The sequence below is a fragment of the Pigmentiphaga litoralis genome (genome assembly GCF_013408655.1).
In the GTDB taxonomy this organism is placed as follows: domain Bacteria; phylum Pseudomonadota; class Gammaproteobacteria; order Burkholderiales; family Burkholderiaceae_B; genus Pigmentiphaga; species Pigmentiphaga litoralis_A.
In genome coordinates this window covers 519045-634387 of the sequence record NZ_JACCBP010000001.1, presented here as the reverse complement: position 1 = coordinate 634387, position 115343 = coordinate 519045, and the positions used below count along the sequence as shown (strand labels likewise).

The following is a 115343-nucleotide window of genomic DNA, read 5'->3' as shown; positions in this document are numbered from 1 at the left end:
ATGCGCTCGGCGCCAAATGCTTCCTGGGCTCGCTTGAGCTGAGCCGAGTCCAGATCGAACACCTGCGTGGAAAACTGACGGCCGATCCGTTCGGCCAAGGGGTAGCCCATGTTGCCGAGGCCGTAGATGGCGACGTTGCCTGCTTGCATGACGTTGGACTCCTGATTATTTGGCGATGGCCATGGGCTGGTCGTGCAGACCGACGTACATGCTCTTGACCTGCGCATAGAGCTTGAGTCCGTCGATGCCTTTTTCGCGCCCGACACCGCTGTTCTTGAAGCCGCCGAACGGCGTGCTCGTCACCGATTGTTTGTAGGTGTTGATCCACACCGAGCCGGCTTCCAGGGCACGGCCCATGCGCCACGCACGCTTGAAACTTTCCGTCCAGATGCCGCAGGCGAGGCCAAACGCGGTGCCATTGGCCTGGCGGATCAGATCGGCTTCGTCCTTGAAAGGCAAGGCGACGAGCACGGGGCCGAACGCTTCTTCCTGGCAGGTGGCCGATTCGAAGTCGAGTCCATCGATCACGGTGGGCAGGTAGAACGCGCCTTTGTCGAATGCGCTTTCGCTGGGAACGGCGCCGCCGCACAGGATGCGGCCGCCTTCTGTCCGCGCCCGATCCACAAAGGCCATGACGCGATCACGGTGGTGAAAGGACGCCAGGGGACCCATCTCGACGCCCGCCTCGTCCGGCATGCCCAGCTTGATCGTGCGGGCACGCTCGACCACCTGGTTCAGGACGTCGTCGTAGATAGCGGCTTCGATAAAAAGGCGCGATCCCGCCACGCAGGATTGACCCGCGGAACCGAAGATGCCGGCAACGACCGCCGCCACCGCAGGGTCCCTGTCCGCATCCGCAAACACGATATGGGGCGACTTGCCACCCAGTTCCAACGCTGCGGGAATCAGTTTTTCGCCCGCCGCGCGCCCGATCGCACGTCCGGACACGGTGCCGCCCGTGAACGACACCATCCGTACGCCGGGATGCGCGACCAGCGCCGCGCCGATGTCTGCCCCGCGTCCCTGCACGACCTGCAACAGATGCTCGGGCAGCCCCGCTTCCCTGGCGATGCGGGCAAGTTCCGGCGCCAGCAAGGGCGAATCTTCAGAAGGCTTGAGCAACACGGCATTGCCTGCCGCCAGGGCCGGGGCCACCTTGGTGGCGTCGTTCATGATGGGGGAATTCCACGGCGTGATGGCCGCGACGACACCGAACGGCTCCAGCACGGTGAACGACAGATAGTCGGACCGCGAGGGGGTCACGCTGCTTTCCAGCGTCTCGCATACGCCGGCGTAGTAGCGGAAGGTGCCGATGGCCGAATCGACCATGCCGCGGCATTCGCCCAGCGGCTTGCCGTTGTCCTGCATCTGCAGACGGGCCAGGCTGTCCTTCTCTTTTTCGATCGCGTCGGCGATCAGGTACAGCACCCGCGCGCGCTTGTGCGGCAGCATCTCGCGCCAGCCACTGGTATAAAACGCCTGCCATGCACGATCGACTGCGGCGTTCAGTTCGTCGATCGTCGTCACGGCAACGCGCGCGACTTCCTTTCCGTTTGCGGGATTGATGCTGATCAACTGTTCCGGCATGTTGGCCTGTCTCCTCAAGTGCCGCCTAGTCTAGGCAATTGCTTGTGAATGACAACGACCGCAATGTCGAAAAGCTTTTCACCAAAATTATTGATAATCAGGCCTATGACGACCGCAACCCCGCGCAGATCCAGGCGGAACGCTCCGCCGATCGATGACGATCGCAACCATACGGAACTGCCGCCCGGCGTGGTTGCGGTCATCGAAGCCATTGAGGTGGACATCATCCGTGGCCACCTGCTTCCCAGCGTGTGGCTGATCGAAGATCATCTGATGGAAGACTACGACGCGAAACGCCATGTGGTGCGGGCGGCGTTGAGCGAGCTTGGCCGGCTGGGCGTGGTGGTCAAGCAGCCGCATCGCGGCGCGCGCGTGCGGCGGTTCGAAGCTGAGTCACTGGCGCGGCTGCACCACTTCCGGAACATTCTTCATGTGTCGGCCGTGGATGCATTCGCGCTGCCTGTGGCGCCGGAACGCCTGGACCGTCTCAGGCTGGCGGCTGCCGAGCATGCGGAGGCCGTGGATAGCGGCGATCTGATCCGCATTCACCGTGCCAACATGGTGTTCCATCGGCGCTTCTACGGGCTCTGCGACAACCCCTACATCAGCGAGTCGATCCGTCTGCACGACTGGATCAGCTTTCCGGCGCGGGCCTATGGCATGTCGGATGAAACGTCGCTGCGTGTGGCCAAGGAAGAGCATCACGCCATGGTTGAAGCCGTGGCGGCGCAGGATCGGGCCTTGTTGCGGGATCTGGCGTGCCGGCATACCGTCAATGCCCGGAACCTGTATGAGCACAAGTTTCTGTTCAAGGGCGACCGGGTACGTTGAAGCAGTGGGTGGCCGCGCCCTAGGCGCCGCCCGTTTCCATCTGCGCCACCGCTGCCCTCCGGCACACCTCAAGAATTTCATCGGCCAGGGGCGAGTCGTCCGGGCAGGCGCGTGACAGCATCACTGCGCCTACGGCTTGCGCGATCAGCGCGAGCTTTCGTTCCCGCACGCCAGCGTCCTCGGCCTTTTCCGCACCCTGCTCGCTTCCCTCTGCCGTCCCCACCATGCGTTCCAGCCCCGCGGCGAACACCGCCTTAACGGGTTCGGGCTGGCGCGCGGCGTCGCCGCACAGGGCCGCCATGGTGCAGCCATCGGCCGGAGCGTCGCGGTGCGCGCGCGACAGGTAGTAGTCAATGAAGGCCTTGGGGTCCAGCGGGGCATCGCCGTTCGCCGCGCGGGCCAGGCCGCATTCGGCCGCCTCGACCATGAGGTCGGCCTTGGATTTGAAGTGTTTGTAGAAGCCGCCGTGCGTCAGCCCGGCCGCGGCCATGAGGTCGGCCACGCCGACGCCGTCGTAGCCGCGTTCACGGAACAGGGCGGCCGCGGTCTCGACAATACGCGCGCGATTGGCTTGCGACTGGGCTTTGGAAATCTTCATGGCAGCGGTCCTCGTTCAGGCTGACGACAGCCGTCACTATACATTGATGCCGATCATAATCAAAACCGTTGACAGTTCTGATTATGGTCGTCATCATTAGACGACTTGCTGACCGAGCCGACTCGATCAGCGTCCCCCGATCCGCTTGATGCAGAGGCTACCCATGACCGATACCGCACTGTTCGCCCCCTATTCCCTGGGACCGCTCACCCTGAAGAACCGCATCGTGATGGCGCCCCTGACGCGCACCCGTGCCGGTGATGGCCTGGTCCCGAGCGATCTGGCGCCGGCCTATTACGCCCAACGCGCGTCGGCCGGGTTGCTGATTGCCGAGGCAACGCAGATTTCCGCGCAGGCGCAGGGCTATCAGGACACCCCGGGCATCTACACCCCGGAACAGATGGCTGGCTGGCGCAAGGTGACGGACGCGGTGCACGCCAAGGGCGGCAAGATATTTGTCCAGCTTTGGCATGTGGGCCGTATCTCGCATGTGGATCTGTAGCCGGGGGGCGCCGCACCGGTTGCGCCGTCCGCCATCCGCGCCGACACCAAGACCTACGTGAACAACGGCTTTGCCGACGTGTCCGAGCCGCGCGCCCTGACCCTTGAAGAAATACCTGTGATCGTCAACGATTTCCGTCAGGCGGCCGCCAACGCGATGGCGGCGGGTTTTGACGGGGTGGAAGTGCATGGCGCGAATGGCTACCTGCTGGAGCAGTTTGCCAAAGACGGGTCGAACGTGCGGACGGATGCCTACGGCGGGTCGATCGAACACCGCGCACGCCTGCTGCTGGAAGTGACGGCCGCCGTCGCCAAGGAAATCGGCGCCGACCGGACGGGCGTGCGGCTGTCCCCTGTGTCTCCGGCCAACGGCATTTCGGATAGCGACCCGCAGCCGCTGTACGACTACATCGTCGAACAGCTCAGTGCACTGAATGTTGTGTATATCCACGTGATCGAAGGCGCGACGGGTGGCCCGCGCGACGTTGCGCCGTTCGACTTTGCGTCGCTGCGCCGCCGCTTCAGGAATACCTATCTGGCCAACAACGGCTATGACCTTGCCCGCGCGCAGACCGCGTTGAAAGACGGCAGCGCCGATCTGTTTGCCTTTGGCCGTCCCTTCATTGCCAACCCCGATCTGGTCGAACGCTTCAAGGCTGGCGCGCCGCTGGCAGCACTGGACCCGAACACCTTGTATGGCAAGGGTGCAAAGGGCTATTCCGATTATCCGACAATGGCCGAAACCGCCTGATCGGCGAATCGACCCCTATTCACCTTTCAGGCGACATCCATCATGGCACTTTCCAACACTGTATTGATCACCGGCGCGTCCAGCGGCATCGGCGCCACCTATGCTGAACGTTTTGCCAAGCGGCAGCACGATCTGGTTCTGGTTGCGCGCGACGCAACGCGGCTGCAGGCGCTTGCCGACACGCTGCGCAAAACCTACGGCGTCAACGTCGACGTGTTGCCCGCGGACCTGACCCAGCCTGCGGACATCGCGCGGGTGGAAGCCCGGCTGCGCGATGACGCATCGATCGGCATCCTGATCAACAACGCCGGCATTGCGCAAGCCGGGGGCTTTGTCACCCAAACCGCGGACGCCATCGATCGGCTGGTGACGCTGAACACGACTGCGCCGACGCGGCTGGCCGCGGCCACTGCGCCCCGACTGGTCGCCGCCGGCACGGGATCCATCGTCAATATCGGGTCGGTGGTGGGCATGGCGCCCGAATTCGGCATGTCGATCTACGGCGCGACCAAGGCGTACATGCTGTTCCTGTCGCAAAGCCTGGCGATGGAACTTGGACCGAAGGGGGTGTATGTGCAGGCGGTGTTGCCCGCGACGACGCGCACCGAGATCTGGGAACGCGCCGGCATGGATCTGTCCGCCATGCCCGAAGTGATGGAGGTGGGCGAACTGGTTGACGCCGCCCTGGTGGGATTCGATCGCCGCGAAGCCGTCACCATTCCGCCCCTGCACGATGACGCGCAATGGAAGGGACTGGACGGCGCGCGGCAGGCCTTGCTGGGCGGGCTGCGGCAGGCGCATGCCGCGCCGCGATATCAGGCTTGAGGGCTTAGCCCCACTGCATTTCGCCCTTGGCCACCTTGGCGCCGATCTGCAGGGCCACGCCCATGCCGGCGTCAGGATAGCGCCGGGTCATGGCAGCAATCAGCGCCGCGCTGTCCGATGCCTTGGCCAGTTCCGTTTCAAACGCGACCAGGTAGTCGCGCGTGTAGCGGATGGCGGAGGCCTCCATGGTGCTGCCGGTGGCCATGTGCCCCGGTACCACCACGGCGGGCTTGCGGGCGGCCATGGCGTCCAGCGCCTTGATCCATGCCGCGCGGGCGGGTGCGCCCTGGGTATCCGCGGTCCACACGTGCACGCCTGAAAACACCAGCACACCGCCGAAGACGGCGTTCAACGCGGGCACCCACAGATAGCGCCGGTTCGGCAGGCCGGCCGCATCCACGATGTCGATTGCCTGGCCTTCCAGCATCAGCCTGCCGCCGTCAAAGGCTTCCGGCATGACGATGTCGGCCAGGGTCTGCGGGCCGTTCTCTTTCAGTTGCGGTCCCCAGGTCGCCAGCTTCTTTTCCACATTGCCCTTGATGGCGGCAAGGGTGGACGACGCCGCGATGACCTTGGCTGACGGGAACGCGGCCCTGATCGGACCGAGGCTGAAGTAATAGTCCGGATCGCTCTGGCTGATATAGATGGTCGTCAGCGTCTTGCCGCTGGCGCGGATGGCATCGACCATGGCTTTGCCGTCCGGCAACGTGAATCCGCCATCGATCAACACCGCGTCACGCGCGCCGGACAGCAGCACCGGGGCGCGGTAGAACCCGCCTTCGCCCGCCGGGTAGGCTTTCCAGGACAGGGCCGGAGCACGCGACGCCGCCGGCGTGGCAGCGATCGCGGTGCGGGCGCCCAGGAAGGTCGCGGCGATCGCGGTGGCGGCGGCGGTTTTGATGAGCTCTCTACGTGTGGTCATGGCAATGCCTTGAGATGAAAACGGGTGAATGCGAAAGGTGCTGCGGTCTTGCAAGCGTCAACCGACCCTGCATGACGAAGAAACCCATCAGACGGCGTTCAACAGGCCGATCAGGGCTGACGGATTGCCGTAACTGGAAGAATGGTCGACCAACGACAGATGGTTGCCCGAGTCAACGATCAGCGCGGGAACGCCGCGCACGCCGAACTGCCGCATGAATTGCTGGGCGCGTTGCATGCGTTCGCGGGTGGCTGCCGCCAGGTCACGACCCGGTGCGGACAGCGCGCTTGCCGCGGCGTCCAGTCCCTCGGCCGCCAGCACCTTCCCAAGCGTTTCGGTGGACGTGACATCGCGGCCGTCGACATACCGCGCCTGCTGAATCGCCGCGAGGGCATCAAGTTGGCGGCTGGGCGCGGTCAGGGCAACCGCCGTCAGGGCGACGGTGGCGGCGCCACTGTCGAAGGGTTGCACGCGATTGGCCAGCACCTGGTCGCGGTACGCCGGCGTAAAGCGCTGGCCGGTCAGGCGCTGGATACGCTGGTCGTTGGACCACGCGTAGGCGGCAAACGTATCGTCCATCAACCGCGCCCCGGTGCCCGTGAACAGTCCGGCGGGCAGCAGTTCGATGTGGATGCCCGGCAAGTCCTTGACAGCGGCCAGGGCCGGCATGGCCGCGTAGCACCAGCCGCACAGCGGATCGAAAACGTAGTACAGGATGTTGGTAGCGGAATCAGTGCTTGGCGTCATGGAAGGTCTCCGGTATGGAAGCCATCGTAGATCCGCGGCATTGATTGATAAATACATACATGCTAAACACAATGTATGCCTAAGCCATACAATCAAAACGACGCCGGGCCGGGCGGTATCGGCAATCTTCGGCGCCTGTCCTACTTTGTGGCCGTGGTCGAAACCGGGTCCTTCACGGCGGCCGCTGAACGGCTGGGGATCACCAAGGCGGTGGTCAGCCAGCAGGTCGCGCGGCTGGAAAGCGAATTCAGGACGTCGCTGCTGGTGCGCACTACCCGCAAGGTGCAGCCCACCGAAACCGGCCAGGCCTTTTACCATCGCTGCGCCGCCATCCTGCAGGACGCCGAAGCGGCCTTTGGCGAACTGGCCGAAGGATCAACCGAACCGACCGGCACGCTCAGGTTGACCGCCCCGTTCGACTACGGCGTGGGTGTCCTGGTCCCGGTGATCGCCGCGTTCACCCAGCGCTACCCCTCCTGCAAGGTTGACGCGCGGCTGAGTGACGAGATGCTGGATCTGATGTCCGGCAACATCGAACTGGCGATCCGTGTGGGCTGGCTGGCGGAAAGCGGCTTGCAGGCACGCAAGATCGGCGCCTTCCAGCAGTTGCTGGTGGCTGCCCCCGCCCTGGCATCAAAGGTGGCGCGGTTGAAACGCCCGGAAGAGATTGCCGCCCTGCCCTTCGTCGCCAACACCGCGCTGCGCGACCCGGCGCGCTGGCAGTTCACGTCCAGCGACGGACAACGCAAGACCGTGACGGTGCATCCGTCGATCCTGCTCGACGCGACCCTGGCCGTGCGGGAAGCCGTCATTCATGGCGCGGGATTGTCGGTGCTGCCGGATTATGCGATCGCTCAGGATCTTGCGGCCGGACGGTTGATCCCGGTTCTGCCCACGTGGCGGCTGCCTGCGGGCGGCATCCACGCCGTGTTCCCGTCGGCGCGATTCCGGCCCGCCAAGGTGCGGGCGTTTGTGGACATGCTGATGGAGCGCTGAAAAGCGTCAGGGCGCCATCGCTTCAAGCATCGCGGCCGCCTGGGCAAGTCCTTGCAGGATCACGTCGGCAATCTGAGGAGAGAACCCTTTGGGCAAATCGGCGCTGACTTCTGCAATGACTTGGGGCGTACGCGCCAGGATCGCTTCAATGAGCGGTTCGGCGCTGGCGGCGTAGCCCACCTTTTGCGCCGTGGTGTTGAAGTGCCGACGCTGTATGTCGTGCATGGCGTAGTGGCGATTCTTGCCCAGCAACGCCATCGCCAGCTTGACGTCAAACGGCGACCATTGCGCGGCGCCCTTGCCCATGACGGGGTAAGCGGACATCACGTCATACATGCGCGTCAGCCTGAATTGGCCGCGCGGCAGGAGGTGGATGCTGAAGTTCTTGGCATGACCGTCCGGTGCACGCAGCATCCAGAAAAGTATCTGCGCGGTCATCAGCGTCGTCATATCCGCATCGGCGTCGACCGACCGCCGCAGCGCCGTGAACAACGCTTTGAGTCCAGGGCCCCCTTCGTTTTCATACTTGTGCAGCGGGGAGCACCCTTCGACCTGGCAAAAATCTTCTTGCGGCAGACGGAGCAGCCACCGTCCATCGGGCGCAAGTCGCCGGTCGAACCGTTCGACGACCAGTACCCGCTGTGTGCCAAAGGTCTCGATCTGCGCGTTGGCAACGGCCAGGCCGTACGCCTTCAGGATGCGCAAGCACAACCATTCGTTGTCGACCGACGCCGTGAAGTCCGCCTGCCTTCCCCCCATCAGGCCCAATGGAAGCTTGAAAATATGGCTGGTCGGCGTCGTGCCGCGCGGCGCGCACCACTGGCCTTGCCAACGCAGGAATGCCGTCTTTTCCTGGGCCCCTGCCAGCGAGATGCGGAAGTCTGCATCAGGTCCGTAGGCCCCGCCGAATCCATTGGGCGACACGGTGGCGATCAGGTGGCGCTCGATGTCCTCTTCGGACATGGGCACACTGTCGATTCGGTCGAAACCATCGGGGGATTCGTCCTCGCCAAGGATTTGCACCGCGCCGACGCAGTCACGGCCAACCGCTTTCAACAGGTCGAATGCGTCAGTCGATGCTGTCCTGAAGCGGTCGGCCACGCGGCGCCGGATGGCATCGCTGTCGGGCAGCAGATTGTCGAAATAATTGGCGACTTTGTCGCCCTTGATCGGGGCGTTCGACAGATTGAAAGGCAGTGAGAGCGATAGCGGGCGTCCGACGTCCGCACCTACCCAATCAGCGTCGTACTGCAATTCCGGCGCATCCCGCGCAGGAATCGTCCAGCGCCCGATGCGCACGCCGTTCGTCCACAGGGACAGGCTTCGGCTGTGTGAGCTGCGCCCCATGTCACCAGTCCGTGGCAGCAGGTGCCGATGCGGCCGTGCCCCGCTTGCCGATCGATAACTCCAACCCCAGCACCGCACACCAGGCAAGGAGCTGTTCCGCGCTGAGCTGTTCCGGATGCAATTCCAGGTGGGACACGCGAGATTGGCTGAGGCCAATCCGGGCGCCGATGTCCGCCTGGGTCAGCCCCAGTGCGCGCCGGGCGGCTTGAAACTCCAGACTCAGTTGTGCGCTGGTGATCAGAACGTGACGGGACATGAGTGGGCCTTACCTGCAATACAAGTAAATGTAATTTACCTGATATACGAATAAAAGCAAAATATTCGTATTGCAGCTAAGGCTGGGTCGTTAAAGCGCACCCATCGCGCGCAGTACGCGCTCGGGCGTCAGGGGCAATGTGAAGACGCGGCCGGCGCCCATCGACGCCAGCGCATCATTGAGCGCGTTCATGACAGCCGCCGCTGCACCCACGGTTCCCGCTTCGCCAACGCCGACGATGCCGAGCCCGTCATCCGTGAACGCGGGACTGTCGGCGTGGATCAATTCAATGTCGGGCAGATCGACGGCCATGGGCAGGTCGTAGCTGGCCAGGGACGACGCAAGCGAACGGCCTTGCGCATCGTAGGCGCACTCTTCCATCAACGCGGCGCCCAGGCCTTGCGCGACGCCGCCGCGAACCTGTTCGTTAACCAGCACGGGATTGACGACTCGGCCTGCCTCGTGGACGACGATATGGCGGAGCAGACGGATCTGGCCGGTGCCAGGATCGACCTCGATGTGCGACAACTGGATGCCGGTGCCGCACCGGAAGGGCTGCTTGAGCGGGCCGTAGGTGGTGCTGGTGGCCAGTTGCGGCTGGATGCCGCTGAATTCGTAAGGCCGGAAGTGGGCGGCTTCAGCCAGTGCACGCAGGGCAAGGCGGGGCATGCCATCGTTGACGTTCACAATCTGATCGTTGCAAAGGTCAAGCATGTCGGCCTGGGTCTTGAGCAGGATCGCGGCCAGCTTCAGGATCTCTGTACGCAGCAGGACGGCAGCGTCGTAGGCGGCCTGACCGCCGATTGCCATGCCGCGGGAACCCCAGGTTCCGCCGCCGTGCGACGTGATGGCGGTGTCTCCGGTCAGCACGTCCACGCGGTCAGGCGCCACACCCAGGCCATGCGCGACCACCTGCCGCACGCCCATCTCGGTGCCCTGCCCCTGCTCGGTCACACTGGAAATGCAGCGAAAGTGACCGGACGGTTCCAGGCGCAGCGTGCACCCGTCGCGGCTGGATACCGCCTGTTCGCCCTGCCCGTAGAACCACGGGCCGCGCGACGTCTGTTCCACGAAGGCGGCGATGCCGAGGCCCTGGATGCGGCCGGACGCACGGGCGTCGGCGATCGACGCGCGCAGGGCAGCAAGGTCCACTTCCTGTTCCAGCGCGGCCAGGCTTTGCGTGAAGGCCAGTCGTTCAAAGCGCGTACCCGTGGGCGACACATACGGGAAGTCGGACGGCTGCAGGAAGTTGCGGCGGCGCACTTCAATCGGGTCGATGCCGCAGGCGCGGGCGGCCTCGTCAATCAAGGCTTCGGTCACCGCGCAGGCCAGGGGGTGGCCCACGCCGCGGTAATGCCCTGCCATACCCTTGTTCTGGAAGACGATGTCGGCGGATGCCGCGAAGGCGTCGAAGCGATACGGTGCTCCGCACAGGCCCATGATTGCGCGGGGCTCGCCCAGGCTGGATCGCGGATATTGCGAGTACGGCCCGATCGCGTACAGGTCCTGCACCTGGAACGCCAGCAGCTTGCCCTGCGCATCCACCGCCAGCTTGCCGGCGACCCGGTGTTCCCGGGCCTGGATGTCGGACAGCATGGACTCGTTGCGATCCGCAATGAATCGCACCGTGCACCCCAGCAGGACTGCTGCGGCGCACACGGCCAGTTCGTCGCCATAGAGCTGCTGCTTGATGCCGAATGCGCCGCCCACGTCCGGGCAGATGACGCGGACCCGATGGGCGTCCAACCCGAGCAGATTCGCGTATTCCTCTTGCATCTGGTGCGGGCACTGATGGCTCAGGTGCACCGTCAATCGTCGTTCGTTCGGCTCGAATTCGGCAACCAGGCCGCGGGTTTCCAAGGGAACGCCGGTATGCCGATTGAAGCCGAAGTCGCACGCGACGACATGCGCGGCGGTGGCGAACACGGCATCAGGCTGGCCAGACTGCTGGTCCAGATGCAGCACCAGATTGCTGGGCAGATCGGCATGCATGGGCGGCGCGGCCAGTGCAGCCCGCGGGTCGGTCAGTGCCGGCAGTTCGTCCCACTCCACCACCACGCGCGCGCAGGCATCTTCCGCTTGCGCGCGGCTGTCGGCGATCACCATCACGACGGGTTCGCCGTGCCATCGCGCGGTATCGATCGCCAACGGATGTTGCAAGGGTGCCTGCAGGTCCGGGAACGCGGCGGTGGCGCCGCGATAGCCCTGGCAGATGGGGGCAATGTCCGCGCCGGTCAGGACGGCTTCGACGCCTGGCATGTGGCGCGCTGCGTCGACGTCGATGCGGACGATGCGCGCGTGGCCCCACGGGCTGCGCAGGAAGGCGGCGTGCAGGCTGGTGGGAAACGGCAGGTCAGCCACGTAGCGGCCGCGGCCTGCCAGCAGGCGGCGGTTGCGGGGCGACGACAGCCCGCGGCCGAGTGCCTCGCCTTCACGCATTGGCGTCCCCAGCGCCGCGGCGCAGCCCGGCCGTATCGACCACCGCATCCACAATGGCGTGATAGCCCGTGCACCGGCAAAGATTGCCGGTCAAGGCCGCGCGCACCCCGTCGCGCGTGATGGCAGGGTCGCTGCGCAGCGCATCGTCGGCGGTGAGCAGCATGCCTGCCGTGCAGAAGCCGCACTGCAAGGCTGCGTGCCGAAAGAAAGCGTCTTGCAGATCGGCCAGCTCGCCGCTGGCGTTCAGGCCTTCGATCGTGTCGATGCGCATGCCCTCGGCCTGCACGGCCAGCATGAGGCAGGCGCGCACCACGGCGCCATCGGCGCGGACGGTGCACGCGCCGCATTGTCCTTGCTCACAACCCAGGTGCGTGCCGGTCAGGCCCAGCACGTCACGCAGATAATCGGCCAGCGTCATGCGCACCGGCACGTCATGCGAGCGAAGCTTGCCATTGACGGTGCAGCGCAGGCGCAAGGTGGGTTCGTCGGCAATCAGGGCGGAGGCGGTCATGTCAGGGGGCCGGGATGCGGCATGGCTGGGGAAAGGTCCAAGGACGCGCGCAGCTTGGCCACCGCACGGGTCAGCGTGGCGGCCAAGTGCAAGCGGTAGGCGGCGTCGTCCCGTTCGACCAGCGGCGTCAGCTCGGCGCGCAGGGTTGCACGGATGGCGTCGACATCAAGGGCAACGCCCACGCCCTCCTCGCCGCGCTGCCTTGCCGTCATCCCACGCAATGCATGCGAGATGCGCTCCCCGGTCGCCGGCAGCAGCCGGGGCCGATCCGACACGCCGCCCACGGCGATGCGCACCGACGGTGCCTGACCGATTATCGGATCAACGGACAATGCGATGCTCGCCAAGGCGGGCGCGGTGGGCCGTCGGGCAATCTCGTCAACGAAGTGGAAACTGTCTGGTCCGGCCACTGGTACGCGGACACAAGCGATGTATTCATCGGGACGGCGCACCGTGCAGAACGCACCGGCAAAGAACGACTCGGCCGCCACCTCGCGCACGCCCGACGATGCGCGCAGGCAAACCCGCGCGCCCGACGCCACCGCGATCAGCGGAAGCTCGCCGCCCGGATCGGCATACGCCAGCGACCCGCAGACCGTGCCCCGGTTGCGCACCGCCACATTGCCGATATGCGCGGCGGCCGCCGCCCAGCCCGGCGCGTGCCGTTGCACCAGGTGATGGTTGAGCAGGTCGCCATGACGGACCAGCGGCCCGATGTGCAACCATCCGCCGGGCCGCGGAGCCGACGCCTCTGCATGGACGCCCAAGGACGCCGTTTGCAACGGGTCATCCGCCGCCAGGCCCAGCGCAATCCCACCGGCGTCCGGCAAGTGGTTGATATCCACCACTACCTTGACGGCGCGCGTCCGCAGCGCCAGTTCCGGCATCAGGCTCTGCCCGCCCGACAGCACAGCGGCATCGGCGCCATATCGGGCAAGCGCATCGAGCAACTCGGCTTCGCTGCGCGGCCGCACATAGTGGATAGGAGCGAGCTTCATGGCGCGGGCGTCACGACTGCAGGCTTCCCGACTGCCGGCGTTACCCAGCCGCCAACGTCACGCCCCACCATCCTGTCACCGCACCTTGGCATGGCGCGTCAAGCGGCGTTCGACCAGGCCCACCGCCCCCATCAGCGTCATGCCGAGCAGGAACACGATCATCACCAAGGCCCAGAAGCGGTCCATCTGGAAGCCATGCAGATAGGTGTCGAACAGTTCGCCGAGCCCGACCACGGCAACAACGATCTGTCCGATGATCACGCCCTTGATGCCGCGCACGACGCTCAGGCGGATGCCGGTCATGACTTCAGGCATGGCCGACGGCAGCATGATCTTGGAAAACATCTGCCACCGCGTCGCGCCGTTGCTGCGCGCCATCTCCAGCAAGGACCGATTGATGCCGACCATGCCTTCCCGGGTATCGATGATGATGACCCACACCGCGAACAGGAACACGGTCGCCACCACGGTGGTTTCGCCGATGCCGAGAATGGGCATCAAGGCCGGCACCACGGCGGTCAAGGGCGCGGCAATGAAGATGTTGACCCACACGTTCAGGATGCGATCAACCGGCTTGAATCGCCCCATCAGCGCGCCGACCGGCACGCCCACCACGATGGCCAGCGCCATGCCGGTGGCGAATGCCCTGGCGGTGATGACGATCGCGTCCTTGAACGATTGCAGCTGGACCAGGCTGAAGGCGGTCGTGACGACATGCGACAGCGGCGGAAACATGTCGGACGCCGCGTAGCGCGCCGCCAGTTCCCACAGCACCGCCCAGGCCACCAGCGACAGCAGAACGGGTTTCTGTTTGGCCATGGCTCAGGCCAGGTACTGTTTGAGTTGGGACCAGATGTCGTCGACCGCATCCAGATAGCGCTGGTCGCGGCGGATTTCATCGGGGCTGGCATTGCGGTCCAGGCCGGGGCGGATGGTCTTGACGACTTTGCCCGGATGTCGGGTCAACAAGACAATCTCGTCCGACAGGTACACGGCTTCTTCGATCGAATGCGTCACGAAAATGACGGTCTTTTTTTCCACTCGCAGCAAGGACAACAGGTCTTCCTGCAGCTTGCGGCGCATCTGTTCGTCGATCGCCGAAAACGGCTCGTCCATCAGCAGCACGTCGGCGTCGACCGTCAGGGCACGGGCCAGGCCGGCACGCTGACGCATGCCGCCCGACAGCTCGTTGGGATACTTGTCTTCGAAGCCGGCCAGGCCGACTTCGCGGATGTAATGGCGGGCGCTGGCTTCCCGTTCGGCGCGCGGCGTGCCGCGCAGTTCCAGGCCGAACGCCACATTGCGCAGCACGGTGGCCCAGGGCATCAACGCGAAATCCTGGAACACGAAGGCGCGATCCGGACCCGGGCCGTACACCGTCTTGTCATTGACGCGGATTTCGCCAGACGTCGGCGTGATCAGCCCGGCAATGATCTTGAGCAGCGTGGTCTTGCCGCAGCCCGAGGGCCCCAGCAGGGTCACCAGTTCCCCGCGGGGAATGTCCAGCGTCGCGTTTTCTAGGGCGAGCACGCCATTGGGGTATCGCATCGTGATGCCGAGCGACTTGATGATCGGATCGGCCGCTGCGACTGGCGGCTGGCCCGGCGTGGATGACGCGGCCGGCGCGGTGGCAAGCAAGGAGGTCTGTGTCATGTCTGCGTGTGCTGCTGTCCAAGCGCCTTGAATACCCGGCGCTCGATGAGTTGCAAGGCGGTCAGCACCAGCGTGGCGAGCACGATGATGGACACGATCGCGGCGAACATTTCGGCGTACTTGGCCACCGACCGGTAGTAGCTGATGGTGTCGCCGATACCGGTTGGCGTAATCAGCAATTCGGCCAGCACGATGCCGATGAAGCCACCCGAAATGCCCAGCCGCAGTCCCGCGAAGATCATGCCGCTGGCATGCGGCAGGATGATCTTGGTGACCTGCTGGCGGCGCGTTCCCATGAAGGACCGGGTCATTTCCAGCAAGGATGCGTTGGTCTGGCGGATGCCGCTGTAGCAGTTCATGGTGACCATGGGCAGCGACAGAATGACCACCGCAATGATCTTGGCGGTGATGCCAATGCCATACAGAAAGGTGATCAACGGAATGATGGCGGCCATCGGCGCCGTCTGCATGATGACCATGGCCGGATACAGCGCCCATTCGGTCAGTCGCGACAACCCCATGGCGATACCGCACACCACACCCACCACGGCGGTGATGACCAGGCCGGCGATCAGCGGCGGCAACGTGTTCGCGTAGGCCTTGATGAGTTCACCGCTGGCCAGCAGGTTGAACATCGCAACGGCCACTTTCGAGAACGGCGGGAAGGCCAGGCTGATCGGAATCCGGCCGGCAATTTCCCACAGTCCAAAAAAGAGCGCGAACGACGCCAGCTTCCACAACAAGGGCACGTGATGACGCCAGCCCATGGCATGCGCCGCCGTTGCGGACGCGGTCGGCGTGGACGACGCAGCCAGCGCAGCGCCCGCGGACGGCGCCACGGCGGCGCCGGGTCCGGCAGCGTGCACGGCCGCGCCGGGCGCGCCTGCAACGAGAGTGTGCGGCATGGTGTCCACTCGATGTCTTACTTGGCGCCGACGGCTTTGCTGGCGGCTTCCAGCGGCTTGAAGTCCCAGTAGGCATCCAGTCCGCCCGACGTTTCCGACTTGAGCTTGCCGGCCAGCGACAGGAAGTCCACGTCGGCCTGCGCGGCCGTCTTGCCACCGCCATCAACCGGGAAGATGCCGGCGGCCACGGCACGCGTGAAGTACGGCGTGATCTCGGCGACTTCCTTGTCGGCCAGGTCAGGCAGCAGCTTCAGTTCCTTGCGCTGCGCGGCGGGCCATGACGGATCCGCTGCGGTGGCCTTGGCAGCCTTCAGCAATTCTTCGAGCAGGATCTGGACGGCGCGCGGATTGGCTTCAGCAAATTTGGTGCTGACATAGAAGGTCGAATCGCTGGCGTCCTGATCCTGCACCGGCAAGGCGCCGAAGCGTTTCGGATCGCTGTCGATCAGGACCTTGGAACTGGTCAGGTCCAGGTAGGTCGCCTTGATGTTGCCGCGCTGCATGGCCACGACGCGCACTTCCGACCCCGGCACGTAGCTGATCTTGTCGAACTTGATGCCCGACTTCTTTTCCATGATCTGCGCCATCGTCTCGGTGCCCGATCCGCGCGAGTGCACGACAAAGGTCTGGCCGTTCAAGGACTTCCAGTCCGGGTAGACGGTCTTGTCGACCACCGGCACATAGGCCAGCTTGCGGATCTGATAGATGTTGCGGATCGGCGCCTTCAGGTTGTTGATGGCCTCGTACGAATCACCCACGCCCATGTCCATCTGCCCGTTCAGTACGGACTGGAAGGCGATGTCATCCGACTTCAGCGCCGTCGCCTGGATCTCGACACCACGTTGCTTGGCGCGCGCATAGGCAATGAGCTGGGGAAGGTCTTCGGCCGAAAACGAATCGGCTTCGGCGATACGGATCTTGCCAACGTTTTGCGCGTGGGCCGCGCCCCCCGTCAACGCGACACCCAATGCGATCCCGACGATATTCAGCAGCTTCATGCGTACCTCTGTGTGGATGGTTGGCCCGGCGACCGGGCGGCAAGGTGGTGCGGCGACCGCGCTGGTATTACGTACGTATACCGGCATGATGGTCACGTAATGCAACATGCATGCCATTCATGGTTTTCCATAGGCTCGCCAGTTGAAGCGCGGCCACCCGCGCATAGGCTTGCACCGTTGTGGACGCCTCAGGCACAGTTATGCGGCATTTAGGTCGAATTTCGGTGCATTTTTCGTTCGATGGCATTTCAAACGTCTGGCTGTCCCTGGCAAACCTGGTGGCATGCGATTTGCATCCCCAAATAATTAAAGTGGTATACCACTCGAATACGAAACGTTGACCGATGGGCGATCCGCCCGGAAAAGGACTCGCGATGCCGCAATCGACTCCGCTGCCCGAGGGCACCACCCTCTGGATCGCCAACGCCCGCGTCATGACGCCGGACACGGATTGGCATCAGCCAGCAGTGGCCGACGTTGCGATCCGGGACGACATGATTCTTGGCGTCGCGCCAGCCTACGGACTGCGGCCGGGCCAGGTCCCGCCCGAAACGCTGGATGCACGCGGCCACCTTGTCCTGCCCGGCTTCGTCAACGCCCACTACCACTCGCATGACGTGCTGGCCAAGGGCACGCTGGAACAGGTGCCGCTTGAACAGTGGCGCCTGTATGCCCTGCCCGCCCAGTACCCGCCCCGCTCGAAAGAAGAACTGCGTGCGCGCACGATGCTTGGCGCGCTGGAATGCCTGCGTTCCGGCATGACCACCGTGCAGGACATGCTGACGCTGTATCCCTTCGACCCCGAGCACCTCGATACCGTCATTCAGGCGTATGAAGACGTCGGGATCCGCGTGGTCTTTGCCTTGCAGTACGGGGATCGCAAGGGCCTGGATACCGTTCCGTTCTGGAAGGACGTGTTTCCGCCCGAATACCATCACCTGCTTTCGAGCGCCGCCGAGCCCGAAAAGAAATTCGACCTGCTCGATTACTTCGAGCAGAACTGCCTGAAAGGGCCGACCCATTCGCGGCGGCATTGGGCGCTGGGGCCGTCATCTCCGGAACGTTGCACGACCGCCCTGATGGCGCGGACGATGGACATGGCCAAGCGGTACGACCTGCCGGTGTACTCGCACATCTACGAGTCCAAGGGCATGGCCCTGACCGCGCGCCAGGAGCTGGGCCAATACGGCGGATCGTTGATCCGGCGCCTGCATGCCGAAGGCTGCCTGGGTCCGCAAATGAACTTTGCGCACAGCGTGTGGCTGGCCCCTGATGAAATCGAAATCCTGGCCGAGACCGGCGCGGGCACCGTACTGAATCCGCAAGGCAACCTGAAGATGCAGTGTGGCCTGCCGCCGATCAAATCCTTGATGCGCGCCGGTGTGCGCATCGGCCTGGGCTGCGACAACTGCAGCTGTTCCGACGCGCAGAACATGTACGCCGCCATGAAGCTGTTCTCGTTGCTGGCCGTGGTCAGCGATCTGCGCAAGGGCCCCCCGCCTGCCATGGAAGCCCTGAAGGCCGCGACCGAGGGCGGCGCGGAAGGCGCGCGGCTCGGTCATCTGATCGGCCGGATTGCGCCGGGCTACAAGGCCGACCTGTCGATCCTGGATCTGGCGGACCCCAGCTTCGTGCCGCTGAACAGCGTGGCGCGCCAGCTCGTCAACATCGAGGGCGGCCGCGCCGTGCGGCATGTGATGGTCGATGGCAACTGGGTGGTGCGCGATCGGCGCGTGGTGTCGGTGGACGAGGCGGCTGTGTTCGAAGAGGTCGAAGCCATCATGCCGACCTTCAGGAAGGACTTCGACGCCATCACGAAACGGGTCGCTACACTACAGCCGTGGTTGGACGAAGCCCAAGAGAAGATGGATGCGGCAGACGTCGGTATCGAACGTCTGCCCCGCCTGCGATGAGGATCGCAGGCTTGAAACCAAGGATGTGAACATGACCTTTCTGGTCCAGGAGCCGGCGCCGTTGGAAGACGACACCGACTCATCTTTCGAGCCCGGCGGGCTGGTGGCGCGAGTGCATGCGCAACTGCACGACATGGTGCTCAAGCACGAAATTCCGCTGGGCCGCCCGATTTCGGAACGCCAATTGTCGTTGCAGCTCGGCGTATCGCGCACGCCGCTGCGCGAAGCCCTGCGCCGGCTGGAAGGTGAAGGCTTCATCTTGCGCAGCCGCGGTGTGCTCGAAGTGCGCCGCATCACGCTGGAAGAATTCCTGGATCTGCTCAAGATCCGCAAGGTGCTCGAAGCCGAAGCGGCCGGGCTGGCTGCCGGCGCCATGGACGCGGGCGTGCTCGACAGCCTGCGTGTCCGATTGACGGCGCTGGCGCAGGCCGAGCATCCCGACAACCATGAACGCGTCACGCTCGACCTGGAATTGCATCGCGCCGTCTGCGCCGCGTGCGGCAACGACACCCTGGCCAGGTTGATCGAAGACCTGCGACGCAAGTCCATGCTGTTCGCCACACCGCCCACGCCGCAGGACTTTCAGGCATCGGTCGCGCAGCACCTGGACCTGCTTGACGCCCTGGGCGCCGGCGATGCCGCGCGTGCCCGCACGGCCATGGCCGTGCACATCGAAGCCACACTGAGCAACGTCCTCTCTCGTCTGCTCAAGCGCTGAACGCCCTCCTCTCGTTCGGCCCAAGCCAACCCCACGCGAATCCTTTATGACCGATACCCCTCAGAAAGACGTTGCCGCGCTGCCGGTGATGTTCCAGCCCAAGACGCTTCGCGGCCTGACCGTCAAGAACCGCATCGTCGTCTCGCCCATGTCGCAGTACAGCGCCGTCGACGGCGCCCCGACCGACTGGCATCTTGTCCATCTCGGCAAGTTCGCCTCGGGCGGCGCGGGCATCGTGTTTTGCGAAGAGACCTCCGTCTCCGAGCGTTCACGCAAGACCTATGACTGCCCCGGCATCTATACCGATGCGCAGGCCAAGGCGTGGAAGCGCGTCACCGACTTCATTCGCACGCAGGGCGCCGCCTCGGCCATCCAGCTTGGACATGCCGGCCGCAAGGTCGCGACCCGCGCGCCCTGGGACGGCTTCGCGCCATTGGGCCCCGCCGATGCCGCCAATGGCCGTCCGCCCTGGTCGGGCCTGGCCCCCAGCCCGATTCCATTCAAGGAAGGCGCAATGGCGCCCAAGGAAATGGATCGCGACGACATCAAGTATGTGATCCAGGCCCATGTGGATGCGGCCAAACGGTCGCTCGACGCGGGCTTCGACATCGTCGAAATCCATGGCGCCCACGGCTACATCATCCAGCAGTTCCTGTCCCCCATCACCAACAAGCGTACGGACGCTTACGGCGGCGACATGGAAGGCCGCATGCGCTTCGGCCTGGAGCTGATCGAAGCCGTGCGCGCGGCCTGGCCCGCGGACCGGCCGCTGTTCTTTCGCGGGTCTTGCGTGGATGGCCGGGGCGGCGCGTGGAGCCTGGAAGACACCATCGTCCTGGCAGCGGCGTTGAAGGAACGGGGCGTGGATGTATTCGACTGCTCGTCGGGCGGCATCGATGGCCCCCTGACGCTGCACGTCGTTCCGCGCGTGCCGGGCTATCACGTGCCCTTTGCGAAACGCATCCGCGAAGAGACGGGTATCCCGACCATGGCCGTTGGCCTGATTCGTGAAGCCGAGCAGGCCGAGGGCTATCTGAAAGCCGGCGACTGCGACTTCGTGGCCCTGGCCCGCGAATTCATGTGGGATCCGAACTGGCCCGTGCACGCCGCGGCCAAGCTGGGCGTGCCCGATCCGCATACGCTGCTTCCGCGCAGCTATGCGTGGTGGCTGCAGAAGCGCGAAGAAACGCTGGCGCTGACTGCGGGAGACGCGGCGCGATAAGGGTAGCAAGGCGTGGTGTCGCGCTGACCCGCGGCGTCAGGCGGTCTCGGCCGCCATTTCGATCCGGTTCCGCCCTTCCCGCTTGGCCTGGTACAGGGCGCGGTCCGCCCTGGCCAGCAAGCGCGGCAGATCCATCGCAGGCGACATCTGCGCCGCGATCCCGACGCTGACGGTGACCGGCGTCTTCAGGCCGTCCACTGCCGCCGTGCGGCCGGCAAACTCCGCCGCGATCTGCCGGGCCACCCCCTGCGCGTGGGCGATCGTTGCGCTCGGCAACAACACCGCGAACTCTTCACCGCCCAGCCGGGTGCTGAGCGCGCCCGTCCCCGCGCACTCGCGCGCAACAGCGGCGAACAGCTTCAGCACCGTGTCGCCCGCATCGTGCCCATGCTCATCATTGATGCGCTTGAAGTGGTCCAGGTCGAACGCCAGCAAGGCATGCGGCGTGCCGTGGGGCGCCTGGCTCAACAGCCGGGGTCCCCTTTCAAAGAAGCCTTGGCGGTTGGCCAGGCCGGTCAGGTAATCCGTCTGAGACGCCATCAGCAGGCGTTCGCGGTCTTCTTCACGCACGATCGCCAGCAAGGACGTGGGCATGGCCACACTGAAGAGCACCGCTTCGTACATGGTGACCTTGGCTGCCACGGCCACGATGTCCGCGCCATAAACGGCTGCCAGGACGGGCAGCACCAGGGCACGGCCCGCGTAGAACACGCTGTGGCAGGCCAGCACGCTGACCGCGATGGGGCGCGACCGGAAGTGCCGCGTGGCGCGCGCGCGGTACAGCACCCAGGCGGCCGCCCCGCAGGTCATGGAAATCGGCGCCGCGCTGATGTGGTTCCAGAAGCTTGTCCGCAAGCTCATCCCTGCAGCAAACCAGGCAGCGCCCAGCGCCAGCAGCAGACCCATCATGACCCCGTAGCGCAGCTTCCTGCCGTCAAGGATGAGCGCCCCCTGCAGCACCAGCAGGTAACCAAGCATGATCACGACATTGGTCAGCGCATAGCCCGCCACACCGGGGAAATGCTGGCGATTGACGGCCAACGCGCATCCGGCGGCCAGCGCCAGATAGGCGATGGACCAGACGCGCAGTTCCCGCCCGCGCGCGGCATGGGTGTGACGCTCCCACAGCGTCATGGCAGCCGCCACCAGCAGCGTGCCTATCGTCAGGTACCAGAGGGTGAGGAGATCCATGGAGCATGCACATGCAAGAGGGCGCAGCGGCGCATTCTACCGGTCAAATGGCGCTTGCTCGACCGCCACGTCTTGTATCGGTCCGGGCGCTGCGGCGGCGATAGAATCCGACGAGACCACGATGTCAGTGAGGCCGCCATTTCCGCTGCACCCACCCCCGAGGACCGGCGCGACGACCGCGACGGCATGATTGCCGCTGTCAACGATGCCCTCAAACGCGGGGGCGCCTCTGCGCATCAATATCGCGTCAGGCGCACCGACGGCAAGTATTACTGGATCGAAGCCAATGGCCGCGTCGACCAGTCGCCCGATGGCACGCCCCAGAGCTTTCCAGGCGTGCTGATCGATGTCGAAGAACGCCGCACGCTTGCCGATGAACGGGATCGCGCCAGGGATGCCATGCCCGATGGCGGACGCATCACCATCGAAACCTCCGCCTGGGCACGAGCGTGTGCATCTATCTTCCTCGCCATGTGGGCGATGCCGACACCGCGCAGCCCATGGCGACGGCGCCCTCGGACGCGGTCATCGATCTGCTGGTGACCGACGTCGGCCTGCCCGGCGGCATGAACGGCAGGCAGATGGCCGACGCGGGCCGGGAGTTGCGGGCCGGGTTGAAAACGCTCTTCATCACTGGCTATGCCGCCAATGCCGCGATCGGCAACGGGCAACTGCAGCCCGGCATGCAGGTGCTGACCAAGCCCTTCTCGGTCGACGCGCTGATTGCACGGGTGCAGGAATTGTTGATGCGTTGAAGACTGACGTTCGTTCAGTCAGCGGTGATCTTCCGTTCCTTGACGATGGCGCCCCACTTCGCATCTTCTTTTTTCATGAAGGCCGTCAGCTCGGCACGCGTGGTGGGCTGTGGCGTCAGGCCATGCTGGTTCAGCGATTGCTTCACACCCGGGTCATTCAGCACCTTGACGATTTCCTGGTTCCAGCGATCCAGCATGGCCGCCGGTGTTTTCGATGGCGCAACGAAGGCATACCAGTTCAAGGCTTCAAACCCCGGATAGCCGGATTCAGCCACCGTTGGAATGTCAGGCAGATACGCTGGGCGCACCAGGCCGGTCGTGGCCAGAGGAATCAGCCTGCCGGTTTCGATATGCGGCATGGCGGTGGGTGGCGCCGAAAAGTACGACGCAATGCGTCCGCCCAGCAAGTCCTGCAGGGCTGGCGCGCCGCCCTTGTAGGGCACGTGCACCATCTCGATCCCGGCGCGCTGGTTGAACAGTTCGCCGGCCAGATGCGAGGCTGACCCCGCCCCGGTCGATGCAAACTCCACACTGCTCGGCTTCTTCTTGGCCAGCGCAACGAATTCCGCCAGGTTCTTGACGCCCAGTTCCTTGTGCACGACCAGCACGTTGGGGAAATTGACGCCGCCCGACACGGCCGTCAGGTCCTTGAACGGGTCGTACGTCACCTTCATGACATGCGGCGCGATCGTCAACGGGCCGATCGATCCAAACAGCAATACCGAACCATCGGCCGGGCCACTTGCCACCAGCTGATGCGCGATGTTGCCGCCGGCGCCCGCCTTGTTTTCCACGATCACGGTCTGGCCGATGTTGTCGCCCAGCTTGCGGGCGATCAGCCGGGCGGCGGCATCCGCTGCGCCGCCGGGCGCGAATCCCACCACCATCGTTACCGGCTTGGCGGGCGGAAAGTCCTGCGCATAGGCAGATGCGGCCGTACAGCATGCTGCTGCGGCCAGGGCCACCACGGGCAAGGAAGGGAATGTGGGCACGGTCGTCTCCTGATGTGTTCTTTTGAAAGCAGGAGACTGTAGGCAGCCCGGCAGCGGGACGACAGCCCGTATCGGGCAACAGGTGTTCAGTTTTTGAGAAGACGGGCGCCGGCCCACAAGCCGTCGCGAACCAGCGTGCGGGCGATGTCGGCAATCACCACGCGTGTGGCCAGGGCGGCCGGCGACAGTTCGTCGTCCGACAGGCTGACCAACACATTGCGACGGCTGACATGCGCGTCGCTGATCTGACAGCTCACCACGTGATCCGCCGGCTGCCGCGCCACCGCGGCGCCCGGCTGGATCGTGGCGCCCAGGCCTGCGCGCACCGCATCCATCAGCAGCGCCAGGCCATCGATCTCGGCCACTACCCTGGGCTCGATCCGCGCGCGGGCAAACGCCGTGGTCAGCGACGCGCGCAGCCCGTGCCCCTGGCTGGGCATGATCAACGGCACGCCGGCAAGCTGCGACAGGCGCACCCGCGCCCCTTCCGGCCGCTGGGGCAAAGACTTGGCGGCGATCAGGAACAGCTTTTCGTCCAGCAGCGGTTCAATGCTCCAACGGCGCGGTGTCGCCGTCTCGAACAGCACGGCCAAGTCCAGCTGGCGCGCCTGCAGCATGCTGCCCAGGTTGCCCGACAGCGACTCGACCAGGTGCAGCCGGATGTCCGGATAGCGTTCCCGCATCGCCTGCATCAAGGGCATGCCGAGCACCGACGCCGTGGTGGGAGCCAGGCCCACACTGACGTGGCCCGACAGCCGGGCCTGCTGCGCCGCGCGCACGGCCTCGTCGGCATGCCGCAAGGTCAGCTGCGCCTGCTGAAGAAATGCCACCCCGGCATCGGTCGGCGTGACGCCGGTGCTGGCGCGCTGCAACAGGCGCGTCGACAGCTCGCCTTCGAGCCGGCTGATCTGCTGACTGAGCGCAGACGTCACCACGCCCAGCTCGATCGCCGCGCGGCCCATGCTGCGCAGTTCACAAACCTTGACGAAGTACCGGAGTTGGCGAAGTTCCACGAATGACCTTGGTGGGAAGACAAGCGCGTCATGGTAGTCCGGTTTCCCATCGTGTGGACGCCGCCGGCATTGCCAGGAAGCGATTGGCCGGCGCGTTGCCACCGCTCTGTCGCTGCCAAGCCGGTAAACTTCCGGCATGACCGCCTCCCCTGCTTCCCCCGCCGAATCGCCCAAGCGGCGCATGCCCCGCGCCGCGCGTACCCGCCAGTTGCTTGACACGGCGTGGGCGTTGATCGGCGACGAAGGCACCGACGCGCTGACGCTGGGCCGGCTGGCGGACGCTGCGGGCGTGAGCAAGCCCATTGTCTACGACCATTTCGGCACCCGCAACGGCCTGCTGGTCGCGCTGTACCAGGACTACGATGCGCGCCAGACCGCCCTGTTCGCCGACGCCATCGACAAGGCCAGGCCCACCTTGCAGGAGAAGGCGCGCGTGATTGCATCCAGCTATGTGAGCTGCGTGGTGTCGCAAGGGCGGGAGATGTCAGGCGTGATTGCGTCGTTGAACGGCTCGCCGGAATTGACGGCCGTCAAACGGGAATATCAGCATGCCTTCATGGACATGTGCGCCGGGATCCTTGCGCCGTTCACCGGACCGGCGGGCGTATCGGGCGCCAGCCTGTGGGCCATGATGGGCGCGGCCGATGCGCTGTCGGAAGCCGCGGCGGATGGCGAGATCGCCGACAGCGACGCGTGCGAGGAGCTGCTGCAGGTGATCCTGAGCATGGTCAAACGCAGCAAGTAGGATCGACCGCGCGAAGCGCGCGGCCATGGACGCGGTGAAGACGCGGTGAAAACGCAGTGAAGGATCCCGCTGCGGGATCCCCTGCCTATCGCGTGACGGCCGCAGCCCGCGCCCGCGCGGTGTGCAACTTTCGGAAGCTGTCGATCAACCGGTGATGCCGGTCCAGGCCTTCCAGTTTCATGCTGGTGGGCGTCAGGCCGTGGAAGCGCACGGACCCGTCCACCGACCCCAGCACCGCGTCCATCCGGTCATTGCCAAACATCCGGCGGAAGTTGACGACGTAGTCATCCAGCGCAAGGTCGTCGTCGAGCACGATTTCCAGCACCGCATTCAGCGCCTGATAGAACAGCCGGCGATCGACCGTGTTGTCGTTGTACTGGAGGAAGGCGCCCACGCCTTCCTGCGCAGCATCGAATTGCTGCAAGGCCAGGTTGATCAGCAGCTTCAGTTCCAGCACTGTCAGCTGACCCCATTCCGTGTTCTCGTCGAACTCGATCCCGATCAAGGTGGCGATGTCCGAATAGTCATCCAGCTCGTTGGTTTCCAGCCGCTCCAGCAGGTCCGTCAACGCCGCGTCATCCAGGCGATGCAGATTCAGGATGTCTTCGCGGAACAGCAGCGCCTTGTTCGTGTTGTCCCACACCAGATCGTCCACCGGATAGATCTCGGAATAGCCCGGCACCAGGATGCGGCAGGCCATTGCGCCCAGCTGGTCATGCACGGCCACATAGGCTTCCTTGCCCATGTCCGCCAGAATGCCGAACAGCGCCGCCGCTTCCTGCGCGTTGGAATGGTCGCCCTGGCCCGAGAAATCCCATTCAACGAATTCAAAGTCGGCCTTGCTGCTGAAAAAGCGCCACGACACCAGGCCGCTCGAATCGATGAAATGTTCAACGAAGTTATGGGATTCGGTCACCTCTTCGCTGTTGAAGGTAGGCGCCGGCAGGTCATTCAGGCCTTCAAAACTGCGGCCCTGCAGCAGCTCCGTCAGGCTCCGTTCCAGCGCTACTTCAAGGCTGGGGTGTGCACCAAACGACGCAAAGACGCCCCCCGTCTTCGGGTTCATCAACGTCACGCACATCACGGGATAGATCCCGCCCATCGACGCATCCTTGACCAGCACTGGAAAGCCCTGCGCTTCCAGGCTCTGGATGCCAGCCAGGATGCCCGGGTACTTGGCCAGTACGTCCGCGGGAACGTCAGGCAAGGCCAGCTCCCCTTCCAGAATTTCCCGCTTGACCGCGCGCTCGAAGATTTCGGACAAGCACTGCACCTGCGCTTCGACCAGCGTATTGCCCGCGCTCATGCCATTGCTGACATACAGGTTCTCAACCAGGTTGGACGGGAAATACACGACCTCCTGGTCCGACTGGCGAACGAAAGGCAAGGCGCAAATGCCGCGCTTCGTATTGCCCGAATTGGTATCGACCAGGTGCGATGCCTTCAACTCGCCGTCGGGGTTGTAGATCTCGATGCAATACGGATCCAGCAAGCCCGCCGGCAGCGCGTCCTTGCGGCCGGGCTTGAACCAGCGTTCATTCGGGTAATGCACGAATGGCGCATCGGCAATGTCCTCGCCCCAGAACACGCCCGCGTAAAAGTGATTGTTGTTTAGCCGCTCGATATATTCGCCCAACGCCGACGCCAGCGCGCTTTCCTTGGTCGCCCCCTTGCCGTTGGTAAAACACATGGGCGAATGCGCATCGCGAATGTGCAGCGACCACACATTCGGGACCAGATTGCGCCACGAGGCGATTTCGATCTTGATGCCCAGGTCCGCCAGAATGCCCGTCATATTGGCGATGGTCTGCTCAAGCGGCAGGTCCTTGCCCGCAATGAAGGTGGCGGCGTCGGCATCCGGCTTGACGGTCAGCAGCGACTGCGCGTCCGCGTCCAGATTCTCGACTTCTTCAATGACAAAGTCCGGCCCTTCCTGCACCACCTTCTTGACCGTGCACCGTTCGATCGACCGCAAAATGCCCCGGCGATCGACTTCCGGAATATCCGACGGCAGTTCCACCTGGATCTTGAAAATCTGCTTGTAGCGATTTTCCGGGTCCACGATATTGTTCTGCGACAGCCGGATATTCTCGGTCGGGATATTCCGCGTCACGCAGTACAGCTTTACGAAATACGCCGCGCACAAGGCGGACGACGCCAGGAAATAATCGAACGGCCCCGGCGCCGACCCGTCGCCCTTGTACCGGATAGGCTGATCCGCCACCACGGTGAAATCGTCGAACTTGGCTTCGAGACGTAGCTTTTCGAGGAAGTTGACTTTGATTTCCATGGGAATGCCTGAATGAGGTGGCGAAGTGGGCTTGGCCGCGTAAAGCGGGCGCAGGCGTATCGAGTCTGAATGTCGCAGCAGCGTTGTCAGCCGTACCCCGGGGATGCCCCGGGGGCGCCTAGTGTAGACGGTAAAGCGGGGGGACCCGCCTTACTTCGACATATCCCGAATCATGCGCGTCACCAGATACAGCCGCGGCACGATCGTACCCACCTGCACGTATTCCGCATCATTCGAATGCGCGCCGTGGCCGGTCAGACCCATGCCTTCAATCACGCCACCACGCGCTTTAAGAGCGGCGAAGGCGGCATCGGTGCCGCCACCGGTCGCCTTCTCGGCTACGGTCATCTTCATGCCCAGGTCCTGGCTGTAGATGTCCTGCATCTGCTTGGCCAGGCGACGCGACGTGTCGTTTGCTTCCAGAGGCGGCCGGCGCACTTCAAAATTCAGCTGCACCTTGCTTGCGTCCAGCAACTTGTTGCCCACCTTGGCCTGCATGGCTTGCTCCAGCTCCGTGAAGTCCGCCACGCGCAGGGCGCGGGCATCGGCCTGCGCCGTGGCTTCGGCAGGGATCACATTGCGATTGGTGCCCGCGGTCGCCACGGTCCAATTGAGCTTGAGGCCGGTATCGGGCTTGGACAGGTCCTTCATCTGCAGCAACTGGTGCGACAGCTCGTACAGCGCATTCACGCCATCTTCGGGCCGGGCGCCCGCGTGCGATGCCTTGCCTTCCACTTTCAGCAAGGCTGCGCCGATGCCGCTCGTGGCCAGCCGCACGCCGCCGTCCGGACCGCCGCCTTCGAACGAAAACACCGCGTCCTGCTCCGCACCCAAACGCGTCATGGTGCTGCGCGCACCGGGCGAGCTGATCTCTTCGTCGCTATTCATCAGCACCGTCAACGTGCCGTAGTTGTCGAACTTCATCTGCCGCAACAGGGCCACGGTATGCAGGATCAAGGCCACGCCCTGCTTGTCGTCGGCAATGCCCAGGCCATAGGCGCGGTCGCCATCGACACGGAACGGCTGGTCTTTCAGCATGCCGCGCAGGTAGACCGTGTCCATGTGGGCGATCAGCATGATGCGGCTCTTGCCCTTGCCCTTGAACTCGGCGTGGACCATCGGGCCGATCTTGTCCGGTGTATCGCCCAGTTTGTAGATGTCCGTGGGCTGGATGATCTCGACCTTGCCGCCCTGCTCGCGCAGCTTGCCGGCCACGTAATTGGCGATTTTCTCGGTGCCTTCGATATCCTTGCTGCCCGATTCGATGTGGACCAGGTCCCGCAGCGTGTCCAGATACGGCTGTTGATGCTGCTGCGCCAGCGTGTGGATGTCGGCTTGGGGGGCGGCGATGGCGTTGCCGGTGATGGCAACGAAACCGGCGGCGGCCAGATGGGCGGCCAGCGTTCGGAAGGGGAAATGCATGGGTAAGCTCCTGCGTGTTCAAGTGAAGTGCGACGAGGTGTGTCGGGCGAAACCCGCGCGACATCCCGCGGTCCAAGGTATACACCAACGTGCGGATCGCGTCTGGCCGCCGGGCGCATCGCAGCGCCATGCCCCGTGTCGGCCGCCCCGGTGTGCGTTCAGGTAAGCTGACCTCAACACGGTCCGGCCTCTGGACCTCTGGACCTCTAGACCCCTATTGGAGACCAACATGAAGTTTGAAAAATCGCAGACCGCCATTGACCGCCTGACGCCCGAGCAACGCCGGGTGCACCAGAACGCGGGCACCGAACGGCCCTTTACCGGCGAATACAACGACAACAAGAAACCCGGCATCTATGTCGACATCGTGTCCGGCGAGCCTTTGTTCGCGTCAACGGACAAATTCGATTCGGGCTCGGGCTGGCCCAGCTTCACCAAGCCTATCGTCCCCGCCAACGTGAACGAAGTGCGCGACACCGCGCATGGCATGGTCCGCACCGAAGTCAGGTCGGTCCACGCCGACGGCCACCTCGGCCACGTCTTTCCGGACGGCCCGCGTGATCGCGGCGGCCTGCGCTACTGCATCAACTCGGCATCCCTGCGTTTCGTTCCGCGCGACGACATGGAAGCCGAAGGGTATGGCGATTATCTGAATCAAATCCAGGAGGCTTGATATGACTGAACGCGCAGTTCTGGCGGGCGGATGTTTCTGGGGCATGCAGGACCTGATCCGCAAGCAACCCGGCATCGTTTCGACCAATGTGGGGTACACCGGCGGCGACGTCCCTAACGCCACCTACCGCAATCACGGCACCCATGCCGAAGGGATCGAAATCATCTTCGACCCCGCGGTGACAAGCTATCGCAAGATCCTGGAATTCTTCTTCCAGATCCATGACCCGTCGACCAAGAACCGTCAGGGCAACGACCGTGGCCTGTCCTACCGGTCGGCCATCTATTACGTGGACGAGGACCAGAAGCGCGTTGCCGAAGACACCATCGCCGACGTCGACGCGTCGGGACTATGGCCTGGCAAAGTCGTGACCGAAGTGGAGCCGGTCAGCGATTTCTGGGAAGCGGAGCCTGAACATCAGGATTATCTGGAAAAGCTTCCGAACGGGTATACGTGCCACTTTCCGCGGGCGGGATGGGTGTTGCCAAAGCGGTGATGTACGCGGTAGAGCCGGACGGGCGGCCGGGTGCCGGAAAGGCGCGCATCAGGCCGCGGTCAATTCCCTCAAGCTGTTCGCCAACCGATCGCGCAGCAGCCTGCGCACATCGACCGGTAAGTCTGCTTCTACGGTGGGAAACGCATCGCGGATCGTGCTTAGCAACGCGTCCAGATGAAGCGCGGCATCGCGCCGGTCTTTGAAGCCGAACAACAGCGCATCCGCCAATATCGTCTCGCGCGTGATGTCGAAACGCCCCGCAGACACCTGCATAGTGAGTGCCTTCGGATCCATCTCAGGATTGGGTACTACGTCGAAGGCAGGCGATAGACGCCAGCGCTTCTCCTCAGTCTCGTAGATTGCCGCGTGGTTTCGAGGGTGATCATCGTCGTTCCCGACGATCGCATTGAACACCATGCGATTGAACAGCTCGATCTGATCGCGTTGCGGCGCGCCAATGCGTTGCAGTATTTGCGCAAGCAGTGGATAGCTCCAGCCAGCGCGCGGGCCGCCAGGGTATTCCGCGCTTAACAATGACGCCGCGCTGATCACCATTCGTCTTGTGTCATCCTGCCGATCAAATCGAAGGACGCGAATGACGCTAGGCGCATTGCCGACCTGATGATGCACCGACCGGGCAAAGTTCAATCCCGATGCCGCGCCCCACTTCAAGGTGAAGTGTTCAAGTCTTGGAATATCGGCGATGTCGCTTTGCAGAATCGGCTTGACCAGCCAGTAGTCCTTGCCGTCTCGTAACGTGCCCTTGGGGCGTGCGCCGCCCATACTGGGAGTCGACATCAGTAACTTTCGCAGGCGAGCATCCACCGGCGGACGCCGTTCGGACATGGCAAGCAATTCTTCAACCAAGCCATCCAATTGCTGCAGCTTGGGACTCTTGAGCGCATCGATGGAAGGCTTGCGAGACGTGCCGGTAGCCAGCGCCCCCCAACGGTCACCATTCCTTGCGAGCCTCAGGTAGTCGCTGTCATGCGCGTTGTCCGGCAGTTGAAACTCTCGCTGCAACAACTGGCGCCCCCATGCGTCGGGGCAGGTGTCGCGCAGTACATCATGCAGGCCGCGGTACCTGTTAGCCGGATGCTCGATCCCCCCGATGAGCGGAAGGTTCACCGGATCGATGGACCACGGCAGCCGTGCGTCGATGTAGCTTGGGGCGTACAGGAACATTCCAGGCTCCTCTTCGCCTCGACGAGCATATCTGCCGACAGTGACCCACTCGCCGGTATCCGGGCGCTGCAGATAGACGTACAGCGGCTTAGAAGTAGTCATCTTCGGCTTGGGCATCGGGGGTGCGCGGGGTGCGCGGGGTGCGCGGGGTGCGCGCACGCGCAACCGGGTCCGCGGACCAATACACCGGATTCAGCGCGGGCACTGCTGTGTCGAGCAGCCCCAGGATCCACAACGCAGTCATATACGTTGCCGCGCCGGTTCCCGGGTCGCCACGCTCCATGCGCCGCAAGGTGGCATCAGAGATCCCGAGGCGTGCGCAGAGATCGGCCGCCGGGATATGTTGAGAAACGCGTTGTGTGCGTATGCAGCGGCCCCAAATGTCGAGACGCTGGGCGATTAGCGGGGGTATTGCACCCATCGCCCGCAATTTTTTCGGCATGGCTCGGCTTCATAGAAAGTGGTTAAGTCCCAGCAAAGCGATATCTATGACTTTTTCAGCGGTGTCGCTCAATCTGAAATTTAGCATAGATATAGGTTTAAGGTACTTAATACGCTATCTATAAAGGGTCCGTGCAACGTCTTCGTTAGATATTTCGATTCAGTCAAGCACAATGTGCCGCGCCTTGATGATGCTTCCCCACTGTGCCGACTCTTTCTGGATCGCGGCGCGCATTTCATCGGGCGTGTTGCCCATCGGCAGTGACGCCAGTTCCGCGATCCGCGCCCGCATGTCTGGCGTGCGGGTGATGCGGACAAATTCTGCGTTGAGTTTGGCGACGATCTCTGGCGGCGTGGCCCTCGGTACCCATACACCTTGCCATCCCACCAGATTCAGGCCCAGCACAGCCTCGTTCATGGCGGGCACGTCAGGCAGTTCGGGCACCCGTTTGTCGGTCGTGACAGCCAGCGCGCGCACCTTGTCCGACTTGGCATAGGGCACACCCGACGGGAATGGCTCGAACAGCATCGCCACTTGGCCACCCAGCACGTCCGTCAGGGCGCCCTGACGATACGGCACATGCAGCAGCTTGATCTTTGCGCTGTCCTGGATGATCTCGAAGATCAGATGGGACGCCGTGCCCGGCCCGTAGCTGGCATAGGCCAGCTTTTCAGGATTCTTGCGCGCGTAGGCGATGACCTCGGCCAGGTTCTTGGCGGGCAGATCCTTGTTGCCCAACAGCACATACGCTGTCGACAGCGTTTGGGTGACCGGCGCCAGATCGCGCTGCATGTCATAGCCCAACTTGGCGAACAGGTGCGGGTTCATCGTCGGTATCTGGTTGTAGCCGTACAGAATGGTGTAGCCATCTGCCGGCGCCTTGGCCACGAACTCGGCCCCGATGTTGCCTGATGCCCCCGCACGGTTTTCTACGGTCACCGGCTGACGAAGGGATTTGCTCAGTTGATCCGCATACAGACGGGCCATAACATCGGGCGCGGCGCCGGGGGGTACTGGCGTGATGATGCGGATCGTGTGGGTGGGATAACTGGCGGCAGCGGATTTCGTGTCTGCAGGCTGTGCGACCGCGGCCGTGCCTGCCGTCAGGATGGCTAGCGCGGCAAGCACCGCGCTCGCGGTCAGTGGGGCCGCCTTCGTCGAAGACGGCGTTACCTGTGGAATAACTATGTGCATCAAGGTCTCCGGATGTTTGCTTTTTTGTTTCTGGCTTGATTGATAAGGTGCAGCTTATGTTTGATGGATAAGCAGGACGTTATCTATTCGGTTCTTTGGCCTCAGTAGTCGGCGCTGGGCCGGGCGCGAAACCGCGCATACCAGGCGTCCAGCCTGGGGTGGCCGTTGGCAAAGGGTTGAGCAAACCGCTCCCGGGCAGTCTGAAAAATCGGAAACGCTGTAAAGTCCGCCACCGTTGGCTGGCTGCCCGCCAGGAAGGCGTGGTCGCCGATGGCCTTTTCCAGCACGTCCAGCAACTCGGTCACGTACCGCTGCGCACGAGCCGCTGTATCCAACGACGGGTTCGCCTCCTTTGCAGCGAACGCTGGCGTCAGGTTCCACAGCCACATCTGCGACCGGACTATCAGGTCATTGCCCACGCGTTCCAGTGCCCGCACCTTGGCGCGGCTGCTGGGGTCGATGCCGATCATCGGGTTGTCGGGATGCAATTCTTCGAAGTACTCGACAATGGCTGCGGACTCGGTAATCGCTGTGCCGTCGTCGGTCACCAACGTTGGCGCACGGCCTGCGGGATTGATCTTCAGGTACTCGGGCGAACGATGTTCCTGATTGGCGTAATCCAGCTCGCAGCGCGGAACGGCCAAGCCCTTTTCGGCCAGATAGATGATGACGCGGCGGGGATTGGTGCCCATCTTGAATTGGTACAGCAGCATGCGGTGCCCTTGACGGATGAAGAGGAGGGACAAAATGACAGTGGCGGAGATCGGCTTTCAGCCGGCTTGCGCCTGGCTGGCCTGGTATTCCTCGATGCGCTTCCATGCACTCGGCGAAAACTCGGCAGCCGGTGCGTTACCTTCGACGATGCCCAGTAGCAGGCCCACCTTATCGCCCGTACCGGCTTCCAGACATTCGAAGCGCCGCGGTACGCCGACGGGGCAGGCAAAGAAGTCCAACGGGCCAAGGTCGACCGACTGATTGCCGGTCGCGCCTTCCCACTCCACACGCCAGCGCCCCTTCATGCCGATGAAGGTTTCGACCGTTTCGTGGTTGTGCATCAGCACGCCCTTGCCGACTTCGCACTCGATGTACGAGACACCGAAGCCTGCTCGCAAATGGCTGACGGCAGGCCGCGCTTCGTCGCCGAAGGGAGAGGTATAGCCTTCAGCTGTCGGTTGATCAAAACCGAGCACGTTCAAGAATGCGCGCTTGCCCTCAGGCAGCACCATATCGGGCAGGCCGGACGAGCATCGTTCCAGGTCGCTGAAACGGGCAAGTCCTTTCAACATGTCGGCGGCGGCAAGGTGCACGATGGGTAATGGCATGGTGGTACTCCGGGTTGGGTTCGTGGTTGCGGTAGTTCGATGCGGCCGCTCAGACGCCGCCGCCGTTGACGCGAATGACTTGCCCGCTCAACCAGCTCGCCTCCGGCCCGGCAAGGAAGGCCACGATGCCTACGATGTCCTTGGGTTGTCCGAGCCGGCCAAGCGGCACCCGATCGGCGTAATACTTCAGCTCCTCGTCCGTCTTGCCTTCCAGAAACAGGACGGTCTCAACCTGCCCTGGCGCGACGGCGTTGACGGTAATCTGTCGTGGCCCGAGTTCCTTGGCCAACACGTGGGTCATCGCATCCACGCCCGCCTTGCTCGCGGCATACACGCCAAAGTTCGGGTGATAGAAGCCCACCACGCTGGTTGAAATGTTGATGATGCGTCCGCCTTCGCGCATTCGGCGCGCGCTTTCGCGCATGCCGCGGAAGTAGCCGCCCAGGTTGACCGACACCAGCCGATCGAACATCGCATCGTCGGACTGCGCCATTGGCGCCTGCCGCAACATGCCCGCATTGTTGACAAACACATCGACCGGTCCGAACTCACGTTCTGCGGTGTCGTACAGATTGGGAGCACAGTCCAGCGAGGCCACGTCGCCTTTCACTGCGATTGCTTTGCCACCTGCGGCCTTGATGGTGTTGATGACCGATTCCGCATCGGTCGTGGCCTGCGCGTAATTGATCACGACCGCGTGGCCCATGGCAGCCAGGCGCACGGCGATCTCCGCGCCGATGCCCTTCGAGCCTCCGGTAACGATGGCGGTTCTGGTTGGTGTCGATGACATGCTGTCTCCGTAATAATGGGAAAGTGCAGATTGAAGGGCTGTTCAGCGCGGCAAGCGCCAGCCGGGTTTTGCGCCCTATCGGGAGGCCATGGTTCCGGCTTCCCGCATGCGCTTGACGCTCTCTGGCGAGTACACGCCCATCGGCGATTCGCCCTGGATGATGCCGAGCAACAAGGCTTCGTCCTGGCCCGGCGCCGGGGTCACACATTCGAATCGCCGCTGCACGCCCACCGGACACGCGATGAAATCCAGACGACCCAGCATCACCGACTCGACACCGTCCGGACCTTCCCAATCGATGCGCCATTGGCCGTCGATGCACAGGAAGGTCTCTACCGTGTCATGCGCGTGCATCAGCACACCCTTGCCCGGCCGGGCCGAAATGAACGACAGCCCGAACCCTGCCTTCATATGGCGGATGTGTGCGCGTGCCTCGCTGCCGAAGGGCGAATAGGCGCCCTCACCTTCCGGCTGCTCAAAACCGAGCACATTCAAGAACGTCCGCTGTCCTTCCGGCAAGCCCATGTCTGGCAGGCCAGCGCTGCAACGGGTCAACTCCGAAAACCGGGCCACGCACATCAGCATTTCCTGGGTCGTGGGCTGGATCGATTGAAGGGTCATGGTCGATGTCTCCTGTCTTGATTTCTTATGGATCGAATCATTACTGCGGTCCGGTCACGGCAACAGCTTGCGCAGATGGTTCGCCGATTTCTGCTTGCTGCGGTCAAGGCGCCCGCGGTTACGATGTGGGCTCTGGTGCCTGCTACTCGCTGCGGAAGTGCTCCAGCAGCGCGGCCTGAAATGCATCGGGATTCAGCAACGCCGGATAATGGCCGCCTGTGGTCAAGCGATATTGCGCGGACGCGGCATAGCGATCTCGCATGGCCTGGCGCGTCGGCTCGTCAACGACAGGGTCATCCTCCGCATCCAGCACCGCCAGCTTGCTGGCCGGAAATTCGACCTCGGGCAAAGGCGATGCACCCAGCACCGCCAACAACGACGCCTTGGCCATCTCTGCGGTCTGGTCCGTGCCCACCAAATGCAGCATGGTGCGTTTGAAGTCGGACTTCGCGGCCGTGTCTTCCGGTAACGCCCGAAGCTGCGTCAAGGTCACGGCCAGGTGCTCATCCGCCGGCTTGGCCATCAGCGCGTTGCGCGGAATCTTGCGTTGCAGCCACGTTGCGTCAAGGAAGGTATTGGCGAACATGACCCGCCGCACCCGCGACGGTTCACGCAGCGCACACAGTTGAGCCAGATAGCCGCCCAGCGACGATCCGAACAGATCGAAGTGATCGATGCCTGCCTTCGCCAGCACCACCAGCAACCCCGACGCCAGATGGTTGACATCGTCCACGGCCGGGTAGGACACGCTGACCACACGGCGGCGCTCGCGAAGCGTGTCTATCGCCCGATAGAACGTGTCGCCTGTGCCCCCCGCACCCGGCAGCATCACCAGCGGAACCCGCGTGGCGTCTTGATCCGTATCACGCAGCGTCCACGTGCTACCCAGGGTGACCCACTGCGTGGCGGGGAAGCGGCCTTGAAAATCGGCTAGGTTCGAATTCATGCGGGTTAACCGGTGTTGGATGGGGAAACGCATTCCACCATCGCGGCCCGACCTCGCCAATCAAGCCACGCGAATCCGCCCATTCACACCGCAAATGCGCCGTACGGGTCGGCACCCGATGACGGCGCATACATTGACCCGATCACACGTCCGTTTCAGAATCGACCATTCCCGCCGGAGACACCGTTGATCCCGCTCAAGAAAAATATCGACCTGAACCTGCTGATCTGCCTGGACGCGCTACTGACAGAAGGTTCTGTGACCCGCGCTGCCGAACGCCTGAACATGAGCCAGCCTGGCATGAGCCATGCCCTGTCCCGCTTGCGCGCCCTGACTGGCGACGCCCTGTTTGTGCGGTCCGGCAACGACTTCATCCCCACCGAACGCGCGCAAGCGCTGGCCGGCAAAGTACGTGTCGGCCTGGCCGCAATGGAAGAAATATTTTCGGAAGAAGGCCCGTTCGACCCCGCTACTACGGCCGGAAAGCTGACCGTTGCCGCCGTCGATTCCGTCGGCGTCCTGTTGATCCCATTGATCGCGCGGGCATTGGCGGAGCAAGCGCCCAAGGTCACCTTGCACGTGCGCCTGCCCGACACCGACCAACTGCGCGAGTGGCTGACCGAAGGCGAATGCGACGTTGCGCTGGGCTTTTTTCCCGACGTCCATCCCGAGTTGCATGGCGGCGACCTGTTCGGCCAGGAACTGTCCGTCATCAGCGGCCCAAGCCACCCCTTGCGCGGCCAGCCGATGGACTTCCAGCAATATGCGGATTCGACGCACGTCATTTTCGGTTCGCCCTTTTCGGAACGATCGCCGATGGAAGTCGCGATCGATCAGGCCTTGAAAGGCAAAGGCATCGAACGCAGACACTCGGTCCAGGTGTCTTCGATGCTGTTGGTGCCCTATGTGATCGCCGCCACCCCCCACGTCGCAGCGCTGCCGACCTGGCTCGCGCGGCAATATGCAGACATGCTGTCCCTGGACGTGCGCCCCATGCCCATGAACCACCCGCCCATCATGATCCGCATGCTGTGGCATGACCGGACGCATCGTACCGGGCTGCATCGTTGGGTGAGACAGCTGGTGCGGTCACTGACGAGAGAGCTGGCACGGACTGAAGGTGCGATCAGCGTGGCCCAGAACATCGAAGGCACGACGTTTCCGGGCGGGATGTAGACGAGACCGCTTCACAACATGTGGCTGCGCCGACGTCCAACGCCACACGCAAGGTTTGGTCAACGCAACCCCTATCCATCATCGCTTATGACTTCACGCACACGTCAACGCGACGGTAGCAACGCATCCAGATCGACAGCGTCCGCCATCGCACGATTGCCCTCATCGCCAGGATGCAGCCGATCCCCCGAATCGAACGGTGCGGCCAGGCGTGCCGGATGCGAAGGATCCCGAAGCACCGCGTCAAAATCAATCACCGCATCGAATGCGCCACTGCTGCGTATCCAGGCGTTGAGTGCCTGCCGCAACGCGTCCTTGTCGACGTTGTAGTAGTCATCAAGCGGGGTGTTTGGCAGCGCGCCTTCGAACGGCGGCAGCGTTCCACCGACGACGCGGACACCCCGCGCATGCGCCTGTTCGATCAGTTGCCGGTAACCCGCCGTCAGATCGTCCAACGACGGCCGCTTCGCCTTCCGTGCAAAGGCGGTGCCAGGCCACGCAATGTCATTGATGCCGAGCAGCACGATCACACTCTGCACGCCCGGCTGACTCAACACATCACGATCCAATCGCGCCAGCGCGTTGACGCCCATGCCGTCTGACAGCAAACGCGCACCCGAGATGCCCGCGTTGAGTACCGCGACTCCTCGCGGCGCCAGCCGAGCCGCCAGAAAATCAGGCCAGCGGCTGTCTTTGTCCAGGCTGGCAGTCGCGCCATCGGTAATCGAATCGCCAATGACCGCGACCGCCCGCGCAGGACTATCGGTCTCTACCTGGATACCAGACAGCAGCGGCCGCGCAGTCGTTGTCTCCTGGCTGGACATGCGAAGCCTTGTAGCTTCAGTCTGGTCGCCAGGCACGAGCCAGCCGGTCTGCCGACCGTCCCAATGGAAGCTCTGGACCGCTGTCGCATCCGGCAGATGAAAGCTGACGGCCACTTGCGACAACGGCGTCACATGCATTGCCACCGGGTCGCTGAGTAGCGACGCCCCAGGCAGAATCACTGCACGCGCCTGGCCGTTGAACAGGACCGCATGCATGCTGTCGCCGGCCACCGAACCGTCAACGGTAGTCCGCGCCACAGTAGCCTTGCCCACGGTGACCGGCTCGATGCCATACGCGTTGGACAGCACGATCCGAACGCGTTGACCACCGACGCTGATACGCGCGATCTGGCGCACGGTCTGGTCTTTCAAGACTGCCGGCAGATGGGTGGGAAACATGAAGTCCGATCCCCATACAGGCTGAGGGCTCGCTTGCCACGTCGCCACCCATGCCGGCGCGGCAATGGCCGGTGACATGACAGACGCAGCGCTTGATACCAACGCGATCTTGAGCACCACCCATACCCACTGTTTGATTCGAACAACCACTTCGCACTTCTCCTGAACGATGAATTGAACGCCTTCAAGGGCAAGAATTATGAGTTGAGCGACCAGCGGGCACTAGAATGTCGCCCGGCACATCACCTGTGCCTTGAATTCATGAAGGGGCTACGACATGGCGCGTCTGGACATCAACCGTTCTGGCGAAATGGAAGTGTTTGTCCGCGCGATCGAACTGGGCGGCTTCTCGGCCGCCGCCCGAGCTTGCGGAATGACGCCGTCCGCCGTCAGCAAACTCGTCGCGCGCCTGGAGCACCGCCTGGGTACCCGACTTGTGAACCGGTCCACCCGGCAACTGCAGCTCACGCCAGAAGGCTGCGTGTTCTACGAGCGCAGCGTCCGTATCCTGGCCGACCTGAACGAGGCGGAACGCTGCGCAAGCACCGATGCGACGCCTCGCGGCAAGCTGCGCGTGAACGCCAACGTTCCCTTCGGACACCGGTTCCTGCTGCCCCTGGTGCCCGCCTTTGTGGCGCGGTATCCCGACGTGACGCTGGATATCGTCCTGACCGATGAAGTGGTCGACATCCTGGAAGAACGCACCGATGTGGCCGTGCGCGCCGGCCCGATGAAGAATTCCAATCTGCTGGCGCGCAAGCTGGGCGCAACCCGCATGGTAATCGTCGGTGCGCCCATCTACCTGGAACGATGCGGCACTCCGGCAACGCCAGACGATCTGCTCACCCATAACCGGCTGGGCGCCAACTACGCACGCGTGCAATCAGGCTGGCCGCTGGAACACCGCGGCGTGAAAAGCGTCGTGCCCGTGTCGGGCAACGTGCAGGTCAGCGATGGTGAAGCGCTGCATCGGCTAGCCGTGGCCGGGCTGGGGCTGGCGCGCCTGGCCGCATTTCAGGTGCGTGACGATATTGCGGCCGGGCGGCTGGTGCCGGTCATGGAAGAGTGCAACCCCGGCGATCTGGAAGAGATCCACGCCGTGTATGTGGGGCAAGGGGGCCATGTCCCCCTAAGGGTGCGGGCGTTGCTGGATTTTTTGGTTGAGGCGGTCAAGATCCGTTGATGCCAATCACCGGCGCCGCAAAATCCCACATCGCCAGCCCCTCGCCCCACTCGCAGAACCGCCAGGCCATCCCTACCCTCAAGCAGCCTTGATCCCCAACTTGTTGATCAGCTCGCGAAACGTCGCGTTGTCTTGCGCGATCAGCGCCTTGAAGGCTGCCTCGTCCAGATAGCCTTCGCCCATGTTCTGCTTCGCCATGGTCTGGCGCAGCACGGGCTCCTGCAGCGCCTTCACCATCGCGTTGCGCAGCACTGCAAGGACCTCGGGGGGCGTGCCTTTGGGAGCCGCCAGGCCACGCCAACCCTGAATCACCAGATCGATCTGCCGTTCGCGGAGCGTCGGCACCTGCTCCCAACCGGCGGCGATGCGTTTGTCGGCCATCACTGCCAGCGGCCGGATCTTGCCGGCTGCGACGTACGTCGCGACCTCGACCGGTGTGACCGCCACGGCTTCGATGTGGCCGCCCAGCAGGTCCAGCACCGCCGGGTTGGCGCCGCGGAACGGCACGTGGTTCAGCTGCGTGCCGGTCTTGTCACCCAGCGCAGCGGCTGCAAGATGGCCCAGTGATCCGGGGCCGGCGTTGCCGACGCGCATCGCGTCGGGGGTCTTGCGGGCGGCGGCCAGGAAGTCCTCGATGGTCTTGTACGGCGAATCGGCGCGCACGGCGATGGTGGCTGGGTCGGCGTTCAGGCGCACGATCGGCGTCACGTCGTCGGCTGTGAATTTGACGACGCCCATGTGCGGGATCATCGTAATTTCCACGGTGATGATCGCCAGCTTGTAGCCATCGGGCTTTGCGTTGATCAGCTCGGCCCAGCCGACACCGCCACTGGCGCCGGCACGATTGATGACGATCAGTTGTTGCGACAAGTGCGGCCGGGCGGCTTCGGCCAACGTGCGCGCGAGTACGTCGGTGCCGCCGCCGGCGGCGAAGGGCACGATCAGCTCGATGGGCCGGGCGGGATAGGCACCGGACTGGGCGGCGGCAGGCAGCAAGGCGCTTGCGCCAAGGGCAGCGAGCGCGCCCAGGGCCTGGCGGCGGGAGATGGAAAATTCGGTCATGAACGAAGTCCTTTGAAAACGCGTACCGTCAGTCGAGCCGGATGTTGGCGGCCTTGATCACACCGGACCACAGGGTCTGTTCGCTGCGCACGAAATCGGCAAATTGCTGCGGCGCCATCGGCATCGGCTGGATCCCGATCTCTTCGAGCTTGGCACGCGTCTCAGGATGTTTGAGCGCAGCCACGAGTTCTTTGTTGAGCCGTTCCAGCACCGGCGCCGGCAAGCCGGCCGGCCCGACGAAGCCCTGCCATGCATAGGCTTCAAAGCCCGGCACGCCGGCTTCGGCCATGGTCGGAACATCGGGCAGGATGGCCAGGCGCTGTGGTGTGGCCACGGCGAGTACGCGCAGCTTGCCGGCCTTGATCATCGACAAGCTGGGCGGCAGGTCGACGAACATCGCGTTGACCTGACCCGCCATCAAGTCCTGCAACGCAGGGGCCGAGCCCTTGTAGGGCACGTGCAAGATGTCGGTCTTGGTCTGCTGTTTGAAGAGCTCCAGCGCCACATGCAGCGGCGACCCGGGCCCGGACGAGGCCGAAGACACGGACCGCGGCGACTGACGAACCAGCGCCAGAAATTCCTGCACGTTTTTTGCCGGGAACGAAGGGCTCACCGCCAGTACCAGTGGCATGCGGCCCAAGCCACCGATAAGGCTGAAGTCCTTTTCGGCGTTGTAGCTCAGGCTCGCGTACATCGCCGGATTGAACGCCAGCGTGCCCGAGTCGGCCGTCCCGACGGTGTAGCCGTCGGGTGCCGACCGGGCGATGAAGGTGGCGCCGATGATGCTGGCTGCGCCGGGCCGGTTCTCGGCGATGACGGGCTGGCCCAATCCGGGCGCCATGCGTTGTGCGAGCTGGCGCGCAATCACATCGGTCGTGCCGCCCGGCGCGTAGGGCACGATCCACCTGACCGACTGATGGGGATAGGGAGCGGGCTGCGCCTGCGCAGCGCCTGCATTCAGGCCGGCCAGCAGCGTGACCGCCAGAAGGCGGAGGGTGGTTCGTTTTGTCATCGTGTCTCCAGGGTTTCTATTTTTTTGGTACTTCAGGCGGCGGGCGCTATCGAGGCGCCAGCATCCATTCGTGCGCCGGATCGTTGCGGAAGGCCCAATGTCGCCGCGGCCCGGCCATGGTGTTGAGGTAGTACAGGTCATAGCCATGCGGCGCGACGCAGGGGTGGTAGCCGCGCGGGACCAGCACGGTGTCGCGATGCTCCACGGCCATCGTCTCGTCCAGGCTGCGGTCGTCGGTGTACACGCGCTGGAAGGCAAAGCCCTGCGCCGGGTTGAGCTGGTGGTAGTAGGTTTCTTCCAGGACCGTCTCGGTCTCGCCCGCGGTGTCATGCTTGTGCGGCGGATAGCTCGACGCATGGCCGGCCGGTGTGACGACTTCAACGACCAGCAAGCCTTCGGCTGGCTCGGTCTGCGGCAGGATGTCGCACACGTAGCGCGTGTTGCTGCCCTCGCCTCGTACGCTGCGCGCCATGTGCTCGGGCGCGATCACGCGTTCCTTGTGCAGCCCTTTGGCGGGTGCTGAACTCAGCGCGACTTCGGCCGCGCCGCGCGCCACGATACGCACGTCCCGGCCCGGTGGCACGTAGACCGCTGTCGGCGAAAGATCGTCGAATACCGAATGTCGGCTGCCCAGCCCGCTATAGCGCTGCCCGCCTACCGTCACATCGACCTGGCCGGTCAGCACCGTCATGCAGAACTCGCGCGCGCCGGTGGCCAGCGTCTCTTCATCGCCGGCGGCCAGGCGCAGCGCCTTGAAGCCGACATGACGCCATCCCGCTGATTCCGGCGTGACATCCGCAACGACGCGCCCCGACTGCGCAGCTTTGACCAGCAGGCTCATGGCAAGACCTCTTCGGTGACGGGTGCGGCGGCGCGGCTGGCACGCCAGCCGTCAACCAGGCGCATGAAATTGGCCTTTACCCCGGCCTTGAACCGGGTGTCGTCGATCTCGCCGCGCAGCCAGGCCTGGCTTGGTTCCGACCATACCGACCGCCCGACCATGAAGCCCTTGACCAACGGCACGCGTGCCTGCGCAAAGCTCGCCACCAATTCGTCCAAGGGCTGTGACAGCCCGAGGATGACGGCGCCGCGGCAGTACGGGTCGCGCTCGCGCACCAGCGCATCCAGTGCGTCCCACTGGTGTGCCGACAGCGCGCCAACCTTCCACCATTCGGGCTTCAGGCCCAGGTCATAGAAGTGACGAATGGCCTCGACGACCGCCTCGCCCGTGTCGCCGGGCGCCAGGGTGTCGCGCGGCGGGATGACTTCCAGCAGCAGTTCGTGGCCGCTCGCGCGTGTCGCCTCGGCCACTTGCAGCAGCCATTCGTCCTGCTCGTGGCGCAGCGCGGCGGCGTCGCTCGGGTGATAAAAGACCAGGCACTTCACCACCTGTTCGCGGGGCCAGTGCTTCAGCTGGGATCCGAGCGAGCGTGTGCCGTCAAAACGCAGCGGACGCGAACCCGGTTGCTCGATAGGCCTGCCGACCCACCAGCCACGGCCCGTGGCCAAGTGCAATGCGGGCTCGCCCAGGTCAGGGCGGCCGTCAACCAGCACGCCAAGCCGTCCACGCAGGCCGGGTTCGTGGTGCTCGATGCCAGCCACGACCTCGTTCAGCAGGTGCTTGAGACGAACCAGTTGCGCCGGTTCGGCGCCGGCCTTGTGCGCCATGTCTTCAAACTGGGAACGATGGTCATAGGCCAGCACATAGAGTTCAGGCCAATCCTTGCGCCGAATGCTTGCACGATGCAGATGGGCCAGTTGAGGATCATGGTCAGGCCGCGGATGGCGGTTGCCCGAGAACCAATGCGCCAGTTCAGCCGGCGTCGGCATGGCGGGCGCGCAGCCATGGCGTGACACGACGATCGCACCGCAGGCGTTGGCGATGCCAGCGGACTCGCGCCAGTCCTTGCCGCGCAGCAGGCCCGCCAGCAATCCGGAGGCAAACGCGTCCCCTGCACCCAGCACGTTCAGCACCTCGACACGCTCCCCCATTACCGTGAGCGCGTCATCGATCCGGGTTGGCACCGCACCGTCGATGATGCTGCAGCCCAGCGCACCGCGCTTGACCACAAACACCGCCTGCGTGCATTCGCGCGCGCGGCGCAGGCAAGAGATCAGGTCGCCTTCCACCCCGCCGGCGATCATCCACTCTTCTTCCGTGCCGATGATCAACTCGAACTGGCCTAGCTGTTCCTGCAGGTGCCGGGTGACGGCCTGGCTACCCACGTAGCGCGTTTCGCCATCGCCGCGGCCTGTCAGGCCCCACAAGACTGGGCGATAGTCGATGTCCAATACCCGTATCACACCGTGGCGTCCCGCCAGTTCCAATGCACGACGGCTGGCGGCCAGGACAGTGGGCGTGCTCAGGTGCGTACCCGTGATGAGCAGGCTCCGGCAGCGGGCAATGAAGTCTTCGTTGATGGCGTCGGCATCCAGCGCCATATCCGCGCAGTTTTCGCGCGCAAACAGCAACGGGAAGGTGTCCTGGTCCTTGATGCCCAGCAGGACCATGCCGGTCAGGCGCTGCGGATCGATCTGGACCTGGCTGACATCGCAGCCTTCGCGCTGCAAGGTGTTGAGCAGGAAGCGGCCGTTCTGTTCATCTCCGACGCGTGAGACCATGGCGGATGCGAGGCCCAGGCGCGCCGTGCCGAATGCGATGTTGGCCGACGAGCCGCCAAGATACTTGGAGAAGCTGGTGGCGTCTTCAAGGCTGCACCCGATCTGGTCGGCGTACAGGTCGACCGCGAGGCGCCCAAGGCAGGCAATGTCGATCGGGCGTCGCTCGGGAAAGGAAAGCTTGCGCATGGAACAGGGTCTCCGTGGGATATCGGCGGCGGGTACAGTGAGCAGGCCCGGCGCGCCCGTGTCCCGGGTTCTTGGTGGATGCAGCAATCTTATCTAAAATAGAATTATTTTTCCATATAAATGCAAAATAGAATTTCTGAGTCAGGCTCCCCATCGCCCAATGCAGCGCCCGGCCCCTACGTAAGCGCCGACGATTTCCTTGATGCCATGCGCAGCGGTTTCGAAGGCCTGAGCCGCCAGCTCAAACTCATCGCGCGCTACGTGGAGACCAGCCGCGACCGGCTGGCGCTGGACGGCGTGCAAGAGACCGCCGGCCAATGCGGCGTGCAGCCCTCGGCCGTCGTGCGCTTTGCGAAGCACTTCGGATTTTCAGGATTTTCGGAAATGCAGGCGTTGTTCCGGGCAGGCGCCGCCCAGCGGCTGGCACCCCATCGTGACTACCAGGAACGCATCCGATCGCTGGTGGATGGCGCAGGCGTCGAGACCATCACCCCGGCACGCATTGCGCACGAAGTGATCGGCGGCAGCATCGAACGCTTGCAAGCGCTACAGGCCGACCTGCCCGATGAACGCTTCGACGCCGCGGTGGAACTGATGCTGGACGCCCCCGCCCTGTGGCTGGCCGCGTCGCGCCGGGCGTTTCCCGTGGGCGCGTACCTGGCCTATGCGCTGCAGCACACGGCCAAGCCGGTGCACTGGCTGCATGGGCTGGGACATATGCAGCAGGGCGAGCTGCGCGCGTTGGCGCCGGGGGATGTGTTGATTGCCGTCTCGTTCGAGCCCTACGCACAAGAGACGCGGGACGTGGTGGACGCGGCGTTGGCGCGTGGGGCTCGGCTGCTGGCCATTACCGACAGTCAGTTGAGTCCGCTGGCCAAGCAGGCCAACGCCGTGCTGCTGGCGGAAGATGGCGCCACGTTCGGCTTCCGGTCGCTTACCAGCACATTGTGTCTGGCCCAGTCGCTGTTCTTGGGATTGGCATACCGGATGGAGTTGGCTTACGAGCGTAAAGGTGGGTGATGGACGGCGACCCGCTTTCTGCGTGCATACACACTGACGATAGCGCCGGCGGATCATGACGCCCTCCTCCCCGTTCGCACCCGACGCGGTCGAGCGCATCGTATTTCCCGCCGCGGACGGCTACGCGTTAGGCGGGTACGTCTGGCACGGTGCTGGCGAGCCGAAGCGCCCTCGTCCCGTTGCGATCATCAACGCCGCCACCTCCGTCCGCTGCCGGTACTATGCCCGATTCGCGTATTGGCTTCATCAACACGGGTGGGACGTCGTGACCTTCGACTACCGGGGCATCGGCGAATCGCGTCATGGCTCGCTACGCAAGCTCGACGCTGACTGGATCGATTGGGGCGAGCACGATGTCGAAGGCGCCCTGCGGTACGTTACCGAGCGCTTCCCGGGCCAACCCATCGATGTGATCGGACATTCCGCCGGCGGGTTCGTGGTCGGCCTTGCGGCGTCCGCGCGTCAGATCCAACGCATCTTTACCGTCGGCGCGCAGTACGCCTATTGGCGCGACTATTCGCCGCAGGTTCGCAAGGCCATGTTCCTGCGCTGGCACGTGGCCATGCCTTTGCTGGCGTGGATGCTTGGCTATGTGCCCGCCAAGCGTCTGGGATGGATGGAAGACACCCCCAAGGGCGTGGCGCTGGACTGGGGAAGAATGGGGCCGCGCTTCGAACACACGGTACGGCGTGGCCGTGGCCGTGGCCTTGGCCCAGGCCGCGACACGGCGCAGCGCAACTCCGCCGCCGAAGAACTGGCCAGCCGCTTCAGGCAGGTGACGGCGCCCATCCTGGCCGTGGGTATCGACGACGACCCTTTCGGCACCGAACCGGCGCTTGACCGCCTGCTCGACTACTACACGCGAAGCGAGCGGCACCATCTTCGGCTGGCACCGGCCGCGATCAACGTGCCGGAAATCGGCCACTTTGCCTTCTTCCATGAAGGCTTCCGCGACACACTGTGGCCGCTGGCGCTGGGTTGGTTGCGCACCGGCGAGGCTTCCGACACGCTTCTCGGCACACTAAAGCGTCGGCCTGCTGACAGCGGGTCGATACCGCACGCTTCCCCATAAGCGTCGGCCTGCTAACCGCGGGTCAAGACAACACGCTATCCCATGACAGTCATATGCCGCCACCGCCTGGTCACCCGTCCCAAGTCAGGAACATTTCACATGCATAGACGATTTTTTCTTGCCACCACCTTGAGTGTTCTCATTTTGCCTGGCGCGGCATCCGCCAGTGATCCGACCGGCCTGCCAGCCCTGCACGAAGCCGCCAAGCGAAATGACGCGCGCAAGGTTTCCGAGCTACTGGCGACTGGCGTTGCCATCGACCAACGCAACGACAACGGACAGACTCCGCTACTTGTCGCGACGCACGCCAACGCCGTCGACGCCGCCCGTGTCCTGATCCAGGCCGGCGCCGACGTCAACGCCAAAGACCGCATCCAGGACAGCCCCTACCTGTACGCCGGCGCGCGCGGCCATCTCGACATCCTTCGCCTGACCCTGGCACACAGTGCCGATCTGAAAAGCACCAATCGCTATGGTGGGACGGCACTTATCCCCGCCGCCGAACGCGGCCATGTCGAGACCGTGAAGACATTGATCGATGCCGGCGTTGCGGTTGATCACGTCAACAATCTTGGGTGGACGGCGCTGCTCGAAGCCGTGATATTGGGTAAAGGCGGGCCGAGTCATCAACAAATCGTCAGCGTACTGATCGATGCTGGCGCTAACGTCAACCTTGCCGATCGAGATGGCGTCACTGCGCTTCAACATGCACGCACGGCGGGCTATCGTGAAATCGAAAAGCGACTGGTCGCTGCGGGCGCTCGATGATGCGTCGTGTCCTAGCGCGCCGGCCTAACCCCGCCGATTGAACCGCGACGTGAGGTCGCACGATGCAAGACTCTCGATCATGAACTGCGTAAACGCCCGGATTTTTGCGGGCTGCAGCAGCTTGCTCTGGTAAGCAAGATTGATCGTCAACATTGGCAGATCCCAGTCCTCGAACAGAGCCACCAACCGGCCCTCGCGGATATCGGTGTCAACGATGTACTGCGGCTGGATCAACACGCCCGCCCCGTTGATGGCGGCAGTGCGAATCACCTGGCCGTCATTGCTTTCGAAGGCGCCTTCGACTGGCAGGCGCCGCTGTTCGGCGCCGCGCCGCAAATGCAGTTCGGATGTGGTCGTGGCCAGGGTGTAGAGCAACAGCCGATGACGCGCCAGGTCTTCCACAGATGATGGCGTGCCGCGCTCGGCAAGGTAGGCAGGTGCCGCAGCGATCACGAGCCGGGTGTCCGCCAGCCGCCTGACGGTAATACCGGAGTCCGGCTCAAACTGTCTGGTTCGGATAGCAACGTCGGTGCCGGCTTCAATGAAGCTTTGGTATCTGTTTTCGACCAGCAGCTTGATCTTCAGCTTCGGATAGCGCTTTGAGAATTCGGCCAATCGTGGCGCGATGTGATTGACGGCGAACGAAACCGACGTCGTCACCCGCAGCTCTCCCATGGGTTCGACTGATGCATCGCTAATCGCCGCGTCGCCTTCGTCAAGCGCACTGACCGCGGCCTCGCAATAGCGCAGGTAGGTCGTGCCTGCTTCCGTCAGCCACAACCTTCGCGTCGTACGTTCCACCAGGCGGACGCCGACTCGCCGCTCAAGGTCGTTCAGATACCGGCTAGCGGCCGCGTTCGACAGCTCAAGATCGTCGGCTGCCTTGCTGATGCTACCCAAGCGTGCGATGCCTACGTACAGCCGCGTTTGCGTCCAACGGTCCATGCTCGATTCTGCCACTAGGTGGAAAAAAGATTCAACTTGCGGGGGCTTTTTCGACTCATTCTGCCCGTCTAGACTGCAATCGTCAAAGAAACGAGACCTCCCTTGGGCTTAACCGAAAGCCGATGGGACCGGCGCTGAGAGATCTGCGCCGACAACAATCCAAGGACCGCGTCATGAGAATTTCCGATCTTCAACACCGCGCCGTAGCGGGCGCCGTCGCCATTGCCTGCTTCGGCGCGGGCGCCCAGTACGCGGTCGCAGCCGCCTACCCCGACCGTCCTATCAAGATCATCGTGCCCTTCACGCCGGGCGGCCCTGTCGATCTGGTCGCGCGCCGCATGGGCGATTCGCTCACCAAGCAACTAGGTCAACCTGCTGTCGTTGAGAACCGCCCTGGCGCCAACGGCATCGTCGGTGCTACAGCGTGCAAATCAGCAGCGCCCGACGGCTACACCGTCTGCATGTTCCTGAGCGACACAGTCGTCATCAACCCGTCCATCTACAAGACCATCAGCTACTCGGCCAAACAGTTCGCCCCCATTAGCGAAATCGTCAAGGTGGACTCCGCAGTGGTCGTATCCGCCTCGCTGCCGGTCAACTCACTGCAGGACTTGGTGGAGTATGAAAAGAAGCACAAAGGCAAATTGAACTGGGGCCACTTTGGAACGGGAAGTTCTTCGCACCTGTACATGACGCAGGTCAACAAGGCGACCGGCACGCAGTTCGTGGATGTCCCCTATCAAGGCGGAAGTCCGACCGTGACCGCGCTTGTATCCGGCCAGATCGACGTGTCGTTGCTGTCGTACGGACTGGTTGCGCAATACATCGACACCGGCAAGCTCAAGGCGATCGCCGTGCTGGGCGACAAGCCGTCCCCCAACTTCAAGGGCGTCCCGCTGCTTAAGGATCAAGGCCTGACCTTCGCACGCAGTGCCTGGGTCGGCGCGTTTGCACCGGCAGGCACGCCCGAGTCCGTCACCCGCCGCCTGAACGCCGCCATTCAAACAGCGCTGCGTGACGAAGAGGTGCGCAAGACGCTTGTCGTGCAGGGCCTTCTGCCGGTGGGCGGCAGCCCAGACGCGCTGGCAAACGTCGTCAACGCCGAATCCCAGGACTGGGCATCCATCGCCCAAGCCGCCCGCGTCAGCCTCGACTGATCGTTGCCTTTCGCAACTACTTGAAGATCCAAAACAATGAGCACATCACAAGTCATCGTCGTGGGCTGCGGCCCCGTTGGCCTTATCACCGCATCGGGCCTGGGCCGCGCCGGCGTTCGCGTCACGTTGATCGAAGCCGAGGCCGGCCCATCCAAAGCGCCACGCGCGCTGGTGTATCACTGGGCAGTGATGAAAGGCCTGAATGATCTTGGCCTGTTAGGCACCGTCATCTCCGCCGGACTGGTCAAACACGACTACAGCATGCGCGTGCATCGAACTGGCGAAACCGTAAGGTGGTCCATACGCGAACTGGAAGGCCTGGTCGAATATCCTTTTAACGTCCACTTGGGACAGGACGTCCTGACACAGATCGTGCTCGAGCAGATACGGCGATTGCCGAATGTGCAGATACGGTGGAACACACGGGTCGAGCGCATCGTTCGCAATGACACCGATGTTGCTGTGGCCGTGTCCGGGCCTGATGGCGAAGAGGTGCTCACCGCAGATTGGCTGGTCGCCGCAGATGGCGCACGCAGCGCGGTGCGCAACGCATTGGGCCTGTCATTCGACGGAATGACGTGGCCGAAGGAAATGGTGGCGACCAATATCGAAGCAGATCTTGACGCGCTAGGTTTTGACAAAGCGACGTTCGTGATCGACGAGACGTACGGCGCCATCATCGTCAAGATCGATACGGGGAAGAAGTGGCGGGTGACGTATTGCGAGCCAGCAGGGCTTGATCCGGCGGGGATCGTGGAACGGATGCCGGCGATGTTCGCAAATATATTGCCGGGGCTGGAGGGCAAGTATGAATTGCAGCAGCATTCACCCTATCGGATGCACCAACGCGTGGCAGGGTCGTTTCGCGTCAGTCGGGTGCTGCTCGCGGGGGATGCTGCGCACATTACCAATCCGGTCGGTGGCTTGGGGCTGACGGCTGGCTTGTTTGATGCGTTTGTGTTGTACGAGGCCCTGGCCGCGGTGATCCACCGGGCCGCGCCAGAGAGCGTCCTTGACCAGTACGCCAGCGCTCGGAAGGCTAACTTCGAGACCTACACATCGCCGCGTGCGACGTTGAATAACCAGTTGCTGTTTTACACGGGACCGGAACGACTTGAGCAGGAGATGGCGCAGGTTCGTCGCTTGGGCAGTGAGCGGCAAGCGGTACTTGATCGGACATTGTTTGTTGGCGAGTTGGAAACTGTGTCGTTGGTGACAGCGCCGCCTCGATAATTTGGTGACTACCGGGTCGTCATCTTGACGGTTGCAGAACGCCGGAGGACATCCAGTAAACCGCGAAACCACCACGCCGCTATCAGAACCTGCCCTGTCTAGGGCTGTGCCATTCGCTGTCGATAGCAGTCGGGAAACAGGACTGAATGCTGCCAACCAATGCATTGCAGCTGCTCTGCGTCTTGCTTCGACGCCGACCTAGTTAAAAAAACCGGGAAACCTTTTGCGTGGAGCAATGGCCTTCCCGGTTTTTCATTTTTCTGGTCCTGCTACGACCACTATTCCCACTCAATCGTCAACAGGTCTCGCAGACCCGCATGGTTAAAGGGTTTGGCTGTGATCAACATAGAGCCTTACCGTCGCTTTTACCGTCATCGGACAATAGCTTTGTATGGCGCGGAGGATGGAGAGATTTTAAGTGGCCACGACTCTGGCAACACCATCGTCAATCACCTTTTAAGATAACGCATACAAGCGCACCGCGCTTCTTTCAATCCTCGCTTCGTTGCCAGCGTCGGCGTCGCCTGCCCACCTCTCTTGTACGCTCGATCTCTTGCCATCAACGCTTCCACCATATGCAGGATCAGCGTCGTGGCATCATCGACCGCTTCGCACGTGCGACATGGGTACCCGTCGAGCTCGGCATTGAGGCTCGCCAGGCGCGCGAAGGCCAGCTTGATCCCCTCGGTCTTGGGCATTGGCCCAGTCGCAGCTTGCGCATGGCGCTCATCGTGATGCTCCCCGCTTCAAGAACAGCGGCTTGTACGGCCGCAGTACTCGGTCGCGGTTTACGATGGCTTACCGGCGGGCCCGGCCGCTCGGTCAATCACCGTCTTGGCGGTTCTCGGATGCCGCCAGCTCGGCACCGACGCCCAGCAGCGTCGTCAGCTCCGCGCCGGCGAAGCCGCAAGCCCAATGCCACCAATCGACGCCATTCTCCAGAACGACGAGCCAGCGTCAGGCTGCGCGCTCAAGGGATGGCCGCCAAGTGGACTCAGCATTTCAGCCGGCTTCGGTACCACGGCCTTTCTCGCCTCTCCTTTGTGCCGCCTCATGCAATTAAAGCTCCGAGCATCTGGGAATCGGTTCACGGCACCGAACCTCTGGGGGCGTGGGTCGCGCTTGGCGGAAGCTCGGTGGGGCGTTCGGGCACACACTAACACTTTAACTGTCGGGCCTGACAGATTGGCCGATAGCACTTACGTGAAGCGGCTTGGCCAGCGTGAGCGCTACGACGGCAAGTGATGCCGCGTCGGCTGCCAGGAAGCGCAATCGCCCTAGCGGCGTAGCAAAAGGGGGCGAAGCCCCCCTCGTCACAGCCAACCGAGTTCGACGAAGGCCGTCGTCTGGTCGCCTGCAACGATGATGTGATCTAGCGTGCGCACCTCGACCAGCGTCAGCGCCTCCTTGAGCCGCTGTGTCAGTGCCCGATCGGTAGCGCTCGGCTCGGGATTCCCGCTCGGATGGTTATGCGAGAAGATCACTGCCGCCGCGTTGTGCTGCAGTGCCTCCTCGACCACCTCGCGCGGGCGGACCGTCGCGCCGTCGATTGTTCCACGGAGCATCTCGACGTAGTCGATCAGCCGATGGCGCGTATCGAGAAACAGGACCGCGAAGACCTCTCGCTCGAAGCCCGCGAGCTTGGTGCGCAGGTACTCCTTGACCGTCGCCAGCAAAGTGAACTCGGTACCGCGCTGCATCTTCTGGTCGATGACCCGACGCGCGGCGTCCAGAATCTGGTCGGCCGACGCCGGCCGATAGCGGCCACGGCCGTCACGCACCGGCAGCGAGGCATCGGAAGAGAGGGAAAACTGTGACATGTTCGTGCTCCGGTTGCTCGGGCGGAATTGCCCGGAACCGGCGTCCGCACGGCGCAGCGCAAGCAGTCAAGGGCGAAGCCGGCCGCCAGGACGCCAGCGCGCAACGCGCGCGCCGCCCTTGACGGCGAGAACGCCGTGGTACGGTGAAGGGAAACAGCAAGACCGCCCATGCCATACACGAACCCCGGCAAGCGGAGCGCGCAGGCGCGGCAGGGCCGGAGGCGTCAGCGATGGAGGCGAAGGAGGCGACGCCAACGGTGGCTCGATGCGAAGCAGCCAGCGCGGTCCGAACCCGTCAGGCGATGTTTAGGACATGCCAGAGCACGAGGCAGATTTCCTCAGAAGCATCCTGGCTTGGCCAGCGCATGAATGATTGGAGTGCCACCTAACTCGCACATATGCGAGTCGTCATGAACAAAGATCGTGTCGAATACCGAAAACGCGCCCATCTCCGCCAGTAGCGGCGCCAAGTACGTTGCCGCTTTGGAGTAGTCGATGGCTGGCAGCGGCCGATTGTCATAAACGATCAACCAGTTGGAGGGGTATCGAACGAAGCCGTCGGCCGTTGCCTTCGGCATCTTTTCCTTGACGTGGTCCGCCATCGCGGCGGCCCATTCGCGCTCCGGCGAATCGCCACACCAGCCTGAACCAGCCTCATCGGCCTCTATCTCACGGCGGAGTTCATCGGCCGTCTTCCTATGTTCCCCAGGCAACACATGGGGAGTGAAGTAGACGTCCGGGCCCAAGCCTTCCTTTTCACGGAGAAAGTCAGCGCGGGCGATGTTCTCCGGCACAGCTTCAGTGTGCTCGATTCCCACGTCGGTATCGGGCATCGCCAAAAGGAAATCCGGCTTGTCAGAATGAGTCAGGTTCAGCGGGAACGAGAGCTGTTCAACCGGTAGCGTCGCAAGCAGATGCGCGATGCAATAGCGTTCCGCGTGGTGGTTCCGGCGTCCCTCCGAGCGCAAGGGGACGTCAATATCCAGCTCGGCGAGCCTGGCCTTTAGCTGCGCTGGAGTATCCGCCCGCAGGATGATTTCCGACATGGGTGGTCACGCCTCATGATTAGTTGCTGCGTGATAGCGATGCAGGTCCGACACAACTGCGATCAACCTGTTGATCGGTTCGGCCAGCCTCTTCGGCAATACGCGGTGCTGATTATGCGTTTTCAGGTCGGCGATCCAGCGATGCGCAACCCACACGTCCTCTTCGGAGTGGTTGTTGTCCACGCCATTGCAATACTTGTAGCCAACGAGCGCATCTGTGTGCGACAGCAGGACGCGCGCCATTGTCATGTGGAAGCGATGGGCCTGGAGATCCGCCGGGCCTTTGGGGCGCGGCAGGGTCAACCGTAGGCATCGCTGGCCGTTGAACTCACTCCAGTCGGGGCCAACGACCTGTCCCGCGCGTTCCAGCATCTTGCGCGACTGTTCGTTCTTGCCATTGACCAGGGCAACGGCGACCGCCCCTTTCGGATACTCCAGCTTTTCGGCGAGTAGGTTCATCCAGCGAACCAACTTATTCAGGGTCTCATCGTCGGCAAACACAAGGAACTGATGGCGTTGCTCGTCGTCCAGAAATGCCGGCAACTGCGCGTAGAGGGGATAAAGCAGGTCGTGGAGATAGATGTAGGTCTGCCGGCGTCCTTGCTCGTGGCTCCGGGTGGTCGCGGTCAGTACCTGCTGTGCCCACTCAGGCGTAAGTTCGTCCAGCGTCATCTCGGTGATGTCGATGGAGATGAGCGGAAATCCGAGCGACTTCCCGATCAGCGCCTTGCGCCCGTCGAAGGCGTGGCCGAGTTCGATTTCAACGCCGCCCAGGACCATCGGCTCTGCCTGGACCGGTGGGCCGAGCACAGCAACGTCGAGCCGGAATCTGCTGCCAAATGGCGTCTCCAAGGGATGCTCGGTTGCCACTCGGTCAGCGCCGAGCAACAAGTTGCCTTCTAGCGGATAGTCCGACGCATCCATATCCTTAAATGCCCACGGCATCGCAAGGCCGGCGTTCAATCGTCGGGAGAGTTCGGCCGCGACAAGCTCTTTCGCTTGCCGGTGTTCGGGACTTTCCTGAACGGCGCGCCACCGGCCGGATTCTTCGTCTTCGAAGTGCGCTTTGGGGTTAAAGGTGTGCTGGGCAGGAAGCGCCCTGAAATGGGATCGTCGACGTAGTTTCCCGTTTTCAAAGGAGGGGCTGACCCATGTAACCAGTTGCCGTGATGAGCCGGGAGATACCAGGGGCCACAGCTTGCGCGCATGTTCCCGGCTGCGAACGTCGCGCGCGGCGATCGTGGTCTGAAAAATCCCTTTTCGAGAGAAGACAACGATCGCCTCGTGCATTCTTGTTCTTCCCTTATGACTATACGGCCGCTGGTTTCGTGGCGCCATCCAACTTGCGGTGAATCAGCGACACTAGCGTCAGAACGTCCAGTGCATCCTGTTCGGACATGGGCCAATTCGTCTTGGGCGCATGGGCCAGCGGATTGCGCACGGCACCGAACAGGCCGATCAACAGGTTGGCAAAGCCTTTCTGCTCGCTCTTCTCGGATTCCGTTGTGAGCGGCCCCAAGGCCAGGACCGGTTGCTGGCCTGCGAATGCCTTGTTCACCAAGTCCGCACCATCGCCGTTTAGGCCCGACAGCAGCCGAATCCGTTCCGCAACGCCTTTTGTTGCCTCGAAGACGGCATGGAAGTAGTTTTCGTCCAGCAACTCGGCACGGCAGTAGTTCAGCACTTCCGCGTGGACGACGCGACTTTCCAACGCGGCCTTGAGCCGTCCCGCGCGGGCGCGCGCGGCATCGAGCGTCGTGGCCTTGTCGGCGTATCCGACCCTGCCGTCGTCGCGCACGTAGAAACCGGAGAACGCAAGGACGACATTGAGTTCGTCGCGCCGCCAGGCGAACGCCGCGGGGTCGCGGGCGTAGTTCACCGGATTCATCGCACGATTGATAAACATGATGAGATGGTTGCCGATCTGGTGGTGGTTCTGCGCACCAGCCAGCGCATTAAACAGCCGTTTCCACTTGGTCATGCCGGGTGAGGTATCTCCAACCTCGATCTCTTGCAGCAAGCGCTCGATTTGCGTACCGCTCAAGCCTTGCTCGGTATCGGCAAGCACGCGACAAGCGGCTTCAAGATGCTGCGAGCTGAAAAGTGGAATAAGTGTCATGAGTTTCCCCTGCTACCTCTCAAGCCCATTCAAGCATGGTAACGATCGCCTGCCCCTCGGTGCCGACCTCCACAAACAGAGCATGCTCGTAGCCAAGCTGCTGCTTGTAGCCCCGAAGTTTCCGAAGGTCGATCTGTCGGTCAATGCGGCTCGTTGACTTCTTGAACTCCAAGACCAGATAGTTGTTCCTCGTGCCTCGCCGATGGACGATTACATCTGGGAATACGGTCTTCGCCTCATCGTCCTCGCTGTCCGGATACAGCTCCAGATGTCCAAGCCGCTTTGGATCAGTGCCATCCCGGTTGTATTCGCAATCCACGGTCCAGTCAGGAAAATGCTGTTGGAGATACATCGCGAAGCGGAAAGTGATCGATCGTTCATTCGCGTCGATGCCGAGCAAGTCATCGTCATTGCCCAGTAGCTCGGACAACGCGCGTGCCACAGGATCCCCGGGCAGATGTTGGCTGAGATACTGAATTTGCTCGTTGGACAGCACCATTGGCATGCACGCCTACTGAAGACTCACGTTAAAGGGCGCACGCACCGATCGAAACGTCGCTAGGATTGTCCGCCTGGCTTCGTCCAGTTCGTCGGCAACGCGATGCGTAAGCATGTACATGGGGCAATCCGGCTGCTCGCAGCCGCAGTGCCTGATCTCCCCGTCCTTGAGACGGGTCACAAAGATGCGGCGCAACTCATCAACCTAGCGAACTACCTTTGCAAGCACCGCTTGGATGCGTTGATCTTGAAGATGGTGAATCGAGGGGATGCGCCTGACTTCATCTCCCTCGCGCGTCCGCCACGCGCCGGTATTGAGCGCGCCGATGGTGTCTTCGATAGCCTGCCGAAAAGCTGGCAGGGAGCTTTCCCACTGAAACGGCGTGCGAAAGGCCGGCCGATCAAACACGGCTGCCATCAATTGCAGCACATCGATATCCGAGAGGCCGGGGAAGTCGTCCACGAGCCTTCGGATCTCTGTTTCGGCGTCAGGAAACTCGATGCCTTGGACGAAACGATGCAGCAGGTCTCGGCACGAAGCCGCAGGTTTTCCTCGAACTCCACACCTGACCATATCGTCAGATGTGCAACGCCAAGAGAAGTTGCGGCTTGCTCAATCCGTGTTCGGCTGGCGTCCGAAACGGCGCCACGGCAGACGAACTTGAAGACATCCCGCACCCCGCTTGCGGCTTTGGCCGCCTTGCCCATATCCGCCTTGGCTTTCGCCAGCGTCAACGTGCCCCGGTTCGCGCACTGGATGATGGTCTTGCGTGCCGGCTGGTCATCGAATGGCTCGATACCCGAGATATCGCTCCCTTGATCGCCTCCCGATTGACCATACCAAACGAGGCCACGCCAGCCCATGCGAACGTGGTACGCGAAGACAAGGCGCTCGAACTGAATGCCACTGTAGTCCTCAAAATGACCTGGAGAAACCGTCACCGTCGCCATACCCCTCCCCTTTTCACGTGGCTGCTGTTCTTGAATAGGCTCCTCTACGCTGCAACGAGTTTCCGCGATAGCCAATGAAAGCCACCATTACATCGCGCGGTAGTGAGCCTGGCAGCGCCGAACACTTATGGAATGCGACATGGAGAATAACCCGTCACAGCTCATCAGCTGAGACAAAGGCTCCAAGGAGCCTACGTGCTCCTTAACAGGTCACCTGCCCGGCTTGGACGCCTACGACCAGCTACCGCAGTTTCCAAAACGCAGTGTTTTACCCTTCCGGCGCACGATCCGCCGCCAGGAGTTGCGGCAAACCGTCCCCTTGGCCGAAACAACAATCTACGAAATAGAGCGCCGCGGCGAGTTCTCACGTCGCTTCAACCTGACGCCGCGCTGCGTAGTACGGGATTTGGTCGAAGTCGAAGCGCGGATCGAGGAGCGCAAGCAAACCCCACGCAGGGGCACTTTAAAGCCGGATGTCCACCTACGAAAAGCCCGCCCTGTCCGGGCGAGCTGCATGAAGAGTGAGGCGATCCCCTTAGTCGGACGGTATACCTTCGATGACTATTCGATACAGTTCATCGCTAATCGGTGGATCGTTACCCCGAGATAGCCATTCATCGGCCAGGCCTGCGATCGCGCGAAACCGTGGATAGAAATCGCGTCGCCGATCGGGGTCGAGCGTCGCAAGGGCTTCCTTGGCGTGTCGAGAGAGTCCTCGCGGAGACCAAATTTGGCCACGCTCATCGATGACGACCGCCAGCGATCGATGGGTAAAGCCGCTCGTGTCCCCGACGCGTCCGCTCGACTTCCCTCTATGGTATTTCTGGAGCGAGAGTGCGACGACAAGGCTACGCTCGGATACCTTAAGCAGGGAAAGCAATGGGCCACGACTGACGAAAAAGCGGCATCCAGTCTCGCTCCAGGCGTACTCACCGCGTCCGCCCTCAGCACCCCAGGCTTCGGCGCGATAGGCTGGTCTCCCATCGATTGACCAGAAGCGGACCACCTCGTCATCGGCGACAGTCCCCAACAGGTTTCGCGTCCAATCCGATGGGAAGGGCCTGTCGAGTGCAGTGGCGGCACCATAGGGATCATGTCGATCGAACTTGCGCTCGTTGTTCGGTGTCTTTGCGACCCATGGCTGAACCGTGTGGCCGTCGCCACCGAAGTGACGGGTAACCTCATCCTGATCATCCGGTAACCATCTAAAGAATGCTTCTTCTGACAGCACGGCCATGACCGCCGCTCGCGCATCGACGGCATTCGCCAGTACGCTTTGAAGCGTGACTGTTGTGTCTCGCCCGATCGACCAACGTCCTGCCACCGGAAGCCAATCCGTCGCCACCTTGCCGCCGAGCACGCCGAGCAATGGTGCCAGCAGATTGCTGTCTTCGCGTGCGGTGCCTCTTTCACCGCTCTCCGGCATGGGCATGTCCGCCTCCTTAGTGAGGTCGAGTGGAAACGGGTCGGTGAGCTCGGCAAGCCAGAGACCGTCGCTTCTTGAAAGCCTATATTCACTCAGGAACGCGCCCCAAGCATCCCCCCTCCAATCCTCGCCGACAACCGCCCGTGTCGCCAGCAGCTCACCAGCAACAAGCATGAGAGCATGCCACCCTAGGTATCCCCCGTACCGGTCCCGGTCCGGAACATATCCGGACGACCAAGATGCATCATGGCTTCTGCTACGCGGGCAGTCGTACATTCCTCGAACGGTTGAGTCCCAACGCCGCACCCATGCACTGATGCGATCTTCCACCTCCCAGCCTGGACAAGCGAAGACGTGGCACAAGCGCTCGACCTGATATTTGTTGAAGTCGTAGTCGAGGTGGAAACCGTCTTCTGATTTAAGCGAGGCGTCAGGCCTGGGTGCATATCGGAACTCGCGCTCGTCGGTTCGGTAAACCGATGGATACGGCGACTGGTTTGCGGAGTCGAGCTTAGCGATAAGCTCTTCGCGCTCTTCGGGCGCGAGGGCAAGCGCAAGCTGGCGAAGTATGTCTATCGCGAACGCGCGCATGACGATGTGCGGAAACCCAGCAGAAAAGGCGATCCGCTCGAAGAACGCGCGATGGGGGGAAAATGTGCCAGCAGAGTCTTTCGCGACACGAGCGAGCGCTATCAACAGCCAAAGCTGTGCATGCATTGCGTAGAAGGGCAGCTTTGCGTCGCCGAAAGGCAAGTTTGAAGCAGACCCAAAGCATTCGATCAGGCGTCCAATGACATCGGAACGTCCGGCCACCACCAAGCGCCGCACCGCATGGGCTGCGCGCCAGCGCATTGCTGCGATGGGATGGCCGAGCCTCGCCCACACGAGCCCCGCCACGAATGTCCCCTCATCGGACGGAATCGTAAAACGCGTGTTCCACGGTCCATCTCCAACTTCGGGCGGCAGCTTTTCATCTGTGTTCGCCAGAAACCGCTCGAGGCCTTGCGCAATGGCACTGGCACTGACGTCAGACGCCAGTCTCGCGGCAAGTGAGAGCCAGGCATTACCACCAAGGCTGTCCGCGGTGCTCCGGAGCGCTGAAACTACGTGCTCGACAAGAGTTGCGCGGTCGGCATGGAAATGTTGCTCCAGTCCCCGCCAGCCGCCCCACGCGTCGGTGCTTGAACTGGCAAGTTCAGCAGCGTGCTTGGTGGCCAAGCGCAGTCCCAAGTCAGGCAGAGCATCACGCATAGCAGCCGACGACCTACCCCATTCCTCCAAGTAGTCGTCCAACGCGTGGGTTTTGTCGGCAAGCGTGGCAACCGTTGACTCAACGACCGCGCGGACGAACCCGAGGCGCTCGCCGGGAGAGTTTGCCCGCTTGGCCAAATCGATCAGTGTTCGAACCGGCCAGCGCCGCCCTGACTGGTCAATCTTTTCGCTGAGGATCTGACGGTCAATGTCGTCTGAGTCCGTGAGGTCCACCGGGAAGACAGGCAGTGGCTCCGAAGCGGTCGACGGAGGGATTACCGTACGCGATTCGGATCGGGGTCCAAGGCGAGTAAGCAAGCCCTCGATTCGTGTTCTAGCATGAGAAGCGGCAGGAAGACTGCGCTCAGCGAGGTCATGTAACCGTTGGATCGTCTCTCGTGCGGGAGACAGTTGATCCTCACGATCGATCTCGACCAAGAGGATATCGAAGAACCATTCCCATCGTTCTTGAGGTAGACGGCAAATGACCTCTGACGCGAAGCCGGAGATGTGCCACGTCCAGGTTTCGACTGGAGCAGCCAAACCAAACAGAGCGACGGCGGCTTCAACTGAAAGCTTCGAATCGCGGACGAGGACAGTTAATGCTGGGCCGAGCGACAGTCCGAGCCGAGCAACGTCACGATCATCCAGTCGCGCCAGCGTGGCCAACGTCGCCCGACCAGCAATCGGAACCATTGTTTTCGCATACTCAGTCCAGGGGAATTTGCCATCGTCGTTCTGATTCAGTTCGAGGATACGCGCCAGGGTGTGCGCCGCCGCCGGCGGAAGTTCAGGACCCGAATAGTGGCCGGTCAGTTCCAGCAAGTGGTTGGTACGATCGAAGTCATCCGACCCAATTGCCTCAGCAAGATCGAGCGCCCGGCGAAAATAGGCCGCGGCCTCTTCAGTGCTTACTCGCCAGGTTGCGCGCGCGAGGTCACCGTAGGATGAGATTCTGGATCCGACATCGGTATCGAGTTGGATCTTGCGCTCGATATGGCCGGCAAGTAGGAGCGCAGCATCATGGCAGTGGGGCGTACGCGACAGTCGAGCAACCGCATCGGTCAGCTCCGGCGTGAATAGGCCTGGCGCACTCGCTGCCCACTCGGCCATGCGCTTCGCAAGCGAGGCATTGAACGCACCGAACGCATCGGCAAGATCGAATATCACTCGGAAGCCGTTTCGTGCGAGATACGCCTTCCCGTCCCTATACGGATAGTTGGATGACTGCTCGACATCACGGACAAGTCGGTCAAAGGCCGTGGCCACCATCTCGTCCCGCGTCTTTCCCTTGGGCGGGCGAATGATATCGGCGACATCCTGCGCATAGCTCAGCATCGGCAAGATCCGGCTGCCAAGCGCACGCGAATAGTCTGATCGTTTTTCCTCGTCGATTCCGTCGCGCCGCTTCCGTCGGTGCCGAGTTCCGTCGAACTTCGGAGCGGCCAGCTTCTGATTAAGTACCCGGCTAAAGTTCGCTGCGCCCCGCGACCGAGCGCCCGCAGGCACCAGACCGATGAATTCCGCCGGTGCAATGTCGATCAAGGCGGCGCGCTTCCGGCTCAAGGCAGCTCGAACGCCGGCGGCCAGTACAGTCACGTGGACCGCACGGTCGCTCGGATACTGACTGGAGTAGTTATAAACGCTTGGCGATGCAAGTGCAGTTCCAGCGAGAATGGTTTCTGCCTCTCTCTCCATGCCGAGCTCTATCGCCTGCGCTGATGCCAGCACACTGGCCATCGCCAAGCCTTCACTCTTGCCATCCGCAGAAGCTGCAGCAGCAAGTTCTGCGACAAGTCGCCTGGCATGGGATGGGTTACGGCCGACGAAAGGAAGCGCGGCGGCATAGAGTGCGCGAGAAGGCAGTCGGCAACGCAAAAGCCTCGTTGCGATGCGTGTCTCGGGCGGATGCGCCGAATTCTGGTGTCGATCCAGAAGATCGAACAAGTCCCGAAACTTAGCGAAGGCCACACCGTCGTCTCGACGGGCGAAGAACTCCGCAACGCGCACGTCGTTGCCCGCCAGCATCTCGACATACGCGAATCCAATATCATCCAATTGCCTCGAGGTTTTCGATTCGCTATAGCGCACACTGCGTTTGGTATGCGCGGCCCAATTGTGCCAATCGATTGATCGCCGAGCGTGGCGACGGGCCTCCTCTCGGTCGCCTGCGAACGCGTTCGCAAGTGCAAGCGCGGCGTGTTTTCCTCCGGGCCAGCCAACATTGGTCGCGGAGAGGCGTCGCAGAGCTTCGGGGTCGCCTGCCACTGCAGTGAGATCAGGATGCTCGTATAGGAAGCGATCGGATCGCTCATGTCCAGCGGCAACGAGCGACGCTTCTAAAAGCAAGCGCAGAAGATCGTCGCGCCGGTTCAGCTCTCCCGCCAGTGCTATGGCGGCAGTAATCCGCGATAGACGGATGTCGCGTGCGCTTACCTGTGAAGCGCCTCGGGGAACACGCAGGTCGTAGGCCAGTTGGATGAGCTGATCTGCATCGCGTAGCGAGGTGAGCAATGCTGGAAGTGCTCGGGCCGCATAGTTCGATGTGAGCTGGCGGTCCTGGAGAGCGGCGATAACGCGATCTCGACCGGCTTGACTTGCGCCGTAGCTCGATCGGATCAGGGTCTCGGTCGGTTCATCGCGGAACATCAAACCGTGTGGCGTTCGCTCAAGCAACGGGGCGAGGTCGGCCGCGAAGCTTTCAACCTGCTCCGCGATCAAGCCATGTGCCGCAGCCAGTTCTTCAATGGGAACTGGGGGCGCTAGCAAGGCGATGCCTGTAAGCAGAAGGTCAATGTCCGCGTCGCTTGCCCCGCGAGCGCGTGCAGTTTCGCGCGCTTCGGCGAGACGCTTTCGAAGCAGCGCGTCGAGCAGATCTTGCGGCTCTCCTGGGGCGTCAGGGAACGACACGGGATCATACGGTCGTCCGGTCGTGATCAGGTTGTCGAGACAGCGTGGATTGCGACCTGACCGCGTCAGCAGAGCGGCGACCTCGTCGACCGAAGCATCCGGCACGCGCCGATCAATGAGGGAACGTACTTCCGCGTCAGTGAACAGTGGAACGGTGAAAGGACGGTGCGAGGCATCGCCAGTTGCCAGCGCGAGCCGTTCAGTCCGGCACGATGCGACGACGCGAACGCCGTCGATCGGATCGACGCTGATGCTGCGCATGAGAAGGTGTGCGAACGACGAGGTCGCGGTATCCCGCGCGGCAAGCCCAGCGTGGTCGATCGCGTCGAGCACCAGTGAAACACATGCATCGCTGCGAGTTCGCCGAGCCGTCTCCACCGATTGGGCGAGTCGTCGGCGGAACGCTCGCAGCAAGCCCGTTACGTCCGCCACTGGCAACAGGATGTCGCACAGGCCTTGTCCGGCCAAGAGATTGGCAAGGTGGACAAGCGTCCTTTCCGGGAGGTGCCGGCCGTCAGCTGGATCACGCCAGCGACCGGCGCCGAAGCCATCAAAGAGCACCACGGGGCCATCGGCTCGGAATCGATCGGCGAGGCCTTGCATCAAGACCGTCTTGCCCATCCCGCCGGCAGCATGAACAACGAGAGGAAAATCAGCTTCACGGGCGAGGATGGCAATGTCGTCAAGAACTTCACGCTGAATGACGATCTGAACCTCGGGGAACGCATCGGGCGTGGGGTACAAGCGGTCCTCGTGCTCCACCTCCAGCTCAGCCAAGACCGCTACTCGATCAACTCGTTTGTCCGATTCGCTACCAGGACCGGCCTTGATCCTGATGAGATTCCGCAACTTGAGCAGGCGTTTCTCCGCATCCGGATCCCCTGGTTCGCTCCATGCGGCGAGCGTCGTCGATATCGCACGCTCAGCCTCGGTCAAGCTTCCCTTGCTACCCACCAATTCCAATCGCCGCAACAGGTCAGCAAAGGGATGGGGATACTCTTTCAGGGCTTGTGCGATCCGGCTTGCTTGGCGGGCAATATCCCCGGTTTCTTGCGTGCCCGCGACGACCGCCGAAATCGCCTTCCCTAAGTTCTCGTGGATGGGCCTGTTCGTTGCAAATTCATAGCGGACCACCGCGAGAACGTGATCATCGCCATGGGTCGCTCGCAACTCGACATCGGTCGCGGCAAACTTGCCAAGAGTTGATGCCAGGTCCGCAGCTCGAACTGCCGTGTCGGCGCTTGCGATCGAGTACTTGAACTGGACGACCGTGACTCGATGCGCCCGTGCGACATCGGTGGCGCCATGGTACCGAACAAGATCGGCAATCTCGACCGCACCAGTTCCCAAACTCTGCTCGTCACGTTCGTCGAAACCCTCAAGCGTGATCGCTGTAAGGTCGCTCGATGGCGGCAGGAGTTCAAGAGCGGTGCGCGCGCCCCAAGCTTCATGAAAGGCATGGCCTGCCTTTGATGCTCGAACTTTGTCGATTTCTATCGGCGTTGTGTCGTTATCGTCGTCACTCATGGTCGGCTTGTCGTACCTGCGTCATCCAACCAAGGCTTCCAGCTCCTTGGACACCGAGTGCGGCAACCGGCGGCCAGCCGGCGCTTCTCACGCTGCTTCTCCAGCGCGGGGGATTTTCCTTGGGCGATGGCCTTCTTGGCGTGGATCAGCGTTTCGCGAGCCAGGGCCAGCGAGATGCCTGCCGGCCAGTAGCGGCCGATGGTCAGCGTCCTACGGCGGGCGTTGAGACGGTAATCAGAGCCGAAGGTGACGGTACCGACAGGCGATACCATCACGTACATGCCATCTCGATCAGAAGCCTTATAAGGCTTGGGCTTAGGCTTGAGGTTGCGCAGTGCCGTGTCAGTAAGCATCGAGGTTTTTCTCCTGTTCATGACGGCTTTTACCGTCAGCGGCCAGGAGACCTGCTCATACTCGGAAAGCCGCATGAAACAAGCTTTCCCTAGGAGACTTTCGCCGTCAAAGACCGGTTTGGTCTGGATAGTAAACGGGAGGGTCTTAATCGAGCCTCCGGTTCCTACCGCCACTTCTACCGCCAACCGGTTCCGCTGGCCGGCGATAGCCGACGATAGCTGTCGTGACGTATTTCCTTCTAAATCAATACGTTACGTCATTTTTCGATAGCGAACGATAGTCCCCGAAAGACCTTAAATCACTCCCACTCAATCGTCGCAGGCGGTTTACTACTCACATCATAAGTAACCCGGTTAATCCCCCGGACCTCATTGATAATCCGCCCGCTGACCTTCTTCAACAACGCATAAGGCAACTCCGCCCAATCCGCAGTCATGAAGTCGGACGTCTGCACGGCCCGCAAGGCCACCACATAATCGTAAGTCCGCCCATCGCCCATGACCCCCACGCTCTTTACCGGCAGGAACACCGTGAAAGCTTGCGAAGTCAGGTCATACCAGGACGTGCCCTGATCATCTTTGAAGTTGCGCAGTTCTTCGATAAAGATGGCATCGGCCCGGCGCAGCAGGTCGGCATATTCCTTCTTCACCTCACCCAGGATCCGCACACCCAAGCCCGGACCGGGGAACGGATGGCGATACACCATGCCAGGTGGCAGGCCCAACGCCACGCCCAGCTTGCGAACTTCATCCTTGAACAGCTCTCGCAACGGCTCGAGCAGCTTCAGATTCAACGTCTCGGGCAAGCCACCCACGTTGTGGTGCGACTTGATGGTCTGCGCCTTGCCTTTCTTGCCGCCGGACTCGATCACGTCCGGGTAGATCGTGCCTTGCGCCAACCAACGCGCATTCTTCAGCTTGCCGGCTTCGCGCTGGAATACCTCAACAAACTCTCGCCCGATGATCTTGCGTTTGGCTTCGGGATCGCTGACGCCTTCGAGCTTGCTCATGAACTCATTCGTCGCGTCGACGTGGATGATGTTCAGGCCCATGTTGTCGGCGAAGGTCTGCATGACCTGTTTGCCTTCGTCCAACCTGAGCAAACCATGATCCACAAACACGCAGGTCAGTTGCGGGCCGATGGCTTTGTGGATCAGGGCAGCGGCCACCGATGAATCGACGCCGCCGGACAGGCCCAGGATGACTTCGTCGTCGCCCACCTGCTGGCGGATGGCTTCGACGGCTTCCGACACGTAGTCGGGCATGTTCCAGTCGGTGCCGCAGTTGCAGATGTCGTGGACAAACCGTTCCAGCATCACCTGGCCGCGGACGGTGTGGGTGACTTCGGGGTGGAACTGGACGGCGTAGTAGCCGCGTTCGACGTCCGCCATGCCAGCGATGGGGCAGGATGGCGTGGAGGCCATGAGCTTGAAGCCGGGCGGGAGCGCGGTGACTTGGTCACCGTGGCTCATCCAGACCTTCAGCATGCCGTGGCCTTCGTTGTTCGTGAAGTCCTCGATGCCGGTGAAGAGCGGCGTGTGGCCGTGGGCGCGGACTTCGGCGTAGCCGAATTCGCGGTGGTCGGCAAAGGTGACCTTGCCGCCCAGTTGCATGGCCATGGTCTGCATGCCGTAGCAGATGCCCAAGACCGGCACGCCGGCGTCGAACACGGCTTGCGGGGCGCGCATGGACGTTTCTTCGTAGGCGGAGGCATGGCTGCCGGAAAGGATCACGCCTTTCAGGCCGCGGGCCATTTCTTCGCGGATGAAGTCATCGGACACGTCGTGCGGGTGGATTTCGCAATACACCTGGGCTTCGCGCACGCGTCGTGCGATCAGCTGGGTGACTTGTGAGCCGAAGTCGAGGATCAGGATACGATCGTGCACGCTTATTCCATCCGGTAGTTGGGGGCTTCTTTGGTGATCGTCACGTCGTGGACGTGCGATTCACGAATACCCGCCGAGGTGATTTCGACAAACTCTGCCTTGGTGCGCATGTCGTCAATCGACGCGCAGCCGCAGTAGCCCATCGAGGCGCGAATGCCGCCGACCATCTGGAAGATGATGGCGAGCACGCTGCCCTTGTAAGGAACGCGACCTTCGATGCCTTCGGGCACGAGCTTGTCGGCGTTGTTGGCCGGGTCCTGGAAGTAGCGATCGGCGGAGCCGTCGGTCATGGCGCCGAGGCTGCCCATGCCGCGATAGCTCTTGTACGAACGGCCTTGGTACAGCACGACTTCGCCGGGGGCTTCGTCGGTGCCGGCGAACATGCCGCCCATCATGACCGTGTAGGCGCCTGCTGCCAGGGCCTTGGAGATGTCGCCCGAGTAGCGCACGCCGCCGTCCGCGATCAACGGCACGCCGGTGCCTTCAAGCGCTTCGGCCACGTTGGAGATCGCGGTGATCTGGGGCACGCCCACGCCGGCCACGATACGCGTGGTGCAGATGGAGCCGGGGCCGATACCGACCTTGACGCCGTCGGCGCCGGCTTCGACCAGCGCCAGTGCCGCCGCGCCAGTGGCGACGTTGCCACCGATGACTTCAACTTGCGGGTAGTGTTTCTTGACCCAGCGGACGCGTTCGATCACGTCGTGCGAGTGGCCGTGGGCGGTGTCGACGACCAGCACGTCAACGCCGGCGGCAACCAGCTTTTCGACGCGTTCTTCGGTGCCTGCACCAACGCCCACCGCGGCGCCGACGCGCAGCTTGCCGTGCGCGTCCTTGCATGCGTTGGGGTGTTCGGTGGTCTTGATGATGTCCTTGACGGTCATCAGGCCGCGCAGCTCGAAGGTCTCGTTCACGACCAGCACCCGTTCAAGGCGATGCTTGTGCATCAGGGCCTGCGCTTCTTCGGGCGTGGCGCCTTCCTTGACGGTGATGAGGCGTTCGCGCGGCGTCATGATGGTGCGCACGGGTTCGTCAAGGCGGTCTTCAAACCGCAAGTCGCGGTTGGTGACGATGCCGACGACCTGGCGGCCTTCCACGACCGGCAGGCCGGAGATGCCGTGCTGGCGCTGCAGCGCAATGACGTCGCGCACTTTCATGTGCGGCGCGATGGTGATCGGGTCGGAAACGACACCCGATTCATAGCGTTTGACCAAGGCCACTTCCCGCGCTTGCTGGTCGGCGGTCAGGTTCTTGTGAATGATACCGATGCCGCCTTCCTGGGCCATCGCGATTGCCAAACGGGATTCCGTGACCGTGTCCATGGCGGCGGACAGGAGCGGAATGTTCAGCGAGATCTTGCGGGTGAGACGGGTGCGCAGACTTGCGTCACGTGGCAACACCGCGGAATAAGCGGGCACGAGCAGCACGTCGTCGAATGTGTAGGCTTTTTGTACGAGACGCATCTGGCAACCCCTGGACTGGAATAAACCTCCTATTGTAGTTCAGGACTTACCCTGATTGCGCTCTCCCACGGTACTTTGGGGAGTTCGGCTGCCAGAAAGTCCACAAAGGTCCGGACGGCAGGCAGCAGCCCCCTTCGGGACGTGAAGACGATGTGCAGCACGGTCAGGTCCGTGTACCACCCGGGCAACACCTGGACGAGGCGGCCGGAGGCGACGGCTTCGGCGCTCAGATTCTCGGGCAGCAAGGCCACCCCCAGCCCGGCGATCGCCGCCTGCAGCAGCAAGGGGAAGTCGCTGCAGCCCACGCGCGGTTCGTGCTGGACGGTGTAGGCCGCTTCGTCGGGGCCGAACAGCGGCCATTGGTCGTGCTGGGACACTTCTTCCATGCTCAGCGTCGGGACGCCGGCCAGGTCTTTCGGGTGATCGATGGGCGGATAGGACGCGACGAACGCCGGGGCGGCGACGAGGCCGGCGCGGTTTTCGCCCACCACCTTGGTGACAAGATTGGGGTCCAGGTCGACGCGGCGGCGCGCTCGCAGGGCAACGTCGATACGTTCTTCCACCAAGTCGACGCGCCGGTTCGACACCACCACCTGCACCCGTACATTCCGGTACTGCGACAGAAACTTGGGCAGGATGCGGCTGAGTTGGGGCGCCAGGCCCGGTGGACACGCCAACCGCACCAGGCCGTGCGGGTCGCCGCGCATGCGCTGCGTGGCCTCCTCGGCCGCCTCGGCCTGGGCGATCATCTGCTGGCAATGCCCATGGAATTCCTGGCCGATCTCGGTCACCACCAGCCTGCGCGTGGATCGCTCCAGGAGCCGGACGCCCAAAGTCTGTTCAAGGCGGGCAATGCGCCGGCTGAGGTTGGACTTGGGTACGTTCAACGCGCGGCCGGCCGCTGCAAAGCCCCCATGGCGCACGACAGCAGCAAAGTAATAGAGGTCGTTCAGATCGAGCATGGGGACGTTCCAGGGCGATGGCACAGGCGTTCGGCGTTTTGAAACGCCAGCAAAGCGCATTCATTGTTCCATAAATAGAACGAAGCGTTCGTTTTCCCCCGACTTATCAAGCGAACGTCCCACACCTACTATGAATGCCATGCGGGACGGATCCCGTCACCCACCCTCATCTAAGCGAGTCCACCATGAAGATCCTTCACATTGATTCCAGCATCCTGGGCGACGGTTCGGTCACCCGCCAACTGAGCGCCGAACTGGTCGAACAGCTGCAAAGCGCCAATCCTTCGTCGGAAGTCGTGTACCGCGACGTGGCTGCCCAGCCTTTGAGCCACCTGTCGGGCCCGGAATTCATGGTTCGCGTTGGCGCGCCTGCCGAGCTGACGCCAGCGATCCAGAACGACATCGCCATCGCCACTGCCGTGCTGGAAGAATTCCTGGCTGCCGATACCGTCGTGATCGGTTCGCCCATGTACAACTTTTCGGTGTCGAGCCAGCTCAAGGCCTGGATGGACCGCGTTGCCGTTGCCGGCCGCACCTTCCGCTACACCGCGACCGGCCCGGAAGGCCTGGCAGGCGGCAAGCGCGTGATCGTCGCCGTGTCGCGCGGCGGCTTTTACGGCCCGGGCACGCCGGCTGAGTCGTTCGACTTCCAGGAACGTTACCTGACCGCCTTCTTCGGCTTCCTGGGCATCAACAACGTCGAGTTCATCCGTGCCGAAGGCATTGCGATGGGCGCCGATGCGCGTGCCAAGGCCATTACGGGTGCGCAGGACGCCATTCGCCAGGCTGCGTAATTGACGGCGACCTCCCTGATGGCAGGCCGTCCGACCGAATAACGGCCTGACTTGTTGGATTGCCAAACGAACAAAGGCGCGATGCAAACCCCTGCATCGCGCCTTTTTCACGTCTGAACGAACCGGCAGCGCGACGGCGCAGAGCCCGCTCGCGCCCCGCCCTCCCTTTACAGCTTGATCCCGAGTTCCTTCACCAGCGGTCCCATGTCGCGCAGATCATTCTTGATCGTCTCGGCCAGTTCCGCTGGCGTGCTCCCCACAGGCGTCATGCCGTAAATCTGCATCTGCGCTTTCATGGCCGGATCTTTCAGCAAGTCCGCCACCGTTTTCTGGATCTTGTCAACCACGGCGGCGGGCGTGCCGGCCGGCGCCATCAACGCGAACCAGGGCTGCGACGAATAGCCCTTCAGGCCGGATTCATCCAGCGTCGGCGTGTCGGGCAAGCCGGGAAAGCGTGTCGGGCTGGTGGTGGCGATGGCGCGCAAGCGGCCGGCGTCGATCATGCCCTTGGCGCTGGACGGTGCATCGAGCGCGATGTCGAGCTGCCCGCCAATAAGGTCACCCAAGGTCTTGCCTGACGACGGCGATGGCGCATAGACGGCCTTGACGCCCGCGGCCCGTGCCGTCTGTTCCCACACCAGGTGGAAGGCGGTGCCGATGGAAAACGAACCGATCGTCAGGTCGCGCTGTTTGCTTGCGGCGACGAAGTCTTGCCAGGTCTTGATGGGGCTGTCTTTGGGCACGACAAAGATGAAAGGCGTGCGAGCGACCAGCGAGATGGGCTGCAGATCCTTCTGCACATCAAAGGGTGGGTTGTCGACGGCAAACGGCACCACGGTCAGCGACGAAGCGACGACCATGCCGAGCGTGTAGCCATCCGGGGCCGCCTTGACCAGTGCGTTGCCGAGAATGATGCCGGACGCGCCCGGGCGGTTTTCGACGACGACGGATTGATTCCAGGTCTGCGACAGGCGCGTGGCCAGCACACGCAAGAAGACGTCAACGGGGCCGCCTGCCGGGTTGGAGACCATGATGCGCACAGGGTGGTCCGGATACGCCGCGAGCGCGGGAAACGAGGCGAACAGGGCAGCAAGCAGAAGCAGTTTCTTGAGCACGGCAATTCCTTGTGGTCGAAAGTGGGAACTGAAAATGGCGATTCGCGACGGTGCGCGACCTAGGCAATCGTCTGCAGCACCGGCGCCTGCGGCCAGTCCGGCGACTCACCGCGAATGAATCGCAGCCACGCCGGCAGCATCTGCCCGACCAGACGATCGGCATCATCTGCTGTCATGCCTTCGAGCATCGGCGCGCCCGCATAGGCGTCGACATTGCCGAACATGAACGGCAGTTCAATGCAGTGGCAAGCGCCAAACCGCTCGGACGGCGCAAAGGCGACTTGGTAGAGCCACGCATGGCGGCCCGCGGCACGCGCCGCCTGTGCCCACGTCGCGGCGGGCGCAACGAACACCCGATCCCCATAGGCGCGGCTGTCGGCATCCCGGCCGAGACCGGGAAAGGCGGCCATTTCGTCGGCGGTGGATCCGATCAGCAAGTCCACCTTGTCCGGCGCCGCGGCCAGATCGGCATCGATATCGAAAGGCAACACCGTGCCGTCGAGCACCGGGCAGAACAGGCTGCGGCCGCTGCCTTCGTCGGCCAACGCCGCTTTCACGCCGGGGTCATTCTGTGCGTCCAGCAAGGCCTGCACAGGCAGTGCACGGGCGCCGTCCAGCGACGTCACGCCCAAGGCCTGCAAGAAGGCCACGCCGATGCGTTCGGCCTGTGCACGCGTCCGATAGCCGCGGCCCATGGATCCGCTCTGGATGATGGCGCGCTGGAACCGCGGCGTGCGCGTCAACATCGCGGCGATGTTGGACCCGCCCGCCGATTGCCCCATGACGGTAATCCGCGCCGGGTCACCGCCAAAGGCGGCAATGTGTTCGACGACCCAGTCGATGGCGGCTTCGCAATCCAGCAGCCCGAGGTTCGCCGGTTCGCCCGGTACGCAAAGCCACCCCAGGGCGGCCAGGCGATAGTTGACGTTGACAACCACCACGTCGCCCTCCGACGCCAGCCGGGTGCCGTCGTACCAGTCGATCGCCCCGCCGCCGCTTTGCCAGGCGCCGCCGTGCAGCCAGATCACGACCGGCCGCCGCGCATCGTCAGCGGCGGGCGTCCACACGGTCAGGTGCAGACAGTCTTCAGATTGCGGGGCGTCGAAATCGCCCATTGCATCGGCCAGGCGCGACGGCAATTGGGGCGCGACCGGACCCGGATGGGTCGCATCGACGTCACCCTGCAGTCCACGTGGCGTCGGTGGCAAGAAGCGCCGGGGCCCTAACGGCGGTTCGGCATAGGGAATGGCGTTGAAGCGGCATACCGTGGCCTGCCTGACTCCGCGGACGGTGGCGGTCTGGAACGTTGCGATGACGCTGTCTTGCACGATGCGGCTCCCGTGTGGAACGGCCGATGGCCGATGCCTGATTGGTGGCCCCTATCGTAAAGAACATCGTCACGGCATTGTCATGCGGATTTCGAACAGGTCAATGCGCGGCAGTCATGGGTGGGCCTGCTTGATGATGCCCGCCAGAATGCTGACGAACGCGCGCGTCTGCCGGGTGCTGGGCCGGTCGCGCCGCCACATGGCGGCCAGCGGCGACCGCTTCAGCTTCAGATCGAATGGCAGCACATGCAACACGCCGCGGCGCGCCTGGACCTGGGCGACGCTGCCCGGCAGCATCAAAAGGTAAGGACCTGCCAACACCATGTCGCGGCCAAATTCCAAAGACAGCGCGCCCACGATGTCCGGCGGCTGGACGTTGGCTTCGGCCAGCCGCTCCATCACTTCCCGGCGGATGCGGCCGGACGGCAGCGCACTGATCCAGGGGTACATGGCGCAGTCGGCCCAGGTCAGCGCGTCACGCGACGCCAGGGGATGGTGCGGCGCACAGGTAAGCACGACTGGGTCATTGATCAGCGGCACGATCCGATAGGTCTCGCGCGTCAGGGTGGCCGGCGTACGGCTGATCAGCACATCGAGCGCGCCGGTATCCAGCACTTCCACCAATCGTTCATGCGTGCCGATGTCCACCGACAGCTCGACCTTGGGATGCGCCTGCCGGAAGGCCGCGGCGGCATCGGCCAGCGGCCAGCCGCTGAATAACGAGAAGCAGCCCACCGTGATACTGCCGAGTTCGCCCCGTGCGATGGCGGCCAGGTCCGTCTCGGCCTTGCGAAAATCGCCAAGCAGCACCGTGGCATGACGACAGATCGCCACACCCAGGGCCGTGGCGCGCATGCCCTTGGCAGACCGTTCGAACAGCCGGCCACCTACTGCTTCTTCGATTTCGGCCATGGCGCGCGAGAGGCCGGATTGCGTCATGTGCAAATGCCGTGCGGCTTTGGACAGGTTGCCGTGCTCGGCCACCAGCAGCACGATTTCAAGGTGACGGATGCGCAGCTTGCCTTGGAACGGGGTCATCACGGCACCAGGGGTCGGAATGCACAAAGTATAGGCGGGGACGCCGCCCTGTTCAGTAAGCCGGAATGGGCGCGGGCGGGCGAAAAGGGCAATTGCTGCTCGACTGTTCGGGTGCCGATTGCTGCGCTGCGATGGTTAACTCTCACGTGTATCCAGTTACCGGCCGATCCGCACGATCCGTTGCAATCGCAAGTCTCACTGACTCGGGCACCCTCACCGTTGAGCCGCGCGATTCGATCGCGTTCGACATTTACTGGGCGTCATGTGACAAAACGGAGTCCGTCGGCCGGAAAGCCGCGTCGCGCAAAGCTCTTCCGTAGATCGTTCGACAGGTAAACCTCACGAATTCGGGCGCTGCAAAAGCCGCTTCCGGGAACATCAATTGCGTGAATGGTGCGTCGGCATGCCTTCCACCTGTCCACGGGACCCTCTCCCTCGGTCGGACGCATGCCCCGCGTCCCAATTCCTTTTTCTCATAGAGGTCCCTATGAATCCGGCAGGCCTTGACGGTATGCAGTCCCGCGGCGACGGCGCACGCGCCACCAACATCATTCCTTTCGTTTCCGACGATGGGTGGCTGACACGTGAACGGCCTGCTTTGATCTGTTTTTCCCACCTGCGTTGGGACTTTGTTTACCAACGCCCGCAGCACTTGCTGTCGCGGTTCGCGAAGTCCCAGCCTGTCTTCTATTTCGAAGAACCGATCCCGACCGACGGTGCGGAAGCGTTTCTTGAACGACGCATGACCAAGGATGGCGTGTGCGTGCTGGTGCCGCGCCTGCCCGCCGTGGGCGATCACGCCACGGCCGATGCGCAGCAACGCCGTCTGCTCGATGCCTTCATGGCGGAACAGAACTTCGGCAGCTTCATGCTGTGGTACTACACGCCGATGAGCCTGGCGTTCAGCTCGCACCTGGAACCGTCGCTGCTGGTCTATGACTGCATGGACGAACTGTCGGCTTTCCGCGGCGCTCCCCCGCAACTGGTCGAGCGTGAACGCGAACTGATGTCGCGCGCCGACGTCGTGTTCACGGGCGGCTACAGCCTGTACGAGGCCAAGCGCCGCGTGCATGTCAATGCCCACGCGTTCCCGAGCAGTGTTGATGTCGGCCACTTCCGCGCCGCCCGCGCCGATCAGGACGAGCCGCAGGATCAGCGCACCATTGCCCATCCGCGCCTGGGTTTCTATGGCGTGCTGGATGAACGCTTTGATATCGACCTGGTGGCCGACCTGGCCGCGCAACGGCCCGATTGGCAGATCGTGCTGGTCGGCCCGATCGTGAAGATCGACCCGGCCACCCTGCCCCGCGCCGCCAACATCCACTATCTGGGTTCCAAGAGCTACGAGCAGCTGCCGGCCTACTTGGGCGGCTGGGACGTGGCGTTGATGCCTTTTGCCATGAACGAGTCGACCCGGTTCATCAGCCCGACGAAGACCCCCGAGTACCTGGCCGGCGGCAAGCCCGTGGTATCGACCCCGATCATGGATGTGGTGCGGACCTACGGCCATACCGACCTGGTGCACATCGCGTCGAATGCGAAGGAATTCGTGACCGAGATCGAGGCAGCGCTGAAAGATGCCAAGGACAGCAACGCGGTGCGTGCCAAGGCCGATGCGATCCTGGGCGAAATGTCGTGGGACAAGACCTGGGAAGGCATGCGGGACGCGATCAACCGCGCGCACCGTGCACGGGTGCTTGATGCGTCCAAGGAAACGACGGGCGCAGCCGTGACCCGGCTGGATCCGAGCAAGGGATCGCGTGCCGGCAAGACCGCGTCCACCCCGCGTTATGACTACCTGATCGTCGGTGCCGGCTTTGCCGGCGCGGTGCTGGCCGAACGCCTGGCGGCGGGGTCGAACAAGCGTGTGCTGGTCGTGGACAAACGCCCGCATATCGCAGGCAATGCCTACGACCACTACAACGAAGATGGCCTGCTCGTGCACAAGTACGGCCCGCACATCTTCCACACCAACTCGGATAAGGTGGTCGACTACCTGTCGCGCTTCACCCAATGGCGCCCGTACGAGCATCGTGTGCTTGCCCAGGTGGATGATCAGCTGGTGCCCATGCCGATCAACCTGACCACGCTGTCGCGCCTGTATGGCCGTGAATTCACGGCGGACGACGCGCAAGCCTTCCTGGCGGCACGTGCCGAGAAGGTGGACACCATCAAGACGTCGGAAGACGTGGTGGTGTCACAAATCGGCCGCGAACTGTATGAAAAATTCTTCCAGGGCTACACACGCAAGCAATGGGGCCTGGACCCGAGCGAGCTGGACAAGTCGGTGGCCGCCCGGGTGCCGACGCGCACGTCGATCGACGACCGCTACTTTACGGACAGCTTCCAGAACATGCCGCTGCATGGCTATACGAAGATGTTCGAGAACATGCTGAACCATCCGAACATCAGCGTCATGACGGGCACCGACTTCCAGGACCTGGAAGGCGAAGTGCAGTACGACAAGCTGATCTACACCGGCCCGATAGACGAGTTCTTCAAGCATCGTTTCGGCAAGCTGCCCTACCGGTCGCTACGCTTCGAGCACACCACCCTGCCGGTAGAGAATTTCCAGCAGGTCGGGACGGTCAACTATCCTGCCGAGGCGACCCCGTACACGCGCATTACCGAATACAAGCACCTGACCGGACAGCAGCACGCCAAGACCAGCCTGACGTACGAATACCCGATGGCCGAGGGCGACCCGTACTACCCCGTGCCGCGTCCTGAAAACCAGGAGCTGTATCGCCGCTACCAGGCCCTGGCCGATGCCACGCCCAACGTGGTGTTCGTGGGCCGCCTGGCCTGCTATCGCTACTACAACATGGACCAGGTCGTGGCGCAGGCGCTGAGCACCTATCAGCAGCTTCAACAGGAAGACGCTGCACGCAGCGCCGCCCTGGCGAACGCGCCTGCGGCAGTCAACGACGACGAAGCCGTGTACGCCCGCCCATGAGCGCGCTGTTTCGAAGTTTCATGCAGGGGGGCTTCGAATGTTCGAACCACCGGCGGCCCGATGGCGCAAGCCACGATCTGCTGGTGGACACCGGACATGCGCTGCACCCGGGGGCCGACTACGCCGCGCTGGCGCGCTACCGCATCCGCACGGTGCGCGACGGCCTGCGCTGGCACCTGATCGAAACCACGCCGGGCCAGTACGACTGGAGCAGTTTCCTGCCCATGCTGCGGGCATCGCAAGACCACGGCATGCAGGTGATCTGGGACCTGTGCCACTACGGCTATCCGGCCGACGTGGATCCGTTCAGTCCCGCGTTCCCGGACCGTTTCGCCCGCTTTGCCGCCGCGGCGGCGTCGGTGATCCGGGATGAGTCGGACGACGTGCCGTGGTATTGCCCGGTCAACGAGATCTCCTACTGGTCGTGGGCCGGCGGAGACATGGCGCACTTTGGCCCGATGGGCCTGGGCCGGGGATCGGAACTGAAACGCCAGCTGGTGCGGGCCACCTGCGCCGGCATTGCCGCCATCCGGCAGGTGGATGCGCGCGCGCGGTTCATGCTGGCGGATCCGGTGATCAACGTTGCCCCCCTGACGGCCGACGATGTCGATGCCGCCGAGCATGCCACCCAGGGCCAGTACGAGGCCTGGGACATGATTGCGGGCGCACGGGGACACGGCCTGGGTGGCCGCCGCGACAATCTGGACGTGATCGGGGTCAACTTCTATTCGCACAACCAGTGGCGACTGGACGGCCCGCGGATCGAACGGAGCGAGTCCGACTATCGGCCCTTTCGCGAGCTGCTGATGCAGGTCCATAACCGGTACCAGCGGCCGATCCTGATCGCCGAAACCGGGGCCGAAGGCGACTTGCGCGTGCCGTGGCTGCGCTACGTGTGCGATGAAGTGGCGGCAGCGCGCAGCCAGGGCGCCGACATTCATGGCATCTGCCTGTATCCGGTCACGGACTACCCGGGCTGGTTCGATGGACGGCATTGCCCCACGGGCATGGTCGGCTACCCGGACGCGCAGCAAGAACGCCCGGTGTATCTGCCGCTGGCGCGGGAAATGCTGGATCAGCAGGCGCGCTTCACACCCGCGCCGGTGCGGTACGGCGTGGGTCAGCGTATTGCCGGGAACGTGCAGGAGCCGGTCCAGGCGTAGCGGATGCGGGCGGGGTGCGGATGCGGGCCGGGAACGGATGCAGGCCGGGTGCACCGGCCTGCTGCCCGCTAACCGCCGCGTTGCTGGCGCAGCTGCCGCTTCCGGTGATCCGCGCGGCGGCGGCGCGAATCCTTGGGATCGAAGCGCAAGGCGCGATAGATTTCGACCCGGTCGTTCGGCTGCAGCAATGTCGTCAGGGGCACCGCCTTGCCGTAGATGCCCACCCCCAGCACTGCCGGATCGACATTCGGATAGGCCGCGCGAAATCCACTTGCCTCAATCGCTGCAGCCGCCGTCGCACCTGCCGGCAGCTGGACGTCCCGCTGCCAGATGCTGCCGACGTCCGCGAAACAGACCTGCACGGCAAGCAAGCCGGACGGCACGTCAGCTGCCATAGATCTCGTCGGCGCGCTTGGTGAAGGCGTCGATGAAGCTGGTCGCGATGCGGTTGAACACCGGGCCGATGATGGCTTCGACCGTGCGGCTGGAGAAGGAATACTCCAGCGTGAAGATCACCTTGCAGGCGTCTTCGGCCAGCTTCTGGAACTCCCACTTGCCGTTCAGGTCCGAAAAAGGGCCGTCTACAAGCGCGAGTGAGATACTCCGTGGATAATCATGGGTATTGCGCGTCGTGAAGCGCTGGCGCAGGCCGGCAAACTGGATCACGACGGACGCGTCTTCGCCCTGTTCCGTGCGGTTCCGGACTTCGGAACCACCACACCAGGGAAGGAATTTTTGATAGTCCTCTACCTTGGCGACCAGATCGAACATCTGCTCCGCACTGTAGGGGACCAACACCGAGCGTTGCACTTTATGCATGCGTGGGTCAACCAATATGGCAATTGCTAGAATTCACTATTTTACCGGCCTGACGAATGAGCATCATTGAGAACCGCAAGGCATTCCACGATTACTTCATCGACGAGCGTTTCGAGGCCGGTCTGGTACTCGAAGGCTGGGAGGTCAAGTCCATCCGCGCGGGCCGCGTCCAGCTCAAGGAAGGCTATGTGATCGTGCGGGACGGCGAGATGTACCTGCTGGGCATGCACGTCAGCCCGCTGGCCACCGCGTCCACCCACATCCACCCCGACGCCACCCGCACCCGCAAGCTGCTGCTGAAGGCCGAAGAGATCAGCAAACTGATCGGCAAGGTCGAACAGCGTGGCTTTACGATGGTCCCGCTCAATCTGCATTACAAGGGCCCGCTGATCAAGCTGGAATTTGGCCTGGCGCGCGGCAAGAAGCAGTTCGACAAGCGGGACACCGAACGTGAACGCGACTGGCTGCGTGAAAAGGCGCAGATCATGAAGCACGACACGCGCAACAAGGACTGATCAGCGCCCTTCCTGCCCTGGCACCATGCGGGCCGCGCGTGACTGCTCCGCGACGGCCCGCGTGTCTTACCGCGCCTTGTCCAGCGTGGGCGTGCTGGCCTTGACCACCGTCATGGCCGACGCGATCAGGCCGCTGATGTCGCCCAGGTTAGCGGGGACGATCAGCGTGTTGTTCTTCTGCGCCAGGTTGCTGAAGGCGTCCACGTACCGTTCGGCCACCTTCAGGTTCACGGCTTCCATGCCGCCTGGCATACGCACCGCTTCCCCCACCTGCGTAATGGCCTTGGCCGTGGCTTCGGCAATGGCCAGCACGGCGGCGGCTTCACCCTGCGCCTGGTTGATCTGGGCCTGCTTTTCACCCTCCGACCGCGCAATCGACGCTTCCCGTTCACCGGTGGCGATATTGATCTGTTCCTGGCGGCGGCCTTCGGACGCGGCGATCAGCGCCCGCTTTTCCCGTTCCGCGGTGATCTGCGCCTGCATGGCGCGCAGGATTTCATTGGGCGGCGTCAGATCCTTGATCTCGTAGCGCAGCACCTTCACGCCCCAGTTCAGCGCCGCTTCGTCCAATGCGTTGACGATGCTGCTGTTGATCTGCTCGCGTTCTTCAAACGTCTTGTCCAGCTCCAGCTTGCCAATCACCGAACGCAGCGTGGTCTGCGACAGCTGCGTGATGGCAACAATGTAGTTGGACGAGCCATACGAAGCGCGCATGGCGTCGGTCACCTGGAAGTACAGGATGCCGTCCACCTGCAGCTGCGTGTTGTCGCGCGTGATACATACCTGGCTCGGCACATCCAGCGGGATTTCCTTGAGCGAATGCTTGTAGGCGACGCGTTCGATGAACGGAATCACGAAGCCGGCGCCCGGCGACAGCACGCGGTCGAATTTGCCCAGGCGTTCAACGACCCAAGCATGTTGCTGGGGCACGATCGCGATCGCCTTGATGACGATCAGGATGGCCAGGAAGAGCAGGACAAGCAGGACGATGGTGGAAGGACTCATGGGGTCTCCTGATTAAGCAGCGGGTGACACGACCAGCGTGTTGCCGCGCGTGTGGGTGATGACATAACGTCCGGGGGCGGCGGTGGCGGGCGCGCCGGGAGCCAGTTCCGCTTCCCAGTGCGTGCCGCGATACCAGACGCGGGTGCTGTGGGGCGTGGTCCAGACGTCGATGGTGACCGTCTGGCCGACGTCCATGTTGACGTCGGCATTGGCGGAAGCGTCGACTTCCCGCTTCTTGAGCACCCCGGTCTTGCGCAGCAGCAGCGTCGCGACCAGCACCGCAATGGCGCACACCGCAATCTGCACGGCCACGCTCATGCCGACGTAGGCCAGGCCGCCCGCCACGGCAAAACCGGCCGCGACGATCAGCAGATAGAACGTGCCGGTCATGACTTCGCCGATCAGGGCCAGGGCCATCAGGCCGAACCAGATCCAGGCCAATTGCATGCGGTCTCCTTGAGGTCAGGCGGCAGAGGGAAAAACGATCGTTCGGCCGCGTTCTCCCCATTATGACCGATGCAGGATGACATCCCTTCCAGGAACGACAAAGGGAGTTCCGTGCACGCACGGAACTCCCTTCGTTTTGATGCCCGCCCGGCAGCCCTAACTAAGGCCGGCGGGCGGGCGATCAATCCAGCAACTTCAGGCCAACAGCATCAGGCCAGCTTCTTCCACGTATCCACGACGGTGTCGGGGTTGAGCGAGATGGACAGAATGCCCTGCTCTTTCAGCCACACGGCAAAGTCGGGGTGGTCGGACGGGCCCTGACCGCAGATGCCGACGTACTTGCCTGCCTTCAGGCATGCCGAGATGGCTTGCTTGAGCAGGGCCTGCACGGCCGGGTCGCGTTCGTCAAAGTCGGCAGCCAGCAGTTCCAGACCCGAATCGCGGTCCAGGCCCAGCGTCAGCTGCGTCAGGTCGTTCGAACCGATCGAGAAGCCATCGAAGTACTCGAGGAACTGCTCGGCCAGCACGGCGTTCGACGGGACTTCGCACATCATGATGACGCGCAGGCCGTTTTCGCCGCGCTTCAGACCGTTTTCGCCCAGCAGACCGATGACTTTTTCGGCTTGCTTCAGGGTACGCACGAACGGGATCATGATTTCGACGTTGGTCAGGCCCATGTCTTCACGAACACGCTTGAGCGCTTCGCATTCCATGCGGAAGCATTCGGCGAAGTCTTCCGAGATGTAGCGCGATGCGCCGCGGAAGCCCAGCATTGGGTTCTCTTCTTCCGGCTCGTAGCGCGAACCGCCGATCAGCTTGCGGTATTCGTTCGACTTGAAGTCGGACATGCGCACGATCACGGTCTTGGGGTGGAAGGCGGCGGCGATGGTCGCGATGCCTTCGGCCAGCTTGTCCACGAAGAACGCACGCGGGCTGGCGTAGCCACGCGCCACCGATTCCACGGCCTTTTTCAGCTCGCCGTCGATGTTCGGATAGTCGAGGATGGCCTTCGGGTGGATACCGATGTTGTTGTTGATGATGAACTCGAGGCGAGCCAGGCCCACGCCCGAATTCGGGATCTGCGCAAAGTCGAATGCCAGTTGCGGGTTGCCCACGTTCATCATGATCTTGATGTCGATCGGGGGCATGTCGCCGCGGCGCACTTCCTCGACTTCGGTCTCGATCAGGCCGTCATAGATCCGGCCTTCGTCGCCTTCGGCGCACGACACGGTCACCAGGGCGCCGTCTTTCAGGATGTGGGTCGCGTCACCGCAGCCCACGACTGCCGGAATGCCCAGCTCGCGCGCGATGATGGCCGCGTGGCAGGTACGGCCGCCGCGGTTGGTCACGATGGCCGAGGCACGCTTCATGACCGGTTCCCAGTTCGGGTCGGTCATGTCGGTGACCAGCACGTCGCCCGGCTGGACCTTGTCCATGTCGGAAATGTCGGCCACGAGGCGCACGGGGCCCGAACCGATCTTCTGGCCGATCGCGCGGCCGGTGGCCAGCACGTTGCCGGAGGCCTTCAGGCGATAGCGCAACTGCACTTCGTTGCCCGACTGCTGCGACTTCACGGTTTCAGGACGTGCCTGCAGGATGTAGATCTTGCCGTCCACGCCATCACGGCCCCACTCGATGTCCATCGGGCGGCCATAGTGCTTTTCGATGATCACGGCGTACTTCGACAGCTCGATGACGTCGTCATCGGTCAGCGAGAAGCGGTTGCGCAGTTCCGGCGCGACGTCGACCGTGCGCACGGCATGGCCTCCGGTGCGTGCAGGATCAAATTCCATCTTGATCAGCTTGGAGCCGATGCGGCGGCTGACGATCGGATAATGACCCGATTCCAGCGAGCCCTTGAAGACGTAGAACTCGTCAGGATTGACGGCGCCCTGCACCACGGTTTCGCCCAGGCCATACGACGACGTCACGAAGACGACGTCACGGAAGCCCGATTCGGTGTCCAACGTGAAGACCACGCCTGCGGCGCCCGAATCCGAACGCACCATGCGCTGGATACCGGCTGACAGGGCGACATCCGCGTGGGCATAGCCCTTGTGGACGCGATAGGAGATCGCGCGGTCGTTGTACAGCGACGCGAAGACGTGGCGGATCTTGTCCAGCACGTCATCGATGCCGACGACGTTCAGATAGGTTTCCTGCTGGCCGGCGAACGACGCGTCAGGCAAGTCTTCTGCCGTGGCGGACGAACGAACGGCGAACGAGCCCTTGCCGTCAGCGTCGAGCTTGGCAAATTCGGTGCGGATGGCTTGTTCGAATTCTGGTGACAGCGGGGCTTCGATGATCCACTGACGGATCTCGGCGCCGGTGTCGGCCAGGGCACGCACGTCTTCCGGGTTCAGGCTGGACAGGCGATCGCTGATGCGCTTGTCGAGACCCGAATCCTTCAGGAATGCGCGGAATGCGTCGGCCGTGGTGGCGAAGCCGCCAGGAACACGAACGCCGGCGCCGGTCAGCTGGCTGATCATCTCGCCCAGCGACGCGTTCTTTCCTCCAACTGAGTCAACATCCGTCATGCGGAGCTGCTCGAATGGCACAACATAAGACATGAAAGTCCCCTATTACAATGGCAAGAAAGCATGTTTGGCGAGCACACGATGCGGGATCAAACGCGCGACCTTGGCGTTTGTCCTAGGAAATGTCGTGTGCTGGCCAAACCTGCCTGGCGGCGCTGCGCTCTACACTACGGGAGCCGGCCTGAGCTATGCCACGGGACGGATGGCAATGACCCCCGGGATTCTACCCCGTGCGCCGCGTGGTCTGCACTCCGCCTGTTAACGGTCAATTGTTACCTTTTTCTCACGTATTGCGGTCGATTCGATCTGCGAGGTCATCATGTCTCTCCACCCTGCGTCAACGCAGCCCTACATCCGCACCGTGTACGTGGTGTCCGACGGCACAGGCATTACCGCCGAGACCTTTGCGCACTCGGTTCTCGCGCAATTCGAGGGGCTCCGTTTCAAGCACATCCGCCTGCCGTTCATCGACTCGGTCGACAAGGCGGCGGACGTGGCGGCGCGCATCGACCAGACTTTTGAAGCCGACGGCAAGCGCCCGATCGTGTTCAGCACGCTGGTCAATTCCGAGATCAACACCCGGGTGCGCCAGGCCAACGGCATGTTCCTGGAACTGTTTTCGACCTTCGTGGAACCGATCGAAGCCGAACTGGGCTTCAAGTCCAGCCATTCGATCGGGCGGTCGCACAACGTGGCCAATACCGAGCAATACCAGAATCGCATCGAAGCCATCAATTTCAGCCTGGCGCACGATGACGGGCAATACGCCAAAGGCATCGAGAACGCGGATGTCATTCTTGTGGGGGTGTCGCGCTGCGGCAAGACGCCGACCAGCCTGTACCTGGCCATGCAATACGGCATCAAGGCGGCCAATGTGCCGCTGATTCCCGATGACTTCGAGCGCGACAGCCTGCCGTCCAACATCCTGCCGTACAAAAGCAAGCTGTTCGGCCTGACGATCCAGCCGGAACGCCTGTCTGAAGTGCGGCACGAACGTCGTCCCGACAGCCGCTATGCGTCGCTGGAACAGTGCCGGTATGAAGTGTCCGAAGCCGAAAAGCTGATGCGCCGCGAAGGCATCCGCTGGCTGTCGACAACGACCAAGTCGATCGAAGAAATCTCGACGACGGTGCTGCAGAAGATCGGACTCGAGGGCCGGTTTTATTGAGCTGACAACCGCTGGCGGCGCTGCTCGAACAGGCACACCGCCGCGGCGGCGGCCACGTTCAGGGACTCGGCGGCGGCTTCTTGCGGGATGTGCACGCGCACCTGCGCCGCCTGCTGCAAGGCGGGGCGTACGCCCTGCCCTTCATGGCCGAACACCCAGGCCGCTTTCGGGGGCAAGGCGGGGCCATATAGGCTTTGTGCATCGTCCAGGGTCGTCGCGACCAGGGGCACGTCCAGACGGGCCATCAGGGCCTCCAGATCGACCTGCTCGTGGATCGTCAACGAAAAGTGCGCGCCCTGCCCTGACCGCAGCACCTTGGGCGACCACGCAAAGGCGGTCTCTTCCGACAGAAACGCGTGGCGCACGCCGGCGGCTGCGCAGGACCGCAGGATCGATCCGACATTGCCCGGGTCCTGAATGCGGTCCAGCCATACGCACGATTCGGTAATGCGATCCGGCAGACTGGGTGCGGGCGTATCCACCACGAACACCACGCCCTGCCCCGCCTGTACGGTTTCCAGGTCCTGCATCAGCTTGCCTTCCAGCCACACCTGGCGGTCGGCCGGCACGTGGTCGTGCAGGGCCAGCAATTCCGGATGGCAGTCGTCCGGCCGGTCCAGGCGCTGTGCGTCGAACACCGCGTGGCGTGGCGCGCCGATCACGGCCAGATAGGTCTGGCACAGATGCAATCCTTCGAGCACCGACAGCCCCGCATGCTTGCGGGCCTGGGACGTGGACGACAGCTTGCGCAGTTCCTTGAACAGCGGATTGTCGCGGGAGGCAATACGTTTCATCAGGACGCGACCGCCCGGCGGGATTTGCGGGGCTTGGGGGCCTTGGGGGCCTTCGCGGCGGGCGCCGTGTCGACGGAAGCCACCGCCGGATCCGGTGACGTGGGCCAGGCAGACGGCGCGGCGTCTTTGGCGGCTGAGGTCTTGCCGACGGAAGCTTTGCGAGCGGCGGTCTTCTTCACACCCGTCTTCGCCACGCCTTGGCCAAACGCATCGTTTTCAGCAGACGCCAGCGTCGCCAGGTCCGGCATCGGCTTGCCTTCCAGCGCCATCCGCACGGGCGCAAAGCTGCGCCGATGCGCCGCGCAGGGGCCGTGCTTGTACAGGCTTTCGACATGGAACGCCGTGCCATAGCCCTTGTGGCGATCGAAACCGTAATGCGGATATTCGGCATGCAGGCGGACCAGTTCGGCGTCACGTGCCGTCTTGGCCAGGATGGACGCAGCCGAAATGGCCGGGATGCTGGCGTCGCCACCGATCACCGTCTGCACTCGGCAGTTGAGCCGGGGCGCGCGGTTGCCGTCGATCTGCGCCAGATGGGGAATGATGCTCAGCCCTTCCACCGCGCGGCGCATGGCCAGCATGGTCGCGTTCAGAATGTTGAGCGAGTCGATTTCTTCCACCGACGCGCTGGCAATGAACCAGGCCAGCGACGTGCTGCGCACTTCGATCGCCAGCGCATCGCGATCCGCTTCTTTCAATATCTTGGAGTCGGCCAGCCCGGCGATCGGACGGGCGCGGTCCAGCACCACCGCGGCGGCGTACACCGGGCCTGCCAACGGACCCCGGCCAGCTTCGTCGACGCCCGCGATGGTCAACGTCAGCAGCGTCGCTTCGTCCAGCTCGCCGATATGGCCTTGTTGTCCGGACTCGCCACCCAGCAGGTCCCAGCCAAAGTCGTTCTGCACCCAGCCGCGTTCAGTCTGCATGGTTTGCCAGCTCCAGAATGACCTTGGCCGCCAAGGCCGACGTGTCCCGGATAAGCTCGTCGTGCAGTTCCGTAAAACGCGTTTCGATCCGGCGCGCGTGGGCCTCATCGGTCAGCGCAGTCCAGGCCGCATCGGCCAACGCGCGCGGCGTTGCGGCATCCTGCAGCAGCTCGGGCACGATCGCTTCGTTGCACAGGATGTTGGGCAGACCGACCCACGGCAGATAGGCCTTGCGCCGCATGATCCACCACGACACCTTGGGCAAGGCGTACGAGATGACCATGGGCCGCTTGAACAGGGCCGCTTCCAGCGTCGCCGTGCCACTGGCGACCAGCACGGTGTCGCAGGCAGCCAGCACATCGTGCGATCCGCCGATCAGGCAATGCAGATGCCGCAGGCCACCCACTTCCGCCGCGCAGGCTTCGAACTGGGCCTGCCGCTCGGCATTGGCCATGGGCGCCCAGATGCGCAGCGACGGATCTTTCTGCTGCAGCAGCTTGGCCGCCTGCAGAAACCGTGGGGCCAGATGGCGCACTTCGCCAGCGCGGCTGCCCGGCATCAACGCCAGCACCCGATGCTCAGGCGCAATGCGCAACCGCCGCCGCGCCAAGGCGCGATCCGGCACGCGCGGGATCACCCCGGCAAGCGGATGCCCCACGTAGGTCACGGGCACGCCCGCATTCTGGTAGATCTTTTGTTCGAAGGGGAACACGACCAGCATGTGCGAGACGGACTCGCGAATCGTGTGGATGCGCTCGCCGCGCCACGCCCACAGCGACGGGCCAATGAAATGCACCGTGGGAATGCCGCCCCGCTTGAGCGCGCCTTCCAGTGCAAAGTTGAAGTCGGGCGCATCGACGCCCACGAACACCGACGGGCGTTCCGCCAGCCAGCGTTCCCGCAAGGTACGGCGGATGTTGAGCAGTTCCGGAAGGTGGCGCAGCACGTCGGCGTAGCCATTGACGGCCAGCTTCTGCATGGGATACCAGGCATCGAAGCCCTGCGCGAGCATCTTGGGCCCGCCGATCCCCTGCAACGGAAGCGTCGGCGCCCGGTGCTTGAGCTCGCGTACCAGCATGGCCGCAAGCAGGTCTCCCGATGGCTCTCCCGCCACCATGCCGATGGAAGGATGTGCCGAACCCGACATCACAGACTCCGTCAGCGAACGATACCGCGGCTAGCGGTGTCGAGAAAATCCAGCAGGGTCTGCAAGGACGCCTGCATGTCGGGCGATTCAGCCTGACGTGCACGCATGGCTTCCTTGGCTTCTTCAAGCGTCAGACCCTGACGATACAAGGACTTGTAAGTCGCGCGCAGCCCGGCAATCTGCTCGGGCGTGAATCCGCGGCGCTTCAGTCCTTCCGAATTGATGCCAGCCGGCCGCGCCGGACTGCCGGCGCAGGTCACGAACGGTGGCAGGTCTTGCAGCAGCGTGGTGTGCACCCCGGTCATGGCGTGAGCGCCGATCTTGACGAACTGATGCACGCCCGTCATGCCGCCCAGGGTGACGTAGTCACCGATGTGCACATGGCCGGCCAGCTGCGTGCCATTGGCAATCGTGGTGCGGTTGCCCAGGTGGCAGTCGTGCGCCACATGGACATAGGCCATGATCCAGTTGTCGTCACCAATGGTGGTGATGCCGCCATCCTGGACCGTGCCCAGGTTGATCGTGCAGCATTCACGAATGGTGTTGCGGTCGCCGATCCGCAGTTCGGTCGGCTCGCCCGCGTACTTCTTGTCCTGGGGCGCGGCACCGATCGATCCGGAAGGAAAGAAGCGGTTATCGCGGCCGATCGTGGTGTGCCCGTCGATGACGCAGTGGGGTCCCACTTCGGTACCGGCGCCGATACGGACATTCGGCCCGATGATGCTGAACGCACCGATGGTCACGCCGTCATCGAGTTGCGCGGCGGGATCGACGATGGCGCTGGGATGGATCCGGGTCGTTGTCATCTGGGTCCGAGGTCAGGAATCAATGGTGCGCACGGTGCACATGAGCTCGGCTTCGGCGGCCACCTGGCCATCCACGAGCGCCTTGCCCTTGTATTTGACGATGCCGCGCGACACGCGTTCCACTTTCAGTTCCATACGCAGCTGGTCGCCCGGAACGACGGGCCGCTTGAAGCGGGCCGCGTCGATGCCGACGAAGTAGTACACGGTCTTTTCGTCGGGCTTCTTGCCGGCGGCCGTGAACGACGTGATGGCCGCGGCCTGCGCCATGGCTTCCAGGATCAGCACGCCCGGCATGACCGGATGGTGCGGGAAATGGCCAGTAAAAAAGGGCTCGTTGAAGCTGACGTTCTTGATCGCGATGATCGACTCGCCAGGGACGCATTCCAGCACCCTGTCCACGAGCAGCATCGGGTACCGGTGAGGCAGATGCTCGAGGATACCCTTGATGTCCATTTCCATACGTATTCCAAATGTGTGTTCGGACCGCGCGGCCGCCCGCGCGTCCTGTCTACTTGTCGGCAGCTTGCGCCGACAACTTCTCGAGGGCCTTCAGGCGTCGCTGCATGCGGCCAAGGTGGCGCATGGCGACCGCGTTCCGTTCCCACTCCGAGTGTTCGACCGCCGGCATGATACCGGTATAACGGCCGCCCGCGGCGAGATTGGAAAACACGACGGTCGACGCGGTCAGGAAGACGTCGTCGCCAATATCGATATGGCCCCCTATCATCGCGGCGCCACCGATGGCGACCCGTTGGCCGATGGTAGTGGATCCGGCGATACCGGTACATGCCGCGATTGCCGTATGGTCGCCGATCCGGACGTTGTGGGCCACCATGATCTGATCGTCCAGCTTTACCCCGTTGCCGATGACCGTATCGTCGAGCACCCCGCGATCGATCGTAGTGTTCGCGCCGATCTCGACGTCGTCACCGATCAGCACGCCGCCAAAGTGTTCGATCTTGGAGTACGCGCCCTTGACGGAGTGCGAGTCGGGCGCAAAGCCGAAGCCATCCGCGCCGATCACGGCGCCGGAATGGATGAGCGCGCGCGCGCCGACGGTAATGCGTTCGTACAGGGTCACGCGGGGGTGCAGCAGGCTGTCTTCACCGATCGAGCAGTCCCGTCCGATGATGCAGCCGGCACCGATGCGGGCGCCCTGCCCAATCCTGACGCCCGCTTCGATCACGGCCAGCGGACCAATCGTGACGCCGTCGCCAATGACGGCGTCGGGCGAAATCACGGCAGACGCGTGAATGCCCGCCACGTCGTTGGCGCGCGAGCGCCGGGCAAACCACTGGCCCACACGGGCATACAGCAGGTAGGGTTCAGTACAGACGACCAGGGCGCGCGGCCCGTCGCTGCGGCCGGACGCCGCCAGCGACGCCTTGTGGGCGTCGGCCATGGCAGGCGACAGGATGACAGCGCCAGCATGGGTGCTGTCGAGCTGGGACTGATACCGGGGGTTGGACAGGAAGGCGAGTTCCGTGGGGCCTGCGGCGCCCAGGGTGCCAATGCCGGCGACACGAAGATCCGCCAGCGGGGTCGAAGCTGCCGCGCCCCCGGTCAGGTCTTCGAGGTGCCACGTCAACCCGGAGGTGTCGGTGGCTTCCAGCAACTCTGCCAACGCGGGCGCGTCGGCGGGGGCGAGCAGAATAGGCATGCGCTAGACAACCAACTCGAAGCGGCCAGGGCCGCTTACTTGCCGCCGTTCAATGCGCTCAGCACCTTGTCGGTGATGTCGACGCGCGGGCTGACGACGACCGCTTCCTGAAGGATCAGGTCGTAGTTTTCCTGCTCGGCGATCTGCTTGATCACGCGGTTGGCGCGCTCGAGCACTTGCGACAGCTCTTCATTGCGGCGCTGGTTCAGGTCTTCCTGGAATTCGCGGCGCTTGCGCTGGAAGTCCTTGTCGAGGTCGCTCAGTTCGCGCTGACGGCGATTGCGATCCGATTCCGACAACACGGCGCTGTCCTTGTCGAGCTGCTCGGACATCGTGCGCAGACGCGCGGCGATATCCTGCAAGTCGGTGTCGCGCTTCTTGAAATCGGCTTCCATCTTGGACAGTGCAGCCTTCGCAGGCGCGGCGTCGCGGAAAATCCGTTCCGTGTTCACGAACCCGATCTTGACCGGACCGGTGTTGGCCGAAGCCGCGGCACGCGGTGCCGACGCTTGTTGGGCATGAGCCGCGCCGACGGCGGCGCCGGATAGCACCAACACTGCCAGCAGACGGCCCGCACCTTTGACAGCAGATGAGGCGGTCACACTGCTAGCAGACGTCGAAAACTTGCGGATCATTTAACTCTCGCTCGGAAATGAATTGAATATTTTGCCACTACGAGTCCATTCTCGCGCAAAGCGCGGAGGACCAAAGTAAACGGTTGTACCAAAAACGCCTGACCGCAGGCAAATCGCACCGATCTGCCTGCTCTGCCCTGGCGTGATCAGAAGCCCGTTCCGATCTGGAACTGGAACATCTGCGTACGGTCCTGCGGCTTCGGGTTGATCGCCTTGCCGATGGAAATCTTCAGCGGGCCGATCGGCGACTGCCAGCTCAGACCCAGACCGGTCGAGTAGCGCAGTTCGCCCAGGTTGACGTTCTGTTCGTCCGAATAGACGTTACCGGCATCAACGAAGGTGAACCAGCGCAGCGTGCGGTCCTGCTGCGTGCCAGGGAATGGCAGCTGCAGTTCGGCGCTGGCGATGACGCGCTTGGCGCCACCCAGGCTGTCGCCGTAGCGCGGATCCCGCGCACCGAGCGAGCCGCCTTCGTAGCCCCGGACCGAACCGATACCACCGCCGTACAGGTTCTTCAGCAGCGGGTACGGCTTGCCGCCGAAGCCCTTGCCGTAGTCGACCTGCCCGTTCAGGGCCAGCGTGAAGTCACGCGTGATCGGCCAGAAGTATTGGTGCTGGTAGCTGGCCTTGTAGTAGCGCAGGTCGCCGAACAGCGAGCTTTCGGCCGCTGCGCGCTGGTACGTGCCCCGCGTAGGCGCCAGGGCGCTGTCGCGGCGGTCGTTGCTCCAGCCCACCGAGAAGATCACGGCGTTGCTTCGCGGACCGAAGGCGCTGACGTAGTCCAGGTAACGCTGCGGGCTGTTGTCGTACGTGGTGATGTCGTTGGCTTCGAACGTGGTGCCGAAGAACACGCGCTGCGTTTCGGTGAACGGCACGCCGAACGTGATACCCGCGCCCATGGTCTGGATACGGTAATCGCCGCGGTTGATCGCCAGCGGACGCAGCGTGCGGTAGTACAGGCTGGTCGACCGGCTGATACCGTCTTGCGTGAAGTACGGGTTGGTCTGGCTGATGGCGATGGTGCGGTAGGTCTTGCCGGTGTTCAGCTCGATACCGGCGGTCGTGCCGCTACCGAAGATGTTGTCCTGGCTCACGCCGGCCGACAGCACCACCTTGTCGGTACTGGAGAAGCCGGCACCGAGGTTGATCATGCCGGTCGGCTTTTCCTGCACCGTCACGTTCACGTCGATCTGGTCGGGCGTGCCCGGCACCGGCGGCGTTTCGATGTTGATGTTCTGGAAATAGCCCAGGCGGTCGACGCGGTCGCGCGACAGCTGGATCTTGGTGGCGTCGTACCAGGCGCTTTCGAACTGGCGCATTTCGCGGCGGATGACCACGTCGCGGGTGCGGGTGTTGCCGCCGATGTTCACGCGGCGCACATACACGCGGCGGTTCGGGTCGACAAAGAAAGTCAGGTCGGCGCGCTTGTTTTCGCGGTCCACCACCGGGTTGGCGTTCACGTTGCTGAATGCGTAGCCAAGCTTGCCCAGGTAATCGGTGATCGCCTTGCTGGACGCATTGACCTTTTCGGCCGAGAAGGTTTCTTCCGGCTTGACGGTAATGAGCTTGCGCAGGTCGTCATCCAGGCCGAGCAATTCGCCCGACAGTTTCACGTCGCTGACGGTGTACTTCTCGCCTTCGGTGATCGACAAGGTGATGAAAATATCCTTGCGGTCCGGCGAAATCGTGACCTGCGGCGAATCCACGTTGAATTCCAGGTAGCCGCGGTTCATGTAGTACGAGCGCAGCGCTTCGATGTCGCCCTGCAGCTTCTGGCGCGAGTACTGATCGGCCTTTGTGTACCAGGTCAGCCAGCCCGGGGTGGACAGCTGCAGCATCTTGAGCAGCTCTTTTTCCGGAATGGCCTTGGCGCCAATGATCTTGATGCCGGCAATGTGGGCCACGTCGCCTTCGAACACGTCGAAGGTGATGCCCACACGATTGCGTTCGAGCGGGGTGATCGTCGGGACGATTTCGACCGAGTACTTGCCGCGAGCCAGGTACTGACGCTTCAGTTCCTGTTCGGCGCGTTCGAGCAGCGCACGATCGAAGATGCGGGCTTCGGCAAAGCCGACTTCGGCCAGCGACTTGCGCACGTTGACCGCTTCGAATTCGCGCATGCCGTTGAAGTCGATGGAGGCGATGGCCGGACGTTCGTCCACCACGACCACCACGACGTCGTTTTCGACTTCGATCTTCACATCACGGAAAAACCCGGTGCCGAACAATGCCCGGATGGCCTGGGTTGCCTGGTCTTGCGAGAACGTGTCGCCGACCTTGACCGGCAGGTAACCGAACACGGTGCCCGCCTCGGTCCGCTGGATACCTTCCACGCGGATGTCGCGGACGACAAAGGTATCGAAAGCGTTGGCAAGAGGGGCCACGGACATGGCCAGCAAAAAGGTGAGCAGACGCGGCAAGCGCCGGGCGCGGTGAGTCATTCGTAATCCCGGGTTTCTGATGGATAACAGATAGGAAATGCACATGGCGTAAGACGGCAGCGGCAACGTCGAAACAGGCCGACGCTGCGCTGGGCACCCAGGGTGCTGAGGACTACGCTCATTCAATCCTATGTCAGTAGGCGCGAAAAATCGTTGAACAAGGCGACCGCCATGAGCACCATCAGGATGCTCAATCCGGCACGTTGCCCGATTTCCATCCAGCGCTCTGGAGGGGGGCTGCCCTTCACGATCTCGACGAGATAATACAGCAGGTGCCCACCGTCGAGCATGGGGATGGGCAACAGATTCAGTACGCCCAGGCTTACGCTGACCAAGGCAAGGAACGCAATATACGCTTCCAGCCCGATCCTTGCGGTTTGCCCGGCATAGTCGGCGATGGTAACCGGTCCGCTCAGGTTGCGTAAGGACACGTTGCCGGTAAGCATCTTGCCAAGCATCCGCAACGAGAACCACGAGACTTCGGCGGTCTTTTGTGCGCCCATGACCAGGCTGTCGATCGGGCCGTAGCGCATGGTGATCAGTTCGACGTCGCCGCCGATCTGGGCGCCCACCCGGCCGACTGGCGCGGTGGCGCCGGCCGGCGTTTCGGCGCGCGGCATGACATTCAGCGTCATGGGCACGCCGTCGCGCACGATGGCGATCGGCAGGGTGCGGCCCGGGTATTGCTGGATGGTCTGGATGAATTCGGTAGCCGACGGGTCGCGCTTGTCGGCCACGCCCACCACGCGGTCGCCCGCCAGCAAACCGGCGTCGGCCGCGGCGCTGCCGTCGACCACGGCCCGGATGATCGGGCGCGGGCTGGTCAGGGCGAGCCCTTCCCGGCCCAGCACGTCGCCTTCCATGTCGTCGAGCGCGACCCGCCCGAAATCCATGACGCGGACGGCTTCGGCGCCACTGGCGGTCTTGACGGTGATGTCGGCGGATTCCTTGTCGGTCAGGCGCTTGAGCAGCACCCAGCGCGCGTCGCCCCAGGATGCCACGGGCGAACCGTCGATGGCCGTGATGCGGTCGCCGGCCGAAATGCCTGCTTTTGCGGCGGCCGAATTGGCGGCGGGCGCACCCAGGATAGGCGCCGGTTCCTTGATGCCGATCATGTTCAGCGACGCGTACAGCAGCGCTGCCAGCACGAGGTTGAAGATGGGCCCCGCCGCAACGATGGCGATCCGGTTGCTGACCGGCTTGGCGTTGAAGGCTTCGTGGCGCTGCGATGCGGGCACGTCGCCTTCGCGTTCATCCAGCATCTTGACGTAGCCGCCCAGCGGAATGGCCGACAGCGCCCATTCCGTGCCGCGACGGTCCGTACGGCGGAACAGGACCTTGCCGAAACCGACCGAGAAACGCAGGATGCGGACGCCGCAGGCGCGGGCGACCAGGTAGTGACCCATTTCGTGGATCACGACAAGAATGCCAAGGGCTAGCGCGAAAGCCGCCAAGGTGAGCAGCATGGGAATTCCCGAATGAGGTAACGACAGGAGGTAGTGCTGGAGGTAGTGCTGGAGGTCGTACGGAAGGTCGTAGGGAGGTGCTAGGGATGGACAGGGCTCAACCGGACAAGTTCGTCCTGGGTCCAGCGGCGGACGTCGGCGTCGAAGGCCAGCAGACCGTCCAGCGTGTTGAGGTCGACGTGCGATGCCGCGGCGGCCCGCCCATTAAGCACCGACTCGATCACGTTGGCAATGTCCATGTAGGCCAATTTGTCGCACAGGAAGGCTTCGACCGCGACCTCGTTGGCAGCATTGAGCGCAATACAGGCCGTCTGCCCGGCTGCCAGGGCTTCGAACGCCAGGCGCAAGCATGGAAACCGCGGCAGATCGGGCTCTTCGAAGTCCAGCCGGCCGATACGGGCCAGGTCCAGCGAGCCGACGCCGGCGTCGATCCGGTCGGGAAACGCCAGCCCGTAGGCGATCGGCGTGCGCATGTCAGGATTTCCCAATTGCGCCAGCACGGAGCCGTCGTCGTATTCGACCATCGAATGGATCATGCTTTGTGGGTGCACCAGTACCTTGATGCGTTCGGGCGGCATCGCGAACAGCCAGTGCGCCTCGATCACTTCCAGGCCCTTGTTCAGCATGGTGGCCGAGTCGACCGAAATCTTGCGGCCCATGGACCAGTTCGGGTGCGCGCAGGCCTGCGCGGGTGTCACGTCGCGCAGTTCCTGCAGCGTCCGGTTGCGGAACGGGCCGCCCGACGCCGTCAGGATCAGCTTGCGAACAGACTTTTCGGGTGACGTCGGCGCACCTGCCCGGCCGTGGTGCGGCAGGCATTGGAAAATCGCGTTGTGCTCGCTGTCGATCGGCAGCAGTTCGGCGCCATTGTCACGGATCGCGTCCATGAACAGGCCGCCTGCCACCACCAGGGCTTCCTTGTTGGCCAGCAGCACCCGCTTGCCGGCGCGCGCCGCCGCCAGGGCGCCCGGCAGCCCGGCGGCGCCCACGATCGCGGCCATGACCGTATCGCTGCCCGGATCGGCGGCAATCTCGGCCAGCGCTGCGTCGCCCACATGCACGTCGGGGGCCTTGCCGGCCTCACCCCACGCGGTCAGGAAACGTTCGCGGGCTGCTGCATCGGGCACCACGACTACGGCAGGGCGGAACACCTTGGCCTGTTCAGCCAGCTTGTCCATCCGCTGGTACGCGGTCAGGGCATGCACCCGGTACAGGTCAGGGTGGCGAGCGATGACGTCCAGCGTGCTGACGCCGATCGAACCGGTCGCCCCCAGGACGGTAACGGAACGGAGCGTCATGACAGCAGCAGGGCCAGCGGCAGTACCGGGATCAACGCGTCGATACGGTCAAAGACGCCGCCGTGGCCAGGCAACAGGTTGCTGGAATCCTTGTACCCTGCCCTGCGCTTGAGCAGCGATTCGAAGAGGTCGCCGGCGATCGAGAGGCAGGCCAGCAGCAAGGCAATGACGATGGCGCCGGCCAGCGTCCAGCGGGCCGCCAGGGCCGCGCCAAAGGTGGACGGGAAGAACGTGCAGATCACCACGAAAACGATCACGCCGGCAATGCCGCCCATCGCGCCTTCCAGGGTCTTGCCCGGGCTGATGTGCGGGGCCAGCTTGCGTTTGCCCAGCGCCTTGCCGGTAAAGTAGGCGGCGATATCGGCCACCCACACGACGGCAAGCAGGGTCAGCAGGAACGTGACGCCGCGCGCATGGGCGGCCATCAGGGCGCCCCAGGCTGCAACCAGCGCAAACGGGGCGAACACCGTCAGCATCAGGTTGCGCGCAGGCGCCTTGGCGTCGGCACGGAACAGCGACGGCACGATGATCAGGAGCCAGATCAGCGACAGCACGCTCCACAGCGTCAGCCACCCGGTGGATGGCGCGGTCCAGGCAACCGATGTGGCCGCCTGCCAGCCGATCAGCACGACACCCAGCACCACGGCGGCGATGACTTCGGGACCCACCCCCGCCTTGTCGACGGCCCCGTGCGGGCGGCCCAGCGTCAGACGCCACCACTCCCACAACGCCGCCGACACGAACAGGGCCATCAGGACGTGGAACGGCAGCGGACTGGGAACGGCCAGCGCCGCCGCGAGAATGATCAGGAGCACTACGGCGGTGATGACGCGTTGTCCGAGCATGCGACCTCAGTGATCGGCGGGCTGCCGCGTGGCGGCCTGCACTTCAGGTTGTTGGATCTGGGCGCTGGTGCGGCCGAATCGCCGTTCCCGTCCCTGGTAGGACTGGCAGGCCAGATCGAGCTGGGCGGCGTCGAAATCCGGCCAGAAGCAGTCGGTGAAATACAGCTCGGTGTAGGCAAGCTGCCAGATCAGGAAATTGGAAATGCGCTTTTCGCCGCCGGTCCGGATGAACAGGTCGGGCTCGGGCGCATAAGCCATCGCCAGGTAGGACGACAGCATGGATTCGTCGATCAGGTCCGGCTGGGCCGCAAGTTCGGGCCGCTCGGCCAGCAGACGGCGCGTGGCCTGCAGGATGTCCCAGCGGCCGCCGTAGTTGGCAGCGACCGACAGGGTCAGCACGTCATTGTTGGCAGTGCGCGCTTCGACGTCGCGCACCAGTTCCTGCAGCCGCGGCTCGAAGGCGCTGATGTCACCGACCACACGCAGGCGGATGCCGTTGCGGTGCAGCTTGGTGACTTCGCGTTCGAGCGCGTGCATGAAAAGGCGCATCAGCAGCGAGACTTCGTCCGGAGGACGACGCCAGTTTTCGGAGCTGAAGGCAAACAGCGTGAGGTATTTGATACCCCGGTCGACGCAGGCTTCGACAATGTTCCTGACGGCGTCCACACCCTTCTTGTGGCCCGCGAAACGGGGCAGGAAACGGCGGGTTGCCCAGCGTCCGTTTCCGTCCATGATGATCGCAACGTGCCGCGGCACGTTGTCCGTCGCGGGGATGCCCAGGGTCGAACTCAGGACCATGACCGATAAACCTTAGAAATGAAATCGACCCCTCAAACCGTCATGATGTCGGTTTCTTTCTGCTGCACGAGTTTGTCGATGTCGGCGACATAACGGTCGGTCAGCTTCTGGATCTCGTCCTGGGCACGGCGCTCTTCGTCTTCGGAGATGGCCTTGTCCTTGACGAGCTTCTTCAGTTGCTCGTTTGCGTCGCGGCGCAGGTTGCGGACGGCAACCTTGGCGTCTTCGCCCTCGCCCTTCGCGACCTTCGACAGTTCGCGGCGGCGTTCTTCGGTCAGTGCCGGGGTCGGGACGCGGATCGTGTCGCCCATGCCTTGGGGGTTCAGGCCGAGGTCGGAGTCGCGAATCGCTTTCTCGATGACCGGGCCCATCTTCTTTTCCCAGGGCTGAACGTTAATCGTGCGGGCGTCGAACAGGGACACGCTGGCCACCTGGCTCAGCGGCACCAGCGAGCCATAGTAATCGACCTGGACGTGGTCCAGGATGCCGGCGTGGGCGCGGCCCGTACGAATCTTTGCCAGATCGAGCTTCAGGTTCTCGACGGACTTGCCCATTTTCGTGTCGGCGTTTTTCTTGACGTCGGATGCACTCATGAGGGTCTCCTAATAGTGGTGCGGTCGATCAGACGTGAACCAGCGTGCCTTCATCGTCGCCCAACAGGACGCGCTTCAGGGCACCGGGTTTGTTGATCGAAAATACCTTGATCGGCAGCTTCTGGTCGCGGCACAGCGCAAAGGCCGTCGCGTCCATGACTTCCAGGCGCTTGGTGATGGCCTCGTCGAACGTGATGCGGCTGTAGCGCGTGGCGTTCGGATCCTTCTTGGGATCCGCCGAGTAGATGCCATCGACCTTGGTGGCTTTCAATACGACTTCGGCACCGATTTCGGCGCCGCGCAGGGCGGCGGCCGTATCGGTGGTGAAGAAGGGGTTGCCGGTACCGGCAGCGAAGATGACGACCTTGCCTTCTTCGAGGTAACGCAGGGCTTTGGGGCGGATGTAGGGCTCGACGACCTGTTCGATGTTGAGCGCGGATTGCACACGCGCGTCGACACCGCGACGCTTGAGCGCGTCCTGCAGGGCCAGCGAGTTCATGATGGTGGCCATCATGCCCATGTAGTCCGCCGTGGCGCGGTCCATTCCCTGGGCGCCGGGAGCAACGCCGCGGAAGATGTTGCCGCCGCCGATGACCAGTGCGAGTTCCACGCCCATGGCGCAGACTTCGACGATTTCTTCGACCATGCGATTGATGGTGGCGCGATTGATACCGAACGCGTCGTCACCCATCAGCGCTTCGCCGGAAAGCTTGAGCAGTACTCGTTTGTAGGCGCCTGGCTTGGAATTGCCCGATGCGTTGTTCTCTACCGTCATACCTGCTCCCAATGCGTGTCCGGTCAAACTGAATTCGTGTCACGGGACGCTGCCGTGCGGCGCGTCCCGTGGTGGTACTTCTTTCCCGGCCCGCGGGGGTGAGCCCGCGAGCCTGGAAGATCAGCCCTTCGAGGCTGCGACCTGCGCGGCCACTTCGGCTGCGAAGTCGTTGGCTTTCTTTTCGATGCCTTCGCCGACCACATACAGCACGAATTGCTGGATGCTCGAGCCCTTGGACTTGAGCACCTGCTCGACGGTCTGCTTGTCGTCCTTGACGAACGGTTGCGACAACAGCGTAACCTCTTTCAGGAACTTCTGGATCGAGCCTTCAACCATCTTGGTGATGATCTCGGCTGGCTTGCCCGATTCGGCAGCCTTGGCTTCGGCAACCGAACGCTCGCGCTGGATGTCGTCAGCCGACACGCCAGTGGTGTCCAGTGCCTTCGGCTTGGTCGCGGCGATGTGCATGGCCAGGTCCTTGCCCAGGGCTTCGTCGCCCGAGAACTCGACCAGCACGCCGATGCGGCCGCCGTGCACGTACTGGGCAACTTTGTTTTCGGTCGCGATGCGGGTAAAGCGGCGAACGGTGATGTTTTCACCGATCTTGCCGATCAGGCCGGTACGAACCGTGTCGACGGTGCTGTCGCGGAACGCCAGGGCGCCCAGGGCGTCGACGTCGGCCGGGTTGGACTTGGCGATCAGTTCGGCCACTTCCTTGGTGAACGCGACGAAGTCGTCGTTCTTGGCCACGAAGTCGGTTTCGCTGTTGACTTCGACCACGGCGGCCAGCTTGGCGTCGTCGGACACCCAGAGGCCGATCAGGCCTTCGGCGGTCACGCGGGCAGCGGCTTTCGATGCCTTGCTGCCCAGCTTGACGCGCAGGACTTCTTCGGCTTTGGCCAGATCGCCGTCAGCCTCGGTAAGTGCCTTCTTGCACTCCATCATTGGGGCGTCGGTTTTCTCGCGCAGTTCCTTGACCATTGCTGCAGTGATTGCGGCCATGATGACTCCTTACGGCATCCCGAGGGTAAACCCGCGGGATAAATGGGTTGGACTAAAAAGAAGGGGCGCGAGGCCCCTTGCAGACAAGAGGGGCTTCACGCCCCTTCCAGACGACTACCCGGGAATCCACAGGATTCCACGAGGCAGTGAAGCCGTGATGTCAGCTGTATGCGGCGACTGTATCAGGCAGCCGGATTACGCTTCCTGCTCGACTTCGACGAATTCGTCGTCGCTGTCTTCGCCGGCGGCTTCCACCACGCCTTGCACAGCCTGTTCACGGCCTTCGATGATCGCATCGGCGATACCGCGGGCGTACAGGGCGATGGCCTTGGACGAGTCGTCGTTGCCCGGGATGATGTGGGCCACGCCGTCGGGCGAGTGGTTGGTATCGACCACGGCGACGACCGGGATGTTCAGGGTCTTGGCTTCGGTGATCGTGATCTTGTGGTAGCCGACGTCGATGATGAAGATGGCGTCAGGCAGGCCGTTCATGTCCTTGATACCGCCGATGGACTTGTTCAGCTTGTCCATTTCGCGTTCGAACATCAGGGCTTCTTTCTTGGTCATGCGTTCGGTCGCGCCGTCGGCCTGCAGGGCTTCCATGTCTTTCAGGCGCTTGATCGAGGTCTTGACCGTCTTGAAGTTGGTCAGCATGCCGCCGAGCCAGCGGCTGTCGACGAAAGGCATGCCGCAGCGCTGGGCTTCCTGGGCGATGATTTCGCGGGCTGCGCGCTTGGTGCTGACAAACAGCACGGTGCCGCGGCGAGCCGACAGTTGACGCACGTACTTGACGGCGTCGTTATACATGGCCAACGTCTTTTCGAGGTTGACGATGTGAATCTTGTTGCGGTGACCGAAGATGTACGGTGCCATCTTGGGGTTCCAGAAGCGGGTCTGGTGACCGAAGTGGACACCTGCTTCCAGCATTTCGCGCATTGTTACAGCCATGATTTACTCCGAGGGTTGGGTCTTGCGCCGCACGTGTATCGCCCGATATGAAGACAAGGGCAGCCTTTCTGGTCTGCCTTGCCCTGCACCGGACAACACCCTGGTTCGTGAAGCACGCGATTTACAGCTATGGGGTATTGCACTTGCTATGGGTATTGCACTTGCCTTGAGTCGTTCTCTTCCACACGCCTGGCTCGGCCAGATCGCAGGAAGCCTATAATTCTACTATTTTCCGGGCCACCTGCTCAAGTCGCTGATGGATGAGTTGGTACGCAGTGCCACGCCCGGACCGCAATTCATTACATTTTGGTACCAAAACCCATGTATATCCCGATCAAGGACGCTGACCAAATCGAGAAAATGCGCGCGGCATGCCGTGATGGCGCATCGGTTCTCGACTACATCGCCCCCTTCGTCAAACCCGGCGTGACCACGGGCGAGCTGGATCGCCTGTGCCATGACTTCATCGTGAACCAGATGGGCGACGTCCCGGCGCCGCTGAATTATGCCCCGCCCGGCTACACCCCTTTTCCCAAGTCCATCTGCACGTCGGTCAATCACCAGATCTGCCACGGCATTCCGGGCGACAAGGTGCTCAAGAGCGGCGACGTGCTCAATATCGACGTGACGGTCATCAAGGATGGCTGGCACGGCGACACCAGCCGCATGTTCTACGTGGGCGAACCGTCGATCCTGGCGCGCCGTCTGTCCGAAGTCACCTATGAATGCATGTGGCTCGGCATCGAACAGGTCCGCGCCGGCGCTTTCCTGGGCGACATCGGCGCGGCGATCCAGGCGCACGCCGACAAGTTCGGCTACAGCGTGGTGCGCGAATTCTGTGGGCACGGCGTGGGCGCGTCGTTCCACGAAGATCCGCAGGTGTTGCATTACGGCAAGGCAGGCACCGGCGTGCAACTCGAAGCCGGCATGATCTTTACGGTGGAACCCATGATCAACGCCGGCCGCCGCGAAATCCGCGAAATGCCGGACGGCTGGACGATCGTGACGCGCGACCGCAGTCTGTCGGCGCAATGGGAACACACCATTCTGGTGACCGAGACGGGGTATGAAATCCTGACCGTGTCGCCCGGCATGCCCGCGCCCCCGGAGTTCGTGGCCGACAAAGCCGCGGTGCAGGCTGCCGTCGACGCGGCGGTCAATTCCGCCGCGCCCTCGGCAGCCCAGGCCGCCGCCTGAACGCCGACACCCCTCGCCTGCCCTTTTGCCTACGGATGCCGACTTCATGCCCTTAGCCGATCACCGCTCCCCTGCCCTGGCCGACGTGCAGGCGCTGCGCAGCACGCTGCGCGCCGAACGCGAGCAGGCCATCGCCACGTTCCGCAGCAATCTGCGGGCCGACGGGCTGCTGACCGAACTGCGGCGCATTGTCGATCGCACCCTGCTGGCCCTGATCGGCATGTATCCCTTGCCGGAAGGCGCGGCGCTGGCTGCGGTGGGCGGCTATGGCCGCGGCGAGCTCTATCCGTACTCGGACGTCGACATCCTGATCCTGCTCAAGCAGGCGCCGACCGACGAGGACGAGTCGCGCGTCAGCAATCTGGTCACGGCCCTGTGGGACCTGGGACTGGAGCCGGGGCATAGCGCCCGCACCATTGACGAATGCATCAGCGAGGCGGCCAAGGACATCACGGTTGAAACCGCGCTGCTAGAAGCCCGCTTCCTGGCGGGCAGCCGGCCGCTGATGCGCGCGTTCGACACCGCCACGCGGGGGTCGCTCGACAAACGCGCGTTCTTCAATGCCAAGCAACTGGAGATGCAGCAGCGGCACACCAAGTACCACTTCACCCCGTACGCGCTGGAACCGAACTGCAAGGAATCGCCGGGCGGACTGCGCGATCTGCAGGTCATCCTGTGGATGGCGCGCGCGGCGGGCTTTGGCAAGAACTGGAACGAGGTGGCCCGCGCGGGTTTGCTGACGGCCGACGAAGCACGCCATTTGCGCCGCGCCGAACAGGCGTTCAAGCGCCTGCGGATCGAACTGCACCTGTTGACGAAACGCCGCGAGGACCGCGTGGTGTTCGACGTGCAGACGGCGCTGGCGGCGGTGTACGGCATCCCGACCACCGGGCCGCGGCGTGCCAGCGAAGTGCTGATGCAGCGGTATTACTGGGCGGCCAAGCTGGTGACCCAGCTCAATACCATCCTGGTGCAGAACATTGAAGACCGGCTGTTTCCGCGCCCCGGCGAAGAAGCGCTGAGCATCGACGATGACTTCTGCAATGTGCATGACCGCCTGGCCACGCATCGCGAAGACGCCTTCGAGCGCAACCCGACGCTGATCCTGCGTGCGTTCCTGATGATGCAGCAGCATCCGGAATTGAAAAGCATGTCGGCCGGAACGTTGCGGGCCCTGTGGCACGCGCGCCGCCTGATCGATGCGCAATTTCGCCGCAATCCGGTCAACAAGCATCTGTTCCTGACGATCCTGCAGCAACCGCGCGGCATCGTGCATGAACTGCGACGCATGAACGACCTGAGCATCCTGCCGCGCTTCGTGTTGCCGTTCCGGCGCATCGTCGGGCAGATGCAGCATGACCTGTTCCATGCCTATACCGTGGATCAGCACATCCTGATGGTGGTGCGCAATCTGCGCCGCTTCACGATGCCCGAGCATGCGCATGAATATCCGCTGTGCAGCCAGCTGATCGCCAACTTCGACCGCCACTGGCTGCTGTATCTGGCCGCCCTCTTCCATGACATTGCCAAAGGCCGGGGCGGTGACCACTCGGTACTGGGCGCGGCCGAGATGCGGCGCTTTTCACGCGACTTCGGCATGGACAAGGCCGACGCGGAACTGGTCGAATTCCTGGTCAAGCATCACCTGACGTTTTCGTCGGTGGCGCAAAAGCAGGACCTGTCCGACCCCGACGTGATCCGGCAGATGGCCGCCGTGGTGGGCGACAAGCGCCATCTGACCGCGCTGTATCTGCTGACCGTGGCCGACATTCGCGGCACGAGTCCCAAGGTGTGGAATGCGTGGAAGGGCAAGCTGCTGGAAGACCTGTACCTGATGACGCGTCAGGCGCTGGGCGGCGATGCGCCGGACCCCACCGCCATCCTGGAAAACCGCAAGCAGGAAGCCGTGCGGATCCTGCGCCTGTACGGCCTGAGCGACGATGCGCAAGCGGCGTTCTGGAAGGAACTGGACGTGGCGTATTTCCTGCGCCATGAAGCGCCCGATATCGCCTGGCAGACGCGGCATCTCTACAAGCATGTGCGCACCCCGGTGCCTATCGTGCGGGCCCGCGTGGCGCCGGTCGGCGAAGGCTTGCAGATTGTGGTCTACCTGAAGGACCGGCCGGATCTGTTCGCGCGCATCGTCGGCTACTTTGACGAACGCCGGCTGAGCATTCAGGACGCGCGCATCCACACCACGCGTCATGGGTGGGCGCTGGACAGTTTCATCGTGCTGGCCGAAGGCTCGCCCAGTGAACAGCGCTCATTATTGAGCCTGGTCGAACATGAGCTGAAAGAACTGCTCGAGACCACGTCGCCGCCCACTGCGCGCACGCCGCTCAGCCCGTCATCGGCCACGGGGTCGCGGCAGTCCCGCCAGTCGCGCATGTTCCCGATCACACCGCAGGTCGAACTTCGGCCCGATGATCGTGGACAGGCTTGGATCCTTGGGGTCACGGCCGCGGACCGCAGCGGCTTGCTGCACGCCATGGCCCGGACCTTTGCGCGGCATGGCGTCAACCTCAAGACCGCGAAGGTCATGACCTTGGGTGAACGGGTGGAAGACACGTTCCTGATCGAAGGCCCGTCATTGAGCAACGCGCGCACGCAGATCCAGTTCGAACAGGAACTGCTGGAAGTGCTGGCATAGCGGAAAAGATGGGCCCTTGTTGATGAGCGTTACAGACAGGGTGGGCCGTTTGGTGGTGTAGTTAAGCCTATCGGACGACTCCGCCATGCCTTCCTGGGAGAACCTGCCTTGCACGAGCGCCGTATCAACCCCCCGCCTGTCATTTTCGAAGACGATCGCACGTCCGTTACGACGGAGGGCCTGAAACGGGCCTTCTACGACCACCTGTTCTACACCCAGGGCAAGTTTCCTGAAATCGCCGGCCTGGGTGACTACTACCAGGCCCTGGCCCATGCCGTGCGCGACCGCACGCTGCAGCGCTGGATCAGCAGCGTGGCCGACCACACCGCCACCGCGCCCAAGACCGTTGCCTACCTGTCTGCCGAGTTCCTGATGGGACCGCACATGGGCAACAACCTGATCAACCTCGGCATCTATGACACCGTCAAGAAAGCGGTGCAGGAAATCGGGTTGGACTTGAATGAATTGCTGCGCCAGGAAGAAGAACCGGGCCTGGGCAACGGCGGCCTGGGACGCCTGGCCGCGTGCTTCATCGACTCGCTGGCCACGGCGGAGATCCCGGCCTTTGGCTATGGCATCCGCTATGAATACGGCATCTTCTACCAGACCATCATGGATGGCTGGCAGGTTGAAAACACCGACAAGTGGCTGCGTCATGGCAACCCTTGGGAAATCCAGCGCGCCGAGTGGGCCGTGGAAGTCAAACTGGGCGGCCACACCGAGCAGTACCAGGACGACCTGGGCCGCCTGCACGTGCGGTGGGCGCCCGAAAAGACCGTGGCCGGTGTGCCGTTTGATTCGCCTATCGTGGGGTACAAGGTCACCACCACCAACACGCTGCGCCTGTGGCGCGCGGAAGCGACCGAAGCCTTCGACTTTTCGCAGTTCAACCGCGGCGACTATCTGGGCGCGGTCGACAAGAAGGTCACGTCCGAAAATCTGACCAAGGCGCTGTACCCCAACGACGAAACCGTGCAGGGCAAGGAACTGCGCCTGGAGCAGCAATACTTTTTCGTGTCATGCTCGTTGCAGGACATGCTGCGCATCCACAAGGCGCGCGGCATGGAGCCGGACACCTTCGATCAGAAATTCGCGATCCAGCTGAACGACACGCACCCGGCCATTGCAGTGGCCGAACTGATGCGCCTGCTGATCGATGACAACATGATGCCGTGGGACCAGGCGTGGGGCATCACGACCCGCACCTTCTCGTACACCAATCACACCCTGCTTCCAGAAGCGCTGGAGCGCTGGCCGCTGGACCTGTTCAAGCGCATCCTGCCGCGCCATCTTGAAATCATCTATGAGATCAACGCGCGCTTCCTGAACGACGTGCGCATCAAGTTCCTGGGCGACGATTCGCGTCTGGCGCGCCTGTCCCTGATCGATGAGAGCGGCGAGCGGTACGTGAGGATGGCCCACCTGGCGTGCGTCGGCAGCCACACCATCAACGGCGTGGCCGAATTGCATTCGGAACTGCTGAAGCAGGACGTGCTGAAAGACTTCTACGAGATGTGGCCCGAGAAGTTCACCAACGTGACCAACGGCGTGACGCCGCGCCGCTGGATGGTGTTGAGCAATCCGCGCCTGACCAAGCTGGTGAGCGAGACGATAGGCGAAGGCTGGATTACCGACCTGCCGCAATTGTCAAAGCTGGAACCGCATGCCGAAGACAGCGCGTTTCGCGACAGCTGGCGCGCGATCAAGCGGGCCAACAAGGTCGATCTGGCCGCGCTGATCCTGCGCCGCACCGGCGTGGCGGTCAGCCCGGATTCGATGTTCGACGTGCTGGTCAAACGTATTCACGAATACAAGCGCCAGCACTTGGCTGTGCTGCACATCATTACGCTGTACCACCGCCTGAAGTCGGGCCGGTCGGCCTATACGCTGCCGCGCACCTTCATCTTTGGTGGTAAGGCCGCGCCGGGCTACACCATGGCCAAGCTGATGATCAAGCTGATCAACGCCGTGGGCGACGTGGTGAACAACGATCGCGACGTGCACGATCTGCTCAAGGTCGTCTTCCTGCCGAACTTCAATGTGACCTACGGTCAATGCGTGTATCCGGGCGCGGATCTGTCTGAGCAGATTTCGCTGGCGGGCAAGGAAGCATCGGGCACCGGCAACATGAAGTTTGCGATGAACGGGGCGCTCACCATCGGCACCATGGACGGCGCGAACATCGAAATCCGCGACCAGGTCAAGGCCGAAAACTTCTTCCTGTTCGGACACACGGCCAGCGAAGTCCATGACATCAAGGCCAGCGGCTATCGGCCCCGCGACATTTATGAAGTGAACGCCGAACTGCGCGCCGTGGTCGACCTGATACAGACGGGTTTCTTCTCGCGCGGCGACACCGACGTATTCAAGCCTATCGTCGACAACCTGCTGGACCACGACCCCTATCTGCTGCTGGCCGACTACCAGTCCTACATCGATTGCCAGGATGTGGTCAGCGACACCTATCGCGAAGCCGACACGTGGGCGCGCATGTCGATCCTGAACAGCGCGCGGTCGGGCAAGTTTTCGTCGGACCGCAGCATTGCCGAATACGCCAAGAACATCTGGAAGGTTGAAGCGGTGCCGATCACGCTCAAGCCCGAAAAAGAACTGTACATGCGCAACGGCATTAGATAACCCCCCAAGGCGCTGCGCGCCTCCCCCAGGGGCGACACTGGCGGACTGGCCAAGCCAGATCCGCTGTGCCCCATACCGGGAGTCCATCATCACACCACTTGAATCAAAGAGACGACTATGAAGCTTTATTACAGCCCGGGCGCCTGCTCACTTGCCCCGCACATCGCCCTGCGCGAAGCCGGGATCGACTTTTCGTGGGAAAAGGTCGACCTGAAGGAAAAGAAGACGGAAACCGGCGCCAACTTTCGTGAAGTGAACCCCAAGGGCTACGTGCCGGCACTGGAAGTCAAGCCGGGGCAGGTCATGACCGAAGTCGCCGTGGTGATGCAGTACCTGGCCGACACGGCAGCCGACAAGAAGCTGGCGCCCGCCGCCGGCAGCGCCGACCGGTATGAATTCCTGATGTGGCTGAACTTCGTGGCCACCGAAATCCACAAGGGCTTTTCGCCCTTGTTCAAGCCGACCGTGCCCGACGATGTGAAGGAAACCTTCAAGGGCTTCCTGAGCCTGCGCCTGGACTACGTGAATGGCGAACTGAGCAAGCGCGACTACCTGATGGCGAGTGGCTATTCGTTGGCCGATGCCTATCTGTTCGTGACCACCGGCTGGGCCGCCAAGACAGGCGTTGACCTGAACAAATGGCCCGCGATCGTGGCGTTCCGCGAGCGCGTGGCGCAGCGTCCGGCGGTGCAGGCTGCCCTGTCGGCGGAAGGCTTGAACGGGTAGATTTTTTTACTGCCCGGCTGATCCGGCGGGCGGATTGAAAAACGGGGCGGGTGGCCGGTGCAGACTCTGCAACCGGACACCCGCCCCGTTCCTTTACAGCCCCCTTCGACAGGGGGGCCCGGTGGTCTTACACCCCGGTTTCCTGCTTGATCGCGTCCTGCTTGAGCGACTCGTTCAGCTGGTCAACGATCAGCGCCCAGGGCGCATCGGCTTTCAGCTGTTCGTGCAGGAACTGGCGCTGACTGTCGCTCCAGAATGGCGCGGCGTAGATGTCGGTGCCGTTCGGCAACTGGTGCGTCTTGATGAACTCGGCGATCGCGTCGTTTTCCGCGTCGAGGCCCAGTTGCAAAAAGAGATTGCTCATCGAAACTTCTGAATCGTCCATCGTGACTCCCGGTAGGTGTGGCGGTGTCTGTCGAGTGTAGAGGGACGGCAATGGCAAATCGGACAGCGCTTGTAACGGCAGAGCCGTTTGCGCATGCCCTGTTACGCAATTGATGGGCCGGGGCCTGTCAGCGCCCCGATCCGCCTAGTCCTTGAGGTTGACCAGGCTGCCCAGGATTGCGTGAATGCCCTGCATGGTGGTTTCGACTGTGTTGCGGATTTCGTCCAGCGAGATCGTACCGGTGCTGGCGCCCTGCCCGGCCGCGTCATTGGTGATCAGGCACAGCGCGCCGTAATCCAGTTCCAGTTCACGCGCCAGGGCGGCTTCGGGCATGCCCGTCATGCCGACCACGTCGCAGCCATCGCGCGCCATGCGGCGGATCTCGGCGGCCGTTTCCAGCCGCGGGCCCTGGGTGCAGCCGTAGGTGCCGCCGTCGCGCACGTCAATGCCCGCGGCTTCGGCTGCCGTCAGCAGGTCGGCGCGCATCTCGGCGCCGTAAGGCAGCGTCATGTCCGCATGCGCCACGGGCTGGTCGCCGCCTTCAAAGAAGGTATGCAGGCGATCGTGGGTGTAGTCGATGATCTGGTCCGGGACGACGATGCGGCCAGGCGTATAGCCGTCACCAATGCCGCCCACGGTGGCCACCGACACGATGCGGCGCACGCCGACTTCGTGCAGCGCCCACAGGTTCGCGCGGTAGTTGATGCGGTGCGGAGCCAGGGTGTGACCGTAGCCGTGACGCGCCAGAAAGACGATCTCGTCGCTGTCGCCTATGCGGCCGTAGGTCAGCGCGCCCGACGGCTCGCCGTAAGGCGTGCGCACCACCTGGCGGCGCGTGACCGTCAGTCCGGTGAGTTGATAGAGGCCGGTGCCGCCGATGATTGCCTGCATGTGGATGCCTTCTTATTCCGGGTTGCCCGCCAGCAAGTCGCGCAGGCCATCTTCGTCAATGACGGTGATGCCAAGATCCTGCGCCTTGACCAGCTTGCTGCCGGCGTCTTCGCCAGCAACGACGTAATGCGTTTTTTTCGAGACCGATCCGGTCACCTTGCCGCCGGCGGCCATGATCATTTCGGCCGCTTCGTCGCGCGACAGCGTGGGCAGCGTGCCGGTCAGCACAAAGATCTTGTCGGCCAGCGTGCCCGCCATGCGATCCACGACGGTTTCGGTACCCGGCTCGACCCCATTGCGGCGCAAGGCATCGATCACCTCGCGGTTGTGTTCTTCGGCAAAGAAACGGGCCAGCGATTCGGCCACGACGGGACCCACATCGTTCACGGCCAGGAAGTCGCTTTCGCTCGCCTTGATGACGGCGTCCAGCGTGCCGAAATGCCGCGCCAGGTCCCGTGCGGTCGATTCGCCAACGTGGCGGATGCCCAGCGCGAACAGGAAACGGCCCAACTGCGGATGGCGGGTGGCGGCAATGGCGTTGACCAGATTGGTGGCCGATTTGTCGCCCAGGCGGTCCATGCCCGACAGTTCTTCCACCGTCAGGGTGTAGAGGTCGGCCAGCGTATGCACGCGGCCGCTTTCCACCAGCTGGTCGACCAGCTTGTCGCCCAAGCCATCAATGTCGAGCGCGCGGCGGCTGGCGGCGTGCGCCACCGCCTGCTTGCGCTGCGCGGCGCAGAACAGGCCGCCGGTGCAGCGCGAAATCGTTTCGCCTTCCAGCCGTTCAATGGCCGACCCGCACACCGGGCACGCCGTCGGCATCACGAACTGGAGCGCCGTCGACGGGCGCTTTTCCAAAATAGGCATGACCACTTCGGGGATCACGTCACCGGCGCGGCGCACGACCACGGTGTCGCCGATGCGCACGTCCTTGCGGGCGATTTCGTCTTCGTTGTGCAGGGTCGCATTGGTGACCGTCACGCCGCCGACGAACACAGGCTTGAGGCGCGCCACGGGCGTGATGGCCCCGGTGCGTCCCACCTGCACTTCGATATCCAGCAATTCCGTCGTGGCTTCTTCCGCCGGGAACTTGTGGGCGATCGCAAAGCGCGGCGCGCGGGACACAAAGCCCAGCGTGCGCTGCGAGGCCAGGGCGTCAACCTTGTAGACCACGCCATCAATGTCATACGGCAGGTTGGGCCGGTGGGTCTGTGCAGCCTCGTAGAAGCGCAGCAGGCCTTCGGCGCCCTGGACCTGCGCGCGGTATTGGCCTACCGGCAAGCCCAGGTCGCGCAGCCAGTCGAGCATGGCGGTGTGGGTGTCGTGCGGCGTGGCGGGGGCTGATGCACCTGCTCCCGCCACGGGCGCCGCAACCGAACTGGCCTGGTCGCCTGACCCGGCCGGTGATTCGCCAACGATCTCGCCCCAGCCATACGCAAAAAAGCGCAGCGGCCGCTTGGCCGTGATCCGTGAATCCAGCTGCCGCAAGCTGCCCGCGGCGGCATTGCGCGGATTGATGAACACCTTGTCGCCCGCGGCCCGCTGCGCATCGTTGATCTTGTCGAAGTCGGCGCGAAACAGCAGCACTTCGCCGCGCACTTCCAGTACTGCCGGCGCCTTGCCGTGCGCTGTCTTGGCACGCAGCCGGGTCGGGATCGCGCGCACGGTGCGGATGTTGGCGGTGACGTCTTCGCCCGTCTGCCCGTCGCCGCGCGTGACGGCCTGGGTCAACACGCCGTTTTCGTAGCGCAGGCTGATCGCCAGGCCGTCGAACTTCAATTCACAGGCGTAGGTGACCGGCGTGTCGCCGGCCTTGAGCGTGTCCCGCACCCGCTTGTCGAAGGCCACGATGTCGTCGTCTTCGAACGCATTGTTCAGGGACAGCATCGGCACGGCATGGCGCACACTGCCAAAGGCCGGCAGCGGCGCACCGCCGACGCGTTGGGTGGGCGATTCGGCCGTCACCAGCAGCGGAAATTCGGTTTCCAGCGCGACGAGTTCGCCGAACAGCTTGTCGTACTCGGCATCGGTCACGATCGGCGCGTCGAGCACGTAATACCGATGGTTGTGTTCCGCCAGCTCTTCACGCAGCGCGGCGATCCGTTCGGCGGCGAGGTTCTCGCGATCCAGCTTGGAGGTCAGATCAGTCATGCACGTGCCAACCCGGCTTAGCCAAACACCCGCTGCGCGCGGGCCGAACCCGCCGTCAGACCGGCGTCGTCCAGGCGCACGTACAGCGCCTGCAACTGCTTGTCGATCGCCTGCTCGGCGCCATCGGCCAGCGGACGGCCGTTGTCGTCGACCACGTCGGCTTCCAGGCGCGCGGCCAGCGTGCGTGCCGTTTGCGCCATGCGGGCAAAGCCATGTTCGTCGGCCGGCGCGCGCGGCACGTCCAGCAGCAGATTCAGTTGGCCGATGGTGGCAGGACCGGCGGATCCCAAGGACACCGCGTCGGTGCGGCCCAGCGTGAAGCGAATGATGCCGTCATGGTCGACCCACGGCAGGCGGCCATCCTGGATGCCCGAAAAACCGGCTTCGCGCGCGGCGGTCAGGATGTCGCTCGACGCCCAGCGGCGGCTGCGCGCCACCAGCGTGATGCCGACTTGCGCATCCAGCGCGGCGCATGCGCCGTCCAGTTGGCCGGCACGGGCCAGCACGGCCTGCGTATCGGTGGCTTCGACGGTGCCGTCGAAACGGTCCGCCAGCACCCGCGACCGCGACAGGGCTTCGGCCCATTCGCCGGCCGTCAAGGCGCCGCTGCGATTGGCCAGCAGAACGGCAACCTGCACCGATGCATACCGTTCGTTGGGGCGGATCGAACTGCGGTGCACGCCATCGGCGGTGTGCGCAAACACCCGCAGCGGCTTCTGGCCGGCATGACGGATGCCTTGCGTGAACGCGCTCAATTCGTCGCCCTGCACCGGCTCCATGAACACCACATCGATCACCGTTTCGCAGGCTTCGTCGGCTTCTTCGGCGTCATGCGCCGGGATGTCGGCCAGGGCGCCCGAGTCGACCGAGGTGACGGGTTCCACCATCGCCGGCGCGGCGCCCAGTCCGGGCTCGCGGCGCACCAGTTCCGGCGACGTTCCGGGGACCGGCGGATCGCTCGGCGTCAGCAGCGGGTCTTTCCCGTTGTCGGGAAAACGAGCTTGCATCTGCTTGCGCGCGCGGTGGTCCTGGAACCAGTTGAGGCCAAGCACGATGACGATCGCCAGCACGCCAAGGGCTATCAACCCGGATTGAAGATCATTCATGTTTTACGGTTCCCGAAAAGGGGGCGGGGATGGAATTGAGGGGTCATGGGGCGTCAGGCCTCCACGGCAAGTTGCAGGGCGGACTCGAGGTCGACCGCGACAATGCGCGACACGCCCTGCTCCTGCATGGTGACGCCCACCAGTTGATGCGCCATTTCCATGGCGATCTTGTTGTGCGAAATGAATAGGAACTGCGTCTGCTGGCTCATGCTGCGGACCAGATTGGCATACCGCTCGGTGTTGGCGTCGTCCAGCGGCGCGTCCACCTCGTCCAGCAGACAGAACGGCGCGGGGTTCAGCTTGAACAGCGCGAACACCAGCGCGGTGGCCGTCAAGGTTTTTTCGCCGCCCGACAGCAGGTGGATGGTGCTGTTGCGCTTGCCCGGCGGCTGCGCCATGACCTGCACGCCCGCATCCAGGATTTCGTCGCCGGTCATGACCAGCTTGGCCTCGCCGCCACCGAACAGCGACGGAAACAGCTCGCCAAAGTTGCGGTTCACGATATCGAAGGTTTCCTGCAGCAGCTGACGGGTTTCCTTGTCGATCTTGCGGATTGCGTCTTCCAGGGTGTCGATGGCCGACTGCAGGTCGCCCTGCTGGGCGTCCAGGTAGTCCTTGCGCTCGCGCGAGGCCTTCAATTCGTCCAGCGCCGCCAGGTTGACCGCGCCCAGCAAGCCGATCTCGCGGTTCAGGCGCTGCACTTCGGAATTGAGCCAGTTGGCGCGCTGCCATTCCTTGGGCAGCTCGTCCAGTTCGGCGCCCAGCGCGGCCAGGTCGATTTCCTGGTTCGACAGCTGTTCGCCGTACTGTTCCTGCGCCAGGCGCGCGGCTTGTTCCTTCAACTGCAATTCGGTAATACGTGCGCGGCGCGGTTCGAGCGACCGTTCGATCGTCAGGCGCTCTTCGTCAAAGCCGCGCAAGCCCGCGCTCAGGCTGTCGAGCTCGATGCGGGCGCGCGCCAGAATGTCTTCGCGTTCGGCCCGCACTTCCAGGGCATCCTGCAGACCTGCCTTGGCGGCCTCGTCATCCAGCACGCGCAGTTCAGCCTGCACCCGTTCGGCGTCGCCCAGCGCGCGCTGGCTTTGTTCCGACGCCAGCTGCATGGTGCGGCGCAGCTCGTCGATACGCGCCCGCAGGCCGCGTTCGGCAAAGCTGGCTTCTTGCGCGGCGCGTTCCAGCTCGCGCAGGCGTTCGCGCCCGGCCTGGGCGTTGGCCTCGCGCTGTTCCTGCGCCATCTGCGCGTCTTCAAAGGCCGTCTGTTTGTCGCCCAGCTCGCCATCCAGGGTTTCGAAGCGGAATTCCGCTTCTTCCTTGCGGATGCGGGCTTCTTCTTCCTGGGCGGCGATTTCGGCGCGTTCTTCATCGATGCGGCTGGCGCGCTCTTCGGACTGCGCAGCCTGTTGCGACAACTTGGAATGTTCCAGCTGGATGCCGTGCAGGCGCTGCGTCACCTCGGCCAGGCGCTGGCGGGACGCGGGCATGGCCTGCGCGACCTGCTGGTAGGCCGCCTCGGCCCGGGCCACCACCGATCGCGATTCATCGGCCAGCATCTGCTGCGCCTTGACCTGGCGCTGCAGGTTTTCGATTTCCTGCTGGCGCGCCAGCATGCCGGACTGCTCGGAATCGGCGGCATGGAAGCGCACGCTGTTGGCGCTGATCAGATGCCCTTCCCGCACCACGAACAAGGCGCCGTCCGGCAGTTGCTGCCGCGCGCCCAGCGCCTGGGCCGCGTCGGTCGCGGTGTAGACGTTGCGCAGCCAGTCGTTCATCAGGGTGCGCAACTGCGGATCGGTAATGCGCAGCAGCGATGTGAGCGGCGTCAGGCCGGCTTCATTGGCGGGCGCGGCGCCCGGCGACGGCATCTGGAAAAAAGCCAGACGGGCCGGCGGCGCATCGCTGAAAAACGCGCGCGCCCAATCCAGATTGCTGACTTCCAGCGCGGCCAGCCGCTCGCGCAGCACCGCTTCCAGTGCGGCTTCCCAACCGGGTTCGATGTGCAGCTTTTGCCACAGTCGGCCCAGCCCGGCCAATTCATGCTTTTCCAGCCAGGGGTGCAAGGCGCCTTGCTTTTGCACGTCCTGCTGCAGGCGGGTCAGGGCAAGCAGGCGCGCTTCGGTCTGGCCAACGGCCGCGACTTCTTTCTGCGAGGCTTCCTGCGCCTGGCGGCGTCCGGCGTCCACCTGGGGCAGTTGGGCTTCCAGCGCGGACAGGTCTTCCTGCGCTTCGCGCACGCGCTGCTCGGTATCGGCCAGGTCACCGGTCAGCTGCGTCAGGCGCGCGGCATCGGGCCGCTGCAGGTTGCGGGCTTCCTGGTCCAGCCGTTCGCGGCGCTGGGCCAGCGCCTGCAACTGCCGGTCGGCTTCGCGCTGGGCCTGCGCCGTCAGCGCCAGATTCTGTTCAACCTGGGCCAGTTCCGCGCGCATGGCGGCCAGGCCAGCCACGGCTTCGCGCACCTGGGTTTCGACGTCGGGCAGCTTTTCCTGCCATTCTTCGGCGGTGATGCGGGCTTCTTCAGCGCGCGCTTCGCCAATGGCCAGGTCTTCTTCGGCCCGGGCCAGGTCTTCACCGCCGTGTTCGTATTGTTCGTTCCACTGGGCGATCTGCTGCTGCAGCTGCGCCAGTTGGGCCTGCATTCGGTTACGCGATTCGACCACGTACTTGATTTCGGCTTCGAGCCGGCTGACTTCGCCGTTCGCCTCGTACAGGCTGCCCTGGGCGGCGTGCACGGCGTCGCTGGCGGCATAGTGCGCCTGGCGGCTGCCTTCCAGGTCGGCTTCCAGCTTGCGCAGGCCGGCCATGGCGCTTTCCAGCTCGGTTTGCGCCTTTTCGATCTCCAGCCCGAATTCCATCCGTTCGCGGTCGGCTTCGCGCTTTTTCAGCAGCCACAGAAAGCGCTGCTTCTTTTCGCCTTCGGC

At 63.3% G+C, this 115343-nt stretch carries 100 protein-coding genes and 5 pseudogenes (2 of these 105 cut by a window edge); 29 read left to right on the top strand and 76 right to left on the bottom strand.

The features are described 5' to 3' along the window. On the bottom strand, positions 1-149 hold the beginning of the coding sequence (locus tag HD883_RS02675) for an NAD(P)-dependent oxidoreductase (RefSeq protein WP_179587950.1). The gene continues 751 nt to the left of window position 1, outside the view; only the first 149 of its 900 coding nucleotides appear in the window; the start codon lies at positions 147-149; the stop codon falls past the left edge of the window. A 16-nt stretch (positions 150-165) separates the two neighbouring features. Next, positions 166-1587, bottom strand: a complete 1422-nt coding sequence (locus HD883_RS02670) for an aldehyde dehydrogenase (RefSeq protein ID WP_179587951.1) — start codon at positions 1585-1587, stop codon at positions 166-168. 189 nt (positions 1588-1776) lie between these two features. Between HD883_RS02670 and HD883_RS02665 the strand changes: the two genes are divergently transcribed. Continuing rightward, positions 1777-2418 carry a GntR family transcriptional regulator gene (locus tag HD883_RS02665; RefSeq protein ID WP_179587952.1) on the top strand — a complete coding sequence of 214 codons (642 nt, stop codon included), beginning with the start codon at positions 1777-1779 and terminating at the stop codon, positions 2416-2418. Between the two features lie 19 nt (positions 2419-2437). Here the strand turns inward: HD883_RS02665 and HD883_RS02660 are convergent, their stop codons facing one another. Next, on the bottom strand, positions 2438-3016 hold the full coding sequence (locus HD883_RS02660) for a TetR/AcrR family transcriptional regulator (protein WP_179587953.1): 579 nt from the start codon (positions 3014-3016) through the stop codon (positions 2438-2440). Positions 3017-3179: 163 nt separating this feature from the next. On the opposite strand from HD883_RS02660, the pseudogene HD883_RS02655 reads away from it, so the two are divergent. Both HD883_RS02655 and HD883_RS02650 read left to right on the top strand, forming a co-directional pair. Next, positions 3180-4268: pseudogene (locus tag HD883_RS02655) on the top strand (alkene reductase). Positions 4269-4310: 42 nt separating this feature from the next. Beyond that, positions 4311-5093 carry an SDR family NAD(P)-dependent oxidoreductase gene (locus tag HD883_RS02650; protein WP_179587954.1) on the top strand — a complete coding sequence of 261 codons (783 nt, stop codon included), beginning with the start codon at positions 4311-4313 and terminating at the stop codon, positions 5091-5093. A gap of 4 nt (positions 5094-5097) precedes the next feature. On the opposite strand, the gene HD883_RS02645 is transcribed toward HD883_RS02650, so the two are convergent. Both HD883_RS02645 and HD883_RS02640 read right to left on the bottom strand, forming a co-directional pair. Then, positions 5098-6015 (bottom strand): MBL fold metallo-hydrolase, encoded by a 918-nt coding sequence (locus HD883_RS02645; protein ID WP_179587955.1) that lies wholly within the window; start codon positions 6013-6015, stop codon positions 5098-5100. 87 nt (positions 6016-6102) lie between these two features. Next, positions 6103-6762 (bottom strand): DsbA family protein, encoded by a 660-nt coding sequence (locus HD883_RS02640; protein ID WP_179587956.1) that lies wholly within the window; start codon positions 6760-6762, stop codon positions 6103-6105. A 75-nt stretch (positions 6763-6837) separates the two neighbouring features. Here HD883_RS02640 and HD883_RS02635 point away from each other — a divergent pair, with 75 nt between their 5' ends. Continuing rightward, positions 6838-7758 carry a LysR family transcriptional regulator gene (locus tag HD883_RS02635; protein WP_179587957.1) on the top strand — a complete coding sequence of 307 codons (921 nt, stop codon included), beginning with the start codon at positions 6838-6840 and terminating at the stop codon, positions 7756-7758. A gap of 6 nt (positions 7759-7764) precedes the next feature. On the opposite strand, the gene HD883_RS02630 is transcribed toward HD883_RS02635, so the two are convergent. The 9 genes from HD883_RS02630 to HD883_RS02590 form a co-directional block, all read right to left on the bottom strand. Then, positions 7765-9105, bottom strand: a complete 1341-nt coding sequence (locus HD883_RS02630; protein ID WP_179587958.1) for a type II toxin-antitoxin system HipA family toxin — start codon at positions 9103-9105, stop codon at positions 7765-7767. 1 nt (position 9106) lies between these two features. Further along, a complete protein-coding gene (locus HD883_RS02625) occupies positions 9107-9361 on the bottom strand; it encodes a helix-turn-helix domain-containing protein (protein ID WP_179587959.1) in 255 nt (84 codons plus the stop codon). 90 nt (positions 9362-9451) lie between these two features. Continuing rightward, positions 9452-11800, bottom strand: coding sequence for a xanthine dehydrogenase family protein molybdopterin-binding subunit (locus HD883_RS02620; RefSeq protein WP_179587960.1), 2349 nt, complete (start codon positions 11798-11800; stop codon positions 9452-9454). Next, positions 11793-12311: a (2Fe-2S)-binding protein gene (locus HD883_RS02615; protein ID WP_179587961.1), complete on the bottom strand. Its 519-nt coding sequence runs from the start codon at positions 12309-12311 to the stop codon at positions 11793-11795. Before HD883_RS02615 ends, HD883_RS02620 begins: the two co-directional genes overlap by 8 nt. Continuing rightward, positions 12308-13309 (bottom strand): FAD binding domain-containing protein, encoded by a 1002-nt coding sequence (locus tag HD883_RS02610; RefSeq protein ID WP_179587962.1) that lies wholly within the window; start codon positions 13307-13309, stop codon positions 12308-12310. The genes HD883_RS02615 and HD883_RS02610 overlap by 4 nt, the downstream gene beginning before the upstream one ends. Positions 13310-13384: 75 nt before the next feature. Beyond that, positions 13385-14128 (bottom strand): ABC transporter permease, encoded by a 744-nt coding sequence (locus HD883_RS02605; RefSeq protein ID WP_179587963.1) that lies wholly within the window; start codon positions 14126-14128, stop codon positions 13385-13387. Between the two features lie 3 nt (positions 14129-14131). Continuing rightward, the gene (locus HD883_RS02600; protein ID WP_179587964.1) at positions 14132-14962 is read right to left on the bottom strand and encodes an ABC transporter ATP-binding protein; all 831 of its coding nucleotides are present in this window, start codon (positions 14960-14962) and stop codon (positions 14132-14134) included. Then, positions 14959-15867: an ABC transporter permease gene (locus HD883_RS02595; protein WP_218863275.1), complete on the bottom strand. Its 909-nt coding sequence runs from the start codon at positions 15865-15867 to the stop codon at positions 14959-14961. The genes HD883_RS02600 and HD883_RS02595 overlap by 4 nt, the downstream gene beginning before the upstream one ends. Before the next feature lie 17 nt (positions 15868-15884). Then, complete coding sequence (locus HD883_RS02590) at positions 15885-16865, bottom strand: ABC transporter substrate-binding protein (RefSeq protein WP_179587965.1); 981 nt, start codon at positions 16863-16865, stop codon at positions 15885-15887. 374 nt (positions 16866-17239) lie between these two features. On the opposite strand from HD883_RS02590, the gene HD883_RS02585 reads away from it, so the two are divergent. From HD883_RS02585 to HD883_RS02575, 3 genes are read left to right on the top strand one after another with little or no spacing between them, the layout of a single operon-like run. Next, positions 17240-18778, top strand: a complete 1539-nt coding sequence (locus tag HD883_RS02585) for an amidohydrolase family protein (protein WP_179587966.1) — start codon at positions 17240-17242, stop codon at positions 18776-18778. A 31-nt stretch (positions 18779-18809) separates the two neighbouring features. Continuing rightward, a complete protein-coding gene (locus tag HD883_RS02580; protein ID WP_179587967.1) occupies positions 18810-19496 on the top strand; it encodes a GntR family transcriptional regulator in 687 nt (228 codons plus the stop codon). 46 nt (positions 19497-19542) lie between these two features. Next, positions 19543-20718, top strand: coding sequence for an NADH:flavin oxidoreductase/NADH oxidase (locus HD883_RS02575; protein WP_179587968.1), 1176 nt, complete (start codon positions 19543-19545; stop codon positions 20716-20718). 36 nt (positions 20719-20754) lie between these two features. Here HD883_RS02575 and HD883_RS02570 read toward each other — a convergent pair whose 3' ends face one another. Further along, positions 20755-21909, bottom strand: a complete 1155-nt coding sequence (locus HD883_RS02570) for a GGDEF domain-containing protein (protein ID WP_179587969.1) — start codon at positions 21907-21909, stop codon at positions 20755-20757. On the opposite strand from HD883_RS02570, the gene HD883_RS28080 reads away from it, so the two are divergent. Then, positions 21826-22452, top strand: a complete 627-nt coding sequence (locus tag HD883_RS28080) for a PAS domain-containing protein (RefSeq protein ID WP_444964399.1) — start codon at positions 21826-21828, stop codon at positions 22450-22452. The genes HD883_RS02570 and HD883_RS28080 overlap by 84 nt on opposite strands. Beyond that, positions 22425-22664, top strand: a pseudogene (locus HD883_RS28075) (response regulator); the annotation flags it as partial. The gene HD883_RS28080 and the pseudogene HD883_RS28075, both read left to right, overlap by 28 nt. A 14-nt stretch (positions 22665-22678) precedes the next feature. Here the strand turns inward: HD883_RS28075 and HD883_RS02560 are convergent. Together HD883_RS02560 and HD883_RS02555 are read right to left on the bottom strand one after the other, a co-directional pair. Next, positions 22679-23656: a Bug family tripartite tricarboxylate transporter substrate binding protein gene (locus HD883_RS02560; protein WP_373563297.1), complete on the bottom strand. Its 978-nt coding sequence runs from the start codon at positions 23654-23656 to the stop codon at positions 22679-22681. Positions 23657-23742: 86 nt separating this feature from the next. Continuing rightward, on the bottom strand, positions 23743-24669 hold the full coding sequence (locus HD883_RS02555; RefSeq protein ID WP_179587970.1) for a LysR substrate-binding domain-containing protein: 927 nt from the start codon (positions 24667-24669) through the stop codon (positions 23743-23745). A 136-nt stretch (positions 24670-24805) separates the two neighbouring features. Here HD883_RS02555 and HD883_RS02550 point away from each other — a divergent pair, with 136 nt between their 5' ends. Beyond that, entirely contained in the window at positions 24806-25414 is a 609-nt protein-coding gene (locus HD883_RS02550; protein ID WP_179587971.1) for a TetR/AcrR family transcriptional regulator, read from the top strand. An 85-nt stretch (positions 25415-25499) separates the two neighbouring features. On the opposite strand, the gene HD883_RS02545 is transcribed toward HD883_RS02550, so the two are convergent. Both HD883_RS02545 and HD883_RS02540 read right to left on the bottom strand, forming a co-directional pair. After that, positions 25500-27704, bottom strand: coding sequence for an OsmC domain/YcaO domain-containing protein (locus HD883_RS02545; protein ID WP_179587972.1), 2205 nt, complete (start codon positions 27702-27704; stop codon positions 25500-25502). A gap of 150 nt (positions 27705-27854) precedes the next feature. Further along, positions 27855-29126: a M20/M25/M40 family metallo-hydrolase gene (locus HD883_RS02540; RefSeq protein ID WP_179587973.1), complete on the bottom strand. Its 1272-nt coding sequence runs from the start codon at positions 29124-29126 to the stop codon at positions 27855-27857. 229 nt (positions 29127-29355) lie between these two features. On the opposite strand from HD883_RS02540, the gene msrB reads away from it, so the two are divergent. Both msrB and msrA read left to right on the top strand, forming a co-directional pair. After that, positions 29356-29799 (top strand): peptide-methionine (R)-S-oxide reductase MsrB, encoded by a 444-nt coding sequence (msrB, locus tag HD883_RS02535; RefSeq protein WP_179587974.1) that lies wholly within the window; start codon positions 29356-29358, stop codon positions 29797-29799. A gap of 1 nt (position 29800) precedes the next feature. Further along, on the top strand, positions 29801-30295 hold the full coding sequence (gene msrA / locus HD883_RS02530) for a peptide-methionine (S)-S-oxide reductase MsrA (protein WP_179587975.1): 495 nt from the start codon (positions 29801-29803) through the stop codon (positions 30293-30295). Between the two features lie 48 nt (positions 30296-30343). On the opposite strand, the gene HD883_RS02525 is transcribed toward msrA, so the two are convergent. The 8 genes from HD883_RS02525 to HD883_RS02490 all read right to left on the bottom strand — a co-directional run bounded on the left by HD883_RS02525 (position 30344) and on the right by HD883_RS02490 (position 36795). Next, positions 30344-31582: a type II toxin-antitoxin system HipA family toxin gene (locus HD883_RS02525; protein WP_179587976.1), complete on the bottom strand. Its 1239-nt coding sequence runs from the start codon at positions 31580-31582 to the stop codon at positions 30344-30346. After that, positions 31569-31724, bottom strand: coding sequence for a hypothetical protein (locus HD883_RS02520; RefSeq protein ID WP_179587977.1), 156 nt, complete (start codon positions 31722-31724; stop codon positions 31569-31571). Before HD883_RS02520 ends, HD883_RS02525 begins: the two co-directional genes overlap by 14 nt. A 357-nt stretch (positions 31725-32081) precedes the next feature. Next, the gene (locus HD883_RS02515) at positions 32082-33116 is read right to left on the bottom strand and encodes a Bug family tripartite tricarboxylate transporter substrate binding protein (protein ID WP_179587978.1); all 1035 of its coding nucleotides are present in this window, start codon (positions 33114-33116) and stop codon (positions 32082-32084) included. Between the two features lie 101 nt (positions 33117-33217). After that, complete coding sequence (locus HD883_RS02510; protein WP_179587979.1) at positions 33218-33829, bottom strand: glutathione S-transferase family protein; 612 nt, start codon at positions 33827-33829, stop codon at positions 33218-33220. 57 nt (positions 33830-33886) lie between these two features. Continuing rightward, positions 33887-34438, bottom strand: a complete 552-nt coding sequence (locus tag HD883_RS02505; protein ID WP_179587980.1) for a cupin domain-containing protein — start codon at positions 34436-34438, stop codon at positions 33887-33889. A gap of 49 nt (positions 34439-34487) precedes the next feature. Next, the gene (locus HD883_RS02500; RefSeq protein WP_179587981.1) at positions 34488-35228 is read right to left on the bottom strand and encodes an SDR family oxidoreductase; all 741 of its coding nucleotides are present in this window, start codon (positions 35226-35228) and stop codon (positions 34488-34490) included. A gap of 75 nt (positions 35229-35303) precedes the next feature. Beyond that, the gene (locus HD883_RS02495; protein WP_179587982.1) at positions 35304-35849 is read right to left on the bottom strand and encodes a cupin domain-containing protein; all 546 of its coding nucleotides are present in this window, start codon (positions 35847-35849) and stop codon (positions 35304-35306) included. Positions 35850-35991: 142 nt separating this feature from the next. Further along, entirely contained in the window at positions 35992-36795 is an 804-nt protein-coding gene (locus HD883_RS02490) for an alpha/beta fold hydrolase (protein ID WP_179587983.1), read from the bottom strand. 186 nt (positions 36796-36981) lie between these two features. Between HD883_RS02490 and HD883_RS02485 the strand changes: the two genes are divergently transcribed. After that, the gene (locus HD883_RS02485) at positions 36982-37971 is read left to right on the top strand and encodes a LysR family transcriptional regulator (RefSeq protein WP_179587984.1); all 990 of its coding nucleotides are present in this window, start codon (positions 36982-36984) and stop codon (positions 37969-37971) included. Positions 37972-38075: 104 nt separating this feature from the next. On the opposite strand, the gene HD883_RS02480 is transcribed toward HD883_RS02485, so the two are convergent. After that, positions 38076-39272: an SGNH/GDSL hydrolase family protein gene (locus HD883_RS02480; protein WP_179588781.1), complete on the bottom strand. Its 1197-nt coding sequence runs from the start codon at positions 39270-39272 to the stop codon at positions 38076-38078. Positions 39273-39471: 199 nt separating this feature from the next. On the opposite strand from HD883_RS02480, the gene HD883_RS02475 reads away from it, so the two are divergent. Next, positions 39472-40377, top strand: coding sequence for a LysR family transcriptional regulator (locus HD883_RS02475; protein ID WP_179587985.1), 906 nt, complete (start codon positions 39472-39474; stop codon positions 40375-40377). Positions 40378-40455: 78 nt separating this feature from the next. Here HD883_RS02475 and HD883_RS02470 read toward each other — a convergent pair whose 3' ends face one another. From HD883_RS02470 to HD883_RS02455, 4 genes are read right to left on the bottom strand one after another with little or no spacing between them, the layout of a single operon-like run. Continuing rightward, on the bottom strand, positions 40456-41439 hold the full coding sequence (locus HD883_RS02470; RefSeq protein WP_179587986.1) for a tripartite tricarboxylate transporter substrate binding protein: 984 nt from the start codon (positions 41437-41439) through the stop codon (positions 40456-40458). A gap of 28 nt (positions 41440-41467) precedes the next feature. Beyond that, positions 41468-42451, bottom strand: a complete 984-nt coding sequence (locus HD883_RS02465; RefSeq protein WP_179587987.1) for a Bug family tripartite tricarboxylate transporter substrate binding protein — start codon at positions 42449-42451, stop codon at positions 41468-41470. Between the two features lie 46 nt (positions 42452-42497). Further along, on the bottom strand, positions 42498-43292 hold the full coding sequence (iolB, locus tag HD883_RS02460; RefSeq protein WP_179587988.1) for a 5-deoxy-glucuronate isomerase: 795 nt from the start codon (positions 43290-43292) through the stop codon (positions 42498-42500). Next, positions 43289-45259, bottom strand: coding sequence for a bifunctional 5-dehydro-2-deoxygluconokinase/5-dehydro-2-deoxyphosphogluconate aldolase (locus tag HD883_RS02455; RefSeq protein WP_179587989.1), 1971 nt, complete (start codon positions 45257-45259; stop codon positions 43289-43291). Before HD883_RS02455 ends, iolB begins: the two co-directional genes overlap by 4 nt. Positions 45260-45379: 120 nt before the next feature. On the opposite strand from HD883_RS02455, the gene HD883_RS02450 reads away from it, so the two are divergent. The 3 genes from HD883_RS02450 to HD883_RS02440 all read left to right on the top strand — a co-directional run bounded on the left by HD883_RS02450 (position 45380) and on the right by HD883_RS02440 (position 48119). Beyond that, positions 45380-46279: a MurR/RpiR family transcriptional regulator gene (locus HD883_RS02450; RefSeq protein ID WP_179587990.1), complete on the top strand. Its 900-nt coding sequence runs from the start codon at positions 45380-45382 to the stop codon at positions 46277-46279. A gap of 55 nt (positions 46280-46334) precedes the next feature. After that, complete coding sequence (locus HD883_RS02445) at positions 46335-47351, top strand: alpha/beta hydrolase family protein (protein ID WP_179587991.1); 1017 nt, start codon at positions 46335-46337, stop codon at positions 47349-47351. A 99-nt stretch (positions 47352-47450) separates the two neighbouring features. Beyond that, positions 47451-48119: an ankyrin repeat domain-containing protein gene (locus tag HD883_RS02440; RefSeq protein WP_179587992.1), complete on the top strand. Its 669-nt coding sequence runs from the start codon at positions 47451-47453 to the stop codon at positions 48117-48119. Between the two features lie 24 nt (positions 48120-48143). Here the strand turns inward: HD883_RS02440 and HD883_RS02435 are convergent, their stop codons facing one another. Further along, positions 48144-49064 (bottom strand): LysR family transcriptional regulator, encoded by a 921-nt coding sequence (locus tag HD883_RS02435; RefSeq protein ID WP_179587993.1) that lies wholly within the window; start codon positions 49062-49064, stop codon positions 48144-48146. Positions 49065-49237: 173 nt separating this feature from the next. On the opposite strand from HD883_RS02435, the gene HD883_RS02430 reads away from it, so the two are divergent. Both HD883_RS02430 and HD883_RS02425 read left to right on the top strand, forming a co-directional pair. Next, a complete protein-coding gene (locus HD883_RS02430; RefSeq protein ID WP_179587994.1) occupies positions 49238-50221 on the top strand; it encodes a tripartite tricarboxylate transporter substrate binding protein in 984 nt (327 codons plus the stop codon). Positions 50222-50257: 36 nt separating this feature from the next. Further along, complete coding sequence (locus tag HD883_RS02425) at positions 50258-51454, top strand: FAD-dependent oxidoreductase (RefSeq protein ID WP_179587995.1); 1197 nt, start codon at positions 50258-50260, stop codon at positions 51452-51454. A 449-nt stretch (positions 51455-51903) separates the two neighbouring features. Here the strand turns inward: HD883_RS02425 and HD883_RS02420 are convergent, their stop codons facing one another. The 9 genes and pseudogenes from HD883_RS02420 to HD883_RS27545 form a co-directional block, all read right to left on the bottom strand. Continuing rightward, positions 51904-52152 (bottom strand): DUF2274 domain-containing protein, encoded by a 249-nt coding sequence (locus HD883_RS02420; RefSeq protein ID WP_179587996.1) that lies wholly within the window; start codon positions 52150-52152, stop codon positions 51904-51906. Between the two features lie 28 nt (positions 52153-52180). Further along, positions 52181-52396 (bottom strand): annotated as a pseudogene (locus HD883_RS27555) (TrbI/VirB10 family protein); the annotation flags it as partial. 371 nt (positions 52397-52767) lie between these two features. Then, positions 52768-53274, bottom strand: a complete 507-nt coding sequence (locus HD883_RS02415; protein ID WP_179587997.1) for a JAB domain-containing protein — start codon at positions 53272-53274, stop codon at positions 52768-52770. 338 nt (positions 53275-53612) lie between these two features. Beyond that, entirely contained in the window at positions 53613-54320 is a 708-nt protein-coding gene (locus tag HD883_RS02410; RefSeq protein ID WP_179587998.1) for a hypothetical protein, read from the bottom strand. Positions 54321-54326: 6 nt separating this feature from the next. After that, the gene (locus HD883_RS02405) at positions 54327-55610 is read right to left on the bottom strand and encodes a hypothetical protein (RefSeq protein ID WP_179587999.1); all 1284 of its coding nucleotides are present in this window, start codon (positions 55608-55610) and stop codon (positions 54327-54329) included. Between the two features lie 19 nt (positions 55611-55629). Next, positions 55630-56439: a TIGR02391 family protein gene (locus HD883_RS02400; protein WP_179588000.1), complete on the bottom strand. Its 810-nt coding sequence runs from the start codon at positions 56437-56439 to the stop codon at positions 55630-55632. A 19-nt stretch (positions 56440-56458) separates the two neighbouring features. Next, positions 56459-56938, bottom strand: a complete 480-nt coding sequence (locus tag HD883_RS02395; protein WP_179588001.1) for a hypothetical protein — start codon at positions 56936-56938, stop codon at positions 56459-56461. 204 nt (positions 56939-57142) lie between these two features. Continuing rightward, entirely contained in the window at positions 57143-57400 is a 258-nt protein-coding gene (locus tag HD883_RS27550) for a hypothetical protein (protein ID WP_257021959.1), read from the bottom strand. Continuing rightward, the gene (locus HD883_RS27545) at positions 57355-57888 is read right to left on the bottom strand and encodes a hypothetical protein (protein ID WP_257021958.1); all 534 of its coding nucleotides are present in this window, start codon (positions 57886-57888) and stop codon (positions 57355-57357) included. Before HD883_RS27545 ends, HD883_RS27550 begins: the two co-directional genes overlap by 46 nt. Positions 57889-58102: 214 nt before the next feature. Here HD883_RS27545 and HD883_RS02385 point away from each other — a divergent pair, with 214 nt between their 5' ends. Further along, positions 58103-58498 carry a helix-turn-helix transcriptional regulator gene (locus HD883_RS02385; RefSeq protein WP_179588782.1) on the top strand — a complete coding sequence of 132 codons (396 nt, stop codon included), beginning with the start codon at positions 58103-58105 and terminating at the stop codon, positions 58496-58498. On the opposite strand, the gene HD883_RS02380 is transcribed toward HD883_RS02385, so the two are convergent. The 5 genes and pseudogenes from HD883_RS02380 to HD883_RS02360 form a co-directional block, all read right to left on the bottom strand. Further along, complete coding sequence (locus HD883_RS02380; protein ID WP_179588002.1) at positions 58424-65002, bottom strand: hypothetical protein; 6579 nt, start codon at positions 65000-65002, stop codon at positions 58424-58426. The genes HD883_RS02385 and HD883_RS02380 overlap by 75 nt on opposite strands. A gap of 68 nt (positions 65003-65070) precedes the next feature. Further along, positions 65071-65355: pseudogene (locus HD883_RS02375) on the bottom strand (Arm DNA-binding domain-containing protein); the annotation flags it as partial. A 299-nt stretch (positions 65356-65654) separates the two neighbouring features. Beyond that, a complete protein-coding gene (guaA, locus tag HD883_RS02370; protein WP_179588003.1) occupies positions 65655-67241 on the bottom strand; it encodes a glutamine-hydrolyzing GMP synthase in 1587 nt (528 codons plus the stop codon). A gap of 2 nt (positions 67242-67243) precedes the next feature. Next, on the bottom strand, positions 67244-68704 hold the full coding sequence (guaB, locus tag HD883_RS02365) for an IMP dehydrogenase (protein WP_179588004.1): 1461 nt from the start codon (positions 68702-68704) through the stop codon (positions 67244-67246). 29 nt (positions 68705-68733) lie between these two features. Further along, complete coding sequence (locus HD883_RS02360) at positions 68734-69666, bottom strand: LysR family transcriptional regulator (protein WP_179588005.1); 933 nt, start codon at positions 69664-69666, stop codon at positions 68734-68736. Positions 69667-69851: 185 nt separating this feature from the next. Here HD883_RS02360 and HD883_RS02355 point away from each other — a divergent pair, with 185 nt between their 5' ends. Then, positions 69852-70460 (top strand): FMN-dependent NADH-azoreductase, encoded by a 609-nt coding sequence (locus HD883_RS02355; protein ID WP_179588006.1) that lies wholly within the window; start codon positions 69852-69854, stop codon positions 70458-70460. 167 nt (positions 70461-70627) lie between these two features. Here the strand turns inward: HD883_RS02355 and HD883_RS02350 are convergent, their stop codons facing one another. From HD883_RS02350 to HD883_RS02340, 3 genes are all read right to left on the bottom strand, one after another. Continuing rightward, the gene (locus HD883_RS02350; RefSeq protein WP_373563296.1) at positions 70628-71575 is read right to left on the bottom strand and encodes a Bug family tripartite tricarboxylate transporter substrate binding protein; all 948 of its coding nucleotides are present in this window, start codon (positions 71573-71575) and stop codon (positions 70628-70630) included. Between the two features lie 59 nt (positions 71576-71634). Further along, the gene (locus HD883_RS02345) at positions 71635-72903 is read right to left on the bottom strand and encodes a carboxylesterase family protein (RefSeq protein ID WP_179588007.1); all 1269 of its coding nucleotides are present in this window, start codon (positions 72901-72903) and stop codon (positions 71635-71637) included. 114 nt (positions 72904-73017) lie between these two features. Next, a complete protein-coding gene (locus HD883_RS02340; protein WP_179588008.1) occupies positions 73018-73941 on the bottom strand; it encodes a LysR family transcriptional regulator in 924 nt (307 codons plus the stop codon). 511 nt (positions 73942-74452) lie between these two features. Here HD883_RS02340 and glf point away from each other — a divergent pair. Both glf and HD883_RS02330 read left to right on the top strand, forming a co-directional pair. After that, complete coding sequence (gene glf, locus HD883_RS27895; RefSeq protein WP_179588009.1) at positions 74453-76897, top strand: UDP-galactopyranose mutase; 2445 nt, start codon at positions 74453-74455, stop codon at positions 76895-76897. Continuing rightward, positions 76894-78060, top strand: coding sequence for a beta-glucosidase (locus HD883_RS02330; protein WP_179588010.1), 1167 nt, complete (start codon positions 76894-76896; stop codon positions 78058-78060). Before glf ends, HD883_RS02330 begins: the two co-directional genes overlap by 4 nt. 68 nt (positions 78061-78128) lie before the next feature. On the opposite strand, the gene HD883_RS02325 is transcribed toward HD883_RS02330, so the two are convergent. Together HD883_RS02325 and HD883_RS02320 are read right to left on the bottom strand one after the other, a co-directional pair. Next, entirely contained in the window at positions 78129-78455 is a 327-nt protein-coding gene (locus HD883_RS02325; protein WP_179588011.1) for an RnfH family protein, read from the bottom strand. After that, on the bottom strand, positions 78445-78879 hold the full coding sequence (locus HD883_RS02320; protein WP_179588012.1) for a type II toxin-antitoxin system RatA family toxin: 435 nt from the start codon (positions 78877-78879) through the stop codon (positions 78445-78447). The genes HD883_RS02325 and HD883_RS02320 overlap by 11 nt, the downstream gene beginning before the upstream one ends. A gap of 56 nt (positions 78880-78935) precedes the next feature. Between HD883_RS02320 and smpB the strand changes: the two genes are divergently transcribed. Then, positions 78936-79394 (top strand): SsrA-binding protein SmpB, encoded by a 459-nt coding sequence (gene smpB, locus HD883_RS02315; protein WP_179588013.1) that lies wholly within the window; start codon positions 78936-78938, stop codon positions 79392-79394. Between the two features lie 66 nt (positions 79395-79460). On the opposite strand, the gene HD883_RS02310 is transcribed toward smpB, so the two are convergent. The 3 genes from HD883_RS02310 to ppsA all read right to left on the bottom strand — a co-directional run bounded on the left by HD883_RS02310 (position 79461) and on the right by ppsA (position 83416). Further along, on the bottom strand, positions 79461-80399 hold the full coding sequence (locus HD883_RS02310; protein WP_179588014.1) for an SPFH domain-containing protein: 939 nt from the start codon (positions 80397-80399) through the stop codon (positions 79461-79463). Positions 80400-80411: 12 nt separating this feature from the next. Further along, complete coding sequence (locus HD883_RS02305; protein ID WP_179588015.1) at positions 80412-80846, bottom strand: NfeD family protein; 435 nt, start codon at positions 80844-80846, stop codon at positions 80412-80414. A 209-nt stretch (positions 80847-81055) separates the two neighbouring features. Next, positions 81056-83416, bottom strand: a complete 2361-nt coding sequence (gene ppsA, locus HD883_RS02300) for a phosphoenolpyruvate synthase (protein WP_179588016.1) — start codon at positions 83414-83416, stop codon at positions 81056-81058. Between the two features lie 286 nt (positions 83417-83702). Between ppsA and ppsR the strand changes: the two genes are divergently transcribed. Next, a complete protein-coding gene (gene ppsR, locus HD883_RS02295; RefSeq protein ID WP_179588017.1) occupies positions 83703-84551 on the top strand; it encodes a posphoenolpyruvate synthetase regulatory kinase/phosphorylase PpsR in 849 nt (282 codons plus the stop codon). Here the strand turns inward: ppsR and HD883_RS02290 are convergent. The 16 genes and pseudogenes from HD883_RS02290 to rpsB form a co-directional block, all read right to left on the bottom strand. Next, entirely contained in the window at positions 84545-85345 is an 801-nt protein-coding gene (locus HD883_RS02290; protein WP_179588018.1) for a TrmH family RNA methyltransferase, read from the bottom strand. The two genes, ppsR and HD883_RS02290, sit on opposite strands and share 7 nt — an antisense overlap. A 269-nt stretch (positions 85346-85614) precedes the next feature. Continuing rightward, positions 85615-86193: pseudogene (gene rnhB / locus HD883_RS27530) on the bottom strand (ribonuclease HII); the annotation flags it as partial. A gap of 67 nt (positions 86194-86260) precedes the next feature. Then, positions 86261-87418 carry a lipid-A-disaccharide synthase gene (gene lpxB / locus HD883_RS02280; RefSeq protein WP_257021957.1) on the bottom strand — a complete coding sequence of 386 codons (1158 nt, stop codon included), beginning with the start codon at positions 87416-87418 and terminating at the stop codon, positions 86261-86263. A gap of 11 nt (positions 87419-87429) precedes the next feature. Then, positions 87430-88224 (bottom strand): acyl-ACP--UDP-N-acetylglucosamine O-acyltransferase, encoded by a 795-nt coding sequence (gene lpxA, locus HD883_RS02275; RefSeq protein ID WP_179588020.1) that lies wholly within the window; start codon positions 88222-88224, stop codon positions 87430-87432. 12 nt (positions 88225-88236) lie between these two features. Then, the gene (gene fabZ / locus HD883_RS02270; RefSeq protein ID WP_179588021.1) at positions 88237-88683 is read right to left on the bottom strand and encodes a 3-hydroxyacyl-ACP dehydratase FabZ; all 447 of its coding nucleotides are present in this window, start codon (positions 88681-88683) and stop codon (positions 88237-88239) included. Positions 88684-88732: 49 nt separating this feature from the next. Then, positions 88733-89884 carry a UDP-3-O-(3-hydroxymyristoyl)glucosamine N-acyltransferase gene (lpxD, locus tag HD883_RS02265; protein ID WP_179588022.1) on the bottom strand — a complete coding sequence of 384 codons (1152 nt, stop codon included), beginning with the start codon at positions 89882-89884 and terminating at the stop codon, positions 88733-88735. 35 nt (positions 89885-89919) lie between these two features. Beyond that, complete coding sequence (locus tag HD883_RS02260; protein ID WP_179588023.1) at positions 89920-90519, bottom strand: OmpH family outer membrane protein; 600 nt, start codon at positions 90517-90519, stop codon at positions 89920-89922. Between the two features lie 146 nt (positions 90520-90665). Next, a complete protein-coding gene (bamA, locus tag HD883_RS02255; protein WP_373563295.1) occupies positions 90666-92960 on the bottom strand; it encodes an outer membrane protein assembly factor BamA in 2295 nt (764 codons plus the stop codon). 128 nt (positions 92961-93088) lie between these two features. Then, the gene (gene rseP, locus HD883_RS02250) at positions 93089-94426 is read right to left on the bottom strand and encodes an RIP metalloprotease RseP (RefSeq protein ID WP_179588024.1); all 1338 of its coding nucleotides are present in this window, start codon (positions 94424-94426) and stop codon (positions 93089-93091) included. Between the two features lie 80 nt (positions 94427-94506). Beyond that, a complete protein-coding gene (gene ispC, locus HD883_RS02245) occupies positions 94507-95724 on the bottom strand; it encodes a 1-deoxy-D-xylulose-5-phosphate reductoisomerase (RefSeq protein WP_179588025.1) in 1218 nt (405 codons plus the stop codon). Continuing rightward, complete coding sequence (locus HD883_RS02240) at positions 95721-96569, bottom strand: phosphatidate cytidylyltransferase (protein WP_179588026.1); 849 nt, start codon at positions 96567-96569, stop codon at positions 95721-95723. Before HD883_RS02240 ends, ispC begins: the two co-directional genes overlap by 4 nt. Positions 96570-96575: 6 nt before the next feature. Further along, entirely contained in the window at positions 96576-97367 is a 792-nt protein-coding gene (gene uppS / locus HD883_RS02235; RefSeq protein ID WP_179588027.1) for a polyprenyl diphosphate synthase, read from the bottom strand. Positions 97368-97399: 32 nt separating this feature from the next. Continuing rightward, a complete protein-coding gene (gene frr, locus HD883_RS02230) occupies positions 97400-97960 on the bottom strand; it encodes a ribosome recycling factor (RefSeq protein ID WP_179588028.1) in 561 nt (186 codons plus the stop codon). Positions 97961-97988: 28 nt separating this feature from the next. Next, positions 97989-98735: a UMP kinase gene (gene pyrH / locus HD883_RS02225; protein WP_179588029.1), complete on the bottom strand. Its 747-nt coding sequence runs from the start codon at positions 98733-98735 to the stop codon at positions 97989-97991. A gap of 120 nt (positions 98736-98855) precedes the next feature. Then, entirely contained in the window at positions 98856-99737 is an 882-nt protein-coding gene (tsf, locus tag HD883_RS02220) for a translation elongation factor Ts (RefSeq protein WP_179588030.1), read from the bottom strand. A gap of 195 nt (positions 99738-99932) precedes the next feature. Further along, positions 99933-100685 carry a 30S ribosomal protein S2 gene (gene rpsB, locus HD883_RS02215; protein ID WP_179588031.1) on the bottom strand — a complete coding sequence of 251 codons (753 nt, stop codon included), beginning with the start codon at positions 100683-100685 and terminating at the stop codon, positions 99933-99935. A gap of 321 nt (positions 100686-101006) precedes the next feature. Here rpsB and map point away from each other — a divergent pair, with 321 nt between their 5' ends. The 4 genes from map to gstA all read left to right on the top strand — a co-directional run bounded on the left by map (position 101007) and on the right by gstA (position 107895). Further along, on the top strand, positions 101007-101882 hold the full coding sequence (gene map, locus HD883_RS02210; RefSeq protein ID WP_179588032.1) for a type I methionyl aminopeptidase: 876 nt from the start codon (positions 101007-101009) through the stop codon (positions 101880-101882). A gap of 46 nt (positions 101883-101928) precedes the next feature. Continuing rightward, positions 101929-104532: a [protein-PII] uridylyltransferase gene (locus HD883_RS02205; RefSeq protein WP_179588033.1), complete on the top strand. Its 2604-nt coding sequence runs from the start codon at positions 101929-101931 to the stop codon at positions 104530-104532. 108 nt (positions 104533-104640) lie between these two features. Further along, positions 104641-107169, top strand: a complete 2529-nt coding sequence (locus tag HD883_RS02200; RefSeq protein WP_218863285.1) for a glycogen/starch/alpha-glucan phosphorylase — start codon at positions 104641-104643, stop codon at positions 107167-107169. Between the two features lie 117 nt (positions 107170-107286). Beyond that, positions 107287-107895, top strand: coding sequence for a glutathione transferase GstA (gene gstA, locus HD883_RS02195; RefSeq protein WP_179588034.1), 609 nt, complete (start codon positions 107287-107289; stop codon positions 107893-107895). Between the two features lie 127 nt (positions 107896-108022). On the opposite strand, the gene HD883_RS02190 is transcribed toward gstA, so the two are convergent. From HD883_RS02190 to smc, 5 genes are all read right to left on the bottom strand, one after another. Next, positions 108023-108280 (bottom strand): DUF2789 domain-containing protein, encoded by a 258-nt coding sequence (locus HD883_RS02190; protein WP_179588035.1) that lies wholly within the window; start codon positions 108278-108280, stop codon positions 108023-108025. 144 nt (positions 108281-108424) lie between these two features. Then, positions 108425-109171 (bottom strand): S-methyl-5'-thioinosine phosphorylase, encoded by a 747-nt coding sequence (locus HD883_RS02185; RefSeq protein ID WP_179588036.1) that lies wholly within the window; start codon positions 109169-109171, stop codon positions 108425-108427. 12 nt (positions 109172-109183) lie between these two features. After that, on the bottom strand, positions 109184-111322 hold the full coding sequence (gene ligA, locus HD883_RS02180) for an NAD-dependent DNA ligase LigA (RefSeq protein WP_179588037.1): 2139 nt from the start codon (positions 111320-111322) through the stop codon (positions 109184-109186). A 17-nt stretch (positions 111323-111339) separates the two neighbouring features. Then, the gene (locus HD883_RS02175) at positions 111340-112428 is read right to left on the bottom strand and encodes a cell division protein ZipA C-terminal FtsZ-binding domain-containing protein (protein WP_179588038.1); all 1089 of its coding nucleotides are present in this window, start codon (positions 112426-112428) and stop codon (positions 111340-111342) included. Between the two features lie 53 nt (positions 112429-112481). Continuing rightward, positions 112482-115343, bottom strand: partial view of a chromosome segregation protein SMC gene (gene smc, locus HD883_RS02170; RefSeq protein WP_179588039.1) — the 3' portion only. The gene runs 666 nt beyond the window's last position; only the last 2862 of its 3528 coding nucleotides appear in the window; the start codon falls outside the window, past its right edge — the gene reads right to left on this strand; it ends in the stop codon at positions 112482-112484.

Excerpts from the sequence above, each read along its gene's own strand:
- HD883_RS02670 (WP_179587951.1), bottom strand. The coding sequence starts at position 1,587 with ATGCCGGAACAGTTGATCAGCATCAATCCCGCAAACGGAAAGGAAGTC.
- HD883_RS02660 (WP_179587953.1), bottom strand. The coding sequence starts at position 3,016 with ATGAAGATTTCCAAAGCCCAGTCGCAAGCCAATCGCGCGCGTATTGTC.
- HD883_RS02650 (WP_179587954.1), top strand. The coding sequence starts at position 4,311 with ATGGCACTTTCCAACACTGTATTGATCACCGGCGCGTCCAGCGGCATC.
- HD883_RS02645 (WP_179587955.1), bottom strand. The coding sequence starts at position 6,015 with ATGACCACACGTAGAGAGCTCATCAAAACCGCCGCCGCCACCGCGATC.
- HD883_RS02640 (WP_179587956.1), bottom strand. The coding sequence starts at position 6,762 with ATGACGCCAAGCACTGATTCCGCTACCAACATCCTGTACTACGTTTTC.
- HD883_RS02635 (WP_179587957.1), top strand. The coding sequence starts at position 6,838 with ATGCCTAAGCCATACAATCAAAACGACGCCGGGCCGGGCGGTATCGGC.
- HD883_RS02630 (WP_179587958.1), bottom strand. The coding sequence starts at position 9,105 with ATGGGGCGCAGCTCACACAGCCGAAGCCTGTCCCTGTGGACGAACGGC.
- HD883_RS02625 (WP_179587959.1), bottom strand. The coding sequence starts at position 9,361 with ATGTCCCGTCACGTTCTGATCACCAGCGCACAACTGAGTCTGGAGTTT.
- HD883_RS02620 (WP_179587960.1), bottom strand. The coding sequence starts at position 11,800 with ATGCGTGAAGGCGAGGCACTCGGCCGCGGGCTGTCGTCGCCCCGCAAC.
- HD883_RS02615 (WP_179587961.1), bottom strand. The coding sequence starts at position 12,311 with ATGACCGCCTCCGCCCTGATTGCCGACGAACCCACCTTGCGCCTGCGC.
- HD883_RS02610 (WP_179587962.1), bottom strand. The coding sequence starts at position 13,309 with ATGAAGCTCGCTCCTATCCACTATGTGCGGCCGCGCAGCGAAGCCGAG.
- HD883_RS02605 (WP_179587963.1), bottom strand. The coding sequence starts at position 14,128 with ATGGCCAAACAGAAACCCGTTCTGCTGTCGCTGGTGGCCTGGGCGGTG.
- HD883_RS02600 (WP_179587964.1), bottom strand. The coding sequence starts at position 14,962 with ATGACACAGACCTCCTTGCTTGCCACCGCGCCGGCCGCGTCATCCACG.
- HD883_RS02595 (WP_218863275.1), bottom strand. The coding sequence starts at position 15,867 with ATGCCGCACACTCTCGTTGCAGGCGCGCCCGGCGCGGCCGTGCACGCT.
- HD883_RS02590 (WP_179587965.1), bottom strand. The coding sequence starts at position 16,865 with ATGAAGCTGCTGAATATCGTCGGGATCGCATTGGGTGTCGCGTTGACG.
- HD883_RS02585 (WP_179587966.1), top strand. The coding sequence starts at position 17,240 with ATGCCGCAATCGACTCCGCTGCCCGAGGGCACCACCCTCTGGATCGCC.
- HD883_RS02580 (WP_179587967.1), top strand. The coding sequence starts at position 18,810 with ATGACCTTTCTGGTCCAGGAGCCGGCGCCGTTGGAAGACGACACCGAC.
- HD883_RS02575 (WP_179587968.1), top strand. The coding sequence starts at position 19,543 with ATGACCGATACCCCTCAGAAAGACGTTGCCGCGCTGCCGGTGATGTTC.
- HD883_RS28080 (WP_444964399.1), top strand. The coding sequence starts at position 21,826 with ATGGGTGTGACGCTCCCACAGCGTCATGGCAGCCGCCACCAGCAGCGT.
- HD883_RS02570 (WP_179587969.1), bottom strand. The coding sequence starts at position 21,909 with ATGGATCTCCTCACCCTCTGGTACCTGACGATAGGCACGCTGCTGGTG.
- HD883_RS02550 (WP_179587971.1), top strand. The coding sequence starts at position 24,806 with ATGACCGCCTCCCCTGCTTCCCCCGCCGAATCGCCCAAGCGGCGCATG.
- HD883_RS02545 (WP_179587972.1), bottom strand. The coding sequence starts at position 27,704 with ATGGAAATCAAAGTCAACTTCCTCGAAAAGCTACGTCTCGAAGCCAAG.
- HD883_RS02540 (WP_179587973.1), bottom strand. The coding sequence starts at position 29,126 with ATGCATTTCCCCTTCCGAACGCTGGCCGCCCATCTGGCCGCCGCCGGT.
- msrB (WP_179587974.1), top strand. The coding sequence starts at position 29,356 with ATGAAGTTTGAAAAATCGCAGACCGCCATTGACCGCCTGACGCCCGAG.
- msrA (WP_179587975.1), top strand. The coding sequence starts at position 29,801 with ATGACTGAACGCGCAGTTCTGGCGGGCGGATGTTTCTGGGGCATGCAG.
- HD883_RS02525 (WP_179587976.1), bottom strand. The coding sequence starts at position 31,582 with ATGACTACTTCTAAGCCGCTGTACGTCTATCTGCAGCGCCCGGATACC.
- HD883_RS02520 (WP_179587977.1), bottom strand. The coding sequence starts at position 31,724 with ATGACTGCGTTGTGGATCCTGGGGCTGCTCGACACAGCAGTGCCCGCG.
- HD883_RS02515 (WP_179587978.1), bottom strand. The coding sequence starts at position 33,116 with ATGCACATAGTTATTCCACAGGTAACGCCGTCTTCGACGAAGGCGGCC.
- HD883_RS02510 (WP_179587979.1), bottom strand. The coding sequence starts at position 33,829 with ATGCTGCTGTACCAATTCAAGATGGGCACCAATCCCCGCCGCGTCATC.
- HD883_RS02505 (WP_179587980.1), bottom strand. The coding sequence starts at position 34,438 with ATGCCATTACCCATCGTGCACCTTGCCGCCGCCGACATGTTGAAAGGA.
- HD883_RS02500 (WP_179587981.1), bottom strand. The coding sequence starts at position 35,228 with ATGTCATCGACACCAACCAGAACCGCCATCGTTACCGGAGGCTCGAAG.
- HD883_RS02495 (WP_179587982.1), bottom strand. The coding sequence starts at position 35,849 with ATGACCCTTCAATCGATCCAGCCCACGACCCAGGAAATGCTGATGTGC.
- HD883_RS02490 (WP_179587983.1), bottom strand. The coding sequence starts at position 36,795 with ATGAATTCGAACCTAGCCGATTTTCAAGGCCGCTTCCCCGCCACGCAG.
- HD883_RS02480 (WP_179588781.1), bottom strand. The coding sequence starts at position 39,272 with ATGTCACCGGCCATTGCCGCGCCGGCATGGGTGGCGACGTGGCAAGCG.
- HD883_RS02475 (WP_179587985.1), top strand. The coding sequence starts at position 39,472 with ATGGCGCGTCTGGACATCAACCGTTCTGGCGAAATGGAAGTGTTTGTC.
- HD883_RS02470 (WP_179587986.1), bottom strand. The coding sequence starts at position 41,439 with ATGACCGAATTTTCCATCTCCCGCCGCCAGGCCCTGGGCGCGCTCGCT.
- HD883_RS02465 (WP_179587987.1), bottom strand. The coding sequence starts at position 42,451 with ATGACAAAACGAACCACCCTCCGCCTTCTGGCGGTCACGCTGCTGGCC.
- iolB (WP_179587988.1), bottom strand. The coding sequence starts at position 43,292 with ATGAGCCTGCTGGTCAAAGCTGCGCAGTCGGGGCGCGTCGTTGCGGAT.
- HD883_RS02455 (WP_179587989.1), bottom strand. The coding sequence starts at position 45,259 with ATGCGCAAGCTTTCCTTTCCCGAGCGACGCCCGATCGACATTGCCTGC.
- HD883_RS02450 (WP_179587990.1), top strand. The coding sequence starts at position 45,380 with ATGCAAAATAGAATTTCTGAGTCAGGCTCCCCATCGCCCAATGCAGCG.
- HD883_RS02445 (WP_179587991.1), top strand. The coding sequence starts at position 46,335 with ATGACGCCCTCCTCCCCGTTCGCACCCGACGCGGTCGAGCGCATCGTA.
- HD883_RS02440 (WP_179587992.1), top strand. The coding sequence starts at position 47,451 with ATGCATAGACGATTTTTTCTTGCCACCACCTTGAGTGTTCTCATTTTG.
- HD883_RS02435 (WP_179587993.1), bottom strand. The coding sequence starts at position 49,064 with ATGGACCGTTGGACGCAAACGCGGCTGTACGTAGGCATCGCACGCTTG.
- HD883_RS02430 (WP_179587994.1), top strand. The coding sequence starts at position 49,238 with ATGAGAATTTCCGATCTTCAACACCGCGCCGTAGCGGGCGCCGTCGCC.
- HD883_RS02425 (WP_179587995.1), top strand. The coding sequence starts at position 50,258 with ATGAGCACATCACAAGTCATCGTCGTGGGCTGCGGCCCCGTTGGCCTT.
- HD883_RS02420 (WP_179587996.1), bottom strand. The coding sequence starts at position 52,152 with ATGCCCAAGACCGAGGGGATCAAGCTGGCCTTCGCGCGCCTGGCGAGC.
- HD883_RS02415 (WP_179587997.1), bottom strand. The coding sequence starts at position 53,274 with ATGTCACAGTTTTCCCTCTCTTCCGATGCCTCGCTGCCGGTGCGTGAC.
- HD883_RS02410 (WP_179587998.1), bottom strand. The coding sequence starts at position 54,320 with ATGTCGGAAATCATCCTGCGGGCGGATACTCCAGCGCAGCTAAAGGCC.
- HD883_RS02405 (WP_179587999.1), bottom strand. The coding sequence starts at position 55,610 with ATGCACGAGGCGATCGTTGTCTTCTCTCGAAAAGGGATTTTTCAGACC.
- HD883_RS02400 (WP_179588000.1), bottom strand. The coding sequence starts at position 56,439 with ATGACACTTATTCCACTTTTCAGCTCGCAGCATCTTGAAGCCGCTTGT.
- HD883_RS02395 (WP_179588001.1), bottom strand. The coding sequence starts at position 56,938 with ATGGTGCTGTCCAACGAGCAAATTCAGTATCTCAGCCAACATCTGCCC.
- HD883_RS27545 (WP_257021958.1), bottom strand. The coding sequence starts at position 57,888 with ATGGCGACGGTGACGGTTTCTCCAGGTCATTTTGAGGACTACAGTGGC.
- HD883_RS02380 (WP_179588002.1), bottom strand. The coding sequence starts at position 65,002 with ATGAGTGACGACGATAACGACACAACGCCGATAGAAATCGACAAAGTT.
- guaB (WP_179588004.1), bottom strand. The coding sequence starts at position 68,704 with ATGCGTCTCGTACAAAAAGCCTACACATTCGACGACGTGCTGCTCGTG.
- HD883_RS02360 (WP_179588005.1), bottom strand. The coding sequence starts at position 69,666 with ATGCTCGATCTGAACGACCTCTATTACTTTGCTGCTGTCGTGCGCCAT.
- HD883_RS02355 (WP_179588006.1), top strand. The coding sequence starts at position 69,852 with ATGAAGATCCTTCACATTGATTCCAGCATCCTGGGCGACGGTTCGGTC.
- HD883_RS02340 (WP_179588008.1), bottom strand. The coding sequence starts at position 73,941 with ATGACCCCGTTCCAAGGCAAGCTGCGCATCCGTCACCTTGAAATCGTG.
- glf (WP_179588009.1), top strand. The coding sequence starts at position 74,453 with ATGCAGTCCCGCGGCGACGGCGCACGCGCCACCAACATCATTCCTTTC.
- HD883_RS02330 (WP_179588010.1), top strand. The coding sequence starts at position 76,894 with ATGAGCGCGCTGTTTCGAAGTTTCATGCAGGGGGGCTTCGAATGTTCG.
- HD883_RS02325 (WP_179588011.1), bottom strand. The coding sequence starts at position 78,455 with ATGGCAGCTGACGTGCCGTCCGGCTTGCTTGCCGTGCAGGTCTGTTTC.
- HD883_RS02320 (WP_179588012.1), bottom strand. The coding sequence starts at position 78,879 with ATGCATAAAGTGCAACGCTCGGTGTTGGTCCCCTACAGTGCGGAGCAG.
- smpB (WP_179588013.1), top strand. The coding sequence starts at position 78,936 with ATGAGCATCATTGAGAACCGCAAGGCATTCCACGATTACTTCATCGAC.
- HD883_RS02310 (WP_179588014.1), bottom strand. The coding sequence starts at position 80,399 with ATGAGTCCTTCCACCATCGTCCTGCTTGTCCTGCTCTTCCTGGCCATC.
- HD883_RS02305 (WP_179588015.1), bottom strand. The coding sequence starts at position 80,846 with ATGCAATTGGCCTGGATCTGGTTCGGCCTGATGGCCCTGGCCCTGATC.
- ppsA (WP_179588016.1), bottom strand. The coding sequence starts at position 83,416 with ATGTCTTATGTTGTGCCATTCGAGCAGCTCCGCATGACGGATGTTGAC.
- ppsR (WP_179588017.1), top strand. The coding sequence starts at position 83,703 with ATGTCTCTCCACCCTGCGTCAACGCAGCCCTACATCCGCACCGTGTAC.
- HD883_RS02290 (WP_179588018.1), bottom strand. The coding sequence starts at position 85,345 with ATGAAACGTATTGCCTCCCGCGACAATCCGCTGTTCAAGGAACTGCGC.
- lpxB (WP_257021957.1), bottom strand. The coding sequence starts at position 87,418 with ATGTCGGGTTCGGCACATCCTTCCATCGGCATGGTGGCGGGAGAGCCA.
- lpxA (WP_179588020.1), bottom strand. The coding sequence starts at position 88,224 with ATGACAACGACCCGGATCCATCCCAGCGCCATCGTCGATCCCGCCGCG.
- fabZ (WP_179588021.1), bottom strand. The coding sequence starts at position 88,683 with ATGGAAATGGACATCAAGGGTATCCTCGAGCATCTGCCTCACCGGTAC.
- lpxD (WP_179588022.1), bottom strand. The coding sequence starts at position 89,884 with ATGCCTATTCTGCTCGCCCCCGCCGACGCGCCCGCGTTGGCAGAGTTG.
- HD883_RS02260 (WP_179588023.1), bottom strand. The coding sequence starts at position 90,519 with ATGATCCGCAAGTTTTCGACGTCTGCTAGCAGTGTGACCGCCTCATCT.
- bamA (WP_373563295.1), bottom strand. The coding sequence starts at position 92,960 with ATGACTCACCGCGCCCGGCGCTTGCCGCGTCTGCTCACCTTTTTGCTG.
- rseP (WP_179588024.1), bottom strand. The coding sequence starts at position 94,426 with ATGCTGCTCACCTTGGCGGCTTTCGCGCTAGCCCTTGGCATTCTTGTC.
- ispC (WP_179588025.1), bottom strand. The coding sequence starts at position 95,724 with ATGACGCTCCGTTCCGTTACCGTCCTGGGGGCGACCGGTTCGATCGGC.
- HD883_RS02240 (WP_179588026.1), bottom strand. The coding sequence starts at position 96,569 with ATGCTCGGACAACGCGTCATCACCGCCGTAGTGCTCCTGATCATTCTC.
- uppS (WP_179588027.1), bottom strand. The coding sequence starts at position 97,367 with ATGGTCCTGAGTTCGACCCTGGGCATCCCCGCGACGGACAACGTGCCG.
- frr (WP_179588028.1), bottom strand. The coding sequence starts at position 97,960 with ATGAGTGCATCCGACGTCAAGAAAAACGCCGACACGAAAATGGGCAAG.
- pyrH (WP_179588029.1), bottom strand. The coding sequence starts at position 98,735 with ATGACGGTAGAGAACAACGCATCGGGCAATTCCAAGCCAGGCGCCTAC.
- tsf (WP_179588030.1), bottom strand. The coding sequence starts at position 99,737 with ATGGCCGCAATCACTGCAGCAATGGTCAAGGAACTGCGCGAGAAAACC.
- rpsB (WP_179588031.1), bottom strand. The coding sequence starts at position 100,685 with ATGGCTGTAACAATGCGCGAAATGCTGGAAGCAGGTGTCCACTTCGGT.
- map (WP_179588032.1), top strand. The coding sequence starts at position 101,007 with ATGTATATCCCGATCAAGGACGCTGACCAAATCGAGAAAATGCGCGCG.
- HD883_RS02205 (WP_179588033.1), top strand. The coding sequence starts at position 101,929 with ATGCCCTTAGCCGATCACCGCTCCCCTGCCCTGGCCGACGTGCAGGCG.
- gstA (WP_179588034.1), top strand. The coding sequence starts at position 107,287 with ATGAAGCTTTATTACAGCCCGGGCGCCTGCTCACTTGCCCCGCACATC.
- HD883_RS02190 (WP_179588035.1), bottom strand. The coding sequence starts at position 108,280 with ATGGACGATTCAGAAGTTTCGATGAGCAATCTCTTTTTGCAACTGGGC.
- HD883_RS02185 (WP_179588036.1), bottom strand. The coding sequence starts at position 109,171 with ATGCAGGCAATCATCGGCGGCACCGGCCTCTATCAACTCACCGGACTG.
- ligA (WP_179588037.1), bottom strand. The coding sequence starts at position 111,322 with ATGACTGATCTGACCTCCAAGCTGGATCGCGAGAACCTCGCCGCCGAA.
- HD883_RS02175 (WP_179588038.1), bottom strand. The coding sequence starts at position 112,428 with ATGAATGATCTTCAATCCGGGTTGATAGCCCTTGGCGTGCTGGCGATC.